The 112,744-nt window shown below is 69.3% G+C and carries 113 protein-coding genes and 1 pseudogene (2 of these 114 running past the window's edge); 46 read left to right on the forward strand and 68 right to left on the reverse strand.

All coding sequences use genetic code 11. The features are described 5' to 3' along the window. Together IE307_RS05235 and IE307_RS05240 are read left to right on the forward strand one after the other, a co-directional pair. Positions 1–210, forward strand: partial view of an aldo/keto reductase gene (locus tag IE307_RS05235; protein ID WP_308436332.1) — the 3' end only. Its footprint begins 756 nt before the window's first position; 210 of the gene's 966 nt are visible here — the last part of the coding sequence; its start codon lies off the left edge, out of view; the stop codon is at positions 208–210. Positions 211–240: 30 nt separating this feature from the next. Beyond that, positions 241–639, forward strand: coding sequence for a TOBE domain-containing protein (locus IE307_RS05240; RefSeq protein WP_191296257.1), 399 nt, complete (start codon positions 241–243; stop codon positions 637–639). A 6-nt stretch (positions 640–645) separates the two neighbouring features. On the opposite strand, the gene IE307_RS05245 is transcribed toward IE307_RS05240, so the two are convergent. From IE307_RS05245 to IE307_RS05275, 7 genes are all read right to left on the reverse strand, one after another. Then, complete coding sequence (locus IE307_RS05245) at positions 646–1,836, reverse strand: acyl-CoA dehydrogenase family protein (protein WP_191296258.1); 1,191 nt, start codon at positions 1,834–1,836, stop codon at positions 646–648. Beyond that, on the reverse strand, positions 1,836–2,666 hold the full coding sequence (locus tag IE307_RS05250) for a 3-hydroxyacyl-CoA dehydrogenase NAD-binding domain-containing protein (RefSeq protein WP_191296259.1): 831 nt from the start codon (positions 2,664–2,666) through the stop codon (positions 1,836–1,838). Before IE307_RS05250 ends, IE307_RS05245 begins: the two co-directional genes overlap by 1 nt. Further along, positions 2,663–3,382 carry an acetoacetate decarboxylase gene (locus IE307_RS05255; protein ID WP_191296260.1) on the reverse strand — a complete coding sequence of 240 codons (720 nt, stop codon included), beginning with the start codon at positions 3,380–3,382 and terminating at the stop codon, positions 2,663–2,665. Before IE307_RS05255 ends, IE307_RS05250 begins: the two co-directional genes overlap by 4 nt. Before the next feature lies 1 nt (position 3,383). Next, the gene (locus IE307_RS05260; RefSeq protein ID WP_191296261.1) at positions 3,384–4,127 is read right to left on the reverse strand and encodes a crotonase/enoyl-CoA hydratase family protein; all 744 of its coding nucleotides are present in this window, start codon (positions 4,125–4,127) and stop codon (positions 3,384–3,386) included. Beyond that, positions 4,124–5,272: a CaiB/BaiF CoA transferase family protein gene (locus tag IE307_RS05265; RefSeq protein WP_191296262.1), complete on the reverse strand. Its 1,149-nt coding sequence runs from the start codon at positions 5,270–5,272 to the stop codon at positions 4,124–4,126. Before IE307_RS05265 ends, IE307_RS05260 begins: the two co-directional genes overlap by 4 nt. Before the next feature lie 114 nt (positions 5,273–5,386). Beyond that, positions 5,387–6,295, reverse strand: coding sequence for a LysR family transcriptional regulator (locus IE307_RS05270; protein WP_191296263.1), 909 nt, complete (start codon positions 6,293–6,295; stop codon positions 5,387–5,389). 85 nt (positions 6,296–6,380) lie between these two features. After that, a complete protein-coding gene (locus tag IE307_RS05275) occupies positions 6,381–7,316 on the reverse strand; it encodes a hypothetical protein (protein WP_191296264.1) in 936 nt (311 codons plus the stop codon). 74 nt (positions 7,317–7,390) lie between these two features. Between IE307_RS05275 and IE307_RS05280 the strand changes: the two genes are divergently transcribed. Next, entirely contained in the window at positions 7,391–8,668 is a 1,278-nt protein-coding gene (locus IE307_RS05280; RefSeq protein WP_229904400.1) for an FAD-binding oxidoreductase, read from the forward strand. Positions 8,669–8,674: 6 nt separating this feature from the next. On the opposite strand, the gene IE307_RS05285 is transcribed toward IE307_RS05280, so the two are convergent. Beyond that, positions 8,675–11,221, reverse strand: coding sequence for an AfsR/SARP family transcriptional regulator (locus IE307_RS05285; protein WP_191296265.1), 2,547 nt, complete (start codon positions 11,219–11,221; stop codon positions 8,675–8,677). Between the two features lie 62 nt (positions 11,222–11,283). On the opposite strand from IE307_RS05285, the gene IE307_RS05290 reads away from it, so the two are divergent. Beyond that, entirely contained in the window at positions 11,284–12,909 is a 1,626-nt protein-coding gene (locus tag IE307_RS05290) for a C39 family peptidase (protein WP_191296266.1), read from the forward strand. Between the two features lie 16 nt (positions 12,910–12,925). Here IE307_RS05290 and IE307_RS05295 read toward each other — a convergent pair whose 3' ends face one another. Beyond that, positions 12,926–13,180, reverse strand: a complete 255-nt coding sequence (locus IE307_RS05295; protein ID WP_229904401.1) for a hypothetical protein — start codon at positions 13,178–13,180, stop codon at positions 12,926–12,928. 61 nt (positions 13,181–13,241) lie between these two features. On the opposite strand from IE307_RS05295, the gene IE307_RS05300 reads away from it, so the two are divergent. Genes IE307_RS05300 through IE307_RS05310 form a run of 3 tightly spaced genes read left to right on the forward strand, consistent with a single transcriptional unit; the run spans position 13,242 to position 15,047 of the window. Further along, a complete protein-coding gene (locus tag IE307_RS05300; protein ID WP_191296267.1) occupies positions 13,242–13,826 on the forward strand; it encodes a TetR/AcrR family transcriptional regulator in 585 nt (194 codons plus the stop codon). Positions 13,827–13,860: 34 nt separating this feature from the next. Then, positions 13,861–14,325 (forward strand): hypothetical protein, encoded by a 465-nt coding sequence (locus IE307_RS05305; RefSeq protein WP_229904402.1) that lies wholly within the window; start codon positions 13,861–13,863, stop codon positions 14,323–14,325. Then, on the forward strand, positions 14,322–15,047 hold the full coding sequence (locus tag IE307_RS05310; RefSeq protein WP_191296268.1) for an alpha/beta fold hydrolase: 726 nt from the start codon (positions 14,322–14,324) through the stop codon (positions 15,045–15,047). Before IE307_RS05305 ends, IE307_RS05310 begins: the two co-directional genes overlap by 4 nt. Here IE307_RS05310 and IE307_RS05315 read toward each other — a convergent pair. Continuing rightward, positions 15,017–15,616, reverse strand: a complete 600-nt coding sequence (locus IE307_RS05315) for a TetR/AcrR family transcriptional regulator (RefSeq protein ID WP_191296269.1) — start codon at positions 15,614–15,616, stop codon at positions 15,017–15,019. The two genes, IE307_RS05310 and IE307_RS05315, sit on opposite strands and share 31 nt — an antisense overlap. An 81-nt stretch (positions 15,617–15,697) precedes the next feature. On the opposite strand from IE307_RS05315, the gene IE307_RS05320 reads away from it, so the two are divergent. Next, complete coding sequence (locus IE307_RS05320) at positions 15,698–16,642, forward strand: beta-ketoacyl-ACP synthase III (RefSeq protein ID WP_191296270.1); 945 nt, start codon at positions 15,698–15,700, stop codon at positions 16,640–16,642. A 595-nt stretch (positions 16,643–17,237) separates the two neighbouring features. Here the strand turns inward: IE307_RS05320 and IE307_RS05325 are convergent. The 4 genes from IE307_RS05325 to IE307_RS05340 all read right to left on the reverse strand — a co-directional run bounded on the left by IE307_RS05325 (position 17,238) and on the right by IE307_RS05340 (position 20,978). Next, positions 17,238–18,620: an NAD(P)/FAD-dependent oxidoreductase gene (locus IE307_RS05325; RefSeq protein ID WP_191296271.1), complete on the reverse strand. Its 1,383-nt coding sequence runs from the start codon at positions 18,618–18,620 to the stop codon at positions 17,238–17,240. Beyond that, positions 18,617–19,441: a ferredoxin gene (locus IE307_RS05330; protein WP_229904403.1), complete on the reverse strand. Its 825-nt coding sequence runs from the start codon at positions 19,439–19,441 to the stop codon at positions 18,617–18,619. The genes IE307_RS05325 and IE307_RS05330 overlap by 4 nt, the downstream gene beginning before the upstream one ends. Positions 19,442–19,601: 160 nt before the next feature. Continuing rightward, positions 19,602–20,282 carry a DUF4142 domain-containing protein gene (locus tag IE307_RS05335; protein ID WP_191296272.1) on the reverse strand — a complete coding sequence of 227 codons (681 nt, stop codon included), beginning with the start codon at positions 20,280–20,282 and terminating at the stop codon, positions 19,602–19,604. A gap of 96 nt (positions 20,283–20,378) precedes the next feature. Further along, positions 20,379–20,978, reverse strand: a complete 600-nt coding sequence (locus IE307_RS05340) for a COG4315 family predicted lipoprotein (RefSeq protein ID WP_191296273.1) — start codon at positions 20,976–20,978, stop codon at positions 20,379–20,381. Between the two features lie 114 nt (positions 20,979–21,092). On the opposite strand from IE307_RS05340, the gene IE307_RS05345 reads away from it, so the two are divergent. The 4 genes from IE307_RS05345 (at position 21,093) to IE307_RS05360 (ending at position 23,386) form a co-directional block, all read left to right on the forward strand. Beyond that, positions 21,093–21,662 carry a sigma-70 family RNA polymerase sigma factor gene (locus IE307_RS05345; RefSeq protein ID WP_045315736.1) on the forward strand — a complete coding sequence of 190 codons (570 nt, stop codon included), beginning with the start codon at positions 21,093–21,095 and terminating at the stop codon, positions 21,660–21,662. Beyond that, positions 21,659–22,402, forward strand: a complete 744-nt coding sequence (locus tag IE307_RS05350; RefSeq protein ID WP_191296274.1) for an anti-sigma factor family protein — start codon at positions 21,659–21,661, stop codon at positions 22,400–22,402. The genes IE307_RS05345 and IE307_RS05350 overlap by 4 nt, the downstream gene beginning before the upstream one ends. 84 nt (positions 22,403–22,486) lie before the next feature. Next, the gene (locus IE307_RS05355; RefSeq protein ID WP_191296275.1) at positions 22,487–22,897 is read left to right on the forward strand and encodes a hypothetical protein; all 411 of its coding nucleotides are present in this window, start codon (positions 22,487–22,489) and stop codon (positions 22,895–22,897) included. An 18-nt stretch (positions 22,898–22,915) separates the two neighbouring features. Beyond that, the gene (locus IE307_RS05360) at positions 22,916–23,386 is read left to right on the forward strand and encodes a YkvA family protein (protein WP_191296276.1); all 471 of its coding nucleotides are present in this window, start codon (positions 22,916–22,918) and stop codon (positions 23,384–23,386) included. On the opposite strand, the gene IE307_RS05365 is transcribed toward IE307_RS05360, so the two are convergent. Beyond that, the gene (locus tag IE307_RS05365) at positions 23,321–23,806 is read right to left on the reverse strand and encodes a GNAT family N-acetyltransferase (RefSeq protein WP_229904448.1); all 486 of its coding nucleotides are present in this window, start codon (positions 23,804–23,806) and stop codon (positions 23,321–23,323) included. The genes IE307_RS05360 and IE307_RS05365 overlap by 66 nt on opposite strands. Before the next feature lie 65 nt (positions 23,807–23,871). Here IE307_RS05365 and IE307_RS05370 point away from each other — a divergent pair, with 65 nt between their 5' ends. From IE307_RS05370 to IE307_RS05380, 3 genes are read left to right on the forward strand one after another with little or no spacing between them, the layout of a single operon-like run. Further along, positions 23,872–25,017 carry a PP2C family protein-serine/threonine phosphatase gene (locus IE307_RS05370; RefSeq protein WP_191296278.1) on the forward strand — a complete coding sequence of 382 codons (1,146 nt, stop codon included), beginning with the start codon at positions 23,872–23,874 and terminating at the stop codon, positions 25,015–25,017. Continuing rightward, complete coding sequence (locus tag IE307_RS05375) at positions 25,014–26,534, forward strand: sensor histidine kinase (RefSeq protein ID WP_229904404.1); 1,521 nt, start codon at positions 25,014–25,016, stop codon at positions 26,532–26,534. Before IE307_RS05370 ends, IE307_RS05375 begins: the two co-directional genes overlap by 4 nt. Then, a complete protein-coding gene (locus IE307_RS05380; RefSeq protein WP_191296279.1) occupies positions 26,527–26,967 on the forward strand; it encodes a response regulator in 441 nt (146 codons plus the stop codon). Before IE307_RS05375 ends, IE307_RS05380 begins: the two co-directional genes overlap by 8 nt. On the opposite strand, the pseudogene IE307_RS47585 reads toward IE307_RS05380, so the two are convergent. From IE307_RS47585 to IE307_RS05405, 5 genes and pseudogenes are all read right to left on the reverse strand, one after another. Next, a pseudogene (locus IE307_RS47585) lies at positions 26,942–27,148 on the reverse strand (hypothetical protein); the annotation flags it as partial. The gene IE307_RS05380 and the pseudogene IE307_RS47585 sit on opposite strands and share 26 nt — an antisense overlap. 15 nt (positions 27,149–27,163) lie before the next feature. Next, on the reverse strand, positions 27,164–27,382 hold the full coding sequence (locus IE307_RS05390) for a hypothetical protein (protein WP_191296280.1): 219 nt from the start codon (positions 27,380–27,382) through the stop codon (positions 27,164–27,166). Positions 27,383–27,443: 61 nt separating this feature from the next. Next, on the reverse strand, positions 27,444–27,593 hold the full coding sequence (locus tag IE307_RS05395) for a hypothetical protein (protein ID WP_176960101.1): 150 nt from the start codon (positions 27,591–27,593) through the stop codon (positions 27,444–27,446). Next, entirely contained in the window at positions 27,590–28,315 is a 726-nt protein-coding gene (locus IE307_RS05400) for a lysophospholipid acyltransferase family protein (RefSeq protein WP_229904405.1), read from the reverse strand. The genes IE307_RS05395 and IE307_RS05400 overlap by 4 nt, the downstream gene beginning before the upstream one ends. A 103-nt stretch (positions 28,316–28,418) precedes the next feature. After that, positions 28,419–29,108, reverse strand: a complete 690-nt coding sequence (locus IE307_RS05405) for a M15 family metallopeptidase (RefSeq protein WP_191296281.1) — start codon at positions 29,106–29,108, stop codon at positions 28,419–28,421. 502 nt (positions 29,109–29,610) lie between these two features. Here IE307_RS05405 and IE307_RS05410 point away from each other — a divergent pair. The 3 genes from IE307_RS05410 to IE307_RS05420 all read left to right on the forward strand — a co-directional run bounded on the left by IE307_RS05410 (position 29,611) and on the right by IE307_RS05420 (position 32,616). Continuing rightward, positions 29,611–30,636, forward strand: a complete 1,026-nt coding sequence (locus IE307_RS05410) for an aldo/keto reductase (RefSeq protein ID WP_191296282.1) — start codon at positions 29,611–29,613, stop codon at positions 30,634–30,636. A gap of 84 nt (positions 30,637–30,720) precedes the next feature. Then, on the forward strand, positions 30,721–31,356 hold the full coding sequence (locus IE307_RS05415) for a TetR/AcrR family transcriptional regulator (protein WP_191296283.1): 636 nt from the start codon (positions 30,721–30,723) through the stop codon (positions 31,354–31,356). Positions 31,357–31,419: 63 nt separating this feature from the next. Beyond that, positions 31,420–32,616: a metallophosphoesterase gene (locus IE307_RS05420; protein WP_191296284.1), complete on the forward strand. Its 1,197-nt coding sequence runs from the start codon at positions 31,420–31,422 to the stop codon at positions 32,614–32,616. Positions 32,617–32,782: 166 nt separating this feature from the next. On the opposite strand, the gene IE307_RS05425 is transcribed toward IE307_RS05420, so the two are convergent. Together IE307_RS05425 and IE307_RS05430 are read right to left on the reverse strand one after the other, a co-directional pair. Next, positions 32,783–33,190, reverse strand: coding sequence for a hypothetical protein (locus IE307_RS05425; protein WP_191296285.1), 408 nt, complete (start codon positions 33,188–33,190; stop codon positions 32,783–32,785). Positions 33,191–33,366: 176 nt separating this feature from the next. After that, a complete protein-coding gene (locus IE307_RS05430) occupies positions 33,367–34,266 on the reverse strand; it encodes an alpha/beta hydrolase (protein ID WP_191296286.1) in 900 nt (299 codons plus the stop codon). 77 nt (positions 34,267–34,343) lie between these two features. On the opposite strand from IE307_RS05430, the gene IE307_RS05435 reads away from it, so the two are divergent. Further along, entirely contained in the window at positions 34,344–34,883 is a 540-nt protein-coding gene (locus IE307_RS05435) for a helix-turn-helix domain-containing protein (RefSeq protein ID WP_191296287.1), read from the forward strand. Here the strand turns inward: IE307_RS05435 and IE307_RS47590 are convergent. Then, the gene (locus IE307_RS47590) at positions 34,840–35,148 is read right to left on the reverse strand and encodes an SRPBCC family protein (RefSeq protein WP_191296528.1); all 309 of its coding nucleotides are present in this window, start codon (positions 35,146–35,148) and stop codon (positions 34,840–34,842) included. The two genes, IE307_RS05435 and IE307_RS47590, sit on opposite strands and share 44 nt — an antisense overlap. A 259-nt stretch (positions 35,149–35,407) precedes the next feature. On the opposite strand from IE307_RS47590, the gene IE307_RS05445 reads away from it, so the two are divergent. Next, positions 35,408–36,244, forward strand: a complete 837-nt coding sequence (locus tag IE307_RS05445) for a type II CAAX endopeptidase family protein (protein WP_191296288.1) — start codon at positions 35,408–35,410, stop codon at positions 36,242–36,244. A gap of 27 nt (positions 36,245–36,271) precedes the next feature. On the opposite strand, the gene IE307_RS05450 is transcribed toward IE307_RS05445, so the two are convergent. Together IE307_RS05450 and IE307_RS05455 are read right to left on the reverse strand one after the other, a co-directional pair. Next, positions 36,272–36,802: a DUF4232 domain-containing protein gene (locus tag IE307_RS05450; protein ID WP_191296289.1), complete on the reverse strand. Its 531-nt coding sequence runs from the start codon at positions 36,800–36,802 to the stop codon at positions 36,272–36,274. A 180-nt stretch (positions 36,803–36,982) separates the two neighbouring features. Further along, the gene (locus IE307_RS05455) at positions 36,983–37,570 is read right to left on the reverse strand and encodes a PadR family transcriptional regulator (RefSeq protein ID WP_191296290.1); all 588 of its coding nucleotides are present in this window, start codon (positions 37,568–37,570) and stop codon (positions 36,983–36,985) included. A 153-nt stretch (positions 37,571–37,723) separates the two neighbouring features. Here IE307_RS05455 and IE307_RS05460 point away from each other — a divergent pair, with 153 nt between their 5' ends. Beyond that, on the forward strand, positions 37,724–38,545 hold the full coding sequence (locus IE307_RS05460; protein ID WP_191296291.1) for an SGNH/GDSL hydrolase family protein: 822 nt from the start codon (positions 37,724–37,726) through the stop codon (positions 38,543–38,545). A 102-nt stretch (positions 38,546–38,647) separates the two neighbouring features. Here the strand turns inward: IE307_RS05460 and IE307_RS05465 are convergent, their stop codons facing one another. Together IE307_RS05465 and IE307_RS05470 are read right to left on the reverse strand one after the other, a co-directional pair. Beyond that, complete coding sequence (locus IE307_RS05465; protein ID WP_191296292.1) at positions 38,648–39,115, reverse strand: hypothetical protein; 468 nt, start codon at positions 39,113–39,115, stop codon at positions 38,648–38,650. A 200-nt stretch (positions 39,116–39,315) separates the two neighbouring features. Beyond that, the gene (locus tag IE307_RS05470) at positions 39,316–40,275 is read right to left on the reverse strand and encodes an ArsR/SmtB family transcription factor (RefSeq protein WP_229904406.1); all 960 of its coding nucleotides are present in this window, start codon (positions 40,273–40,275) and stop codon (positions 39,316–39,318) included. Between the two features lie 124 nt (positions 40,276–40,399). On the opposite strand from IE307_RS05470, the gene IE307_RS05475 reads away from it, so the two are divergent. Then, entirely contained in the window at positions 40,400–42,130 is a 1,731-nt protein-coding gene (locus IE307_RS05475) for an AfsR/SARP family transcriptional regulator (protein ID WP_191296294.1), read from the forward strand. 36 nt (positions 42,131–42,166) lie between these two features. Here IE307_RS05475 and IE307_RS05480 read toward each other — a convergent pair whose 3' ends face one another. From IE307_RS05480 to IE307_RS05490, 3 genes are all read right to left on the reverse strand, one after another. Further along, entirely contained in the window at positions 42,167–46,645 is a 4,479-nt protein-coding gene (locus IE307_RS05480; RefSeq protein ID WP_191296295.1) for a golvesin C-terminal-like domain-containing protein, read from the reverse strand. Between the two features lie 436 nt (positions 46,646–47,081). Beyond that, positions 47,082–48,071, reverse strand: coding sequence for an MBL fold metallo-hydrolase (locus IE307_RS05485; RefSeq protein ID WP_229904407.1), 990 nt, complete (start codon positions 48,069–48,071; stop codon positions 47,082–47,084). Positions 48,072–48,108: 37 nt separating this feature from the next. After that, entirely contained in the window at positions 48,109–49,707 is a 1,599-nt protein-coding gene (locus IE307_RS05490) for an RNA-guided endonuclease TnpB family protein (RefSeq protein ID WP_229904408.1), read from the reverse strand. A gap of 29 nt (positions 49,708–49,736) precedes the next feature. Between IE307_RS05490 and IE307_RS05495 the strand changes: the two genes are divergently transcribed. The 4 genes from IE307_RS05495 to IE307_RS05510 all read left to right on the forward strand — a co-directional run bounded on the left by IE307_RS05495 (position 49,737) and on the right by IE307_RS05510 (position 54,735). After that, a complete protein-coding gene (locus IE307_RS05495) occupies positions 49,737–50,714 on the forward strand; it encodes an LLM class flavin-dependent oxidoreductase (RefSeq protein ID WP_191296297.1) in 978 nt (325 codons plus the stop codon). A 46-nt stretch (positions 50,715–50,760) separates the two neighbouring features. Then, on the forward strand, positions 50,761–51,246 hold the full coding sequence (locus tag IE307_RS05500) for a hypothetical protein (RefSeq protein ID WP_191296298.1): 486 nt from the start codon (positions 50,761–50,763) through the stop codon (positions 51,244–51,246). 182 nt (positions 51,247–51,428) lie between these two features. Next, positions 51,429–52,223, forward strand: a complete 795-nt coding sequence (locus IE307_RS05505; RefSeq protein WP_191296530.1) for an ABC transporter ATP-binding protein — start codon at positions 51,429–51,431, stop codon at positions 52,221–52,223. Between the two features lie 16 nt (positions 52,224–52,239). Then, positions 52,240–54,735: an ABC transporter permease gene (locus IE307_RS05510; RefSeq protein WP_229904409.1), complete on the forward strand. Its 2,496-nt coding sequence runs from the start codon at positions 52,240–52,242 to the stop codon at positions 54,733–54,735. A gap of 53 nt (positions 54,736–54,788) precedes the next feature. Here IE307_RS05510 and IE307_RS05515 read toward each other — a convergent pair whose 3' ends face one another. Beyond that, positions 54,789–55,628, reverse strand: coding sequence for a dienelactone hydrolase family protein (locus tag IE307_RS05515; protein WP_191296300.1), 840 nt, complete (start codon positions 55,626–55,628; stop codon positions 54,789–54,791). Between the two features lie 240 nt (positions 55,629–55,868). On the opposite strand from IE307_RS05515, the gene IE307_RS05520 reads away from it, so the two are divergent. Continuing rightward, positions 55,869–57,788, forward strand: coding sequence for an endo-beta-N-acetylglucosaminidase (locus tag IE307_RS05520; protein WP_191296301.1), 1,920 nt, complete (start codon positions 55,869–55,871; stop codon positions 57,786–57,788). On the opposite strand, the gene IE307_RS05525 is transcribed toward IE307_RS05520, so the two are convergent. Next, entirely contained in the window at positions 57,772–59,478 is a 1,707-nt protein-coding gene (locus IE307_RS05525; RefSeq protein WP_191296302.1) for a discoidin domain-containing protein, read from the reverse strand. The genes IE307_RS05520 and IE307_RS05525 overlap by 17 nt on opposite strands. A gap of 215 nt (positions 59,479–59,693) precedes the next feature. On the opposite strand from IE307_RS05525, the gene IE307_RS05530 reads away from it, so the two are divergent. The 3 genes from IE307_RS05530 to IE307_RS05540 are packed head-to-tail and all read left to right on the forward strand — an operon-like array spanning position 59,694 to position 61,968. Then, positions 59,694–60,530 carry a DUF1996 domain-containing protein gene (locus tag IE307_RS05530; RefSeq protein ID WP_191296303.1) on the forward strand — a complete coding sequence of 279 codons (837 nt, stop codon included), beginning with the start codon at positions 59,694–59,696 and terminating at the stop codon, positions 60,528–60,530. Further along, entirely contained in the window at positions 60,527–60,991 is a 465-nt protein-coding gene (locus tag IE307_RS05535) for a hypothetical protein (RefSeq protein ID WP_191296304.1), read from the forward strand. Before IE307_RS05530 ends, IE307_RS05535 begins: the two co-directional genes overlap by 4 nt. Before the next feature lie 5 nt (positions 60,992–60,996). Then, positions 60,997–61,968, forward strand: a complete 972-nt coding sequence (locus IE307_RS05540) for a LacI family DNA-binding transcriptional regulator (RefSeq protein WP_229904410.1) — start codon at positions 60,997–60,999, stop codon at positions 61,966–61,968. Position 61,969: 1 nt separating this feature from the next. Here IE307_RS05540 and IE307_RS05545 read toward each other — a convergent pair whose 3' ends face one another. Genes IE307_RS05545 through IE307_RS05555 form a run of 3 tightly spaced genes read right to left on the reverse strand, consistent with a single transcriptional unit; the run spans position 61,970 to position 63,866 of the window. Further along, complete coding sequence (locus tag IE307_RS05545) at positions 61,970–62,626, reverse strand: hypothetical protein (protein ID WP_191296306.1); 657 nt, start codon at positions 62,624–62,626, stop codon at positions 61,970–61,972. Beyond that, positions 62,623–63,456 carry an ATP-binding cassette domain-containing protein gene (locus IE307_RS05550; protein ID WP_229904411.1) on the reverse strand — a complete coding sequence of 278 codons (834 nt, stop codon included), beginning with the start codon at positions 63,454–63,456 and terminating at the stop codon, positions 62,623–62,625. Before IE307_RS05550 ends, IE307_RS05545 begins: the two co-directional genes overlap by 4 nt. A gap of 41 nt (positions 63,457–63,497) precedes the next feature. Next, positions 63,498–63,866, reverse strand: a complete 369-nt coding sequence (locus IE307_RS05555; RefSeq protein ID WP_191296308.1) for a GntR family transcriptional regulator — start codon at positions 63,864–63,866, stop codon at positions 63,498–63,500. A 65-nt stretch (positions 63,867–63,931) separates the two neighbouring features. Between IE307_RS05555 and IE307_RS05560 the strand changes: the two genes are divergently transcribed. Further along, positions 63,932–64,750, forward strand: coding sequence for a DMT family protein (locus IE307_RS05560; RefSeq protein ID WP_191296309.1), 819 nt, complete (start codon positions 63,932–63,934; stop codon positions 64,748–64,750). 63 nt (positions 64,751–64,813) lie between these two features. Here the strand turns inward: IE307_RS05560 and IE307_RS05565 are convergent, their stop codons facing one another. The 9 genes from IE307_RS05565 to IE307_RS05605 all read right to left on the reverse strand — a co-directional run bounded on the left by IE307_RS05565 (position 64,814) and on the right by IE307_RS05605 (position 74,418). Next, a complete protein-coding gene (locus IE307_RS05565; RefSeq protein ID WP_191296310.1) occupies positions 64,814–65,008 on the reverse strand; it encodes an MbtH family protein in 195 nt (64 codons plus the stop codon). Positions 65,009–65,019: 11 nt separating this feature from the next. Next, complete coding sequence (locus IE307_RS05570) at positions 65,020–66,270, reverse strand: lysine N(6)-hydroxylase/L-ornithine N(5)-oxygenase family protein (protein WP_191296311.1); 1,251 nt, start codon at positions 66,268–66,270, stop codon at positions 65,020–65,022. A 247-nt stretch (positions 66,271–66,517) separates the two neighbouring features. Then, entirely contained in the window at positions 66,518–67,852 is a 1,335-nt protein-coding gene (locus IE307_RS05575; RefSeq protein ID WP_191296312.1) for a GH1 family beta-glucosidase, read from the reverse strand. Continuing rightward, complete coding sequence (locus IE307_RS05580) at positions 67,845–68,801, reverse strand: ABC transporter ATP-binding protein (protein WP_191296313.1); 957 nt, start codon at positions 68,799–68,801, stop codon at positions 67,845–67,847. The genes IE307_RS05575 and IE307_RS05580 overlap by 8 nt, the downstream gene beginning before the upstream one ends. Further along, positions 68,798–69,616, reverse strand: a complete 819-nt coding sequence (locus tag IE307_RS05585) for an ABC transporter permease (protein ID WP_191296314.1) — start codon at positions 69,614–69,616, stop codon at positions 68,798–68,800. Before IE307_RS05585 ends, IE307_RS05580 begins: the two co-directional genes overlap by 4 nt. Before the next feature lie 2 nt (positions 69,617–69,618). Beyond that, positions 69,619–70,599 carry an ABC transporter permease gene (locus IE307_RS05590; protein WP_191296315.1) on the reverse strand — a complete coding sequence of 327 codons (981 nt, stop codon included), beginning with the start codon at positions 70,597–70,599 and terminating at the stop codon, positions 69,619–69,621. Beyond that, a complete protein-coding gene (locus IE307_RS47595; protein WP_191296316.1) occupies positions 70,596–71,501 on the reverse strand; it encodes an ABC transporter ATP-binding protein in 906 nt (301 codons plus the stop codon). The genes IE307_RS05590 and IE307_RS47595 overlap by 4 nt, the downstream gene beginning before the upstream one ends. Further along, positions 71,502–73,145 carry an ABC transporter substrate-binding protein gene (locus IE307_RS05600; protein ID WP_191296317.1) on the reverse strand — a complete coding sequence of 548 codons (1,644 nt, stop codon included), beginning with the start codon at positions 73,143–73,145 and terminating at the stop codon, positions 71,502–71,504. A 277-nt stretch (positions 73,146–73,422) separates the two neighbouring features. Continuing rightward, on the reverse strand, positions 73,423–74,418 hold the full coding sequence (locus IE307_RS05605; RefSeq protein WP_089916669.1) for a LacI family DNA-binding transcriptional regulator: 996 nt from the start codon (positions 74,416–74,418) through the stop codon (positions 73,423–73,425). Between the two features lie 264 nt (positions 74,419–74,682). Here IE307_RS05605 and IE307_RS05610 point away from each other — a divergent pair, with 264 nt between their 5' ends. After that, positions 74,683–75,222, forward strand: a complete 540-nt coding sequence (locus IE307_RS05610) for an MOSC domain-containing protein (RefSeq protein WP_191296318.1) — start codon at positions 74,683–74,685, stop codon at positions 75,220–75,222. A gap of 469 nt (positions 75,223–75,691) precedes the next feature. Here the strand turns inward: IE307_RS05610 and IE307_RS05615 are convergent, their stop codons facing one another. Further along, positions 75,692–76,423, reverse strand: coding sequence for an alpha/beta fold hydrolase (locus IE307_RS05615; RefSeq protein WP_191296319.1), 732 nt, complete (start codon positions 76,421–76,423; stop codon positions 75,692–75,694). A 170-nt stretch (positions 76,424–76,593) separates the two neighbouring features. Between IE307_RS05615 and IE307_RS05620 the strand changes: the two genes are divergently transcribed. The 4 genes from IE307_RS05620 (at position 76,594) to IE307_RS05635 (ending at position 80,176) form a co-directional block, all read left to right on the forward strand. After that, positions 76,594–77,490 carry an anti-sigma factor RsbA family regulatory protein gene (locus IE307_RS05620; protein WP_191296320.1) on the forward strand — a complete coding sequence of 299 codons (897 nt, stop codon included), beginning with the start codon at positions 76,594–76,596 and terminating at the stop codon, positions 77,488–77,490. A gap of 61 nt (positions 77,491–77,551) precedes the next feature. Further along, entirely contained in the window at positions 77,552–78,850 is a 1,299-nt protein-coding gene (locus IE307_RS05625) for a wax ester/triacylglycerol synthase family O-acyltransferase (RefSeq protein ID WP_191296321.1), read from the forward strand. A 22-nt stretch (positions 78,851–78,872) separates the two neighbouring features. After that, positions 78,873–79,538 (forward strand): HAD family hydrolase, encoded by a 666-nt coding sequence (locus tag IE307_RS05630; RefSeq protein ID WP_191296322.1) that lies wholly within the window; start codon positions 78,873–78,875, stop codon positions 79,536–79,538. A gap of 56 nt (positions 79,539–79,594) precedes the next feature. Then, positions 79,595–80,176: a VOC family protein gene (locus IE307_RS05635; protein ID WP_229904412.1), complete on the forward strand. Its 582-nt coding sequence runs from the start codon at positions 79,595–79,597 to the stop codon at positions 80,174–80,176. On the opposite strand, the gene IE307_RS05640 is transcribed toward IE307_RS05635, so the two are convergent. From IE307_RS05640 to IE307_RS05655, 4 genes are all read right to left on the reverse strand, one after another. Beyond that, positions 80,167–81,441 (reverse strand): serine/threonine-protein kinase, encoded by a 1,275-nt coding sequence (locus IE307_RS05640; protein WP_191296324.1) that lies wholly within the window; start codon positions 81,439–81,441, stop codon positions 80,167–80,169. The two genes, IE307_RS05635 and IE307_RS05640, sit on opposite strands and share 10 nt — an antisense overlap. Positions 81,442–81,515: 74 nt before the next feature. Next, positions 81,516–82,751, reverse strand: a complete 1,236-nt coding sequence (locus IE307_RS05645) for an ATP-grasp domain-containing protein (protein ID WP_191296325.1) — start codon at positions 82,749–82,751, stop codon at positions 81,516–81,518. A gap of 96 nt (positions 82,752–82,847) precedes the next feature. Then, entirely contained in the window at positions 82,848–83,465 is a 618-nt protein-coding gene (locus IE307_RS05650; RefSeq protein ID WP_191296326.1) for a ScbR family autoregulator-binding transcription factor, read from the reverse strand. Further along, complete coding sequence (locus tag IE307_RS05655) at positions 83,462–83,872, reverse strand: nuclear transport factor 2 family protein (protein WP_191296327.1); 411 nt, start codon at positions 83,870–83,872, stop codon at positions 83,462–83,464. Before IE307_RS05655 ends, IE307_RS05650 begins: the two co-directional genes overlap by 4 nt. A gap of 206 nt (positions 83,873–84,078) precedes the next feature. Between IE307_RS05655 and IE307_RS05660 the strand changes: the two genes are divergently transcribed. After that, positions 84,079–84,405 (forward strand): helix-turn-helix transcriptional regulator, encoded by a 327-nt coding sequence (locus IE307_RS05660; RefSeq protein ID WP_308436333.1) that lies wholly within the window; start codon positions 84,079–84,081, stop codon positions 84,403–84,405. A gap of 59 nt (positions 84,406–84,464) precedes the next feature. Here IE307_RS05660 and IE307_RS05665 read toward each other — a convergent pair whose 3' ends face one another. Continuing rightward, positions 84,465–84,926, reverse strand: a complete 462-nt coding sequence (locus IE307_RS05665; protein WP_191296328.1) for a MarR family winged helix-turn-helix transcriptional regulator — start codon at positions 84,924–84,926, stop codon at positions 84,465–84,467. Positions 84,927–85,035: 109 nt separating this feature from the next. On the opposite strand from IE307_RS05665, the gene IE307_RS05670 reads away from it, so the two are divergent. Beyond that, a complete protein-coding gene (locus tag IE307_RS05670; protein ID WP_191296329.1) occupies positions 85,036–86,196 on the forward strand; it encodes an FAD-dependent monooxygenase in 1,161 nt (386 codons plus the stop codon). A 48-nt stretch (positions 86,197–86,244) separates the two neighbouring features. Further along, positions 86,245–87,054, forward strand: coding sequence for an intradiol ring-cleavage dioxygenase (locus tag IE307_RS05675; protein WP_191296330.1), 810 nt, complete (start codon positions 86,245–86,247; stop codon positions 87,052–87,054). Here the strand turns inward: IE307_RS05675 and IE307_RS05680 are convergent. Next, positions 87,028–88,290 carry a PucR family transcriptional regulator gene (locus IE307_RS05680; RefSeq protein ID WP_191296331.1) on the reverse strand — a complete coding sequence of 421 codons (1,263 nt, stop codon included), beginning with the start codon at positions 88,288–88,290 and terminating at the stop codon, positions 87,028–87,030. The genes IE307_RS05675 and IE307_RS05680 overlap by 27 nt on opposite strands. 82 nt (positions 88,291–88,372) lie before the next feature. Between IE307_RS05680 and gabT the strand changes: the two genes are divergently transcribed. The 5 genes from gabT (at position 88,373) to IE307_RS05705 (ending at position 95,183) form a co-directional block, all read left to right on the forward strand. After that, positions 88,373–89,656, forward strand: coding sequence for a 4-aminobutyrate--2-oxoglutarate transaminase (gabT, locus tag IE307_RS05685; RefSeq protein ID WP_191296332.1), 1,284 nt, complete (start codon positions 88,373–88,375; stop codon positions 89,654–89,656). Then, positions 89,551–90,963, forward strand: a complete 1,413-nt coding sequence (locus tag IE307_RS05690) for an aldehyde dehydrogenase family protein (protein WP_373305948.1) — start codon at positions 89,551–89,553, stop codon at positions 90,961–90,963. The genes gabT and IE307_RS05690 overlap by 106 nt, the downstream gene beginning before the upstream one ends. Positions 90,964–91,019: 56 nt before the next feature. After that, positions 91,020–91,982 (forward strand): LacI family DNA-binding transcriptional regulator, encoded by a 963-nt coding sequence (locus IE307_RS05695; RefSeq protein WP_191296334.1) that lies wholly within the window; start codon positions 91,020–91,022, stop codon positions 91,980–91,982. A gap of 313 nt (positions 91,983–92,295) precedes the next feature. Continuing rightward, on the forward strand, positions 92,296–92,883 hold the full coding sequence (locus IE307_RS05700; protein WP_191296335.1) for a CAP family protein: 588 nt from the start codon (positions 92,296–92,298) through the stop codon (positions 92,881–92,883). A 992-nt stretch (positions 92,884–93,875) separates the two neighbouring features. After that, positions 93,876–95,183, forward strand: a complete 1,308-nt coding sequence (locus IE307_RS05705) for an amino acid permease (RefSeq protein WP_229904413.1) — start codon at positions 93,876–93,878, stop codon at positions 95,181–95,183. Here IE307_RS05705 and IE307_RS05710 read toward each other — a convergent pair. From IE307_RS05710 to IE307_RS05725, 4 genes are all read right to left on the reverse strand, one after another. Then, a complete protein-coding gene (locus tag IE307_RS05710; protein WP_191296336.1) occupies positions 95,173–95,697 on the reverse strand; it encodes an NlpC/P60 family protein in 525 nt (174 codons plus the stop codon). The two genes, IE307_RS05705 and IE307_RS05710, sit on opposite strands and share 11 nt — an antisense overlap. Positions 95,698–95,845: 148 nt before the next feature. Then, a complete protein-coding gene (locus IE307_RS05715) occupies positions 95,846–96,103 on the reverse strand; it encodes a helix-turn-helix domain-containing protein (protein ID WP_191296337.1) in 258 nt (85 codons plus the stop codon). Positions 96,104–96,396: 293 nt separating this feature from the next. Next, on the reverse strand, positions 96,397–97,023 hold the full coding sequence (locus IE307_RS05720) for a UdgX family uracil-DNA binding protein (protein ID WP_191296338.1): 627 nt from the start codon (positions 97,021–97,023) through the stop codon (positions 96,397–96,399). Continuing rightward, the gene (locus IE307_RS05725) at positions 97,001–97,180 is read right to left on the reverse strand and encodes a CsbD family protein (protein WP_191296339.1); all 180 of its coding nucleotides are present in this window, start codon (positions 97,178–97,180) and stop codon (positions 97,001–97,003) included. Before IE307_RS05725 ends, IE307_RS05720 begins: the two co-directional genes overlap by 23 nt. A gap of 217 nt (positions 97,181–97,397) precedes the next feature. Here IE307_RS05725 and IE307_RS05730 point away from each other — a divergent pair, with 217 nt between their 5' ends. Continuing rightward, entirely contained in the window at positions 97,398–97,742 is a 345-nt protein-coding gene (locus IE307_RS05730) for an ANTAR domain-containing protein (protein ID WP_229904414.1), read from the forward strand. Here the strand turns inward: IE307_RS05730 and treZ are convergent. The 7 genes from treZ to IE307_RS05765 all read right to left on the reverse strand — a co-directional run bounded on the left by treZ (position 97,661) and on the right by IE307_RS05765 (position 107,288). Next, positions 97,661–99,334 carry a malto-oligosyltrehalose trehalohydrolase gene (gene treZ / locus IE307_RS05735; protein WP_191296341.1) on the reverse strand — a complete coding sequence of 558 codons (1,674 nt, stop codon included), beginning with the start codon at positions 99,332–99,334 and terminating at the stop codon, positions 97,661–97,663. The genes IE307_RS05730 and treZ overlap by 82 nt on opposite strands. After that, on the reverse strand, positions 99,331–101,409 hold the full coding sequence (gene treY, locus IE307_RS05740) for a malto-oligosyltrehalose synthase (protein ID WP_191296342.1): 2,079 nt from the start codon (positions 101,407–101,409) through the stop codon (positions 99,331–99,333). The genes treZ and treY overlap by 4 nt, the downstream gene beginning before the upstream one ends. Beyond that, entirely contained in the window at positions 101,409–103,514 is a 2,106-nt protein-coding gene (gene glgX / locus IE307_RS05745; RefSeq protein ID WP_191296343.1) for a glycogen debranching protein GlgX, read from the reverse strand. The genes treY and glgX overlap by 1 nt, the downstream gene beginning before the upstream one ends. 69 nt (positions 103,515–103,583) lie before the next feature. Then, the gene (locus IE307_RS05750; RefSeq protein WP_229904415.1) at positions 103,584–103,874 is read right to left on the reverse strand and encodes a hypothetical protein; all 291 of its coding nucleotides are present in this window, start codon (positions 103,872–103,874) and stop codon (positions 103,584–103,586) included. 106 nt (positions 103,875–103,980) lie between these two features. Then, positions 103,981–105,792, reverse strand: a complete 1,812-nt coding sequence (locus IE307_RS05755; protein ID WP_191296345.1) for a 4-alpha-glucanotransferase — start codon at positions 105,790–105,792, stop codon at positions 103,981–103,983. A 104-nt stretch (positions 105,793–105,896) separates the two neighbouring features. Next, a complete protein-coding gene (locus IE307_RS05760) occupies positions 105,897–106,322 on the reverse strand; it encodes a RidA family protein (RefSeq protein WP_191296346.1) in 426 nt (141 codons plus the stop codon). A 45-nt stretch (positions 106,323–106,367) separates the two neighbouring features. Next, the gene (locus IE307_RS05765; RefSeq protein ID WP_191296533.1) at positions 106,368–107,288 is read right to left on the reverse strand and encodes a LacI family DNA-binding transcriptional regulator; all 921 of its coding nucleotides are present in this window, start codon (positions 107,286–107,288) and stop codon (positions 106,368–106,370) included. 31 nt (positions 107,289–107,319) lie between these two features. Here IE307_RS05765 and IE307_RS05770 point away from each other — a divergent pair, with 31 nt between their 5' ends. After that, positions 107,320–107,769 carry a peroxiredoxin gene (locus IE307_RS05770; RefSeq protein ID WP_191296347.1) on the forward strand — a complete coding sequence of 150 codons (450 nt, stop codon included), beginning with the start codon at positions 107,320–107,322 and terminating at the stop codon, positions 107,767–107,769. On the opposite strand, the gene IE307_RS05775 is transcribed toward IE307_RS05770, so the two are convergent. The 6 genes from IE307_RS05775 to IE307_RS05800 all read right to left on the reverse strand — a co-directional run. Next, on the reverse strand, positions 107,756–108,238 hold the full coding sequence (locus tag IE307_RS05775; RefSeq protein ID WP_191296348.1) for a hypothetical protein: 483 nt from the start codon (positions 108,236–108,238) through the stop codon (positions 107,756–107,758). The two genes, IE307_RS05770 and IE307_RS05775, sit on opposite strands and share 14 nt — an antisense overlap. Positions 108,239–108,278: 40 nt before the next feature. Next, on the reverse strand, positions 108,279–108,848 hold the full coding sequence (locus tag IE307_RS05780; protein WP_191296349.1) for a TetR/AcrR family transcriptional regulator: 570 nt from the start codon (positions 108,846–108,848) through the stop codon (positions 108,279–108,281). 2 nt (positions 108,849–108,850) lie between these two features. Further along, positions 108,851–109,801, reverse strand: a complete 951-nt coding sequence (locus IE307_RS05785) for an LLM class F420-dependent oxidoreductase (RefSeq protein ID WP_191296350.1) — start codon at positions 109,799–109,801, stop codon at positions 108,851–108,853. A gap of 79 nt (positions 109,802–109,880) precedes the next feature. Continuing rightward, positions 109,881–110,537: an O-methyltransferase gene (locus IE307_RS05790; RefSeq protein WP_229904416.1), complete on the reverse strand. Its 657-nt coding sequence runs from the start codon at positions 110,535–110,537 to the stop codon at positions 109,881–109,883. Between the two features lie 13 nt (positions 110,538–110,550). Next, on the reverse strand, positions 110,551–111,309 hold the full coding sequence (locus IE307_RS05795) for a 3-methyl-L-tyrosine peroxygenase-related protein (protein WP_191296351.1): 759 nt from the start codon (positions 111,307–111,309) through the stop codon (positions 110,551–110,553). Then, positions 111,306–112,744, reverse strand: the 3' portion of a protein-coding gene (locus tag IE307_RS05800) for an HAL/PAL/TAL family ammonia-lyase (protein ID WP_191296352.1). It continues 73 nt past the right edge of the window; 1,439 of the gene's 1,512 nt are visible here — the last part of the coding sequence; its start codon lies off the right edge, out of view; the stop codon is at positions 111,306–111,308. Before IE307_RS05800 ends, IE307_RS05795 begins: the two co-directional genes overlap by 4 nt.

Below are 112,744 nucleotides of genomic sequence, written 5' to 3' on the forward strand. Positions count from 1 at the left end.
GCCGTGGCCTCCGCCCGCGGTGTGTCCCGGGCCCAGGTGGCGCTGGCGTGGCTGCGGCGCAACCCCGTGGTGACCGCGCCGATCGTCGGCGTCACGAAGCCCGCGCAGCTCGACGACGCGCTGGCGGCGCTCGACTTCGAGCTCACCGGCGACGAGGTGGCGCAGCTCGAGTCCGGGTACGAGCCGCACCGCATCGCCGGCCACTCCTGACCACGCGAACGCGGAGTTACACTCCGGCTCGTGCCGAACTTGCGGATCAGCGAGGCCGCCGCGCTGCTCGGGGTCAGTGACGACACCCTGCGCCGGTGGATCGACCAGGGCCGCCTCGCGCCCGTCGTCCTCGACAACGGGCGCAAGGGCGTCAGCGGCACCGAGCTCGCCGCGTTCGCGCAGAAGATGACCGACGTGGCGGAGCCCGGTGCGACGGTGGCGGCCTCGGCGCGCAACCGCATGAAGGGCATCGTCACGCGGGTCGTCAAGGACGGCGTCATGGCCCAGGTCGACATGCAGGCCGGGCCCTTCCGCGTCACGTCCCTGATGAGCAGGGAGTCCGCGGACGAGCTCGGCCTGGAGGTCGGCAGCGTCGCCGTGGCCTCGATCAAGTCGACGCACGTCGTCGTCGAGATCCCCGAGGCGTGAAGTCCTCTAGACGAACGCGCTCTGCCCGGTGATCGCCTTGCCGACGATCAGCGTGTTCATCTCGCGCGTGCCCTCGAACGAGTAGATCGCCTCGGCGTCGGCGAAGAAGCGCGCCACGTCGTACTCCAGCACGATCCCGTTGCCGCCGAAGATCTCCCGCGCCCACGCCACGACCTCGCGCATCCGGGAGGTCACGTACGCCTTCGCGAGCGACGAGTGCTCGTCCTTGAAGATGCCCGCGTCCTGCAACCGGGCGAGCTGCACGAGCATGCCCCAGGACGCGGTGATGTTCCCGAGGGACTGCACCAGCTTGTCCTGCACCATCTGGAAACGGGCGATCGGGCGGCCGAACTGCTCGCGCTCCTTGGCGTAGGCGAGAGCGGCCTCGTAGGCGCCGATCATCACGCCGAGCGCCTGCCACGCGACACCGCCGCGGGTGGCGCGCAGGATCTCGGCGACGTCGCGGAACGAGTTGATGTTCTGCAGGCGGTTCGCCTCCGGCACGCGGACGTCGGTCAGGGTGATCTCGGCGTTCTCGACGATGCGGAACGCGATCTTGCCCTCGATCTTCTCTGCGACGAAGCCGGGCATGTCCTTCTCCACGACGAAACCCTTGACCTGGTCGTCGTCGAGGTCGCGGGCCCACACCACCACGTAGTCGGCGAAGGTGGCGTTGCCGATCCACTTCTTGGCGCCGTTCAACACCCACGTGTCGCCCTCGCGCTTCGCGGTGGTGCGCATGCCGCCCGCCACGTCGGAGCCGCCGAGCGGCTCGGTCATGGCGAACGCGCCGATCTTGTCCATCGCGGCCATGGCGGGCAGCCAGCGGTCGCGCTGCTCCTGCGAGCCGCCCGAGTAGATCGAGTACATCGCGAGTCCGTTGTGGACTCCGAAGAAGGTCGCGACCGACGCGTCGGTGCGGGTCATCTCCATCGCGAGCATGCCGGCGAGCAGGTTGCTGACGGCGGCGGGGTGCTCGCCGTAGCCCTCGTAGGACAAGGCGGTGAGGCCGGCGCCGCGGAACTTGCCGATCAGCTCGTGCGGGAACTCGCCCTTGGCCCAGTACTCGTTGACCAGCGGCTTGATCTCGGTGGTCATGAACTCGCGGGCGCCGAGCAGGATCTTGCGCTCCTCGTCGCCCAGCAGCGCCTCGTAGTCGTAGAAGTCGGCCGTCAGCTGGTCTTCCAGGCGTTCCATCAGTTCTCCTCCAATGCCGTCAGAACGGCGAGCTGCCTGCGGTCGCGCGTCTCGGCCAGCGCCGAGTACGTGGAGGAGCCGTAAGCGTCTTCCACGGCCTTGATCAGCCGCTCCGGGTCGTGCGAGGGGCTGCCGAGCTCCAGGCTCCGCATGGACTTGCCGATGTGCCCTGCGAGGTGCCGGTAGCCGCCGGGGCCGCCACCGAGGTGCGCGCCCAGGAACGGGCCGACCGTCGCCCACCGCAGACCGAGCGAGTTAGTTACGACCGTGTCGAGGTCTCGCGGCGTGACAACGCCTTGTTCGACCAGGTACGCGGCTTCGCGGGAGAGCGCGGCCTGCAGGCGGTTGCCGACGAAACCGGGGATCTCGTTGCGTTCGACGACGGGCGTGCGGCCCAGCGAGCGGTAGAACTCGACGGCCCTGGCCACGGACTCCTCGCTCGTCTGCTCCCCCGGCACGACCTCGACCAGCGGGATCACGTGCGGCGGGTTGAACGGGTGTCCGATCAGGACGCGCGAGCCGTCGATTCCCTCGGTGAACGCGGTCGACGGGATGGCGGACGACGAGCTGAGCAGCAGCGCGTGGTCAGGTGCCTCCCGGACGAGCTCGGCGAACAGGGTCTTCTTGAACTCCAGGTCCTCCGGGCCGTTCTCCTGCACGAAGTCCGCGTCCCGCACGGCCTCGGCAACGGTCCCGACGACCTGCACGCCGTCGGGAACGACCAGGTCGGGACGGGGGTCCACGACCCGCACGGTCAGGCCGTGCCCGGCGAACAGGCGGGCCCACGACAGGCCGATCACCCCTGCTCCGACGACTGCGACGGTTGTCATGCTTCCTCCAAGTAGTTGTGAACCGGCTTGGCGGGAGCGAGCGTCAGGTCGGTGATGACGTGGCTGGCGGAGACGACCTCGAGCACGGGGAGGTCGGCGAGCGGCGCGAGGACGTGCTGGAACAGCTGCAGGCGCGCGGGACCCGTGTAGGCGGCCTTGACCACGACGTCGGTGATCTCCGTGCGCACGAGCTCCTGCACCCGCAACGAACCGTCATAGTCAGGGATCGTCTTCAGCATGAACGTTGGAACCGTGATCTCCGCCTCAGCCTGACGGGTGTCCAGTTCGAACTGTTTGTAACCCATCGTGGCTGTCGCCACCCGCACGGTGCCGTAGTCGAGCGTCCCGACCAGGGCACCGCTGTCGGCGTAGAGATTCGGTGAACCCATGACCTTCGGGTAGGCGCTGACCTCGCGGCCGGACGCGGTCGCGGCGAAGCTGTCCAGGTACATCGCGTGCAGGTACTCGCCGCGCTCCCCGTCGAAGACGACCGGGATCGCCTGCCCTGCCTCGGTGTACGGGCCGTACCCGGTGACGTCGTTCATCTTCATGACCTCGAACCGGACGAGCGGCTCATCGATCTCCAGCGGCTCCGGCACGACGGCCCGCAACGCCTCCGGATCGGTCCGGTAGACGATGTTCAGGTACTCGCGGTCGAAGAACCGGGGGCGCACGGCGGGAAACGCCGGCGCGGTCAGCGGTGTGGTTCCCAGCATCTCAACGTCCTGTCCACTGTGGAGCGCGACGCTCGGCGAACGCGGTCATGCCCTCGCGGACGTCGGCGGTGGTCATCAGGCGGGCGCTCTCGGCGCGTTGCGCGGCCCAGGGATCGCGGGAACGCACGACGGCCTTGACGGCGGCGAGCGCCAGCGGGGCGTTCAGGGCGATCTGCTCGGCCAGTTGCAACGCGACCGCGGCGGCCTCGCCGTTCGGCACGACCCTGTTGGCCAGGCCCAGCTCACCCGCGCGGCGGCCGTCGACCGGTTCGCCGGTCAGCAGGATCTCCATCGCGAGGTGGTGCGGGATCCGCTGCGGCAGGCGGACGACTCCCCCGGCGGCGGCGATCAGGCCGCGCTTCACCTCGGGCAGTCCGAACTTCGCGTCCTCGGCGGCGACGACGAGATCGCAGCCCAGAGCCAGCTCGAACCCGCCGCCCAGCGCGTACCCCTCGACCGCGGCGATCAGCGGCTTGGTGAGCGAGGCCTCGGTGAGACCGCCGAGCCCCCGGTCGCCGACCACCGGCGACTCGCCCTGGAGCGCGGCCTTGAGGTCCATGCCGGCGCTGAACGAGCCCCCGGCCCCCGTGAGCACGCCCACGCGCAGGTCCGGCGTGGCCTCCAGTTCGTCCAGGGCGGCGGAGAGCCTCGTCGCGACGGCCGCGTTGACGGCGTTGCGGGCCTCCGGCCGGTCGATCGTGATCAGCAGGGCCGAGCCGACGCGTTCGGTGCGAACCTCGTTCATGCCAACTCCTTCAGCACTTCGGCGGTGTCCTGACCGGGCAGCGGGGCCAGGCGGCGGACGGTGGCGGGCGTGGCGGAGAACCGGACGGGGATGCCGATCGAGCGGATGGCGCCCTCGCTCGGGTGGTGCACGACGTCGAGCAGGTGACCGTCGCGGACGTACGGGTCCTCGTGGGCCTTGTCCAACTCCAGCACGGGCCCGAACGGGATGCTGTGCTTCGCGCACACCTCGGCCCAGTCCTCGCTGCTCAGAGCGGGGGCGCACGCGTCGACCAGACCCATCAGGTCGTCGCTGTCGCCGGGGTCGATCCGCTCACCGGCGACGCGCGGGTCCTCGACCAGGTCGGGACGGCCCGCGGCGGCGAAGAAGTCGCGGAAGTTCTGCGGGGTGTAGGGCACGACGCACGCCAGCCCGTCCTTCGTGTGCACGGCGTGGTGGCCCTTGGCCATCGACAGGTTGAAGCCCGTCGGCCCCTCCTCCGGCACGAACGCGTGACCCGAGAGGTGCTCGACCAGGTTGAACGCGATCATCGTGTCGGCCATCGGGACCTCGACCCGCTGGCCCTCACCGGTGTTGTTCCGGTGCACCAGCGCGGCGAGCACGCTGTAGGCGATGGTCAGCGACGACACCTTGTCGCCGAGGATCGTCGGCAGGTAGACCGGCCGCCCGAGGGCGCGGTTCGCGATGTCGACCAGACCGGACGCGCCCTGGATCGTCTCGTCGTAGGCGGCGGTGCCGGCGCGGTCGGAGTCGCCGCGGAAGCCCTGGGCGTGGGCGTAGACCAGGCCGGGGTTGCGCCCGGCGAGGTCGGCGTAGTCCATGCCGAGCCTGCTCAGCGCGCCGGGCCGCATGTTGGTGATCAGCACGTCGGCCGTGTCGATCAGTTCGAGGGCCTTCGCGCGGTCGCCGGAGTCCTTCAGGTTCAGCGCGATGCTGCGCTTGTTCCGGTTGACGTTGAGGCTCAACGGGGTCATGCCCGGCGTGGTGCGGTAGCGGCCGTTGCGGACGGTGTCCACAGGCGACTCGATCTTGATCACGTCGGCGCCGAGGTCTCCGAGGATCTGGGCCGCGTACGGGCCCATCACCACGGTCGAGAGGTCGATCACGCGCACGCCGTCCAGCGGACCGGCGGTGATGTCCTTCATCGTTCGTCCTTTCGCACCTGTACTTTCCTGCACCACCGAGGTTAGTGAGGAACAGCAGGAAAGGGAACGATCATGTCGCGAACAATGGTATGACCACAGCGGTCACACCATTGTTCATTTGACCAGCGGTTCCGCGAAGACCTCCTTCGCCGTGCCGACCAGCTCCTCGATGTCACCGCCGGAACCCCGGTCGCGCCTCCACAACAGTCCCGTGTCGAGCTGCGCGCGGAAGTCCTCGAACGGCAGAACAGCCATGTTCTCCAGCCGGTAGCCGCTCATCGCGCTGTCCTCGTCGAGCATCGAGACGGAGAACCCGAGGCCGCTCGACACGATCTCCGACGTGCCCTGATAACCGGTGTTGCTCAGCTGGATGCGCTTTTGGATGCCCAGTTCGCGCAGTTGCCGGTCGACTTGTTCGAAATAGGCGGGCATCATTTCTTCCGGCGACTTCGCATACGCGAGATCGGTCAGGTCAGCCAATTTGACCGAGCTTCGTCCTTCGAACTGGTCGGCGGGCACCACGGCGCCGAGGCGTTCCGTCATCACGTGCAGGGCGTCGAGAGAGGCCTCCTGCACGGGCAACCGCGCCAGCGTCAAAGCGAGCTTGCCCTCCTTCACCGCCGCGACGAGGTCCGTGGTCGAGCCCGGCCACCGCTTGACCTCGAACCGCCCGGCGACGCGCTCGGCCAGCAGGGTCAGCCGTTCCCGCAGCGCCGGGTGGACGCCCGCGGGCATGCCGACGAACACCGTGACGCGGCCGGGTCTCGCGGCCTGGTCGAGCCGCCACCGGATGGACCCGACGCGGTCGAGCACGTCCCGCGCGATCGGCAGCAGGGCGGCGCCCGCGTCCGTCAGCGCCACGTGGTGGGTGCTGCGGTCGAACAACGGCCGGCCCAGCTCGTGTTCCAGGTCCTTGACGCGCTGGCTCAGCGGCGACGCGGCCATGTGCAGCTTCCGCGCCGCCGCCGAGAAGTTCAGCTCCTCGGCGACCGCGACGAAGTACCTGAGGTGCAACAGTTCCACGCGACCACACTAGGCACTGTCCTGCACGTTCGTCGGGCGACAGTGGCGGCCGAGAGCCTCGCAGGACAGCACCTGGCCGTTCGGATCAGACCTTCCTGAGCACGAACTCGTCGCTGCGCCCACCGCCCAGCAGCACGTCCAGCCGCCCAGCCACCGCGTACGCGCCACACGGCGTGTTCGTGAGCGTCGTGGGGGCCTTGTCCGGCCACGCCACCTCCCGCACGACCTCGACCGTCGTCCACCGGTCGGGCGTGCGGACCTCGACCACGCGGTTGGCCGCGGTGTTGTCGACGAGCAACAGGCGGTCGCGGCCCAGGGCGAGCAGTCCGTCGGGCGCTCCGATCGGAGCGGTGATCGTGGTGACGTTCTGCGGCGCCGCCAACGGGATCACGGCGAGCTTGCGGGCGCCGGAGAGCGCGGCGACGAGCCTGTCGCCCACGTGCACGATGCCGTTGAGGCCCCAGCCACCGGACGCCGGCTGCGCGAGGTCGGGGTGCTGCACGAGCGTCGACACCGCACCCCCTGGCGACACGCTGAAGACCGTGCCGGAGATCGAGTCGGTGACGTGCGCGGTGCCGTCCGGGGCGAGCGCGACGTCGTTGGCGAAGTGGCCGGGGCCGGTGGCGAGCGTGACGCGGTGCAGGGCTCGGCCGGTGCGCAGGTCGTAGATGCCGAGGCCCGCGAACGCCCTGGTGGTCTCGGGCCTGCTGCGGTCGGCGAGGCCCAGGTCGGCGTTGGTGACGAGCAGGCGGCCGCGGCGCGCGTCGACTGCGATGCCCATCGTGGTGATCAGCCACGGGTCGTCGACCAGCGTGCGGGCCCGGCCGGAGCGGTCGACGCGCGACACCGTGCCGTGCGTGACGGATCCGACGAGGAACTGGTGCCGCGACGGGTCGTACGTCACGCCTTCGGGGTGCAGCGACGGGCCGTTGCCGGTGATCACCGGCTCGCAGCGGGGTGCGGCGTGCGCGACGGCCGGGGTGAGCAGGAGGACCAACAGCGAGATCAGGATTCTCGTCATCCTGCCGATCCTCACCGTGACGCGCGGTCCCCGGCTACCGCCTTCCGTCGCGACTTCGCCCTATCGTGCGGCCCGTGTTCACCGAGCAACCCGCCGCGTTCCGCCCGCGAACGATCACCGAGGTCCTCCGTCCGGCGAGCGCGGACGAGGTCGTGGAGATCGTCCGTTCCGGCAGGCGGCCGCTGCACCCGGTCAGCACGGGCCGCAACTGGGGCCTGGGTTCGGGTCTGCCGGTCGACGACGGTGCCGCGGTGCTCGACCTGTCGCGTCTGGACCGCGTGCGCGCGCTCGACCTCGAACGTGGCTACGCGGTGGTGGAACCGGGAGTCACCCAGGGTGCGCTCGCGGAGTTGTTGCGCGGCACGCCGAGGATCTTCAACCTCACCACGTCCTCGTTGCGCACCAGCGTGATCGGCAACGTCCTGGAGCGCGGTGTCGGCGTGCACCGCGCCCGCGCCGAGGACCTGGTGGGCCTCGAGGTGGTGCTGGCCGACGGCCGGCGGGAGCACGTGGGCTGGTGGCCGGGCACGTCGGCCGTTCCCCGGCCGCACGCCGCGGGGCCGGGGCTCACCCACCTGTTCACGCAGTCGTCGTTCGCGGTCGTCACAGCCGCCGTCGTCCGGCTGCTGCCGAGGCCGGAGGAGGTGCGGGTGCTGCCGTTCACCTTCGCCTCCGACGACCTGGCCGACGCGGTGGACGCGCTGCGGTCGTGGACGGAGCAGCGCCTGGTGCCGCCGACCACCAAGGTCTACAACCCGGTCGCCGCCCAGGCGGACGGCTACCTCGCGCACGTCTGCCTGAGCGGCGCCGGCGAGGTCGTCGAGGCGCTGAGCTCGGTCCTCCTCGCGGCGGCAGGGCGTTCACCGCTCGTCGCGGCACCGGCCTACTCGGTGGACGACGTGGTCCGCGCGACGTACGCGGGCGACCCGGACCCGGCCGACACCTGGTTCCTGCGCAGGACCGCGGGCTGCCCCGCCGACCGGTTCGACGCCGAACGCGGGCTCCTGATGTTCCTGCCGGTCGTCCCGTTCTCGGGAGAGGCGGTCGCGCTCACCGAGGAGCTGATCCGCGACTGCTGCGCCTCGGCGCCCGCGGTCACCGTGAACGTGCTCGACAGCGACGCCGTCGACCACGTCGTCGGGCTCGGCTTCCCCGCACACGATCCGGCGGCCGCGGCGGAGGCGCGGGAGTCGCTCGACCGGTTGCACAAAGCTTTTGCGGCGCACGGGTTCCTGCCTCACCGGCGGGACGTCGACCGGCCCGGGGCGGCAACGGCGCTGCAGGCGAGAATCGGGCGGGCACTGGACCCGGACGGGGTGTTCGCGCCGGGCAGGTACTCGGCGGGCCGCTGATCGGCGTTACCCGCCCAGCCCGGCCAGTTTGCGCGCCGCCTCCGACTCGCCCCAGCGGAAACCGATGCGGCGCGACAACTCCACGGCCTCGGTGTAGGAGGCCCTGGCCTGCTCCGCCCGCCCCGCCAGCTCGTGCACGATGCCGCGGTCGAGCAGCACGCCCGCCTCGATCTGCCTGTCCCCCACCGACCGCGCGAGCCGCAACGCCTCCTCCGCCAGTTCCAGTGCCCGGTCGAGCGACCCGAGCTGGCGGTGCGCGTCGGCCATGTTCGCCAGCGCGTGCAGCTCACCGGACCTGTCGCCGCACGCCCGCAGCGTCGTCAGCGTCTCCTCGTAACACGCCAGCGCGGCCGGGAGATCACCCATCGCCGCGTGCACCAGCCCCAGGTTCGTGCGCACGTAGGCCGCCCCCTGCGAGTCGTCCAGCTCCTCGCGCAACGTCAGCGAGGCCTCCAGCGACGTCAGCGCGGCGGGCAGGTCGCGGCGGCGCCAGTGCGCGATGCCGAGGTTGTTGAGCGTCACGGCCTCCAACTGGCGGTCGTGCAGCCGGCGGGCCAGTTCCAGTGCGGCCGTCCAGTGCTGCTGGGCCTCGGCGAACTTGAAGCCGCGCTCGTAGGCCGCGCCGAGTTCCTTCAACGCCAACGCTTCCGCGCGCACGTCGCCCAGCGAACGCGCGGCCTCCAGTGCCAGGGCGTTGAGGGCAGCCCAGTCCGCCACCTCGGAGCGGCGGCGGAAGTACCAGGACAGTCCGCCGGCGAACGCGATCGCGTCGGCCGGCGACGCCTGGTGGGCGGCGGCGATCAGGTTGTCGCGCTCCTCGGCGAGCCAGAGGTCGGACGGGTTGTCCGCCAACGCTTCCAGGTAGTGCTTGTGCAGGCGTTCCAGCGCCAGCGACCGTTCCTCCGGCGACTCCGAGGCGCGGCAGCGTTCGCGGGCGAACAGGCGCAGCAGGTCGTGCAACGCGAACCGGCCGGGCACCGGTTCCTCGACCAGGTGCGCGTCGGCCAGTTCGGCGAGCAGTTCCTCCACGTCCGGCACGTCGGTGAGCGCCCGTGCCGCCGCGACCGCGAAGTCCGGGCCGTCGAGGAGCCCGAGCAGCCGGAACACCCCCGCCACGGCGGAGGATCCCAGCTCGGCGTAGCTGACCTCGAACGCCGAGCGCACCGCGACGTCACCGAGCCTGAGCTCGTCGAGGCGGCGCGTCTCGTCCGCCAGGCGCGCGGCCAGCAACGGCGCGGTCCACTGTGGACGGGCGGCGAGCCGGGCTCCCGCGATGCGCAGCGCCAGCGGCAGTCCACCGCACCAGCGCACGAGTTCCGCCGCGTCCTCGACCTCACCGGCGACTCCCTGCAGCAACTGGGACGCGTCCTCCAGCGGCAGCGCGCCGAGTCTCACGTACGACGCACCCGTCAGCGAAGTCAGCGGGCGGCGGGACGTGATGAGCACGGCCGAGCCGGGTCCGGTCGGCAGCAGGCGTTTGACCTGGCCCGCGGTGGCGACGTTGTCCAGCACCACCAGCAGCCTTCGTGACGCGGTGAGCGAGCGGTAGCGCAGGGCCTCCTCGTCGCCGGCCCGTTCGCCGAGCGCGCGCAGGAACTGGCTCAGGACCCGCTCGGAGGCGCCGTCGGAGAGGTCGGCGTAGAGCTGGCCGTCCGGGAACCTCGCCGTGATCTCGTGGGCGGCCCGCACCGCGAGCGCCGACTTCCCGATCCCTGCCTGCCCGGTGATCACGCACACCGCGACCCGGTCCTGCCGCAGCTGGGCCTTGACGAGGTTCAGCTCGCGGGCCCGTCCGGCGAAGGTGACGACGTCCGGCGGCAGCTGGCGGATCGCCGCCGCGCCAACGGGTTTCGCGCGCAGTACCTCGGCCTGCAGGCGCCGCAGCGACTCCCCCGGCTCGACGCCGAGCTCGTCCATCAGCACCCGGCGGCACTCCTGGTAGGCGGCCAGCGCCTCGGCCGGCCTGCCCGCGCGGTGCAGCGCGACCATCTGCTGTTCGCGCAGGCGTTCGTTCAACGGGTGCTCGCGCACCCACTCGCCCAGGTCCGCGACGACCTCGACGTGCCGGCCGAGGTCGAGCTCCGCCTCCGCGCACTCGACCCGCGCGGCCAGCCGCAGCTCCTCCAGCTGGGCGACGACGCCGCGCAGCAGCCCGGACGCGGCCAGGTCCGCGAGGGCGGGCCCGCGCCACAACGCGAGCGCCTCCCGGTAGCTCTGCGGCGTGCGTTCCCGGCGGGCGACCTCCAGCAGTGCGGTGAACCGGGTCAGGTCGAGCTCGGCGGGGTCGACCGACATCAGGTAGCCGGGCGCCCGCGAGAGCAGCCGCGAGCCGACGATCTTGCGCAGCTGGTAGACGTAGACCTGGAGGTTCTTCAGCGCGGTCTTGGGCGGCGCGTCGTCCCACAGCACGCTGATCAACCGGTCGACCGACAGCACCCTGCCCGGCTGCGCGAGGAGCAACGCGAGCACCGCTCGTTGTTTGGGCGGCCCGAGGTTCAGCCGCGCGCCGTCGTCGGCGAGACACTCGACCGGCCCGAGCACCCGGAACTCCACGTTCCCGATCGTAACCACCATCCACATACCGGACGCATGCCACGCGCCGGGACGTTCGACCCATGACGAAAACCTCACTGGCACTGGTGGTGGCACTCGGCACCCTCGCGGCCGCCGTGTCCCCCGCCCAGGCCGTCGAGCCCTACTCCTCCAGTCCCTCCGAGTCGCACGCCGTGCGGTCGGGCGGCGGCTACGACGTGTTCGTCGGCGGCGTTCGCAGAGCGACCTTCCCCGTCAGCGATCCCGCCTACACGATCAAGTCGTCCTCGTCCGCGGACGGCGCCTCGGCCGCCGTGATCTCCGACTTCGACGGCACCCGCGGCACCTCGCTGCACGCGGTCGACCGCTACGGCAAGTCCCGTCTCGTGGCGCGCGGGTCGATCACCTCGGCCGTGTTCCGCGGTTCCTCGCTGGCCTACGCGGACGGCGAGAACGTCGTGGTGGACGGCGTTTCGGCGGGCAAGCTCCAGGGCCGCGCGCCCCAGCTGCTCGGCTTCACCTCCGACGGCACCGGGCTGCTCGCCGTGCAGCACCCGGACGTCGCCGACGACAGCACCTACGTGGGCTCGCTGGTGCGGTTCGACCTGAAGTCCGGCGCCGTGAAGCCGTTGGTCACCTCGGACTCCACCGCGCTGTACCGGGACTTCAAGCTCGTCGACGTCAAGGGCGAGCGGCACGTCAGCTTCATCAAGCACAACGAGATCTACCGCTGCGGTGGCACCGACCCGCAGTGGCTGGGCCTCGCGTCGGAGGACGGCGAGATCCGGTCGTTGGCCGGGGAGACCCGGCACCACTACCGCAGCGCGGTGTGGAGCACCGACGGCGCGCGCGTGGCGTACGAGGTCATGGGCTGCGTGGCCGACAAGAAGCTCGGCCCCGACCAGTTCGCCGGCTTCAACGGCGTCTACGTCCAGGACCTGGCTTCGCACAAGGCCTCGCGCGTCGTCGAGGGCCTGTCGTATAACTACGCGCTGACCGGCATCGACGGCGGCGAGGCCGTGATCGGCAGCCCCGCCCGCGGTTACGTGAAGGCGTCGGGCCTGAAGGCCGCGACGCTCGACGGCGGCCAGGTCACGACGATGGGCCGGCTGAACCGCGCCGAGTACATCCACCAGTTGTGGGACACGCGCAACGACTTCAACGGGAACTCGTCCTGCGGCCCGACCAGCGCCGTGATCGACCTCGTGACCTACCAGCTGCCCACCGAGTTCGGCGTGCAGGTCTCGCAACCGTTCTCGCACTACTCGAAGTGGGGCCGCTACATCACCGACGAGTTCTCCAACCGCGGCACCACCTTCAACCGCACGATGAACGACTGGGGACGCACCGGCAGCTGGAAGGGCGCGCACGGCTGGATCACCGGCTACTACTGCGGCGGCAACCCGGCCCGCCCCTGCGCCTCCTGGGAGTCCGAGCGCGACTTCCTGGCCCGCAACGGCGCCGCCGTCCAGCAGGGCAACTTCACCCCGGCCCAGGTCCGCGCGTTCCTCGACCAGGGCAAGTTCGTGATCATGAGCGGCACGTGGGGCTCGACCGCCGGCCACCTGTCCGTGGTGATCGGCTACCACGACAACGGCCAGTTCTACGTCCACGACACCTACGGCGCCGGCACGGACGGCAGCTACGACGGGGCGAACCAGCTCTACAGCTGGAACTACATCGCTCCCGTGCAGATGTGGGCGGCCTGAGGTGAACCGATCCCTCCTACTCGCGCGCACCGCGGGCAGGAGGGATCAGGTCGTCCAGCGGGTCGCCCGGTGCGGGCGCCTCCGGGGAGCGCTGGGCTTCGGCGTGGACCTCGGCGTTCGTCCTGTGCGCGACGGGATCCCAGATCTCCTCGAACGGCGCCATCAGCGACTGCCCGCTGCCGGTGCGGCGGGCCCGCAGGGCGTACCACGTGAACCCGGCCAGCGTGAGCGGCAGGCTCAGGAACGCGGCCACGCCGAGCATCAGCTCCATGCGGCCGACTGTACAGTGACACGACGTTTCCAGAAACACTGTGTTACTGAATGGGCGAGTGATGGTCAGGCTGACACGGTCCGAACAGCAGGCACGCACCCACGAACACCTGCTGCGCGCCGGGCGCGAGGTGTTCCTGCGCCGGGGCTTCCTGGGGGCGACGGTCGAGGAGATCGCCGCGGACGCCGGGTACACCCGCGGCGCGGTCTACAAGCACTTCGGCAGCAAGGAAGGCCTGTGGCTGGCGATCGTCGAGGCCGACGCGGGAACCCACTTCGACGGCCTGCGCACCGCACTGCGCCAGGCCGGTGATCGCGACGGCCTGATCGCGGTGCTCGGCGGCACGGCGAACGAGGAGGCGGCGAAGTGGACCGCCGTTACGGCCGAGGTGCTCGCCGCCACGGCCCAGCAGCCGGAGATCGCAACGCAGGTCGCCGCACTCCAGCAGCGTCACGACGACCAGGTTGTCGCCCTGCTGACCGAGCACTTCGAGCGGCTGGGAATCCACCCCACGCTCCCCGTGGAGCACCTGGTCATCACGGTGGGAGCGCTGGGAATCGGTCTGGCCCTGCGACAGGCGGTCATCCAGGGAACGGGACCGGACGTCCTCACCCAGATCCTGAAGATGATGCTCCCAAGTACTTGACGGCTGGCGTCAAGTACTTGATATCGTCTGTCAAGTGTCGACCCTCTCGGAACACGTGGACCTGCGGAACGACCTGATCCGGCTCGTGACGAGCCGGCTGCTCGACCCGCTGGAGATCCTGCTGCCGCAGGCCGATCTCGCCGACCTGCGGTCGTCCGTCCGCGCCGACGCCGACATGTGGGCGGCCCAGCTGCTCGGACAGGACGACGCCTTGGCCCGCCGGGTCGTCGTCCGCCTGCTTGCCGTGCTCCACCCGGGCGACACCCCGTTCGACCCGCCCGAAAGCTGGTGGGCGACGCCGTTGGGCCGCGTCGCCGCGCGCCGTGCGGGCCACCCGAGCAAGGACCACGTGTCCCTGGGGGTGGCCGGAGCAATGCTCGGCATCACCCGCCAGGGCGTGCACGACCTCGTGAACCGCAACAAGTTGCTGCGGCACCCGGACGGCGGCGTCACCGTCGACTCGATCCGCACACGCCTGAGCCTGAGGAGAGACCAGTGAAGCTGGCAGCGACCGATTTCGGCGGCGACGGCCGGCCGTTCCTGCTCCTGCACGGCCTGGGCGGCGACAGATCAGCCTGGCAATCGCTTGCGCCCCAACTGGACGGGCGCGCCGTCGCGGTCGACCTCCGCGGGCACGGCGACAGCCCCGACGGGCCGTGGGACTGGGAAGCGGTGCTCGACGACCTCGACGACACCGCCGTCCACTTCGGACTCGACAACCCCGTGGTCGTCGGCCATTCGCTGGGCGGGGTCATCGCGGGCCTGTGGGCGCTGCGGCACCCGTCGTGCCCGGCGGCGGTGAGCCTGGACGGACACCGTTCCGCCACAACGCATCCGGCGAACTACGCGGGTCTGTCCGAAGAGGAGGTGACCAGGGGCCTGGCCGAGCTGAACGCGATCTTCGACGCCCAGCTGGAGACGATCACCCGCCCGTCCCCCGAGATCCTCTCAACGCTGAGGACCTCCCCGGAACTCCTCGACGCCCTACCGGTCTTCGCGAAGGTGACCGCGCCGTTCCTGCTGGTGCTCGCCACCCGCAACCTCCCGGTGCCGCCCACCCTGGTGCCGCTCTTCGACGCCCACCGCGCCGGACTGCGCCGCGACCTGCCACCGACCATCGAGGTGCGCGAGATCGACGCGACGCACGGCATGGTGTCCGGACTGCCCGCGGAGGTCGCGGCGATCGTCAATCACTTCGTGAGCAGCCGCTTCAACGCCTGACGCGCCCGGCCCGGCGCCGTGCTGTCGCGTTCGAGCTGCAGGAAGTGGTTGAGCGCCAGCATGACCCCGAGGATCTCGTAGATCATCTGGTCGACGTCCGTGTCCAGCTTCAGGTCACCGTCGCTCACCGCGCGCCGGATGTGGATCCGCAAGTCCCGGCGCCACAACGCGTTCATACCCGCCAGCGCGTCCCGCACCCGCCCGCTGCGCCCGTCGAACTCGGCCGTCGCGGCGGTGAAGAAGCACCCACCGGGCAGCACCTCGCGTTCGAGGTAGGACACCCACGCCTCGCAGACGTCGACCAGCCGCGGCAACCCCGACGGCATCTGCTTCACCTTGCGCGGCACCTCCCGCAGGAACACCTCCGCGGCCTGGTCGACCACCGCGAGTTGCAGCGCCTCCTTGGTGCCGAAGTGCCCCAGCAACCCGGCTTTGCTCATCCCGAGCTCCGCGGCGAGCCGCCCGATCGTGAGCCCCTCCAGCCCCTCCGCCGAGGCGATGGCGAGGCTGTGCTCGAGGATGCGCTGCCGCGTCTCCAGTGTGTCGGCGACAGATCTGCGCGGGCTCATCCCTGTAGCTTACGTCTCTTTAGCTACCGACCGATCGGTTGCTATATTCGCGACGTCGCAGCCTCGCCGAAGGAGCTCACCTTGTCCGGATCACGTGTCGTGGCGTTCGGCCATCACCAGCCCGAGCGAGTGCTGACCAACGCCGACCTGGAAAAGATGGTCGACACCAACGACGCGTGGATCCTCCAGCGCACCGGCATCGCCACCCGCCGCATAGCCGCCGAATCCGAATCCGTGGCCGACATGGCCTCCGAAGCAGGCGCCAAGGCCCTGGCCGCCTCCGGCCTGTCCCCCTCCGACATCGGCCAGGTCATCGTCGCCACCTGCTCGGCCATCGACCGCAGCCCCTCCACCGCGGCCTCCGTGGCAGCCCGCCTCTCCATCCCCTCCGCAGTGGTCTTCGACCTCAACAACGCCTGCGCCGGCTTCTGCACCGCCCTCACCACCGCAGACCACACCATCCGCGCAGGCGCGGCCGAGCACGCCCTCGTCATCGGCGCCGAGAAGATGTCCGACCTCGTCGACTGGACCGACCGCTCCTCCTGCATCCTGCTGGGTGACGGCGCCGGCGCGGCCGTGGTCAGCGCCTCCCCCGAAGCCCTGATCGGCCCGGCGACCTGGGGCTCGGACCCCACCCGCAGCAACGCCGTCCGCCTCGTCGACGACTGGCAGCCCCGCTTCGAACAGGAGGGCCAGGCCGTCTTCCGCTGGGCCACCAGCGAACTCCCCGCCATCGCCGTCCAGGCCTGCGAACGGGCAGGCATCGCCGTCACGGACCTGGCAGCCGTCGTCACCCACCAGGCCAACCTGCGCATCATCGAGGCACTGACCAGGAAACTCGGCCTGCGCGACGACGTGGTCATCGCCCGGGACGTGGTGGAGTCCGGCAACACCTCCGCCGCCTCGGTACCGCTCGCACTGTCCAAGATGGCCGAACGCGGCGAGCTCCCGTCGGGCGCGCCCGTGCTGCTGTTCGCCTTCGGCGGCGGACTCTCGTGGGCAGGCCAGGTCATCACCACCCCGTAGGCCCCGACGGCACGGCGAAGCCGAAGGCGAGGCGTCCCTCCTGACAGCAAGGGCAACGGCGAAGCCGAGCCACCTGGCCGCTAACGGCAATGGCGAAGCCGAGGCGTGCGAACTTCTCTCGGCTGAGTCAGCGGTGGAACGCAACCACGACGGCGATTGGGGCTTGACTTCGGGTGTGAGGCCCTACACTGATCGATCGGCTGGGCTCCTTTGATGCCCAGCTTTCAAGGCCGATCCAGGGCCTCACAAGGGCCCCGAAGTCAAGCCCCAATCGCGATCGTCGCGAAGCGGCGATGACCGGCACCGGCTCGTCACGGGCCAACGCAGCCACCCTCGCAAGGTGACCTTCGGCCACGCCAGGCGACCACCCGCTGAAACGGGAACACCCCGGAAATAGGCCGGTGTGGCGACTCGGGAGCCCGCCGAGCCGCCACACCGTTGGTGACGCGCGAAGAAGAAGCTTCAGACCACCGGCGCGGAAACGAGCGCATCGCCGCGTGACGTCATAGGTCCGCCACCTGGCCACGCGGGCGACGTCGGAGTTCGCCGTTCCCGCTTGCCCTTTACCGACGACCTGAAAACCTCCTCCACCTGGTTAGGGCCTCGCGCGTCCTCCGCCCGACCGCACCATCTCCGGCCTCGAACGCGAATGCCGCCGCCGCTGCAATGGCGGGGACATCGACGACGAGACGGACGGGGGAACGGATGATGCGAGGGCGGCGACCGGTTCGGGAACCGGGATCATGGCGGTCGGGAGGACTTCCGGGGACTCGGCGGCGGCAGGCTCTGCCTCCGGCTGCGTCCACACCGGAACGTTCGTCTCGACCATGTTCTGCCGGAACAGCTCCGGCGTCTCGGTGATGATCTTGCCCGGCGATTCCAGACCCACGATGCCGACGAGTTTGCCGTTGGCGATGAAGCCGGTGAGTCCGTTCACGTCGGTGGTGTCGGTGCCGAGCACGGGGAGGCCCGCGCCCTGCACGCGCATGCCGTACTGCTCGGTCCAGAAGCGCGGGACCGGGGTGTAGGTCTTGGCGTGGTTGCGGCCCACCAGGAGGTTCTCGGCCGCAGCACGGCCTCCCTCGACGGCGTTGAGCCAGTGCTCGACCCGTCTGACGGCGCCGTTGAAGCGCATGTTGGGCCAGCGGGCCACGTCACCGCAGGCGACGAGGTTCTCGGCGCCGACGACGTGGTTCGTCGAGTCGCACAGCACGCCGTCGGAGATGTCGAGACCGGAGCCGCGCAGCCAGTCGACGGCCGGCGAGGCGCCTACGGCGAGGACCACGCACGAGGCGAAGAAGACCTGGCCGTCCGAGAGGTGGATGCCGATGCCGCCGGGCTGGCGCACCCAGTGCTTGATGCCGACGCCGGTGGCCAGCCGCACCCCGTGCTCGACGTGCGCCTCGGTGATCTTCTTGCCGATGTCGTCGCCGACGACGCCGCCCAGCAACGCGGGCGAGCGCACGATCAGGGCCACGTCGCGGCCCATGTGACGGATCGAACAGGCGAGCTCGCAGCCGATGAACCCGCCGCCGATGACGGCGACGAGGCCCTGCGACTGACGGATGTTCTTGCGGATCGCGATCGCGTCGTCCAACGTCCGCAGCACGTGCACCCGCGGGTCGTGGCGCGGCGCGCCGCCCATCGCCCTGGCGTCGACGCCGGTGGCGATGATCATGCCGTCGTACTTGATCTCCTCGCCACCGGGCACCCAGACCGACTGCTTCTTGGGGTCCAGGTGCAGGGCCGGGGAGTTCATGCGCCACTCGGCGTCGAGGTCACCCGAGAACGACAGCAACGAGTCGTCCGGGGTCCACTCACCGGTGATCATCTGCTTCGACAGGCAAGGGCGGTGGTACGGGAGGTGCCGCTCCGCGGACAGGATGGTGATCTGCCCGTCGAAACCCATCTCCCGCAGCCGTTCCGCGGAACGGACTCCACCGAGTCCACCGCCGACGACCACGATCCGTTCGCTCACTTCACTCGCTCCCTGATCTCGATCGCGCGCATCGGGCACGCGCGTTGTGCCGCCCTGGCCTGAGCGAAGTGCTCCTCGGGCGGCCGGCGGTTGTAGGTCAGGCGGTTGTCTTCGATCAGCTGGAAGACGTCCGGGGCCTCCGCCTGGCAGGTGCCGTAGCGGTGGCACTTCTCGTTGTTGACGCTCACGTCCATCGCGTCGCCCTCGCCGACGCCGGGTTCCTTGCCGCGCTCGGCGTCGAGCATGCCGATGCGCATCAGCACCTCGGGAGGCAGGAACCTGGCCAGCGCCAGGGTGGCGGTGGGGACGAGAACGGTGAGGCCGGCGAGCCAGAGAACGGACAGGTTGCCGTTCGCGATGGCGCCGAACCAGGAGTGCACCACGGTGATCGTCACCGCGATGTACGCCGTTTGGTGGAACCTCAACCACTTGCGGTAGAAGACTTTGTGCCTCATCGACGCCAGCACGGCGATCGCGAGCATGACCTCCAGGCCGAGGATGCCCAGCGCGTGCCGGAAAAGACCGCCGTCGACGAACGGCAGGATCAGCTTGATGATGCTGAGGGGGGCACCCTGCAGCAGCGAGAAGGCGAACGCGTGGATGCAGCCGAACGCGATCGCCAGTGACGCGAGCACCATGTGCCCGTTCTTCAGACCTTCACGGCCGGTGAGCTTCTCGGCCCATCCGGTCGCGATCAGCACGCCCCAGGACAAGGTGGCGCACATCAGTACATAAGCCAGCCTGGCGGAGATCTGGGCCATCTTCTTGACACCCGAGTCGAACTCGGCTTGGGCCACCAGGAGCGGAATCTGGCTCGACAACAACTCTTCCTCCGGAAAGAACTTCTCGCGGGACCCGCCCGGCCCTGGGTGCAGGAGTGGACACATCAGAACCGGGCGGGTGGGAACAGGTCCGCGTTGGAGTGCCTCTGACCTTGGGACACCACCTCCGTTTACCGTCGTGCAACGGGGTCTTGCAGAATCACCGCACCGGTCGTCGCGGGCGGAGTACTCGGAGCAGGAGCACCGTGAGGACGGCTCCCGCGGCGGTGACCGTGAGGATCACCCACATGTTCGGGCTCTCGTCGGAGGACAGAGTCGCGTTGATGATGTTGCCGGCGGGCTGGGGCTCCGCGAACGCCGCGTCGCCAGCGAGGCCCGAGCTCTCCAGCAGCGTCATGTGCTTCATCACCACGTCGATACCGGCCTGGGCGAAGCCGCGGATCACGTCGTTGCGCGTTCCTGAGCGCACCTTCGCGATGAACGGGAAGATCTGGCCGTGCGCGGCGCGCAACCGGGCGATGAACGCCTGGTCGAACGCGTCACCTTCGAGCGCGTTGATCTCTTCCATCCACGACTGCTGCGTCGGGTTCGGCACGTCGGGCGTGGTCAGCCCGAAGCCGGCGGCGGTCTTCTTCGTCAGCGCGTCCAGCATCATGTGGTCGAGCATGATCATCTTGCCGATCTGCTTGACCCTGGCGTTGGACGCCTTGGTGGCCGTGAGCTCGCCCATGGGCATCTCCCACAGGCCGGCGAGGCGCACCCTGTTCAGCAGTTCGCGGTCGTTCGCGGTCAACGGCCCTGACGGGGTGTCCATCACTCCCCCGGTGTCCGCGGGCTGTGCTGCAGCCGTGGCGGCCAGGCCGGAGAAGAGGAACAACATCGCAAAGACGGTGGCGAGGGCTCTGGTCATCGTCTTGTTGTCCTCGTTGTCCAAAGGAAGTCGATAGGGGATGAATGGAGTTCTGAGCAGTGGGGCTCAGTAACCGGGCGCGGCGGGCGGTGGCGCGGACTGCGGTGTCTGCGCGGTGCCCGAACTGGGGGACGTGCCCGGCGTGCTGCTGCTCTTGTTGCTGTTGTTCTGCGCTTTGCCGCCGGTGATCTTGGCGCCGTTGGGGGCGGTGACGAACCACACTCCGCCCTTGCCCTGCCCCTTCATGTCACCGGCGGTCTTGTCCTCGGCGAACGTGTACTGCGGCCAGCCCTGGATGGTGAGCTGCTTGGTGCCGTCCGGCCTGGTCAGGACCCCCATCGAGATGGGGTCCACCCCGGTCGCCATCGGCGTCTTGTCCGCGAGGACCGGCTTCCACGCCTTCGCGCACTCGCCCTCGCAGTTCGACTTGGACGGCTTGGGGACGTCCTTGTCGTAGCGGTAGAGCGGGAGCCCGTCGGCGTCGGTGACGAACCAGCCCATCTGCTCGTTGTTCGCGATGAAGTAGTTGTTCATCCCGCTCAGATCAGCGGGTTTCGCCTGCAAGCCGCCCGTGGCGACCCCTCCGGGAGGGGTCTGGGCGCTGCCGCACGCGGTGAGGGCGAGAGCCAGGGCCGCGAAGGCGGTGATGGCCTGTCCACGTCGCATCGGCAGGTCCTTTCTCAACTGGGGTACCGAGGAGTACGGACACGATCCGGCAACGGTTCACGTGGTTCGTGAGGAATATTTGCCTCTCGACTTCCGACGGTTGATGGGGCAAGGATGTCCCCCGTGGCGCGGCATAGACGTCAACGTGAGTTAGACGAACAATCACCAAGACCGGGATCTCTCGAGGAAGAGTTGATCCGTCGGCTGTACGAGGAATTCGGCAGTGCCCTGCTGGGACACTGCATGAGGTTGACGGGCCATGATCGTCAGTGGGCCGAGGACATCGTGCAGGAGACCCTGGTCAGGGCATGGCGCAACGCCGAGAAACTCGAGCGTGATCCCGTGCTCTTGCGGTCGTGGTTGTTCACGGTGGCAAGGCGGTTGGTCATTGACGACAGGCGCAAGAGAAGCGTCCGTCCGCAGGAGTTCGAACTGACCCCTTCGGACGAGTCGCCTTCCGGAAGCGAAGAGGATCGCACCCTCGCGGCGATCGTCGTGGCGGAGGCGATGAACGGTCTCTCGGAGGAACACAGGGAGGCTATTCTCGAGACATATCTGCGGGACCGCACCGTCGGTGAGGCCGCGGCGGCACTCGGTGTGCCACCGGGAACGGTCAAGTCGAGGGTGTACTACGCGCTCCGTGCGTTGCGGCGCGCGTTGCACGATCGGGGAGAGACGCGGTGACAACGGCACCAGATCACCTCGACGTCGCCGCCTACGTGCTCGGCATCCTCGATGCCGATGAGGTGGAGGCGTTCGAGAACCACCTGACCGAGTGTCGGCGGTGTGCTCTTGACCTGCGCGACTTCGCGGTGGTGCCGGACCTCATCGACGAGGCCGACGCGGGCGGGATGCTGCGCGGAACAGCGCCGGAACGCCCCGACGGCAAGTCGGTGCGGGTCATGCTCGACGCCGTCGCGGCGCGCAGGAAGCGCCGACGGTGGTTCGTCGCCCAGGGTGTCGCGGCCGCCGCCGCCGGCATCGTGGCGGTGACCGCCGTGGTGACGACGCTCGTCGTGCGCACCGGAGATGACGGTTCGAACCAGGCGGCGCCCCAGAACCCCGGCACCTCGACGTCGCAGACGCGGGTGGCGAACAACTCCTCCGACAAGTCGATGGAGATCAAGCACCAGGACCCGAACAGCGGCGTCGGCACGAAGATCACCGCTTCCGACGAGCCGTCGGGGACCGCGATGGACATCGAGGTCACCGGCATGTCCGGACCCAGCAGGGGTTCGCTCGTCGCCGTGGGCCGCGCGGGCCGTGTCGCGCAGGTCACGTCCTGGTACGCCCCCGAACCGGTGGCAGGGGACAAGAAGACCATCAAGCTGGCCGCCAACGTGGCCATGCGGTGGCACGAGATCGCGACGTTCCGGATCGTCGACGAGAACGGCAAAACACTGCTCGAAGTCGTCGCTTCCTGACGTTTCCCGACACCAGGCCGCTGCCCCCGCCGGATCCGTGAGATCCTGTGGGGGCAGTTGTCGTTTTCGGGGAAGGCTGTCTACGTGGCAATAGGCCCGTCAGCGGTCGAGCGCTGGCTCGATCTGTCCACAGAGGAGCTGCGCGCTCAGGTCACGCGGCTCGTGTCCGCCCGGCTACCGGGTGATCACGCTGTGTGGCAGGCGATCCGGCGTCATCCAGCACTGGTCCCCCGCATCCGCGGTGTCCTCTCCGGACTCGCGGCCACGGCGGCCGGCAGCAAGGACGAGGCCATGCAGAAGGTCTGGATCTCCAAGGCGCGCGCCGCCCTGGACCAGGTCACTCCCCCGCCGGTGAAGGCGGTGCGCAAGCCGAAGGTTGAAGAGGCCCCCGTTGAGGAACCCGAGGCTGTGATCGAGCTGCGGGAGCCGGAGCCTCAACAGCAGAGGCAACCGCACAAGGCCATTCCGACGATGCTCTTCCAAGAGCCGAGTTAGGGACGGGGAGCCAGCCAGATGGTCGTCTTCGGATCGCTCATCTCGTTGTCCGGTCTGCTGATCCTGTTGTTCCGCGACGCCCCGATGGGCGGGTTGAGCCCGGCCGTCGCCGGTTGGGTGATGATCCCGCTGGGTCTGGTGTTCGCGGCGCTCGGCCTCCTGCGCAACCGCCGCAAGCGGGCGCAGGGGGTTCCCGGTCCGGTCGGAAACCCGGTCCAGCGGCTGAAGGCGCTGCCGCGGCTGTGGAAGACCTGGCGCGGCGGGAAGTACCCGGAGCTGCCGCGCAGCCAGGTCCTGATGTGGGCGGTGGCCCTGGTCTACCTCGTGTCGCCGATCGACGTCCTGCCGGAGTTCCTTCCGGTGATCGGCGTGACCGACGACGCGGGTGTCCTCGTGTGGCTGCTCAGCAGCCTTTCGGTCGCCTCAGGCTCGTATCTGCGCTGGGAGAAGAACCATGGCGACACGGGTCGCGGGATCGAGGCCCCGTGAGGCCTCCTCGCGCATGATCTCCGCCAGGCCGGGCGAGGTGTCCGCCACGACCTGGAAGCCCAGGCGCTCGTAGTACGGCGCGTTCCACGGCACGTCGCGGAACGTCGTGAGGGTCACGGCCCGCTCGGAGCGGGTGACGTGCTCGATGAGAGCCGCGCCGATCCCCTGACGTGCGTGCGACGGGTGCACGCTCACCTGGTGGACGTGCGTGGCGCCGTCGACGTCGCCGATGGCGATGAACGCCACGGGCACGCCTTCCGCGCCGATCGCGACCCAGACCTCGTGTTCGGCGAGGTCTTCGAGGGACATCGGGTCGTCGTCGGCGATCTCGGGCATTCCGGCGTCGCGGAAGGGCTCTCCGGACGCGATTTCGATCTGCTGGAGGTACGGCAGTTCGGCTGGTTGGGCGAGACGGATCAACACGCCCGTCATCCTGGTAGGTCGGACGCGGACCTTCCAGCCCATTGACGTTAAAGTCCGACTCGATGCGAACCAAGACAGTGCGCGTCCTCCTGGTCGAGGACGACGATGGTGACGCGGTGCTCGTGGAGGCACTGCTCGAAGAGGCGAACGCGCCTTTCGTCCTGTCGCGCGCCGGCACGCTCGCGGAGGCGGAGCTCATGCTCTCCGAAGCCGACTGCGTGCTGCTCGACCTCGGTCTTCCCGACGCGCACGGCCTGCAGGGCCTGCACAGGCTGCTCGCCAAGCCGAACGCGCCCGCGATCCTGGTGCTGACCGGCCTCGACGACGAGCGCGAGGGAATAGACGCAGTCGGTGCGGGTGCCGAGGACTACCTGATCAAGGGCAAGGTCGACGGCGAACTGCTGCTGCGCGGCGTCCGGTACGCGGTCGAACGCCGCCGTTCCGAGGACGCCCAGCGCAAGCTCCGCGAGGTCGAGCTGCTGGCCGCGGAGCGCGCACGCCTGGAACGCGGCCTCCTGCCTCCCCCGCTGCTGCAGAACTCCGACGTCGACCTGGAGGTCCGCTACCAGCCCGGTGGCCAGCGGATGCTGCTCGGCGGCGACTTCTACGACGCGGTCGGTCTGCCGGACGGCACCGTGCACGCGATCATCGGCGACGTCTGCGGCCACGGCCCGGACGAGGCCGCGCTGGGCGTCTGCCTGCGGATCGCGTGGCGCGCGCTGGTCCTGTCCGGCGCCACGGCCGAGAAGGTGCTGAAGACGCTGGACCAGGTGCTCGTCGCCGAACGGCACGGCGAGGGCATCTTCACCACGGCGTGCATGGTCACGGTCTCACCGGACCGCCGCTCGGCCCGCTACTTCCTCGCCGGGCACCCCGAGCCGCTGATGATGGTCGGCACGCAGATCGTGGACCTGCCGCAGTCGAAGATCGGCGTGCCGCTGGGCGTGCTGCCCGACTACGCGTGGACCGGCGTGGACGTGCAGCTGCCGTCCGGCTGGTCGATCGCCTGTTACACGGATGGATTGATCGAGGGCCGGGTACCTGACGACGTCGACCGGCTCGGTGTCGAGCGCCTGTGCGAGATCCTGGACAGGCACCTGCAGGACGGACCCAACTGGATGGACTCGGTCATCGCGGAGGTGACTGAGCTCAACGGCGGGGCGCTCGACGACGACGTGGCCATCCTGCTGCTGAAGGACGGAAAGTGAACCTGCCGCAAAGGCTGCCCGCAAGCCGCCTGCTGGGCGCGATCGTGGCCGGCCTGCTGGTCATGACCGCGATCGCCATCTCGTCCACGGTCGTCGCGCTCGACGCGCTGAGCGACTCGCGGACGCGGTCGGTCGACCAGGTCGAGCCCGCGGGCCGCCGGGTGAACGACCTCAACCGCTCGCTGCTCGACCAGGAGACCGGTGTCCGGGGTTTCACCCTCACCGGGCGCGACGACTTCCTCTCGCCGTACGTGGACGGCGAGAAGGCCCAGACCGAGGCCGCGAAGAACGTGCGGGACCTCGTCGGCGACGTCAACGGACGGGTGGACCGCATCGAGGCCCTCGGACGGGAGTGGCGCGCCGAGTACGCGGAACCGACGATCGCGGCCATCCGGCTCTCCGGGCCCACCGGCGGGCCTGCGGGCGACATCGAGCGCGGCAAGGTGCTGTTCGACCAGCTCCGCAGCGAGGTGGCGGCGCTGCGCACCGACATCGGCCAGCTCGCCCAGCAGGCGCGAACGGAGCTGAACAGCGCGGCGAACGTCGTGTTGTGGCTGGTCATCGCCATGGGCGTGCTGCTGGTCACGGCGATCGGCGGGGTCTCCCTGCTGCTGTACCGCCTGCTGATCGCGCCGCTCGCGAGCCTCGCCGACCACACCCGGCAGGTCGCGTCCGGCGACTTCGACCACGAGATCGACGCGGACGGCCCCCGCGAGACCGTCCAGCTCGGCGAGGACGTCAACGCGATGCGCCGCCGGATCGTGCACGAGCTCGCGACCCTCGAAACGGCCAAGGCCGAACTGCAGCGCTCGAACTCGGAGCTGGAGCAGTTCGCGTACGTCGCCTCGCACGACCTGCAGGAACCGCTGCGCAAGGTGGCGTCGTTCTGCCAGCTGCTGCAGCGCCGCTACGGCGGCCAGCTCGACGAGCGCGCCGACCAGTACATCGGCTTCGCGGTCGACGGCGCCAAGCGCATGCAGGTGCTGATCAACGACCTGCTGGCGTTCTCCCGCGTCGGGCGGATGACCCGCGAGCAGACGGTCATCGACCTCAACGACATCGTGCGCCAGGTCGTCGACAGCTACTCCGACCGCATCGAGGAGATCGGCGCGCGGCTCGAGATCGCGAAGCTCCCCTCCGTGCGTGGCGAGGCGTCACTGCTCAGCGCGGTGTTCCAGAACCTGATCAGCAACGCGCTGAAGTTCAAGGGCGAGGAGCCGCCGGTCATCACCATCGGCGTGGAGCAGGACGGCGAGCTGTGGAAGTTCACGTTCCGCGACAACGGCATCGGGATCGAGCCGGAGTACGCTGACCGGATCTTCGTCATCTTCCAGCGCCTGCACCCGAAGGACGCCTATCCGGGCACGGGCATCGGACTGGCGATGTGCCGGAAGATCGTCGAATTCCACGGCGGCACCATCTGGCTGAAGACCGATGTGGACTCCGGCACCTGTTTCGAGTTCACGCTGCCCGTGGTACCCGAACTCGTCGCCCAAGCTGAGGAAGTACATGTCTGAGTCACCGCTGAACGTGATCGACGTCCTGCTCGTCGAGGACGACCCCGGCGACGCCCTGATGACGCAGGAGGCGTTCGAGCACCACAAGATCCGCAACTCGCTGCACATCGTCAAGGACGGTGTGGAGGCGCTCGAGTTCCTGCGGCGCGAGGGCCAGTACGCGAACGCGCCGCGGCCGGGGCTGATCCTGCTCGACCTCAACCTGCCCCGCAAGGACGGCCGTGAGGTGCTGAGCGAGGTCAAGGCGGACGCGGAGCTGCGTTCGATCCCCGTCGTGGTGCTGACGACCTCGGAGGCGGAGGAGGACGTGCTGCGCAGCTACAGCCTCTACGCCAACGCCTACGTGACGAAGCCGGTCGACTTCGACAGGTTCATCGAGGTCGTCCGGCAGATCGACGACTTCTTCGTCACCGTGGTGAAGCTGCCCCGCTGATCACCGCGGCGCTGAAGTCCAGGCAGGAGCGGCAGATCTGCGCCTCCGCACTTGAGAACACAGGTGCGGACTTGCTGCAGAACGAGCAGTCGCCCACCTCGGCCACCTGAGCCTCGTCGACGCACAGGTCGCAGATGAGCGCGGCAGGTCCGGCCATCATCTTGCCGACGTCGGCGGCGCCCCGTCCGCAGAACCATCAGCGTTCGGTCCGCTTGGACTGCTCCACGATCTGGTGCACGCGCTGATGACTCATGCTCAGCGCTTCCGCGATCTCGCGCATCGACCCACCGGCGCGGTGCAGTCTCAGCACGCTGTGGTGGTAGATGGCCTTGGCGATGTCGGCCTGGCCTTGGGCAGCGGCGGAGGCGGTGCCCGCCTTCCGCGCCGCTGCCAGCAGTTCTTCGTCCAGCGTCATGCTGTCTACGTTAGCTAGACGCGTCTACGGGTACTAGACGCCGCCCAGGTGACGTAGACGCTCAGTCGACGCTGCGGACGATCACCGGTTCGTCGTCGGCCTGCACGACCCATTCCTGGGGCTCACGCGGTTCGGGGAAGACCGGCGCCCAGATCCCCGTCCCGCCCGGGCGACGGCCCTTGCGCAACTCGAACTCTTCTCGCGTGGTCATGCGCTCTGGCTACCCGCTTCGGCGGAACGTATGCCTGACAGCATGGTCGTGATGGCGTCCATGACCCTGCGGGTCGCCTCGTCCAGCACCGCGGCCGTCAGGTCCCGGTCGTACAGGTCGGACAGGTCGACCGGCGCGCCCGCCACGACTTCGATCTTCTTGCGCGGCAACAACCTCGGCAGGATCGACCCCTTCGGCAGCAGGTCCTGCGTGCCCCACTCGGCGACCGGCACGACGGGCACGCGGGCTTCGAGGGCCATCCGCGCGACCCCGGACTTGCCCTTCATCGGCCAGTTGTCGGGATCGTCGGTGAACGTCCCCTCGGGGAACGCCATCACGCACTTGCCCTCGCGCAAAGCCTCCACAGCGGGCCTCAACGCCTCTGAGGCCTTCACAGTGCCCCGTTCGACGGGGATGTGACCTCCGGACCGCATGATCCAGCCGACGACCGGCATGCGCCACAGGGAGGCCTTGGCGAGCACGCGCGGCACGCGGTTCGACATCAGCGCGAACACCACGGCCGCGACCGCGTCCGCGTTCGACAGGTGGTTGAACGCGAGGATCACACCACCGTTGCCCGGCACGTGCTGCTTGCCCCGCACCCGGAGCCGGACGAACAGCACGACGACAGGCCACAACACGTCGATCGCCAGCGAGAACCAGAAGCCCCGGCCCCTGCGGGGCAGCTTCCAGGTCCAGGCGGCCAGCTCAAGCGGTGTCACACCCGGTATTCCACCACGCAGACCCGGGACTGATCCCCCGTTCGACTGAACGCGGGAAGTCGTGATCGGGAGCGCAACAGCCACCTCGGGCCGCGTACACAGGTCAGGGCTTCTCGAAGTGCTGGTAGTCGATCGGCGTGTTCCAGAAGCCACCCCACGTCCAGCCGCGCGCGGTGAACGCCTGCTCGGTGGCGTCGCCCGCGTGGATCATGCCGGGCACGTCCTGGGTGCGGTCGACGTAGGGCGCGCCGTTGGGCGGGTAGACCGCGCCGCTGCGGGAGATGTACGGGTTCTGCACGGTGTTGATGTCGATGGCCCGCCCGTAGGAGTGGTTGGACCAGGCGGTGCCGCCCGTGATCGGCCGGCAGTTGAACGCCGAGGTGTTGTTCGCCGCCATCGACGCGTCGTCGTCGGAGTCGTACTTCTCGATGGTCTCCATCCGCTGAATGGGGAACCGGCCGAAGTACAGGTCGGCGAAGACGCGGGCAACCTCGACGGCGAGAGCGGCGTGAACGACCAGTTCGCCGCGGTGCACCGCACCGTCGAAGCCGACGAAGTTCAGGCTGACCAGCCGCAGTTGATCGGGCCCCACGGGACAACCTTCGCGCCAGCTGGAGGCGAGCCGCTTCGCGGTGACCGGCTTGATGACGGCGACGTAGGGCGGGAGGCCGCTGCCGGCCGGCGCGGCGAGCTCCACGGTCCGGGCGGTGGAGGCGGGCGCCGGCGTGGTGCCGACCAGGACCACGGACAGCGTGAGCGTGATGAGCGCGAAAACTCTGGTACTCGACTTCACAGTGCTTCCTCTCTCCGTTACGACAGAGCGGAACTCACCTACCGGGCCGCGTAGGAGAACCAGCTCGTCGACCGCGATCGCCGGTGGGCTGATCCCGGCTGTTCACCCCGGCCGCGCGAGATGCCTTCGGGATCGACCCTGCCAGCGGTGCGGGAACAACGTCAACTTCGCTGGGACGTTTCGGGGCGTGAGCATGGACGCGGTAGGTGGCCGGCTCACATCCGGTCAACGGGCACCTGGTGTGGTCGCAGTGCGGGCCGTAGATCATGTCTTCGGTCACCAAGCGTGCCCCGCGACGGGCGCAACCTCCTCGACCCGGCGGAACAGGTGCGGCACGGGTTCACGTACATGAGCGTCGGCCTTCTCGCCGTTCACTCGGACTAGACGGTACCCGCCGGTACCGGTACTTGAGATAACCGGTACCGGCAGGTACCGTCTAAGGAGCAAGCTCCGACACGCTGCAGCTCAGGGGTGCGGAACCGTCCTGAAGAACGGGTGCCACATGCAGTACCGCACGCTCGGTGACACCGGGCTGAGCGTCAGCTCCCTGTGCCTCGGCACCATGATGTTCGGGTCGTGGGGCAACAAGGACCACGACGACTCGATCCGCACGATCCACCACGCGCTCGACGCCGGCATCAACTTCGTCGACACCGCCGACCTCTACGCCCGTGGCGAGGCCGAGGAGATCGTCGGAAAGGCGCTGGCGGGGACGCGCCGTGACTCCGTGGTCCTGGCGAGCAAGTTCCACAACCCGATGAGCGACAACGTCAACGACCGCGGCAACTCGCGCCGGTGGATCATGCGTGCGGTGGAGGGCAGCCTCCAGCGGCTCGGCACCGACCACCTGGACCTCTACCAGGTGCACCGGCCGGATCCGGCGACCGGGATCGAGGAGACCCTGGGGGCGCTGACGGATTTGCAACGGGCCGGGAAGATCCGCTACTTCGGCACGTCCACGTTTCCCGCCTACCAGCTCGTCGAGGCGCAGTGGGCGTCCGAACGACGGGGACTGGGCCGGTTCGTGACCGAACAGCCCCCGTACTCGATGCTCGCGCGGGGGATCGAGGCCGACGTCCTGCCGGCCGCCGAGGCCCACCGCATCGGGGTGCTCACCTGGAGCCCGCTCGGTGGCGGCTGGCTCTCCGGCACGTTCCGCAAGGGCGCCACCGGACAGGTGAGCAGCCGCACCGAGCTCATGCCCGGCATCTTCGACATCGACGCCCCGCGCAACGCCGCCAAGCTCGACGCCGTCGAGTCCCTCGCCCGGCTCGCCGACGAGGCCGGCCTGTCCCTGATCCACCTCGCGCTCGGCTTCGTGCTGTCCCACCGCGCGGTGACCGCGCCGATCATCGGTCCGATGAACGTGGAACAGCTCGACAGCCAGCTCGGTGCCGCCGACCTCGTCCTCGACCGGAACGTCCTCGACCGCATCGACGAGATCGTGCCCCCGGGCCGCAACGTGACCGAGGGCGACGCCGGCTACTTCCCGCCCGTGCTGACCGACGCGGTACTGCGCCGGCGCTGACCCGGTGATCCCGGGCGCTGCCCGCCGGATCGGCGACACGACAATGGATCCGCACCGGCTTCAGGCAGCGAGGAGACCACCGTCATGACGCAGGACGACCCCACCGCGGGTGACGGCGGCGGTGGCCGGACCGTCCACCGCCGCCCCGGCCGCAAGCCCGACGCCAGCCGCGACCCCGAGATCCTGGACGCGGCGCTCCAGGTCCTGGCGGAGGTCGGCTACGCGGGCATGACTATGGCCGCGGTGGCGGCACGGGCGAAGGCCGGCAAAGGCACCTTCTACCGACGCTGGCCGTCGAAGGCCAAACTGGTCCTCGACGCCGTCGGGCACATGAAACGCAGCCAGGTCGGCCTGGACCGGCTGCCCGACACCGGCAGCCTCCGCGGCGACATCCTCGCGCTGTTCAAGCCCGCGTCCGTCGAGGAGGGCGAGCACCAGCTCGCGATCATGGCCGGGCTGGCGTCGATGCTCAGCCAGGACCGCGGGCTCGCCGAGGCGGCGAACGACGCGATCGTGGAGCCGTGGGCCGCCGCCAACCGCGTGCTGTTGTCCCGTGCGATGAGCCGTGGCGAGATCGACGCCACCGCCGACGTCGAGACCCTCGCCCAGATCATCCCGTCCATCGCCGCCTACCGCGCGCTCATCCAGCGCAAGCCGTTCGACCGCGACTTCCTCGTCTCCATCATCGACGGCGTCCTGCTGCCGGCGGTCCGTCCCTGACCCCGCGACGGGGCGGGCGTGCTGCCGGTCGTCGTGAAGCTCCGTGAAAGGCAGCGCCACCCCGTGACTCTCGTTCCCGTTCTCGCCGTGGTCGTCGTGCCGGCCGTCTTCGGCGCGCTGCACTGGTACCTGTACCGGCGCCTGATCCGGCAGAACACCTCGCGCGGTGCACGGGCGCGCCGTGCCGGCGCCGCCCTGTTCGTCGTGGGGCCGCTGCTCGCGGGTACGGCGGTGGTCGGCGGGTTCTCCTCGATGCCGATGGCGGTCGAACGCGTCGTGGCGTGGCCCGGTTATCTGTGGCTGGCGGTGTTCCTCTACCTGCTGCTCGGGGTGCTCGCTGGGGAGGTCGTCCGACCGTTGCTGAACCTGTGGCTCACCCACCGGCACCGTGCGTCGGCCGTCGTGGTCGATCCGGCGACGCCCGCCGCTGACCTGCTGTCCCGCCGCCTCTTCGTGTCACGGGCGATCGCGGGGGTCGCTGCCACCGCGGCTGTCGGCGTGGTCGGCCACGGAACCCACGGTGTGCTCAACGGCCCGTCGGTCAAGCGAAGCGTCGTTCCGCTGGCCAAGCTGTCCCGTGCCCACCACGGCTTTCGCATCGCGGTCGTCAGCGACATCCACCTCGGTCCTCTGCTCGGGCGCCGCTTCGCCCAGCGGGTCACCGACACGATCAACGGCACCCAGCCCGACCTGATCGTCGTGGTGGGTGACGTGGTCGACGGTGACGTCGACGAACTCAGCGACGCCGTCGAGCCCTTGGCTCGGCTTCGCGCACGTCACGGCACCTACTTCGTGACCGGCAACCACGAGTACATCTCCGGCGCTGACCAGTGGGTCGAGAAGGTGCGCGAGATGGGGTGGCGGCCGCTGGAGAACGCACGGGCTGAGCTACCGGGTTTCACGTTGGCCGGTGTCAACGACTTCGAGGGTGTTGCCACGGGACGCGGCCCCGATTTCACCAAGGCGCTCGGTGACCGCGATCCCGCGCTCGCGACGCTGCTGCTGGCGCACCAGCCCACCGCCGTCCACGAGGCGGTCCGCCACGGCGTGGACCTGCAGCTCTCGGGCCACACCCACGGCGGTCAGCTGTGGCCCTTCACCTACGTGGCCGAGGCGGCGAACCCGACCGTGGCCGGGCTGGAGCGTTACGGAGACACCCAGCTGTACGTCAGCCGCGGCGCCGGGGCGTGGGGCCCACCCACTCGGGTGGGCGCTCCCTCGGACGTCACCATCGTGGAACTGGCGTCCCGACAGGCCTGAGGACGGCCCGTCGTTGGCGGCCACGGTCACGACGTCGCCCGCCAGGCGGCCGCGCTGATGCAGCGTGAGCAGCTCGTGCACGCAGTGGTCGGTGAGGCCGGCTAGCACGAGGATCCGCGGGCGGAGTCGCGACTGCAGCCGCCAGGCTGACCAACGTCCCTGGACATCACAACGCACTCTCATGCCGCTGAGGGCGCAGGCCGATCACCGGCAGGACAGCGCCGATGAGCCTTGGGGCACGGTGCGGGAGCAGATCGAGAGCAACTCCGTACGTTGAACGTGCCAGAACGGTCCTCAATGGACCTGAATGGACGTCCCTGACGGCGGCGGCCACTTCTGCGGCCCACTCGGCCGGCGTGCGGCCGTCGAACTCGGTGCCGCACCCGCCCAGCACGAACCGCGACCAGGGATTCCCCCACTGCTGCGCGAGGACCTCGGCCGCGGGCTCCGTCTCGCCGGGGAACAGCAGGGACAGACCGGGTGCGAGGCGGATGTCACCGCGTCGCATTTCCTGGAAGATCTCGCCGAAGTCCTCGTCGTGGGTGACGTCGGGGTGCAGCGGCCGCTCCAGCACCACCGCGCCCGTCGGACGGCAGCGCCAGGTCGGTCATCTCCGGCGGCACAGTCGATCGTCGCGACCAACGGGAACCAGCGCTCGCCGACCTCGGCGAAACCATGATCGGCTCGCCGAAGTGGCCCACGCGCTGCCCGTCTTCGCGATGGACGCCGCACGGCCGAACGAGTGGGTCGTCATTCGGTTTCTTCCAGGGTGAGAGCGCGGGCGAGCCAGGACGTCGTGGTCCTGATCAGCTCGTCGTCCACCGGCTGCCGCAGCTGCCTGGGGTAGAACAACATCGACGCACGGCCGGGGTCGCGGCGGAGGAGGTGCGTCAACTCGGGAACCCTCCGCACCTCCGCCTCGCCCTGGACGAGTGCGTGGATCCGGCGCAGGTCGTCGGGATCGACCTGGATGTCCTTCTCGCCGGTCACGGCCAGCACCGGAACGCGGACGCGCGCGAGGTCGGTCCGGGTGTCGTGGGCCAGCATCTCGCGCGTCCACCGGGCGTTCACGCGCTTCCCGGCGACGCGGACGACGTCCGGTCCGGGCGCCTTGAGCCGGATCACCCGCCGGATGGCCAGCCGGGCCAACGGTCGCAACGGTGCGGGAAGTCCGCGGGCGACGGCCTCGGCCTGCCAGAGCATGGCGTCCTCGCCGGAACGGGCGAACCCCGCCAGCAGCACGACGGCCGCGACACCGGGGTGGGAACCGAGCGCCATGGCGTGCAACGCGCCCTCGCTGTGCCCGATGACGCCGACACGGCCGATGTCGGGCCGGGCCGTGAGCGCGTCGACTGCCGCGACGGCGTCCTCCCGGTTGTCGGCGAACCCGGTCGTCAGCCAGTCGCCGGAGGACGCCCCGACGCCGCGCCGGTCGTAACGCACGGACGCGATTCCTCGCCGGGCGAGTGATTCGGCCAGTACCGGGCCGAGGTTCTGCTTCAGCCGTCCGGCGTTGCCATCGCGATCCAACCGCCCGGATCCGTGCAGCAGCAGGACGGCCGGATGGGGTCCGTGGCCGTCCGGCACGGACAGCGTGCCCGCCAGCGATGCGCCGTCACGGGCGATGATCGTCAGGTCCAGGTTCCGCAAAGCACCAGCTCCGCACGTCTCGACACCACGAATATTATCGACTCTGATAACATTACCGCACGTGAGACGATGCGGTCATGGCGACCGCGGACCTCCTCCTTCATCCCGTGCGGATGCGCATCCTGCAGGCGTTGTTCGAGACCGACCCGCTGACCACGGCCCAGCTGAGGGAACGCCTGCCCGACATCGCGCCGGCGACCATGTACCGGCACGTCGCGGTCCTCGCGGAGAGCGGTGTTCTGGAAGTCGCGGACGAACGGCGCGTGCGCGGCACGGTCGAGCGCAGCTACCGGGTGCGCAAGGAGGCGGCCACAGTCGACCAGGACGCGCGCGCCACGATGACCAAGGAAGACCACCAGCGGTCGTACTCGACGTTCGCCGCCTCGCTCATGGGCGACTTCGACCGCTATGCCGCCCATGCCGACGCGGACCCGCACGTGGACGGCGTCGTCTACCGGCAGGCCGCGGTGTGGCTGACCGACGAGGAGCACGCCGCGATGGTCGCGGAGATCGAGCACGCGGTCATGTCCCGGACGGGCGGGGCGCGGAACGGCGGACGCCGACGACGGGTCGTCAGCCTCGTCGTGGTGCCTGACGAGCCGAAGGGTTCCTCGTGACCCGGTCGGCGAGCGCGACGAGGGGCGCTCGCCGCCGTGCAGTCGCGCACACCACATAGGCGAACATGCCTCCCGGCTCGGCTCTCACCACCTGCGACCGGGTGGTCGGCTCCTTGCCGTCCCTGCGGTTGCGGCCGCCCAACCACGCACCGGCCTCAGGTCCGGAACCCTCGTCGAACGCGACTTCGCTCGCGCTGGGACTCCAGCGGCTGACCGCGGCCACATCGCTGACGAGGCGGTAGACGCCGGCCGGATCGGCGTCGATCCACGTGCGCCGCGCGGAAGGTGCCGACGACCGGCGGCGCGAACGGCCTCAAGCCGCACGACAGCGCGGCGTGGTGATCAACCTGGACCGGGCGCGGTCCTGCGCATCTCGTTGCGCGCCAATGAAAGCGCAGGCGCGGTGGCGCTGACCGCGGCCGACGTCCTGAACCTGCTGCTGGCGCGCCTCGGACACGAAGGACCCAAGATCGCTATCATTTCTGATAATATTCCTGAAGCTGATAGCAAACCGAGGAGCAGAGATGAACGACAACGCGCAGGCCAGTCGAGGGAGTGGCCTCGCCACCTTCTTCGCAGTCACCTTCATCACCACGTGGGGGTGCTGGCTCGTCGCGATCGCGCTCGGGCAGCCGCCGACGACGTTCCCGACGGTGATCCCGTTCCTGCTCGGCGGGTTCGGACCGGTCTTCGGCGCGATCGCGGTCAGGCTGCGCCGCGGGCCGGTTCCCGTCCACACCGTCAAGTTCCGGCTGAACGCCCGGCTGCTCTGGGCGTTGCCCCTGCTGGTTCTAGCCGCCGCGACGGTGGCCGGCGGCGCGGTGCTCGCGCAGGCGCTCGGCGGTCCGGTGCTCAGCCTGGACGCGGGAACGGCGCTGATCGCAACCGCCGGTGGCGCGGCGCCGTTCTTCGTCAGCATGCTCGTCGGCGGCCCGCTCGCCGAGGAGCCGGGCTGGCGCGGCACGGCCTACCCGCGCCTGCTGGAGAGAATGGGGCGCTTCCGCGTCGGGCTGGTTCTCGGCGCGGCGTGGGCGGTCTGGCACCTGCCGCTGTTCTTCATGACGGGAACCGTGCAGGCGGGCTTCGGGCTGCTGAGCTGGAGCGGGTTGCTGTTCTCGCTCAGCGTGTTCCCCATGGCGATGCTGACCGGATACGCCTACGAACTGGGTGGGGTGCCCTCGGCCGTCGCCGTCCACTTCGGAGTCAACGCGACGGCGGCCGTGCTGAACGCCTACTCGCCGATGACGCAGACTGTGGTGCTCGCGACGCAGCTCCTCGTCGCGGTAGCGGCGATCTCGTTGCGCCGCAACGCTTCAGTCACCGTTGCGGGCGATTCCGGAGTTCGGCTGCAGCACGGGTGAGCTATCCGCGCACCTGAGCTCACGCTGCTAGCGGTGGTACCAGGCGCGAACACCCATCCGTCCTGTGCTGCCCAGATCGATGTGAATGCTCCGCTGCGGCGACACGGCGATCAACGGTTGCTGAACGGCGCCTGGAGCGGTCGCCAGTTCGACGTGCTTGGCGACCTGGGGCGGCTCCAGCGACGTGTTCGTGTTCCGCCACACGAACGCGCTGCCGGCGCTCTCCCCCGGCTGCACGGTGATCGGCTGCGGCGGGTCGTTGAAGCCGTCGAGGACCGCGATGCCGCCAGTGCCCTCGAGGATCGCGACGTCCAGGGGCTGACGCTCCTCGTCGAACAGGCCCACCTGTGGATATCCGTTGAGTTCCAAGGCTTCCGCACCGCAGTTGGCGACTTCGACGGACATCACGCGCAACCCCGATGCCGCCTCGGTGTAGTTCGAGGTGAACCGCACTCCCGCGGTACAGCCGGGGTCCTCCGACGCCTGCACGGCCGGCCCGGTCGCGACCAGGCCGGCCAGAACGGCTGTTGCAGCAAGAACTCTGCCCCCATGTCTCATGAACCCGAGGATGCCACCGCCAGGGGTGGCTCGGGCGAAACCTTCACAAGACCTCCACGGGGCCGATCCTGCTTGACCGGCGGCCCCGGCGGATGGATCGACGCCCTCGTTCTGGAGAGCCTGCACCGAACTGCGAAGCGCGGACGTAGGACATCGGCTTGTCGCACAACAGCTTCCGGCTCACCCACCCGAGACAGGCGCCGGATCACCGTTCCTGGTCGCCCGATCACGCAGGAGTGCGGCCGCCCGCACGGACCAGTCGTGGTGTTCCTGCTCGAACAACCGACCGCGCAAGCACGTCAGGTAGGGCCCGATCGGAGACCCGTGGCGCAGGTAGGTCTCCTCGTCGAGGTCCCCGCGGAAACGCCGCAGGATCTTGTCGAGGATCTCCACCTTGGCCGCTGCCGCCGCGGCTCGTTGTTCCAGTTGCGCGATCACCGGTGCCACGTCGACGTGGTCTACGGCTTGGACCTTGACCAACAGGTCGTCACGGATGAACGACGGCTTGCTCTCGGCGGCGGCGAAGCGCGTCAGTTCGGCGAGGCCCGCGTCGGTGACCACGAACAGCCGCTTGTTGGGACGGGTGTGCTGGACCACCTCCCGGCCGCTGATCAACCCGTCGCTCTCGAGCTTGGACAGCTCCAGGTAGAGCTGTTGCGGCCGGGCGTACCAGAAGTTGGCGACACCCACGTCGAATGCCTTGGTCAACTCGTAGCCGCTGTACTCGCCGGACAACAACGCCGCGAGCACGGCATGCCGCAGGCTCATCCGCGCATCTCCTCGTCGTCGACATGGGGGCGAGCTCATGATACCCATGGTTATGATTAGTCATCATTCTGACTAGGAGGACGCCATGCCCGTCACTGAACAGGTCCGCACCGCGGTATGCGTCAGCCTGGACGTCGACGCCCTGGCCAACCGATGAAGCCGCAGGAGAACGGTGTCCCGGAACCCGTTCCGAGCGGCAAGTACCTGCGCTACGTCGCCTTGGGCGACAGCCAGACGGAAGGCGTCGGTGACGGTGACGACGTCGTGGGCCTTCGGGGATGGGCTGACCGGCTCGCCGAACACCTCGCCGTCGACAACCCCGATCTCCAGTACGCCAACCTCGCCGTCCGCGGCCGCCGCGCGGGCGAAGTCCGATCCGAGCAACTGGGGCCGGCTCTCGCCCTGCGTCCCGACGTGGCCACCGTCGTCGCAGGGGTCAACGACCTGCTCCGGCTTCGAGTCGAGCCCGCCGCGGTGGTCGGTCACCTGGAAGCGATGTTCGCCGCGCTCACCGACTCCGGAGCCCGCGTGGCGACCGTGACCTTTCCGGACCTCACCAGGATCATCCCCCTCGCCCGACCGGTTCGCTCCCGCATCCTCGACATCAACGACCGGATCCGTGCCGCGGCCTCCCGGCACGGAGTCGCTGTCGCGGAGATCGCCCGGCACCCCTCCGTCGCCGACCGCCGTTTCTGGAGCGAGGATCGGTTGCACTGCAGCCCCTTGGGCCATCAACTGATCGCCGCCGCGGTCGCGCACGCCCTGCAGGTGCCGGGCAGCGACGATTCCTGGAACGAGTCCCCACCACCGTTGCCCGTCCCGTTGTCAACGCACTGGCGCGCGACCACTGAACTGCGCTGGGCAACCACCTTTCTCGGCCCTTGGCTCGGCAGGCGCCTGCGCGGTCAGTCCTCCGGGGACCAGCGCACGGCCAAACACCCTCAACTCCACCGCATCGAGGGACCGCGGAGCTGACTGCTCGGCCGGGCGCAGTCAGCGCTCGCGCGAGTGGGCTGAAGAGCGTGGCTCCAAGCGGACCGAAGTCGCTCGGAGCCACGCCGGCCATCGAGGCCTGGTTCAGGAGGCCCAGCCCCCGCAGACCCACCCGGCGGTGCCGATCTGGTTGCAGACCCGGACCCTGTCGTCGGAGCGGTTGGCGACCATGGTCGTCCAGAAGTTCCCCACCTGGCCCGCCCCGATGGTCACGGTCCGGAAGTCCAGCGCGACCCAGGTGCTGCCGACGAGGCGCTGGGTCTCGACCGCGAGCTCACGTGCGAAGCAGCACGGGTTGACGTCGATGATCATCCGCGCCCAGCGCGCGTTGCAGGCGCTGCTGGTGCGCACCACCATGCTGTAGCGCTGGCTGGACGGCTCGAGGTAGTACGTGCCGCCCAGGTCGGTGGCCGCGCACCCCTGTGCCTGCGGGTCGAGGCCCGTGCACCCCGCGCCGTTGCACGCGGCCTGGGCCGACACCTGGCCGCCGATGACGATCCCCGCCACCGACATGACGATCACGAGCAGCACTCTCGTGATCGCGGTCCTCACACTCGTTCCACTGCGCAAAACTGTCCCCTTTGGACTGTGGGATCTTGTTCCCGTTCACTGATTTCCGGCATGGTCGAGCACGAATCGCCGAGCACACCGTCCTTCAGGAGGGCATGCGGCGACGCCCGTGGCCGAGGTCGGACGGACCCGGCACGGGGGATCTGGGGGGAAGGCGTCCGGTGTCGGAACGCCTCAGGGGGCTACTTGGTCGGCCCGGGGGTCTCGAGCAGCGCGATTCCCAGCGGTGTCAACGTGTGCAGCATCGCGGGGCCGTCGCGGTGGGTCGTGATCAGCCCCGCGGCGCGCAGCACGGCGGTGTGGCGGCTGGCCGAGGCGGGCGACGCGGAGAGCCGCTTGGCCAGTTGGGTGGTCGTCGCGCCGGCGCGCTCCCCCACCGCCACCAGCACGGCCGCCCGCGTGGGCCCCATCAGCGCTTCGAGGCCACCGGGGCGGTTCGCGGCAAGGCTTTCCCAGCGCAGCGCGTTGTCGATCGGGTAGATCAATGCGGGCGGCATGGCCGGGTCGGCCAAGGAGAGCGGCAGCCGCTTGCAGAAGAACGACGGCACCAGGAGCAGTCCCCGCCCGTCGAGGTGCAGGTCGCGGTCGACCCCGTACTCGATCTCCAGCACCGGCGACTCCCAGCGGGCCGACGGCAGCGTCGCGAGCAGGCCCTCGACGCCCTGCTCGGCCAGCACGCGGGAACGGCGAGCGCGGTCGGCGGCCACGGCGGACCGGACCGCGCCGTCGTGCGGGGAGATCACCGCGGAGTGGAACGCCCGCAGCACGGCGGCCACACCGCGCAGCACGGCGGGCTTGCCCTCGGCCAGCGCCTGGAACCGGGACGGCACCGGCGAGTTCTCCGCCAGGCGGGACAGTTCCGCGCGCAGCCTGCCGCGCGGGGTCGACAGCATCGCCTCCAGCCCCTCCTCCAGGCCGCGCGAGGCCTCGGGCGGCGTCAGGAAGTCCGGGAAGTACGGGCCGCGCGGTGCCAGCACCGCCAGCAACGCCGCGCCCGCGCGCACCTCGGCCGTCCCGTTCCCGAGCAACGAGCGCTTCCACTGGCCGAACGCGGGGTCCTCGTCGTGGTAGTTGAGCCGGAAGCCGCTGTGCATCACCTCCCACAGCGGGTCGCCGTCGCCGGCCAGACGCGTCCTGCCCATGTCCCGCATCGTGAAGTGGATGCGCAACGACGGCATGTGCCCCCCAGCAGGATGTTTCCACGTCAGTGCAAACATCCTTCACGGCGGGCGCACCCCCTGTCCATGCTGGGCCACCGCGTTCGGCATGGGAGCACCGGAGGTGTTGCGGATGGAGATCGTGCTGCTGGGCACGGTGGGGGCCAGATCCGGCGGAGCCGAGGTGGACGTCGGGGTGCGCAGGCACCGGTTCGTGCTGGCGCTGCTGGCGTTGGAGGCGAACTCCGCGGTGGCGACCGACCGCATCGTGGACGTGGTGTGGCGGGAAGGCCCGCCGCGGTCGGCGAGGCGCATGGTGCACGGGATCGTCAGCGGTCTGCGCTCGGCTCTGAGCAGGCACGCCGCGGACGAGGAGGTGCGGCTGGTCAGCGAGGGCGACGGTTACGCGCTGCACTGCGACCCGCTGCGGGTGGACGCGCACCGGTTCCGCGCCCTGCTGCGGCAGGCGCGCACCGCCGACGACGACGCACGGCGAGTGGCCGTGCTGGACGAGGCATTGGCTCTGTGGCGCGGTCCCGCGCTCGCGGGCATCGCGGCCAACGGGGTGCGGGACGTGCTCTCCAGCGGTCTGGAGGAGGCCCGGCTGGGCGCCGTGGAGCACCGTCTGGAGGCGCGCAGGCGACTGGGCCTGTCCACCGCCGTGGACGAGCTGCTGGACCTGCACCGCGCCCACCCGCACCGGCCCCGCCTGGTGGAGCACCTGATGCTGGCGCTGCACCGGGCCGGCCGGACGCCCGAGGCGTTGGAGGTCTACCGGCGGGCGCGGGCGTCGCTGGCCCGCGAGCACGGGCTGGACGTCTCCGGCGACGTCGAGCGGCTGCACCTGGCGATCCTGCGGGGCGAGACCGAGCAACCACCGCACACCGCCGTCGCGGTGGTGCCCGCACAGCTGCCCGCCGACCTCGCCGGGCTGGTGGGCCGCGACGCGGAGGTGGCGACATTGGTGCGCACCGCGTCCGCTGCGCGCGGCGAACTGGTGGTGTGCGCGGTCGACGGCATGGCCGGGGTGGGCAAGACGGCGCTGTCGGTGCGGGCCGCGCACCACCTGGGCCCGCGCTTCCCCGACGGGCAGCTGTTCCTGGACCTGCACGGCTTCACCTCCGGCAGGGCACCGGTGGCACCGCTGGACGCCCTGCGGCACCTGCTGGGCTCGTTCGGCGTGGACGACTTGCCCGGCGACCTCGACAGCGCCGCGGGGAGGTGGCGAAGCCTGGTGGCCGGACGACGGGTGCTCCTGGTGCTGGACAACGCCTCCAGCGACGAGCAGGTGGTACCGCTGCTGCCGGGCGGCCCCGGTTGCGCGGTGGTGCTCACCAGCAGGCAGCGATTGACCGCGGGCGGGCGCGCCGTGCCGCTGTCGCTGGAACCGCTGACCCCCGCGGCGTCCGGCGAGGTGTTCCGCGCCGCCGCGGCGTTGCCCGCCACCACCGGCGTCGGAGAGGTCACGACGGTGTGCGGCGGCCTCCCGCTCGCCTTGCGCACCGCGGCGAACCGGCTGCGCAACCGTCCCCTGTGGACTGTGAAGGACCTGGCGGCCCTGCTGTCCGACCCCACGCACGTGGTGGCGGAACTGCGGCTGCTGCACGCTTTCGACTCCTCCCGCGCTGCTCTGGACTTCCACTCACGGCGTGCGCACTCGTTGCTGGCCCGGCACGCGCCGGCCCGGTTCGGCGTGGCCACCGCCGCCGCCCTGCTCGACGTGCCGCCGCGACGGGCGCACCGGCTGCTGGAGGACCTGGTGGACCTGCACCTGCTGGTCGCCGACGGCGCGGACGGCTACTCCTTCCACGACCTGGTGCGCCTGCACGCGGCCTCCTGACGGCGGAGGGGGCGGATCCGGCCCGCCCCCTCCAGGTCAGCACCAGGTGTTCAGGATCTGCGCGAGGGTCTGGTACTCCGCATCGGTCACGTTGAGGTGGTAGATGCTCTTGGTGTAGGTCCAGGCCCGCGCGTACTCGCACAGGTAAGCCGTCCTGGGCAGCCACACGTCCGGTGGCCGCTCCCCCTTGGAGGAGTTGCTGGTGGCGGAGACCGCCAGCAGTTGCGAGTGCTCGATGTCGTTGGCGAACACCGTCCTGCGCTCGTCCGTCCAGGTGTTGGCCCCGGCCCGCCACGCGTTCGCCAGCGGCACGACGTGGTCGATGGTGACCCCCGTCGGGTCGGTCAGCACCAGGCCGTCGTAGACGCTGGTCCACGACCCGGACGTGACCGGGCACGACCCCGCCGGGGTCACGGTGGTGGCGTCGCGGCGCAGTGACACCTGTCGCGCGTCACAGGTGTCCGCCACCATGCGCCAGTGCGGGAACCGCGCGCGGGAGTACCCGGTCGAACTGCCCGCCGGGTAGGTCCTCAGGTCGTCCAGCACCGCGAGGGCGACCTCCTTGCTCGCCGGCACGGGCATCTTCGCACCGACGGTGTTCACGAGCTGGGTGTGCTCGAAGGCGTCGGCGTAGTTGCGGGCGCCGGAGATCTTCGGGTGGAACGACTGCGCCGACACCGTCGCGTTCGGGTCCTCGCCCAGCGTCTTGTCCACCACCACCTGGTGGATGGTCTGGTGGTCGGGGTTGTGCGTGCAGGCGTTCTCCAGCTCGAACTCGTCGCGAGGATCGGAGAACAGGATGCGCCGGTCCCCGTGCACCATGAGCGTCACGAGTTCGTGCAGCGCGTCGTTGAGCAGGTCGGCCATGTTGTTCATGAAGGTCATGTCGAACGAGCTCAGCCCCGGGAACACGGCGCAGCCCACGTCGCGTGGCCCACCCGGCGGGAACAGCCTCGGGTAACCCATCACGACGATCCGCGCGTTCGGGGCGGCGACCCTGATCTCCCTCAGCAGGGTGTCCACCGACGGTTTGACGCGCTCCTTGATCACCTGCTGGACCGCGGCCCCCAGGGTGATCGCGACCGGTGCGCTGCCGCCGACCCAGTCCTCGCCGGCCATCTGCATGTGCTGGCAGTCGTCCAACGGGTGCGGTGACTCGATGCTGCACTTGCGCAGCACGTCGGTGAAGTGAGCGTCGTTGCCGCCGATGCCCACCGCCACCGTGGTGGTGTCGGCGTCGACGAACCCACGGTCCAGTTGGGACAGTTCGCGGTAGCTGCCGGTGCCGGCGCGGCCCCAGGCGTTGGCCGTCGCGGACGGCAGCACGTTGTCGGTGCGCGCACCTGAGCAGGCCGTGGAGTGGTAGTCCAGGGACTGGTCCCACGAGTCGGCCTGCTGGCCGATCGACTGAGTCCGTCCCGGCAGCTTCACCTGCCGCGACCAGGAGTGCACCGAGCGGTGGCAGGCGTTGCGGTAGGCAGGACCGGTGTAGCCCGCGTCGTCGGTCTCCTGGTAGTAGTCGGTGAGAGCGTTGGTGGAGGCGCCCTCGCCGGAGGTGTAGGAGTCCCCCATCACCACCATCTGCTCGGCGGGCTTCGCGCTCAGCGGCTGGAAGGCGATGGCGTCGAACGCGAGTGCCTGGCTGCCGTCTCCGTCACGGGTGATGGAGCTGAGCGCCACCGACGGCGTGCCGCCGAACTGGAAGGCGCCCAGCGACACCCACTTGTTGGAGCGGGTCTTCTGCAGGATCACCCTCGTGCGGGCCTGGCCGTTGCCGAGGTTGATCGTGTACTTGGCCTGCTGGCTGTGCGCCTGGTGGTCGGGCACGTGCACCATGACCCGTGCCCACTGGTTCAGGGTCCGGCCCAGCGTCCAGGTCCCGCTGACGAACTGGTTGCGGCTGATCGAGCTCGAGGTGCGCGTCCTGGTGAACCAGAAGTGCCCGCCGAAGCCGGCGCCGAGCTGGTGGAAGTCCACTTTGGAGTGGTAGAGGCCGTCGGTGTGCGCGGGGAAGTTCAGCGCGAAGCTCCCCGAGTTGGTCCACGGCCGCTGGCAGCCCGCACGCAGCAGGGGCGCTGTCGGCGCGTCGTCCACGATGAGCGCGTTCGCGGGCAGCCCGGCCGTGGTGCAGTTGGGCGAGCGGCGCGGGCGCGACTCGTCGGTGTACGCGCCGGGAACGTCGGCGTCGGGTGGCTCCGGTGTGCCCGGCGCGGCGATCACGTCGGCCGCGTTGCCGCACGGCGTGCTGGACCCGGTGCAGTTCTTCCACTGCGCGGCGCTGTGCCACCAGCAGTGGAAGTCCGCGCTGGTGCAGGGCTCGGCGCTGGTCTGGAGGTTGTTGGGGTTGCAGCGGTTGCCGGTGGTGGCCGACAGCACGCAGAACGTGCTCAGCGGCGGCTTGGCGCCGGTGCGCAGCTCCGCGGTCGTCCACCACGCCTGCTTGTACCCGGCCTCGTAGCCGTCACCGCCGGTGTACTTGACGATGGGGAACGCCGCCCAGCCGATGACCTTCTCCGGGTAGGGCCACCACTGCGGGTTCTTGGCGTCCTCGTAGCTGTCGTGGTCCAGGAACGGCGCGCGGTCCGGCGGGTAGTCCGTCCTGGCGGGGTTGTTGGACCAGCCCAGTCCCCAGTTCCCCGCGGCGTCGGTGCACGAGGGGCCGGGCGTGCAGCCGGTGGTGTTGCCGGTGCTCGCCTGGGGGTTGATGCCGCTGTTGTAGGCCCACAGCGCGGCGAACCAGTTCTCGATCTTGGAGGGGTCACCGCCGTTGAGGTTGATGCCCATGGACCTCGTCTGGTTCCACTTGTCCTGCAGGATGCGCACACCGGCGGCGATGTTGGTGGCGTAGTCGACCGCGACCGCCAGCTGCTGGTCCGCGGGCAGGGTGGTGCCGGCACCGGGCGTGCCCGCCTTGCGCATGCCGTCGGTGACCTGCGCGACGCCGTACCCGCAGTCCGCGGTCGCCCAGTTGATGGTCCAGCCGTCCTCCGCGCCGTAGTAGCTGCCGATCAGCGGGTTGCCGGTGACGCCCTCGGTCACCAGGGACGACGCCTGCCAGAGGTTCGACTCCTGGGCCAGCACGCCGAGCATGATCTGCGCGGGCACCCGGCCACCGCCGACGAGGTCGTAGGGCTTGAACATCACCTGCGGCGACCACGACGAGGTCATGCCCGAGTTCTTCCAGTTGGCGGGCCGGGTCGTGGTGAGCCTGTTCTGGACGGCGAGCTCCGCCGCCCACTCGACCTGGCTCCAGTGCGGTTGGTACACCTGCAGGTTCACGTCGTTGCGCTGGATCGAGCAGCGCCGGTCGTGGTCCACGGGATCGGTGGACGGGTCCGCGGCGGCCTGCCCCTTCGTGGTCACCGCGGGTGAGTCGGCCAGCCCTCTGGCCACGTCGGCGCTCTGCCGGGAGGCGGGGTGGACGCGGAACTCGACGTCCTCGCCCGTGGCGGGAACGCGCGCGGCCAGCCGCATGCCCTCCTCGGGGTTCGCGCGGTCGCCGGGCCGGGGAACGCGGTGGCCGAACGCGATCCCGCCCAGCGTGGACACCTCGGCGCCGGCCTCCACGTCGATCCTGCGCACGGAAGCGGGCAGCGCGCCGACCTCCCTAGGCTTGCCGGTGACGAACACCTTGCCCCCGACGCCGCCGGTGACGCGCAGCGCGGCCCAGTCCCCGCGGGCGAGTTCCGCGACCCTGCCGCCGGCGACCCGGCGCACCCGGCCGTCGTCACCGTCGCGGTCCATGAACACCACGCCGCCCTCGGCGTCGGCGCGCAACCGGAAGGGCACGCCGCCTGTGGGTGCCAGGTCGCGGGTTCCCCCGCCCGCGTCGATGGCCACGACGCGCGAACCCCACGCGGCAGCGATCCCGTCCCCGAGGGGAATCGCGGAGGTCACCTCGCCCTTGAACTCCTGGGCGCGCACGACAGCGCCGGTGGTCGTGTCGACGGTGTTCAGCCTGGTGGCACCGAAGTCCACGACGCCGGACTGGGCGAGCACCGCGGTCTCCCCGGTGCCGCAGCCGGGGTTGTAGTAGGCCAGCGAGACGGTGGTGCCGAGCTTGGTGACGTGCCCGTTGGTCAGGTCCACCACGGCGGCGAAGGCGCCCCGGTCGAACAGGTGGGCGCGGTTGGTGAAGTGCCGGGGCGCGTAGACGACCACGGCACGCTTGCCGGAGCCGGTGACGCAGGCGTTGCCGATCCACTGGTCGGTCTCGATCCACGACTCACCGAGGGTGGCCGCCGTGCGCCAGGTGTAACCGGTGGCGGCTTCGGCGACGAGCAGGTGCAGGCCGGTGGAGTCACCGCTCGTGGTCCAGGCGAGGTCCTGGGAGGTGCTCCAGCCCGGCGACAGCACGGCGTCACGCCTCTTCGGGTCCACAGTGGACTGATCCGTGGCGAGCTCGGGCGCGGGTGGTGGTTGCGGTGGTGCGGCGGCCGACGCCTGGAATGCGCTCAGCAGGGAGCCGACCATCGCGACGCACAGCGCGAATGCCGTGGTGCGCTTGTTCAGCACGCGTGTCTCCATCCTCAGGGTCGCGAGTCCTTCGGAGGGAATGCTGGGACAGCGTGCTTCAGGTCCGGTTCACGGAATGTTCAGGTGGGAGAAGCGATCGAGGGTCTCCCGGAGTTCGTCGACGCGTTCGGCTCCGGCGTCTCAGGCGAAGATGAGCCGACTGGGCGGGTCCACGACGGTCGAGGAGCCGATGGCGAAGTACGTGCTGTGCGAACAACTGTTGGTCGGCGAGCTCGGTCCGCCTCAGCTCGAGCGTGCGTGGGTGCGCACTGGTCCCGGCACCGACAGAATGCCGTTCAACAGCGCTTCACCGAGCCGAATTTCGTCACAGGTCGACACCCCCGCGACACTGACTCGCGGAGGAGTCCCGGACATCTCCCCTACAGCTCTCGCGAAGGGGCCTGTCCACGGGACCGGTCCCCAACACACAGGAGCGTCAGAGCTGGTATTCGAGCACGCCGGCGTTCAGAACCCGGGTCAATTCGCCACGTTCGACCAGGACGTCGAGGTGAGCGGCCGTCTCACCGATCGCCAGCACCTGGTTGAACATGTCCAGGTCGTCGAACCGGCGCTGGCGGCGCGTCCAGCCGATCTTGCGGGCCGTCTCGAACGCGCTGCCCGCGACCGCCTTGCCGATCTCCTCCAGGCGCTGCTCGTGGAACTGCAGCAGCTCGTCGACACGGGCGTGCGAGCTGTCCGTCACCTCTCCGTGCGCGGGCAGCAGCTTGAGGTCCGGCAGCTCACGCGTGAGCCGCAGCGACGTCATGTAGTCGCCCAGCGGCAGTTCGGGCCGCAGTGGCTCGAAGCCGATCGACGGCGTGATGTGCGGGAGCACGTGGTCGCCGGAGAACAGCACCTTCGCGGTGTGGTCGACGAACACGACGTGGCCGCGGGTGTGACCCGGCGTCGGGATGACCTCCAGGTCGCGGTGCTCGAGGCCGACGGTGCTGCGGACGAGCCACTCGTCCGGCTCCTCGTAGTCGCGCAGGGCGTCGCCGCGGTCGACGTGGTGCATGATCTTGATCCACGTCTCGGCCAGCTCGCCGGCGCCCCACTTGCGCAGGTCGGCGACGTGCTGGTCGTCCTGCCCGTGCAGCATGTGGCGCAGCGAGGGCTGCTCGCCCAGGCCCAGCCCGATCCTGCTGCCGAACGTCCTGCGCAGCGACACCGCCATCGTGAAGTGGTCGCGGTGGACGTGCGTGATGAGGAACCGCTTGATGTCCTCGAAGCCCTTGTCCAGCGTGCCCAGCGCCGCCTCGAGCTGGTCGCGCGCCTCGTCCAGCGCCCAGCCCGAGTCGATCAGGACGAGGCCGTCGCCGTCCTCGATCGCGTAGACGTTGACCGCGCGCAGCCCGTCGTTCGGCAGCGGCAGCGGAATCCGGTGCACCCCTGGTGCGACCTCGAACGCGCCCGGCTCACTCCACACGCTCGCCCACCTCGTCGTTAGCGACAGCAACTAATTCTTACCGGATAGTAACCCGGTATTCAGGGTGCTTGTCGATGTACTTCGCCACGAACGGGCACAACGGGGAGATCTTGACGTCCCGCGCCTTCACGTCGTCCAGGGCGAACTTCGCGAGCTTGCCGCCGAGGCCCTGCCCGGCGTAGGCGTCGTCGACCTCGGTGTGGACGAGGGCGAGGACGCCGCCGACGTCGCGGTACTCGAGGAAGCCGGCGAGCCGGCCGTCGACGTGGATCTCGTAGCGGCTCTCGGCCTCGTTGTTGGTGACCATTTGACGTGCTCTCCATTCCCGTGGGTTTCCCACACGACTATGCAGTGCTTCCTGCTTCGACGCCCTGCGCCCCCCGAAGGGTGGTCTTACCTCGGCTCCACAGGCGTTTGACCTCTCCGCACGTCCTGCGGCGAGGATGTTCCGGGCGGCGTTGAAGTCCCGGTCGTGAGCAACGGCACAACCTGGGCACGTCCAGTGCCGGATGCTGAGCGGCATGATCGCCATGCGATTTCCGCACACCGAGCACGTCTTGGAACTCGGCAGCCACCTCGACACGGTGTGGACAGCACGTCCGTGGCGTTCGGCCTTCTGCTTGAGCAACTGAACGAACTGCCCCCAGCCGGCATCTTGCACGGCGCGTGCGAGCCTGCGGTTGCGCACCATTCCGGCGATGTTCAGGTCTTCCACGTAGACCGCTTGGTTGTCGCGGACCAACTCCAGTGCCAGCTTGTGGTGGACGTCCCTGCGTGCTCGGGCGACCTTGCCGTGCCGAAGGGCGACGACACGCCGCGCCTTCTCGCGGTTGCTGCTGCCTTTGACCTTGCGCGCCAGTGCTCGCTGAGCACGGGTGAGCTCGCGCTGCGCCCGAGCGAGGTGTCTCGGGTTGACGACGTCGCGCCGCGTTCCGCCGGTGCAGGCGATCGTGGCCAGCCGGGTGACGCCCAGGTCGACTCCCGATTCCCGCTCGACCAACGGCAACGGCGTCGGCTCGACCTCCACCACGAACGACGCGTGGTAGCAGCCGTCCGGCTCACGGATGATCGTCACCGACGACGGTTCACAGGGCAGGTCGCGTAACCACCGCACGGCCACGTCACCGATCTTCGCCAGGTACAGGCGCCCGCCCGGGCGCAGACGAAACCCGTTGCGGGTGAGCCTGAACGTCTGCCGGTGGTCCTTGCCGGACTTGAACCTGGGCTTGCCCACTCGGCGTCCCCGGCGCTTCCCGGACAGCGAGTCGAAGAAGTCGCGGTAGGCCCGGTGCGAGTCCTGCACGGACTGCACCAGCGCCACCGAAGCGACCTCGGACAGCCACACGCGGTGCTCAGTGGTCTTGGCAGCGGTGATCACGCGACGCTGCACCTCGGCCGACGAGAGCGCCTGCCCCGCTGCGCGAGCCTCTTCGCGGCAGCGGAGGGCGTCGTTGAACACCACCCGAGCACACCCGAACGTGCGTGACAGCGCCTCGCGTTGAACCGCAGTGGGTTCAATCCGGTAGCGATACCTGGCCAGCACGGCGATCACCGTAGCGCGTTGCGACGGGTGCTGAAGGGGGCTGACGGACGGCCTGGCCCGGAACCGACGTCTTCGTTGATCTCGGTCAACCATCTTGCCCCGGACGATGGAAGATGGCAGGCATGGACGTCTACCTCCTGATCCTGGGTGACCACCTGCCCAACCCCTGCACGGGCCAGGAGGTGCCGCAGGCCGACCGGCTGCGCGCGATGGTCGAGCAGGCGGTGGTGGCCGAGCAGGCCGGGTTCGCGGGCGTCGCCATCGGCGAGCACCACTTCACCCGCTACATCGTGTCCGCGCCCGAACTGCTGCTGGCGGCGGTGGCGGCGCGCACCAGCACGCTGCGGCTGTCCACGGGCGTGACGCTGCTGGCCCACCGCGACCCTGTGCTGGTCGCCGAGGCGCTGGCCACGCTCGACGTGCTGTCGAACGGCCGGGCGGAGCTGATCGTGGCGCGCGGGGTGGACCAGCAGACCAACGCGGCGTTCGGGGTGCAGCCGGGTGAGTTGCGGGCGCGGTTCGAGGAGCACCTGCGGTTGCTGCTCAAGCTGCTGGAGGAGCCCTCGGTGAGCTGGGACGGCAAGTTCCGGGGTCAGCTGAGCGAGGTGACGACGACGCCGCGGCCCGTGCAGACGCCGCGTCCCACGGTGTGGATCGGGTCGGGGTCGGCGGTGTCCGCGGACCTGGGCGCGGAGCTCGAGATGCCGTTGATGCTGCCTTCCACGTTGCGGGACCCGTCGATCTACCGCGAGGTCGTGCAGCGGTACAGGGAGCGGTTCCCTCAGGGGCGGGTGGGCGTGCCGAGTCACGTGTTCGTGGCGCGGGAGGACGCGCGGGAGCGCTGGCGGCCCCACCTGGCCGAGTACGCGCGGTTCGCGGACCCGTGGAGGGGTGACGGGGACATCGACGTCGACGCGATCATGGACGGCGCGGCGGTGTGCGGGACGCCGGAAGAGGTCGCCGAGAGGTTGAACGCGCTGGCGGAGCACCTGTCCATCGACACGCACCTCGTGATGGTGGACATCGGGGGCATGCCGCACGAATCGGTCATCGAAACGATTCGCCTGTTCGGTTCGGAAGTACTTCCGAAACTTGTTTAACGCGCGCGGTGCCAAGGGTTAACACTGGCGCGGCAGGATGAACCACGTGGGCATCAACGTCATCGGCATCACGCATCCGGACCAGGTCGGGGCGCTTCCCGGCGGCACGAACGTGCTGGTGCTGGCCGATGACGGCACGTTCGCCGAAGAGTTCCTCGACACCGATTTCGGCGCGCACCAGCTGGTGGTGCGCGCTCACGGGCGCGGGTCGGCGTTCTTCGGGGTGGCGGACAAAGCACGTGAGCTGGGTGCGGACCGGGTCCTCTTCGGTGGTGTGCACGTCACCGCCGCCTCCTTCACCACCGGAGAGGATCCCGTGCTCGTGCTGGGTGTGCGGCCGCCGGGCGGCCCGATCGCGTGCAACGCGGCGTTCCTCGAGTGGCTGGACCGCTGGCCGCGGCCTGCTCGCGCCTACCGCGGCGACGTGGACCACTGGCTCGCCGGGCACGCGTTGCGCGAAGGTCTGCGCGTGGAACTCGTTTCATGGCTGATGGAACCGACCGTCCCCATGCGACGGAAGTTGACGGCCTAGTCATCTGAAGGCTGAAGACATTGCCGCAGAAGTGAATTAACGTCTCCTCGCAGCGACCATCTGTGCACGCGGTGCAGCTGAGAGTTCTCTCAGCGTGGTGACTCGGGCGGGGGCACCGGGGTTAATCTCAGGGTCTATCTCAGTGGAAGACCTGACCCTTCGGTGTGCCCGTGTCGCCGAAGATGGTGCGCACGAAAGCCCACAGGAGGGGACAGACAGTGAGCGCGTCCGATGGAGTCGCGGCGAGAGCCGTCGACGTGTGGAAGTCCTACGGGTCCGGCGACGCTGCCGTGACCGCGCTCGCGGGGGTGAGCGTCGACCTGGAGAAGTCCAGGTTCACCGCGATCATGGGCCCGTCCGGGTCCGGCAAGTCGACGTTGATGCACTGCCTCGCGGGGCTGGACGACGTGACGAGCGGTGAGGTGTGGGTCGGTGGCACGAAGGTCACCGGGTTGAAGGACCGCGGGCTCACGGAGCTGCGGCGCGACAAGGTCGGTTTCATCTTCCAGCAGTTCAACCTGCTGCCGACGCTGACCGCGGAGGAGAACATCACGCTGCCGCTCGCGATCGGCGGCAAGAAGATCGACAAGGCGTGGTTCGACGTCGTCGTCGACACGGTGGGCCTGAGGGACAGGCTGACCCACCGGCCGACGCAGCTCTCGGGTGGTCAGCAGCAGCGCGTCGCGTGCGCGCGTGCTCTGGTCTCCCGTCCCGACGTCGTGTTCGCCGACGAGCCGACCGGCAACCTGGACTCGCAGTCCGGCGCCGAGGTCCTCGGGTTCCTGCAGCGGTCCGCCCGCGAGTTCGGGCAGACGATCGTGATGGTCACGCACGACGCCAATGCCGCGTCCTATGCCGACCGCGTCATCTTCCTCAAGGACGGTCACATCGTCCGAGAGCTGCTGTCGCCGTCGGCCGACGAGGTCCTCGACACGATGAAGCACCTCGACTCCGTTGTCGCGGTGCCTCATGTTTAAGGCGACTATCAAGAGCTTGCTGTCACGCAAGCTCCGGCTGGTGCTGTCCGCGCTCGCGGTGGTGCTGGGCGTGATGTTCGTGTCCGGTTCGTTCGTCCTGACCGACACGCTGCAGCGGTCGTTCACCGACCTGTTCTCGTCGGCGTTCGCCAACGTGGACGTCTCGGTGACGCCGAAGGCGGAGAAGGGCAAGCAGCCCGAACCTCTTGCGCCGCAGACGATCGCGGACGTCAAGGCCGTGCCGGGCGTGGCGTCGGCCGTCGGTGACGTGCAGGGGTCGGCGCGGCCGATCGGCAAGAACGGCAAGGTCATCACCACGTCGGGCTCGCCGCGGTTCGGGTTCAACTGGACCGGCACGGGCGACGAGAAGATCCGTGACGGCAAGGCGCCGGTCGCGGACAACGAGGTCGTCATCGGCGGTTTCCTCGCGACGACCGGTGGTTTCAAGGTCGGCGACGACATCGCGCTGCTGACGCTGGAGCCCAAGAAGACGTTCAAGGTCGCCGGCATCTACGAGTACGCGGGCGGCCGCGACTCGCTGGGCGGCGAGCTGTCGGTGGCGTTCACCGAGCCGGTGGCGCAGCAGTTGTTGCTGGGCAAGAAGGACGTGTACTCCGGTGTGACCGTCAAGGCGGCGCAGGGCACGTCCGACGACGCGCTGCGGGACGCCGTCGCGGCCAAGCTCGGTTCCGGCTACGACGTCAAGACCGGTGCGACGCTGGCGAAGGAGCAGGCCGACCAGATCAACGAGGGCCTGAAGTTCTTCAACTACGTGCTGCTCGGGTTCGCGGGCATCGCGTTGTTCGTCGGCATCTTCATCATCCTCAACACGTTCTCCATCATCGTCGCCCAGCGCACGCGGGAACTGGCGCTGCTGCGGTCGATGGGCGCCTCGCGCGGCCAGGTCATCGGCTCCGTGGTGCTGGAGGCGCTGGTGATCGGCCTGATCGCCTCGATCGTGGGTCTCGCGGCGGGCGTCGGCATCGGCGCGCTGCTGGCGAAGATCTTCAGCTCCGTGGGCGGCACCAGCCTGCAGCTGGCGGGCATCGGCGTGCCGATGTCGGCGGTCATCTCGTCGTTCGCGGTGGGCATGATCGTCACCGTGGTCGCGGCCGTCATGCCGGCGCTGCGGGCGTCGCGGATCGCCCCGGTGGCGGCGATGCGCGAGGCGGCGACGCCGGACCGGCCGCTCACCAAGATCACGATCACCGGTGCGCTGGTGGCCGCCGCGGGTGGCACGGCGCTCGCCTTCGGCTTCAACCAGGCCTCGCTGCCGCTGATCTTCGGCGGCATCCTGGTGGCGTTCGTCGGTGTCGCGCTGCTGACCCCGATCCTGTCGAAGCCGATGGTGTCGCTGATCGGGCGCCTGCTGTCGTGGTCGATGCCCGGCTTGCTGGGGCGCCGCAACTCCGCGCGCAACCCGCGCCGCACCGCGATCACCGCGGCCGCGCTGATGGTCGGCATCTCGCTGATCACCGGGGTGAGCGTGGTGCTGACGTCGGCGACCAAGTCGATCGAGAAGCTGGCCTCCGGTCAGCTGCAGACCGACCTGATCATCTCCGGCGAGGGCCAGATGGAGGGCCAGCCGGCGACGTTCGGGCGGGACGTGCTGACGAAGGTCGAGAAGACCGACGGAGTGAAGTCGGCGTTCGGCTGGTCGCAGGACGGCGTGCTGCAGGGCGAGGACCAGCTGTTCGCGGTCGCCGTCACGGACGTGTCGGCGTTGAAGGAGATGTTCGCCCTCAAGCCGAAGTCCGGTGACATCAAACCGTTGCGGGACGACCAGGTGGGCCTGCCGGAGGACCTCGCGACCGAGAAGAACTGGACGGTCGGCAGCACGATCACGCTGCAACTGGCCAAGGGCGAGCCCCGCACCTACACGGTGGCGTTCGTCTGGTCCAAGTCGCAGGTGCTGCAGGGCGCGATGGTGCTGCCGGAGTCCTCGAGCAAGGACTTCCGGTCCGACCAGATCGGCCAGGCGTTCGCGCAGGTGACGCCGGGGGCGAACGTGGCGGACGTGCAGAAGCGCGTCGAGCCGTTGTTCGCGGACAACCCGGAGATCACCGTGCAGGACCGCAGCGGGTTCGTGAAGCAGACGACCTCGCAGTTCGACACGGTCCTGCTGATGATCCAGATCCTGCTGGCGCTGGCGATCCTGATCGCCGTGCTCGGCGTCATCAACACCCTGGCGCTGTCGGTGATCGAGCGGACGCGTGAGCTGGGTCTGCTGCGGGCGATCGGCATGCGGCGGGCGCAGGTGATGCGGATGATCACCGTCGAGTCGGTGGTGATCTCGGTGTTCGGCGCGGTGCTCGGCCTCGCCGTCGGTCTCGCGCTGGGCGTCGCGACCGTGCAGGCGCTCAAGGACCAGGGCATCTCGGAGCTCGGGCTCCCGTGGGCCACGATGGCGCAGTACCTCGTGGTGGCGGCGTTCGTCGGTGTGGTCGCGGCGATCCTGCCGGCCATCCGGGCCGCGCGCCTGAACGTGCTGGACGCGATCGCTTACGAGTAAGAGGAACGAGAGGTGCTGTGCCAGGCCGTCGCAGGCTGGCACAGCACCTTTTCTCATGCGTGGGGGCAGGTGTCCCGGTAGGCGGAGATCAGCGTGTTCGGTGCAGGGGCCGGACACAGGAACTGGTCGTAACGCACGTCGTCGTCGACGAACCGCTTGAGCCACGACAGCGTGTACTTCCGCACCGTCACGTTGTCGCTGCGAGGCGCCGAGTGGTCACCGCCGCGCAGTTCGAGGAACGCCTTGTCGGGCGCGGCCGTGATCGAGTTGTAGAACGGCGTGGAGTGCTGCGAGTTCGGCGCGGTGGGGTCGTTCTGGCCGCCGAGCACCAGGGTGGGCACCCGGACCGTCGACCAGCTCTTGGTGGAGTGCCAGCCGGCCATCGGGATCGAGGCCTGCAGGGCGGGCCTGGTCGCGGAGGCGCGCAGCGCTCCCCCGCCTCCCATCGAGTGGCCCATCACGGCGAGGCGCGAGGCGTCGACGCGCGGGTTGGTGCGCGCCACGTGGTCGAGTGCCGCGAGCAGCTGACGGCCCCGGCTGTCCGGGTCGTCGAGGGTGGACAGGGTGTTGATGGTGATCACGACGAACCCGTAGGACGCCAGTCTCGGACCGAAGTGCGCGACGGACGTCTGGGTGGCGGTGAAGCCGGGCGAGACAGCGATCGCACCGAACGTGAGGTCGCTGGTCGGTGTGTAGACGGTGCCGCCGCCGAAGGTCGACTGGCGGGCGACGGCCGCGGACGTCACGGCGAACGTGCCCCGGGAGGCTTCGACAGACGCGGCCGTGGGTGCGGGGCCGCGCTCGTAGGGGTTGGCCGCCGCGGTGGCGACGGCGGGGGCGGTGGCTGGGATCAGCGCCAGGACCAGCGCCGCAAGCAGGGTTTTGGTGCGCACGACGAAGACACCTCGATTGGTTGCAGGGGAACCAAAAGCGACGGCGAGGCTCACGCTACCGCCCGGTAGCGCCGCTCCGATCCGGCCATATGGATGGTTACCGGGATGTTTCGACGAAGTTCGACGGCATGTCGTCGAAATCGACGCGGTCACCCAGCGCAGCGGACCGGGACGTTGTCGTCCTGTCCAGTCACCGCAGCGGCGGTATGCGGCGAATCAGATGGCGCACGAGGGTGATCTATGCCCACCCGCAGACAGTTCCTCGTTCTGAGCTCCACAGCGGCACTCACCGGTCTGCTGTCCGAGACTCCCGCGTTCGCGGCCGAGACCGCGCAGCCGTACGCGTCCTATTGGCACCCGGCCACGATCCTGAACTGGGACCCGTCGACCGACCGGGACGCGAAGTACAACCGCAGCACCGTGCCGCTCGCCCGGCGGGTCGTCCCGGCCAGACCGGCCAACGCGCACGCCCGTCCGAACGAGGCCAGGGTGCAGGCGCTGGTGGCGTACGCGCCGACGAGCGCCAACCCGGCTCAGGGCTCGCTCGACATGAACTACTACGCCACGAACTACTGGCAGTACATCGACGAACTGGTGTTCTGGGGCGGTTCCGCGTCCGAGGGCCTGATCCTCGCGCCGAACCCGACCGTCACCGACGCCGCGCACCGCAACGGCGTGCGGGTGATCGGCAACGTGTTCCTCCCGCCGACCGCGTACGGCGGCCAGATCCAGTGGGTCCGCGACTTCGTCAAACGCGAGGGCGACCGGTTCCCGGTGGCGGACAAGATGGTCCAGGTCGCGCGCCACTACGGGTTCGACGGCTGGTTCCTCAACCAGGAGACCGCCGGCGGCAACACCCAGCTCGCCAACGACATGCGCGACTTCATCGTCTACATGAAGAAGTCCGGCCTGCGGGTCATCTGGTACGACGCCATGACCGACACCGGCAGCGTCAGCTGGCAGAACGCCCTGACCGCGCGCAACCGGATGTTCTTCGAGCAGTCCGACGAGATGTTCATGAACTTCTGGTGGAGCGCCCAGGGTCTCGCGAACTCGGCCGCGCTCGCCCGGCAGATGGGCCGCAGCCCGTACGACCTGGCGTCCGGTGTGGACGTCGAGTCCAGCGGCTACAACACCAGCGTCGGCTGGGCGAGCGTGTTCCCCGAGGGCAGGCCGCACGTGACGTCGCTCGGCTTCTACCGTCCGGAGTGGACGTTCAAGTCGGCCACGGGCCCCGCTGACTTCTACACCCGTGACAACAGGTTCTGGGTCGGTCAGAACGGCGACCCGTCGAACACCACGACGACGGCGAACTGGAAGGGCGTCGCCCACTACGTCACCGAGCTGACGCCGATCACCTCGCTGCCGTTCGTCACGAACTTCAACACCGGCCACGGCAGGAAGTTCGCGGTGAACGGCACGGTCCGCTCGGCGCAGGCCTGGAACAACCTGTCGCTGCAGGACGTCCTGCCGACGTGGCGGTGGAGCGTCACCGGCACCGGCACGAAGGTCACGCCGTCGCTCGACTGGGACGACCCGTACGACGGCGGCACCGCGCTGAAGATCACCGGCACCCCGCAGTCCGCCAACGACGTCCGGTTGTTCGCGACCTCGCTGAAGCTCACCGGCGCCAGCCAGTTCGAGATCGTCCACCGCACCGGCACCGGCCCGTCCCGGCTCCAGGCCGTCCTGAAGATCGGTGCGACCGACGTGGTCCTGGACCTCGGCGGCGTCAGCGGTTCGTGGCGGCGCAGCGCGTTCCCGCTCGGCGAGCACTCCGGCGCGACGCTCACCGAGATCTCGCTGCGCGTCCTGCCGGGCGCGGCGATCACCGCGCTGATCGGCCGGATCGGCGTCACGAACCCGGTCATGACTCCCCCGGCGAGCCCGTCCAACGTCCAGGTGGAGCAGGTGAGCCGCATCGACGCCACGACGGCGGCGGCACGGCTCACCTGGACCCGGTCACCCGGTGCGAGGCAGTACCGGGTCTACAAGGCCGGCACCGAGCGGATCTTCCTCGGTGGCACGGCGAACGACGCGTACTTCGTGCCCGCTGTCCCGCTCAACGCCGGCGAGACCGCGCGGATCGAGGTCGAGGCCGTCAGCGAGGCGTTCGACGTCTCGCCTCCCGCGACTATCTCGATCACTGGTACACCCTGACGTAGTCCAGCACCATGTCCTGCGGCAGCTGCGTCCCGGCCCCCGGCGGGCCGGGCCAGTCGCCGCCCACCGCGTTGTTGATGATCAGGAAGAACGGGTGGTCGTAGACCCACGGACCGCGCGTGGTCTCCAGCACCTCACGGTCGACGGTGAAGAACCTGTTGCCGTCCACGGAGAACGTCATGTGGCTCGAGTCCCACTCGACCGCGAACGTCCGGAACGCCGACGACGCGGGCTGACTGAGGTCCAGCGGCGACCCGTACCCGCCCGCGCCGAAGTACTGCGGCGCGTGCAGCGTCGAGTACACCCGGTTCGGCTCCTTGCCGACGTGCTCCATGATGTCGATCTCGCCGGTGTAGGGCCACGGCCTGCGCTGGTCGAAGAAGTCCGCGCCCAGCATCCAGAACGCCGGCCACAACCCCTGCGTCGACGACACCTTGATCCGCGCCTCGACGCGGCCGTAGGTGAAGTTGAACTTGCCATAGGTGTTGAGCCGCCCGGACGTGTACTGGCACGTCCCGCTGCCGCTCACCGGGTCGACCGGGCACGCGCTGCCGGGGGTGACCTCACGCCGTGCCTGCAACACCAGGTTGCCGTTGCCGTCGTGCCGGGCGTTGTTGTTGTTCGTGTAGTACTGCAGCTCGTTGTTGACGCCCGGCCCGACCTCCGGCGTCCACTTCGAGGCGTCCGGCGCAGTGCCCGCGGGAGCGTTGAACTCGTCCGACCACACCAGGCGGCCGGGGAACGACGGGTTCGGCGGCAGCGGAGGTGGCGTGATGGGCGCGCCGCCCGTGCCGTAGACCTGGAACTCCCACAACGAGTAGCCGTAGCCGTTCGACCTGGCCGTGCCGTACATCCGCACGTACCGGCCGGTGCCGCTGACCGTCAGCGTCTCCTTGAAGCCGCGTCCGGCGGTGGTCGAGTAGATCTGCCGCCAGTTCGCGTTGTCGTCGGAGACCTCGAGGCGGTACGCGGTGGCGAACGCCGGGTCCCACTGCAGCACGACCTTCGAGATCGTGGCCTGCGCGCCGAGGTCGACGGAGATCCAGCCGGGGTCGACCCAGCCGTTCGTCGCGCTCGTCGCCCAGCGGGTGGCGGGATCGCGGTCGAACGCCTTGGCCGGCGAGCACTGGCCGCAGTTCGCGTCGTCCTGGAACGTCGACGCGGCGCCGGACTTGCCGTACGAGAGCAGGGTTTCCGCGGTGCTCCCCCGCGTGCCGAACACCTGGAACTCCCACAGCGAGTAGCCGTACTGCGTGGCCCGCTGAGTCAGGTCCAGCCGCACGTACCGGCCGGTGCCGGTGACCGCGAGGGTCTCGGTGCCGCCCGGGCCGGTCGTCGTTCGACGAAGTTCCTGCCAGTTCGTGCCGTCCGGTGAAATGCTCAGCGTGTAGGCCCGCGCGCTCGCGGCCTCCCAGGCCAGCACGACCTGGTCGACCCGCGCGGACGAGCCGAGGTCGATCTGGATCCACTGCGGGTCGCCGAACGCGCTGGACCAGCGGGTTCCGGCGTCGCCGTCCACGGCCGCGACCGGCGTGAAAGCGGCGTTCTCACTGCTGGACGCGGTGACGGGACGGTTCTGCGAGATGAGGGGACCCGCCGCAGAGGCCTGCGTCGGGACGATCAGAGCGGCCGCGACCAGTGCCGCGGCGAACAAGGGCAGTCTTCCGCGTTGAAGCCTTCCTGACATGGGTGCTCCTGAGGCCGGAGAACGGGAGGTGAGGGCGAGAGAGCGCTCTCTTGCGACAGGAGTTCAAGGCCGAGCGTCGGGCCACCGGATGCGCCCTGTCAAGAAAACCGGGACTTCTGAACGTTTCTTGCGGATTGACGGCCGATTGCGGGCTGCGCCATGCTCGAAGGGCGTGAGAGCGCTCTCCCAATCCTGCTGCGGAGAGGAAAGCTTCAATGAAGAAGCGTCTGTTCCACATCGCCGCCGTCCTCGGGCTGATAGCCACGGCATTCAGCATTCCCGTTGCGGCGCAAGGAGAACCAGTCCGCGTGGCCGAGTTCCTCGCGGAGTGCCCGATCAGCCACCGGCTGGCGGACGACCCGATCGTGCTGCCGAACCTGGCCGGTGCCTCGCACTTCCACGACTTCTTCGGCAACCACTCGACGAACGCCCGCTCCACCCAGCAGTCGCTGGAGGGCCAGACCGGCAACTGCAACCCGGCGGCGGACATCTCGTCGTACTGGGTGCCGACGCTCTACCGGAACAACACGGCGATCGCACCGACCGGCGTGACCTTCTACTACCTCGGTGAGGGCGTGAACAACCCGGGGGCGATCCAGCCGACGCCGTACGGGTTGAAGATCGTCGCGGGCAACGCGAAGGCCACGGGTGATGCCGACAGCATCGCGCGCTGGTCCTGCCTGCACGCCGGGCACGTCAACCCGTCGAAGAACTTCGTGACCTGCCCGGCGGGCACGATGCTCGAGACTTACCTGGACTTCCCGCAGTGCTGGGACGGTCGCAACCTCGACTCGGCCGACCACAAGTCCCACATGTCCTACCCGGTCGCGGGCGGCTGCCCGTCGAGCCACCCCGTCTCGGTGCCGAAGCTGCGCATGGTGCTGAGGTATCCGGTCAACGGCAGCACGGCCGGACTCCGGCTCGCTTCCGGCACAGGACAGACGATGCACGGGGACTTCTTCAACGTGTGGCCGCGGGCGGAGATGGAACGCCGCGTCCGCAACTGCATCAACGTGGTGATCAAGTGCGACCACAACGGCAACCACGGATGACAGTGCTCCTGCTGGCAGGCCTTCTCTCGGCCTGCCAGCAGGCTCCACCCCCGTCACCACCTCCCCCGTCCCCGTCGTCGCAGAACGGTTACGGCGCAACGGAACGGGCGTTCGTCGAGCTCGCCATCGCCACGGACGAGCAGGCGCTCAAGCTGCTCGACCTGGCCGACCGGCCGGAGCTGGAGGAGAACCGGAACGTCGAGCTCGCCGAGCTGCGGAAGCTGCTCGACGCGCCGTACGTGAACAACCACGCCGGGCACGACATGCCGGGCATGCCGACGGACGCCGAGATCCAGCTCGCCTCGACCAGTCCGGACGCCCTGGAGCAGTTCGTGCACACCCATCTCACCGAGTCGCTCGAGGTCGTCCGCTCGGCGGGTTCGGCCATCACGCACCCGCCGACCGCCGAGGTCGTGAAGCTGATGGAACGCCACCGCACGGCGGAACTGGCGGCGGGGTGAAGCGCGTGACGCTGGAGGAGGTGGCCCGCGTGGCCGGGGTGTCGAGGGCGACCGCGTCGAGGGTGGTGAACGGCGCCTCCAGCGTCGACGAGTCGCTCCGGCACGCCGTCCAGAAGGCCATCTCCAGCACGGGTTACCTGCCGAACATCGCCGCGCGGTCGCTCGTCACGCGCCGGGCCGCCGCGATCGGGTTGCTGTTGCCCGACGAGCACCGCATGAACGGCGACCCGCACCTCGCGAGCGTCGTCAGCGGCGTGACGCGGGTCGTCCGCCCGCTCGGCATCCACCTCGTGCTGATGATGACCGGCCCCGGCACCCGCGCGCAGGCGATGAGCGACCTGCGGTGCGGGCGGCTGGACGGCGTGATCCTCGTGCACACCGACCCGGCGGACCCCGTGCCCGGCCAGCTGATCGCGGCCGGTCTGCCGGTCGTGCTGGCGGGCCGGCCGCTCAAGCCGATGCCGATCACCTACGTCGACGTGAACCAGACCGAGGGCGCCGCACTGGCCGGGCGCCGCCTCAAAGCGTTGCAGTGCAGGCGGATCGCGACGATCACCGGCCCGCAGGACACCCCGGCGGGCCAGGACCGGCTCGCCGGGTTCCTCGCCGAGGTGCCGGACGCCGTGGTGGTGCACGGGGACTTCACCCGGCAGTCCGGGATCACCGCGATGGAGAAGCTGATCCGCTGCTGCCCCGACGTCGACGGCGTGTTCGTCGCCTCCGACCTGATGGCGAACGGCGCGATCCCGGTGCTGCACCGCAGCGGCCGCAAGGTGCCCGACGACGTGGCGGTCGTCGGGTTCGACGACAGCAGCGCCGCGCTGACGTCCGAACCCGAGCTCACGACCGTGCGCCAGCCGATCACCGACATGGCCGCGGAGATGGCGCGGCAGCTGCTGCGGCAGATCACCGAGCCGCGCTCCCCCGCCACCGCGGTGGTATTCGAGCCCTCGCTGGTGGTGCGGGACAGCGGCTGACTCAGGCGCGCACCCGGATCGGCATCTCCCGCGCGATGGCCCACGTGCCGGCCAGCGCGACCCCGAACGACACCGCCAGCGCCACGTACCACCCGGCCCCGAGCAGGTACGGCAGCGAGGTGACGAACGGCAGGTTGCCCGAACCGGGGACCTGCACCCGCGTCGCCACCACGAGCGCCAGCGCCACCGGCAGGACGAAGATCCCGCCACCGCCGAACCTGTCGAACGCCGCCGCGCACAGCATGCCGACGGTGAACCACACGAGGTACATCAGGAGGTAGGCGAACTGGGTGGCGCGCTCGTCCGCGCCCCAGCCCATCAGCGAGTAGATGCCGCCCTCGACGAGGAACCCGAGCCACTCGACCGCCGTCATCACGAGCGCCAGCACGACGGAGAACGCCGACGCGGCGACGAGGAACTCGCGCCGCGTGCGGCCGTGCGCGACGGCGATCGGCAGCACGTTGTGGATCGCGTAGACGCCGATGAACAACAGGAACCAGGGACCGACCTGGGACGCGACGATGTTCCACGCGCTGATCTCGACGTCGCGGAAGGCCGAGACCACGAACGTCAGCGCCACGGCGAACACGAACGAGCCGCCCGCGACCATCGCGCAGAACGCGGTGAGCGTCAGGGCCAGGTGCCGGAAGATCTTCACCGCTTGCCTCCGACCGGTTCGGTGAGGTGGACGAACAGGTCCTGCAACGCGATCGGCCCGAGTTCCAGCCCGAGCTGACGTGCCCGGACCAGCTGCTCGTCGTCCAGCGCGCCGTAGACCATCGCGGCCTTGGTGCGTCCCAGCGACTTCTCGCCGAGCACCGTCATCCCGACGGTGAACTCGTCGACGTCGGAGGCGTTCCCGGTGACCTCGGTACCGCGCGAGCGCAGCACGTCGGCCTCCTCCTGCAACACCAGCCGGCCGCCGTCGATGATCACGACCTCCTCCAGCAACGAGGAGAGCTCCTCGATCAGGTGGGTGGAGATGATGATCGTGCGCGGGTGCGCCATGAAGTCGTTCAGCAGCGTGTCGTAGAAGGCGTACCTGGTCGGCGTGTCCATGCCGAGGTGCGACTCGTCCAGCATGGTCAGCGGCGAGCGGCTGGCCAGCCCGATCACGACGCCGAGCGCGGACCGCTGCCCCAGCGACAGTTCGCCGACCTTGGTCTTCAGCCCGATCTTGAACAGGTCCACGAGTTCGAGCGCGTAGTCGTTGTCCCAGGTGTCGCGCCACGCGGCGCCGTACTCGAGGACGTACGAGACCTTGTCGCCCTTGTCCGCGGCGTCGGCGCTGTGCCGCACCAGGCAGACCTGGCGCATCGCGGCGGCGTTCTCGAAGACCGGCACGCCGTCGAGCTGAACGGATCCCGAAGGCCTGCGGTATCCCGCGAGCGCCGACATCAGGCTGGTCTTGCCGGAGCCGTTGCGGCCTAGCAAGCCGTAGATCTTGTTGCCGGACAACGAGAAGCTCATGTCGTCGATGGCTGTCACGTCGCCGTAGCGAACCGTTAAGCCCTGCACCTCAACCCGCATCACACGCCCCCGTTGTTCTCGTGCTGCTCGATCCGCCGGATGACCTCGGCGAGCGGGATGCCGATCGCCCGCGCCTCCGCGACCATCGGGTCCACCACCTCGCCGAAGAAGGTCTCGCGTCCCTGTTCCCGCAGCATGTCGCGAGCCCGCGTGCTCACGAACATCCCGATCCCCCTCTTCTTGTAGAGCACCTGCTCGTCCACGAGCTGCTGGAAGGCCTTCGCCGCCGTGGCCGGGTTGATCCGGTAGTAGGAGGCGTACTGGTTGGTCGACATGACCTGCTCGTCCGCCTTCAACGCCCCGCTGAGCACGTCCGCCTTGATCCGGTCGGCGATCTGCCGGTAGATCGGGCTCCGGTCGTCGAACATGGCTTAGTTCCTCGGTTCGTTACTCATGTAATGAACCATAGCAGCGAAGAGGTAGAGTTGGCCACGTGGTCGGGGTCGCGATTCTGTGCGCGGTGCTCGCGGCCGGGTGCAGCGCGCTCGGCGCGATGTGGCAGCACGCCGGTGTGCGGGAGACGACCGACCTGAAACTCACCTCGGCGTACCAGCTCGTGCGCTCACGCCGGTGGGTCTACGGCTTCCTAGTCCTGTTCGCGTGCGCGGTCCTGCAGGTCACGGCACTGGCGCTGGCCCCGGTCTCGGTGGTCGCGCCGCTGAACGCGCTGGCCATCCCGATCATCGCGGTGGCCCGCGCCCGCCGGCTGTCCGGGCTGCTCGCGGTCGCGGTGCTGGTGGCGACCGTCGGGATCGTGGTGTTCGTGACCATCACGGCGGGCACGGCCGTGCCGACCGAGGTGTCGCCGAAGGTGGCGCTGCAGGCCGGGCAGCTCGTGGTCGCGGGCGTGCTGGTGTGCGTGGTGGCGGCGACGTTCACCGCGGGCGCGGTGCGGGCGCTGGCGCTGGCCGTGGGCGCCGGGATCGCCTACGGGCTGGTCGCCGTGCTGGTCAGGGACGTCACGACCGCGCTGCCGGTCGTCGAGTGGTTCTCGCTCGGCGGGCTGGTCGTCGCGTTCCTGACAGGGGCGTGGTTCATCCAGCTCGGGTACGCCGCCGGCCCGCCCGACCTCGTCGTGGCGGGGCAGACGGTCGTGAACCCGATCGTGGCGGCGTGGATCGGCATCAAGCTGCTCGGCGAGGGCACGGGCATGAGCGCGGTGTCCCAGGCCGGACTGGTGGTCAGCGCTCTAGCCGCGGTGTCCGGGACCGTCGTGCTGGCCTACTACCACCGCGTGAGCGTCGAGGCATGACCTCCTCGCCGCTGCCGCGCGGCTGGGACCTGGGTCCCGGCCGCGCGGCAGGCGAGCGGTGCGTCAGCGGATCGAGGCCGGACGCAGGTCCGTCCAGTTCTCCTCGACGTAGGCCAGGCAGGCCTCGCGGCTGTCCTCGCCGAACACCTTGGTCCACCCGGCGGGCACGTCCGCGAACGTCGGCCACAGCGAGTGCTGCTGCTCTTCGTTGACCAGCACGAAGAAACGGCCCTGCGGGTCCTCGAACGGGTTGGTCATGACGGTCCTTCCTAGTGGAACTGCTTGACTGCCTGGAGCTTCGGTTCCTGCGCGACCCGCCTGAGCACCGAGTCGAGGATCTCGCCGACGCGCACGGCGGTGTTGGAGAGCAGCGACGACGTGATGCCGTGCGTGTGCTCGGTGCCGCCCTGCAGGTAGATACCACCGCGCAGGCCGTCGTCCGTGACGACGCGATAGTCGCGCGTCACCTTCAACCGGCCGCGCTCGTCGCGTTCGCAGTGGCGGCCGAGGTCGCCGAGCAGCCTGACGGGGTTCGCCGGACGGTAACCCGTGGCGTAGACGATCACGTCGGCGTCGATCGGCAGCTGCCCGCCGTCCGCGAGCGACTCGACCACGCACTTGCCGTCGGCGGTCACGTCGGTGAGCTTGGAGGTGTTGTGCAGCAACAACCTCTGCCGGCCGACGACCTTCTCGCGGTACACCCGGCGGTACAGTTCCTCGATCAGGTCGCCGTCGACCACGCCGTAGTTGGTGTTGGCGTGGTAGCCCATGAGCCTGGTCTTGACGTCCTCCGGCGCGGCGTAGAAGTCGTCCACCGCGGCGGGGTCGAAGATCCGGTTCGCGAACGAGCTGTCGTCGGCGGGGCTGTAGCCGTACCGCGCGAACACGCCGTGCACCTCGGCCCGCGGGAAGCGGTCGTGGAAGAACGCCACCGCCTCGGCCGCGCTCTGCCCGGCGCCGACCACGACGACCTGGCGCGGGTCCTCGAGCGTGTCGACGCGCGTGAGCAGGTCCTTGTTGTGCCAGATCCGGTCGCCCGGCTCGACGCCCTCCGGCAGGTTGGCCTCGAGACCGGTCGCCAGCACGAGGTTGCGCGCCCTGACCTGCTGCTCCCCCGCGGAGAACTCGAACCCGTCGCCGGTGGCGTGGACCTGGGAGACCTCCGCGCCGTACGACACGTGGTGCTGCACCCGTTGCGCGGCCCACTCGAAGTAGTCGTGGAACTCCTTGCGCAGCGGGAAGAGGTTCTTGTGGTTGACGAAGTCGATCAGCCGCCCGCGGTCGCGCAGGTAGCACAGGAAGCTGAAGCTGCTGGTGGGATTGCGCAGCGTCACGAGGTCCTTGAGGAACGAGACCTGCATGGTCGCGTCCTCGAGCAGCATCCCCCGGTGCCAGCCGAACTCGGGCTGCCTCTCGAAGAAGCGAGCCCTGACAGGCAGTTCGTGTTCCTCCACCGCGATCGCGAGAGCGAGGTTGGACGGCCCGAAGCCTATTCCGGCCAGGTCTAACACCGGTTCCATCGCGATCCTCTCCTGGCACTCCACGGTGGCGTAAAGTAACCCTAACTTAACTAAGGTATGCCTTAGCTAGTACATTCGGACGTGATCCACGTCGCTGGAGCGCGAGAACGGTCGTGCGCGAGCGCCGCTCGACTCGATTTCGAGCCGTGAGCAGGCACGGAGAGGTCACCACGACCGGGAACGGGACCGGCCCGGCCTCCGTGGGGGCGCAGAAATTCCACGGGGACCGGGCCGGAACTCAAGGGGACTACCCGCGGGACCTCGTGATCAGGTCCCGGAACCACCGCGCGCTCCGCTTCGGGGTGCGCTGCTGGGTCTCGTAGTCGACGTGCACGATGCCGAACCGCTTGCCGTAGCCGTAACCCCACTCGAAGTTGTCCATCAACGACCACGCGAGGTAGCCGCGCACGTCCGCGCCGGCCCGCACGGCGGTGGCCACGGCCGCGATGTGCGACTTCAGGTAGTCGACGCGGTCGGTGTCGGCGACGTGGCCGTCCTCGACGTCCAGGTCGTCGAAGGCGGCGCCGTTCTCGGTGATCACCATCGGCACGCCGTAGTCCTCGTGCAGCCGGACCAGCAACGACGTGAAGCCCTCGGGGACGATCTCCCAGCCCATCGCGGTGACCGGGCGGCCCTGCGGCACCACCTCGGACACGGCCGGGTCCTCGGTCGCCCTGTGGACGTGCGAGGTGTAGTAGTTCACGCCGAACACGTCCAGCGGAGTCGAGATGACCTCCAGGTCGCCTGCCCGGACGGGGATCTCGGCACCTCGTGCGGCGACGTCGGCCAGCACGTCCTCCGGATAACGCCCGTGCACCAACGGATCCATGTAGATCCGGGTGCCGAAGCCGTCCGCGCGGCGGGCCGCGTCCACGTCCCCCGGTGCGTCCGAGGCGGCCGAGTGCGTGCCCATGTTCAGCGTGATGCCCAACGACGCCACGCCGCGGGAACGCAGGTCCTGCGCGGCCAGCCCGTGACCCAGCAGCAGGTGGTGGGTGGCGCGCACGGCCTCGGCGAAGTTCGTGCGCCCCGGTGCGTGCCGGCCGGTGTCGTACCCGAGCACCGCCGAGCACCACGGCTCGTTCAGGGTCGTCCACGTCGGCACGCGGTCACCCAGCGCGTCGTGCACCAGGCCCGCGAACTCGGCGAAGCGGTAGGCGGTGTCGCGGTGCGGCCAGCCGCCCGCGTCCTCCAGCTCCTGCGGCAGGTCCCAGTGGTAGAGCGTCAGCCACGGGTCGACGCCCTTCTCCAGCAGCTCGTCGACGAGCCGGGAGTAGAAGTCGACGCCCTTGGCGTTCACCGGGCCGCGGCCGCCGGGCTGGATGCGCGGCCACGACACGGAGAAGCGGTACTTGTCGACGCCCAGGCCGGCGATCATCGCCACGTCGGCCGGCATGCGGTGGTAGTGGTCGCAGGCCACGTCACCGGTCTCGCCGTTCACCACGGCACCGGGACGGCGGGAGAACGTGTCCCAAATGGACAGCGTCCTGCCGTCCTCGTCCCACGCGCCTTCGATCTGGTAGGCCGAAGTCGCGACGCCCCAGAAGAAGTCGGCCGGCAAACCTGAGGTCACATCAGACATGCACGGCCTCCAACCAGCACGCCACGCGGCGCTGCTCCTCGACGTTCTCCAGCACCGGCATCCGCTCGCCGCACACGTCCATGGCGGACGGGCACCGCGGGTGGAACGGGCAGCCGGACGGCATGGAGCGCAGGTCCGGCGGTGAGCCCGGGATGCCCTTCAGCTCACGACGCGGACCGCGCAACGCCGGGAACGACCCGAGCAATCCCTTGCTGTACGGGTGCTTCGCGGCGCGGTAGATCTCACCGGCCGGGGCCTCCTCGACCACGCGCCCGCCGTACATGATCGCGATCCGGTCGGAGAACTCGACCAGCAGCGAGATGTCGTGGGTGATGAAGATGACCGAGAAGCCGAACGTCTCGCGCAGCCGCATCATCTGCCCGAGGATCTGCCGCTGCACCACCACGTCGAGCGCGGTCGTCGGCTCGTCCATGATGATGATCTCAGGTTCCAGCGCGAGCGCCATCGCGATCATCACGCGCTGCCGCATGCCGCCGGAGAGCTGGTGCGGGTACGCCGCCAGCCGGTCGGTCGGGATGCCGACCAGTCCCAGCAGCTCCTTCGCGCGGGCGGTGCGCTGCGGCCGTTTCATCTCCCGCCGGTGGGTGCGCAGCACGTCGTCGAGCTGGGTGGCGACGGAGAGGACCGGGTTCAGGGCGTTCATCGCACCCTGGAACACGATCGAGACCTCGCTCCAGCGCAGCACCTGCAGCTCTTTCTCGCTGAGCGAGAGCAGGTCCTTGCCCTTGTACCGCACCTCACCCGACGGCACGTGCCCCGGCGGTTGCAGCAGACGGGTCGCGGCATAGGCCAGAGTGGACTTTCCGCTGCCGCTCTCCCCCGCCAGACCGAGCACCTCGCCCTTGTTCAGCGTGAGGTCGACGTTGTGCACGGCACGCAGGGTGCCGTAGTCGACCGAGAGATCGCGGATCTCCAGCACCGGGCTCATGCGCGCACCTTCCGCAGCCGGGGATTCGCGTACTCGTCGATCCCGAAGTTGATCAGCGCCAGCGCCGTGCCCAGCAACGCGATGCACAGGCCGGCGGGGACGAACCACCACCACGCGCCCAGGCCGAGCGCCTGGTTGCTCTGCGCCCAGAACAGGATCGTGCCCCAGTTCCAGGTCGACAACGAGATCACGCCGACGAACGACAGGGTGATCTGGAGCATGACCGCGAAGATCACCGTGCCGACGAAACCGGAGCCGATGACGGCCAGCAGGTTCGGCAGCACCTCGAACACGATGATGCGCCAGGTGCGTTCACCGGACGCCCGCGCGGCCTCTACGAAGTCCCTGCGCCGCAACGACATCGTCTGCGCGCGCAGGATCCGGGCTCCCCACGCCCACGCGGTCAGCGAGATCACCGCGGCGATCAGCACGGTGTCCGCCGAGGGCAGCATCGAGGCCACGATGATGATCAGCGGCAGCGCCGGGATCACCAGGAAGACGTTGGACAGCATGGACAACGCCTCGTCGGCCGCACCACCGAGGAACCCGGCGGTGACGCCGACGAGGATCGACAGGAACGTCGCGAGCACACCGCAGACGAGCCCGACGACCATCACTCCCCTGGTGCCCACGAGCACCTGGGAGAAGATGTCCTGCCCGGTCATGGTCGTGCCGAACCAGTGCGACAGCGACGGCGGCGACAGCAGGTCGTCGCTCATCGCGGACGGGTCGTACGGCGCGATCCACTCGCCGATCACCGCGATCAGCGTGAAGAAGGCCAGGATGCCCAGGCCCAGCTTGGTCTTGAAGTTCATCGTCAGCCCTCCTTCCGGGTGCGCGGGTCCAGCAGCAGGTAGCCGATGTCCGCGAGCAGGTTCGCCACCAGCACCGCCAGCGTGATCACCAGGAACACGCCCTGCATCAACGGGTAGTCCTTGCCGCCGATGCCCTGGAACAGCACGTAACCGAGGCCCGGGTAGGAGAACACCATCTCGACCAGCAGGGCACCACCGACGATGAAGCCCAGCGACAGCGCGAAACCCGAGATCGACGGCAGCACGGCGTTGCGCGCCGCGTAGGCGAACATGATCCGCTTCTGGGTGAGGCCCTTGGCCCGCGCGACGAGCACGTAGTCCTCGGCCGTCACGGTCACCATCATGTTGCGCATGCCGAGGATCCAGCCGGCCACCGAGCTCACGATGATCGTGACACCGGGCAGCACCGCGTGCTCCAGCATGCTGCCGATGAACTCGCCGGAGAACTCCGGCACCAGCCCCGGCGCGTAGCCGCCGGACGCCGGCAGCAGCGGCCACGTCACGGAGAACAGCGAGATCGCGATCAGCCCGAGCCAGAAGTACGGGATCGACGAGAGGAACGTCGTGACCGGGATGAGGTTGTCCATCCACGAGCCGCGCTTCCAGCCCGCGTAGACACCCAGCAGGGTGCCGAGGATGAACGCGATGATCGTGGTGACGCCGACGAGACCGAGCGTCCACGGCATCGACTGCGCGAGCACGTCCGCGACCGGGGTCGGGAAGAACGTGAACGACAGCCCGAGGTCGCCCCGGAAGAGCGAACCCCAGTAGTCGACGTACTGCTCCCAGATCGACTTGTCGTCGTCGAGTCCGAAGAGGACGTACAGCGAGGCCATCGCGTCGCTGTTGAGCCGGCCACCGAGTTTGGTGATCATCGCCTGCACCGGGTCGCCGGGGAGCAGGCGCGGCAGCAGGAAGTTGACCGTGATCGCCGCCCAGAGGGTGACGAGGTAGAACGCCGCGCGGCGGAGCAGGAAGGTCATGCCGCCGCCTCCGCGTACAGCCAGCAGGCGGCCCAGTGCCCGTACGAGTCGACCTCGATGCGCGGGGGTGCCTCGGTCCAGCACCGGGTCTGCACCTTGGGGCACCGCGGCGCGAACGGGCAGCCGGTCGAGACCTGCGCGGACTCCACGGCCGGCGCGTCGAGTGCGACGACCGCCCGTTCGGGGTCGGGCGCGGACTCGATCAGCAGCTGCGTGTACGGGTGGGCCGGCCGCTGCGTCACGGTCTCGCTGTCGCCGCCTTCGACGATCTGCCCGCCGTACATCACGAACGTCTCGTCCGCGAAGTAGCGCGCCGACGCGATGTCGTGCGTGATGTAGAGGACCGCGAGCTTGAGCCGTTCCTTCAGGTCCAGCAACAGGTTCAGCACGCCGAGCCGGATCGAGACGTCCAGCATGGACACCGGTTCGTCGGCGAGCAGCACCTCGGGGTTCGCCGCCAGCGCCCGCGCGATCGCGACGCGCTGCCGCTGCCCGCCCGAGAGCTCGTGCGGGTACCGCGAGGCGAAGTCCGCGGGCAGGTTCACCCGCTGCAGCAGCTCCTCCACCGTCTCCGGCCGCTTGTGGATCTTGAGCGGCCGGGTCAGGTGGTAGCGGATCGTGTGGATCGGGTTGAGGGACGCGAAGGGGTCCTGGAACACCATCTGGACCTTGCGCCGGTACTCCCGGACCCTTCGCACCTTCTCGCCGTCCAGCAGGATCTCGCCGGAGGTGGGTTCCACGAGCCGCGCGAGCAGCTTCGCCACCGTCGACTTGCCTGATCCGGATTCGCCGACGAGGGCGGTCACGCGCCCGCGGCGCAGGACGATGGAGACGTCCTGCACCGCACGCACGCGCTTGTAGGTCTTGACCAGACCTTTCGCTTCAAGCGCGACTTCGTTCATTTAAGATCCCGCAGGCTTCAGCTTCATGACGATCTGGAGGGCGTTGGGCAGGGTGGCCTGCGGCGGACCGTAGGGGTCCTCCTCGGACGGCCAGCCGACCCAGCTCTTCGTGCTGTACTCCGCACCGATCGGACCCGCGGACGTCGGGATCATCGGCACCTGCTCGACCATGATCTTCTGCAGCACCGCGAGGCTCTTGGCCCGGCCCGCGTCGTCGGCGGCGTTCGCGTACTCGGCCAGCGCCGCGGTCGCCTCGGGGCTGTTGTAGCGGCCGAAGTTCACCGCCGCGGTCTGCCCGATCGGCTTGATCTCCGCGCCGTCCATGATGTTCTGGTACATCTCGTACGGCGTCGCGCCGGTGTTGGTCCAGCGCAGCGAACCCTGGAACGCGCCGTTGGCAAAGTCGGTCGTCCACGCGTCCGCGGTCTGCGTGCGCACGGTCGCCTCGATGCCGATCTTCTTCAGGTCGCCCTTGATGATGTCGAGCACCGTCAGGTAGTCCGACCAGCCGGACGGGTTCGTCAGCTCGATCGTGACGGGCTTGCCGTCGGGCGCCTGGAGCACGTCGCCCGCGTACTTGAAGCCGGCCGAGGTCAGCTTCGACTTGGCACCCTCGACGTCGATCTTGAACTTCGCGTCCTTGTACTCAGGCGCGAGGAACGAGTCACCGGCGGGCAACGGCATGCCGGTCTTCGACTCGAGCTTCGGGAACAGCCGTGCCTCACCCTTGACGAAGATCGCCTCGCGGTCGATCACGTCGCTCATCGCCGAGCGCAGCGCGGGGTTGTCGAACGGCGCGACCGTGGTGTTGAGCCACAGGCCGTGGATGCCCAGACCGGCCGGGAACCAGAGCTTGTGGTTCGCCGGGTCCTTGTCGACGTAAAGCTTTTGGTAGTCCGGGATGAAGACGTAGGACCACTGGCTCGCACCCGACGCCAGCGCGGTCGTCTGCGCCGTGTTGTCGTTGTACGAGGTGTACTGGATCTCCGGAACCTTGGGCAGTTCCTGCCAGTACTCGGCGCGCCGCGCGATCGTGACGGTCTGCGAGGTGAACGACTTCAGCTCGTACGGACCGGTGCCGACTGGCTTCGGGTTCGTGTAGGTCGTCGGGTCCGGAACGCCGCTCCAGACGTGCTCCGGGATGACCATCGCGCTGATGACCTTGTTGCGGTTCACGAACTGCGGGCTCGCGAACGTGACCTCGACCTTGCCGTCCGGCGTCGCCGTCGCGGCCTCGTGCTTGAGCGAGTCGCGGTTGTTGAGCGCCGGCCACTTCTTCAGGATCTCGAACGAGAAGGCGACGTCAGCGGCCGTGAGCGGCTTGCCGTCGGACCACTTCACGTTCTCCCGGATCGTGAAGGTGATCTTCTTGTAGTCCGGGGCCCAGTCCCACTTCGTCGCGAGCCACGGCACCGGGTCCTGGGCCGGGCGCGTGTTGTTCACGAACGCCAGCGGCTCGTAGATCTGGTAGCGGTAGCCCAGCGAACCCGCCGCCGACGTGGGCAGGAACGGGTTGTGGTTCTCGGTCAGCGGCCCGTTGGGCATGCCCACGGTCAACACGCCGGAGGCCTTGGTGGCGCCGCCGGAGGAGCAACCTGTCGCCGCGAGCGCCAGTGCCAACGCGACGATGATTGTTCTGCGCATGGGGGAATCTCCCGATACGGAGCATGAGAGCGCTCTCTCATGCGTACGGCGAACTCGCCAGACCTCATGGGTGGCCTGGCGGGTTCGTTTCAGTTGTGGTGGAGCAGGGTGGGTCTAGGCCCTGTCCGGCAAGCCTCGTCCGCGATAGTCGCGACCGAGGGCCGCGGAGGCGGTGCCGCCGCAACGCCCGAATACGCCCGGTATGAGGGCGTTGCGGCGGCACCGCCTCCACGACTCTCGACCGTGACTCTCATCGAACGGACTTGCCGGACAGGGCCTAAGGCGCGGATTCGCGCACGATCAACGAGGTCGGCAGCACCAGCGGGTGGTCGGGCATCGGCTGTCCCTCGAGCGTGGAGAGCAGCATCCGCGCGGCGGCGGCACCCATCTCCTGCAGCGGCTGGCGGATCGTCGTCAGCCGAGGTTCGGTGTGTCCCGCGACCGGGACGTCGTCGAACCCGACCACGGACACGTCACCGGGGACGGTCCTGCCGGATTCTCGCAGCGCCCGCAGCACTCCGACCGCCGAGAGGTCGTTCTGCGCGAACACGGCGTCGAACGGGATCCCGCTCGCCACGAGCTTGTCCACGGCGACCTCACCACCTTCCGTGGTGAAGTCGCCGTCGACGACGAGATCCGGGTGCAGCGTCAGGCCCGCTTCCGCCAAAGCGAGCCGGAACCCGTCCAGCCTCGCCTGAGTGCACCCGAAGTGCGGTGGTCCGGTGACGACGGCGAACCTGCGGCGGCCTGCCGCGACGAGATGCCGTGCGACATCCGCGCCTCCCTGCCGGTTCGTCGTCGTCACCGAAGGGAACTCCGGGTGCGAACCGCGGTCGTCGATCATGACGACCGGCAGGCCCGCCCGGTAGAGCGTGGAGATGTAGTGCAAGGCGTCCGGGGGCTCGACGACCAGCAGGCCGTCGAAAGCGTTGGCGGACACGTGGTTCGCGAACTGGTTCAGCGACTCCGGCCCGCGGTTCAGCGTGTAGAGCAGCAGCCCGTACCCGTCGGCCTCGAGCGTGTCGACGATGCCCTGCAGCACCTCGCCCATCCACGGCCAGGTGAGCGACGGCGCGAGCATCGCGACAGTGCGGGTACGACCCCGCGCGAGACCCACGGCACGAGCGCTGGGCACGTACCCGATCTCGTCGATGACCTTGCGAACCCGTTGCGCCGTAGAGGCATCCACGTCCGGCTTGCCGTTCAGCACGCGTGACACGGTCGCTTTGGACACCTGGGCGCGTTGGGCGACCTCTGCGATCGTGACACGCATGCCGAACTTCCTTCCGCCGCCTCCTGGAACCGGTTCCGTAACCGGTTCCGACGAGGTGTGACGGAGTCAACAGCCTGACCTCAGCATTAGTCAAGACTCTTTCCGGAAGTTCGTGAGAGCGTTTCCACAACCGGCCACATCGACGCAGGTAGGACCCCGTCGAGCGCCCGGAATTGAGATACCTTGATCGATTCGTCCTTCCGTGTTCCCCTGCTCCGTTCGGAGCACCCCCACCGTCTCAACTGATCGTGCACAATCGTGGGCATGGGGGTTGTCACAGCGGTCAGCCGCAACGAGGAGTACACGTTCACCAAGCCCACCCACGCCAGCATCACCTTGCTCGCCGGGCTGGGCGTCGAGGGCGACGTCCACCAGGGCGTCACGGTCAAACACCGATCACGCGTGGCACAGGACCCGACCCAGCCGAACCTGCGCCAGGTCCACCTGATGCACGCCGAACTCTTCGACGAGCTCCGAGCCAAGGGCTTCTCCGTCGATCCCGGCGAGATCGGGGAGAACGTCACCACCCGAGGCATCGACCTGCTCGGCCTCCCCACAGGCACCCTGCTCCACCTCGGCCCGCAGGCCGTCGTGGAGGTGACGGGCCTGCGCAACCCCTGCCTGCAGATCGACCGGTTCTCGAAGGGCCTCCTCAAGGAGGTCGTGGGGAAGGGCCCGGACGGCGAACTGGTCCGGCGCGCGGGAATCATGTCGATCGTGCTCGTCGGCGGCGTGGTCAGCCCAGGCGACGAGATCCGCGTGGAACTCCCGGCAGAACCGCACCGCCCTCTGCAGACGGTCTAACCACACCGCAAGCGAAGGCGAAGCCGAGCGACCACGCCCGCAAGGCGACAAACGCACGCAAGGCGACCACCCCGCTGGAACAGCAACCAGCCACCGCAGCTGTACCCGCGCGGTGCCAACCGGTCAGCCGACAACGCAAGGCAACCTCGGACGAAACCTGGCGTGGCGATGCGCAGCGAGCCGTCCGAACCTGCTGCCGACTGGGTAGCGGTGCACCCCGCTCATGGCGATTGGGGCTTGACCTTGAGGGGCGGGGTGCTACCCCTGATCGGGCACGGCCGGGCGCTTTTCAGCCCGGCTTTTCCGGCCGTCTCAGCGCCCCGCCAGAGGCTCAAGGTCAAGCCCCAATCGCCAGCCCTTGATTCGTCACGACCCGCGCGCCCGTCCTCGCAAGGCGACCTCTCTTCCGGGAACGCGACCAACCCCGCTGGAACAGGAACGGACCAACGCAACAGGACCCCGGCGAACATCAATCCCCGAAGTGCTCGTCCAAGATCACCGAAATGGTCCGCGGCGCCTCCACCACAGCCAAATGCGCCGCATCCCCCACCACGTACAACTCCGAATCCACCAACTCATCAGCAATCCGCCGAACCAGCTCAGTAGGCGTCGCATGATCCTGCGCAGCAGCGATCACCACCGCCGGAACATCGATCTTCGCCAAATCCGCCCGAAGATCCATCCCCCGAACTGCCTCGACACAGGCCAAGTACGTCGGAACATCCACCGCCAGCAACTCATCCCGAAACTCGGCGACCACCGACGGCGCGCAGTGCGGCGTGAACCACCTCGAAACAACCGAGTCGGCAACCGCCGAAATCCCCGAAGACCGCACCAGAGCGATCCGCTCGTCCAACCGGGCCTTGTCGGGAACCCAGGCGGTGGTGCACACCAGCGCCAGCCGGGAGATCCGATCGGTGTGCGCGGCCAGCCACATCCCGACCATCCCGCCGAGCGACACCCCGCAGTAGTACACCTGGCGCAATTCCAAGTGGTCCAACAGTTCCACGACGTCGCCGGCGAGGTCCTCGATGCCACAAGGCCCGGGAACGGGCGCACTCCCGCCGTGGCCGCGGTGGTCGAACCGCAGCACCCGGAACGGCAGTGAGAAGTCGCGCCACAGGGAGGTGGTGGTGCCGAGGGCGTTGCCGAGCACCAGCACCGGCGCGTCCTCCGGCCCGGTCAGCGTGTGTGCGAGCACGGCGTCACCTCCTCGCAGGGACCCGACATCGCGAGTCTGCCTGGGGTTTTCCCCGTCCGCACGACGAATTCCGCCGGCGGCCCACAACCACCGGCCTGGCCCCCGCCGAAACACCGTTACGGGGAGCAGAATGGTGGCTTGCCTCCGCCGCCTACCGCACCGGGAAGCCGATGAACTCCGTTGCTCCGTTCGCGCACGAAGCCCTGTTCTACCGGGACGAGGACACCTTCCTCTCCGGTACGGCCAGATTCGTGACGGACGGGATCACCAACGGCGAGCCGGTGCTGGTGGCGGTGCCGGAGGCGAGCATCGCCCCGTTGCGCGAACGGCTGGGGGAACTCGCGAACCAGGTGCACTTCATCGACATGACCGAGGCCGGGCGCAACCCCGGGCGGATCATCCCCGGTGTGCTGATGGCGTTCAGCGCGAGCACGCAGCTGCGCTTCCGCATGGTCGGGGAGCCGATGTGGCCCGGTCGCAGCGAGCTCGAATACCCGGCGTGCGTGCAGCACGAGGCGTTGATCAACACTGCGTTCGAGGGCAGGGAGGGCGTGATCCTGTGCCCGTACGACGCCGCGGCGCTGCCCGGCCACGTGCTGGAGGACGCCTGGCGCACCCATCCCGTGGTGATCGACGGCGAGCGCCGTGCCGCGAGTGAGTGGTACACCGACCCGGCCGCGCTGACCGACCTCTACAACGTGCCATTGCCGGCGCCGCCCGCCGACGCCGAGGAGCACCCGTTCTCCGTGGGCACGCTGGCGCACGTGCGCAAGCTCGTGTCGGCGTACGCGCACGGGCTGCGCCGCGAACAGGTCGAGGACCTGGTGCTCGCGGTGAACGAACTCGCGACGAACAGCATCCTGCACGCGTCCGGGCGCGGGGTGCTGCGGATGTGGCGCGAGGACGACGCGGTGGTGTGCGAGGTGAGCGACACGGGCGCCGGGTTCCCGCCGTCGTTCACCGGGCTGTCCGGCTTCGGGATCGTGATGGTGAACCTGTTGTGTGACCTGGTTCGCACCCACACGAGTCACAGCGGTACCACCGTTCGAGTGTACTTGGGGCGGTAGGGAGTCACCGCCATCTCATCGCAATGCGCAGGACACGAGGACCTGTTTTCCTTGCACGGATATGACAGACCACCTCTCCCCCCTCGACATCGCTTTCCTCGCGATGGAGGGCGACAGCAACCCTTTGCACCTCGGTGCGGTCGCGACCTTCGCACCGTCCACTCCGGTGCATCCGGCCCGCATCGCCGCAGTGCTGTGCGAACGGGCGCAAGAGATTCCGCGACTGCGGCAGCGCGCCCGCACGTCGTTGCTCGGTGGCGCGCGCTGGGTGGAGGATCCCGGCTTCGCGCCTGAGGACCACCTCTTCACGCACCACGTGCGCGGCCGCGACCGGTTCGCCACGCTGGTCTCGCACCTCATGGCGCAGCCGCTCGACCTCGCGCGCCCGCCGTGGGAGCTGCACGTGATCACCGGCCTCGCGGGCGGCAGGTTCGCCGTCGTCGCGAAGCTGCACCACTCGCTGTGCGACGGCATGAAGGCCGTTGGCCTGGGAATTCAGCTCTTCGACCCGTCGCGGCTGTCCATTCCGGACGCTCCGGAGCCGATCACCAGGTCGATCATCCCGTCCCTCCCGTCGCTGCGCGGGATCAAGGACACGATCGACATCGCGTCGAGCGTGCTGATGAACACGCGCCCGCCGACGCTGAACTCGCCGGTGCTCACCGCGTCCACCCGGCCACGCCGCGTGGTGATGTCGCGACTGGATCTTGCGGACGTGCACCGAATCCGGCGCGCGCACGGTGGCACGGTGAACGACGTGCTGCTCGCTCTCGTCACAGGTGCGTTGCGGCACTGGCTTTCCGCGCACGGCAGCGCCGGGCCCGACTCGGTCGTGCGGGCCCTGATCCCGGTTAACCAGCGCTCACGCTCCGGCGACGGCGCCTCGGGCAACCAGATCTCCGGCTTCCTCGTCCCCCTGCCCGTCGGCGAGGCGGACCCGGTGCGGCGGCTGCGGAACATCCGCGCGCGGATGGAGTCCGCGAAGGCCGCCGGCCCCGACCGGGGCGCGGGCGCGTTGCCGCTGCTCGCCGACAAGGTGCCGCCGCTGGTGCACCGCCTGGCCGCGCCGGTGATGGGCCGCTGCGCTCCCCTGCTGTTCGACACGCTGGTGACGTCGGTGCCGCTGCCGTCCGTCCCCCTCGCGCTGGACGGCGCCTCGTTGTGCGAGATGTATCCGGTCGCACCCGTCGCACCAGGTCATGCCGTGGGCATCGCGTTGTCCGTGTACAAGTCCTCGGTGCACGTCTGCCTGAACACCAACCAGTCGTGGATGTCCGACGCGCACTGGCTCGACAGCGTGCTGCGCCGCGAGCTCTCCGCGTTGCAGGAGACCCGTGAGCTGGTGGGTTTGCCGAGGTAGAAGCGCGGGCACACCTGTTTTCATGAGCAACACCGTGGTCCTCGACGTGGACGGAACCCTGGTCGACACCAACTACCACCACACGGTGTCGTGGCTGCGCGCCTTCCGCAGCGTCGACGTCACCGTGCCCGGATGGCGGGTGCACCGCGCGATCGGCATGGGCGGCGACAAGCTGGTCGCGGCCGTGGCGGGCGACAAGGTCGAGCAGGACCACGGCGACGCGCTGCGCACGGCCTGGGAGCGCTACTTCGACGAGGTGCTGGACGAGATCCAGCCGCTGGAGGGCGCGCACCGCCTCATCCGCGCCGCGACCGACCTAGGCCTGGCCGTGGTGCTCGCGAGCTCGGGCAAGAGCAAGCACGTCGAGCACTACCTGAAGCTGCTCGACCCCGGCGACGTCGCGTGGACCACGTCCGACGACGTCGAGGACAGCAAGCCCGCACCGGACCTGCTCGAGGTGGCGCTGCGCCAGGTGAAGGGCGAGCGCGCGGTCATCATCGGCGACTCGGTCTGGGACTGCGAGGCCGCGAAGCGCATCGGGCTGCCGTCGATCGGGCTGCTGACCGGCGGGTTCGGCGAGGACGAGCTGATCGACCGCGGGGCCTCGTCGGTGTACGCGGACCTGGACACGCTGCGGGCGGAGCTGTCCGACCTGCCGTTCGCCGTGGTGGACGAGCCGAACGCCTGAAAAGTCCTTTGCGAGGCCGCTCGGACATCGGATAAGCAGACCGGATGTTCTGCTGGATGGACCTCAAGACCCGCGACCCGGCCGCCACCGCCACCTTCTTCTCGCACGCGCTCGGCTGGAGCTTCGCCGTGGACGAGGAGGACTGGCGCACGGCAGTCAAGATCTCCGCAGACGGCCACCAGATCGGCAGCGTGAGCGACCTCGCGAGTCCGGTCTACCCACCGGGAACACCCGCCCACATCGCGTTCTACCTGGCGGTGGACGACGTCGACCGCCAGGTGGCAGCGGCCGTGGCGAACGGCGCCGACCTCGTCGTGCCGGCTTTCGAGGCGGGTGATCAGGGTCGCATCGCGACGTTGATCGATCCGTTCGGCGCCGCGTTCTCGCTGTGGCGGCAGCACCGGCCCACCGCGTGGACGTTCCCGCACCGCATGGTCCTGGAGAGCGAACAGCCAGGCGAGGCCCGCCGCTTCTACGAGGAGACGCTCGGTGGTCCGCTGCCCGGCGCCGACTTCCTCGCCGCACCCGGACCCGTCACTCCCCGGTGGGAACTGGCGCTCGCCGACCCGCACAGCGCATCCGGCTCGGCCGCACGGCTGAGCAGCCCGGAAGGACTGGCGTTCCGGACCTACGGCTGAGGTTCCTGCGACGGGGTCGGCGCCTCCGAGGACTTCTTGCGGTCCTTCTTCTTCTCCTTGCTCGGCGCGGCCGACTCCTCGACCGGCTCCTCCGCGGTCGGCTCCACCGCGGGAGCCGAGGTCGGCACCACACCCCCGGCAGGAGGCACCGGCACCCCGGGAACCCCCGGCGCGTCGGATCCGGACGGCGTCTGCACCACCGTCACCGTGGACGGCGTCACCGTCACCACGCGGGTCTGCGCGTCCGGTGCCACCGGCCGGTCCGCGGCAGGGGCCTCACTGCCACCGACGAAGTTCGCCACCACCACGGCCGCCATCGCACCGACGGCGACAGCCGCGGCCGCGATGGCCACGCGCTTGCCCCGGCGGGACCGCGGCGCGGGCACGACCACGTCCGCAACGGCGTCCGGGGCCACGGCCGCGTCCGGCAGCAACGCCGGCAACCCGCGGCTGGCCTCGAAAGCGGCGTTGAGCGACCGGGCGCACTGCGCGGCGGTCGGCCGGCGCGCGGGGTCCATGTCCGTCATCGCCGACAGCAACGACTCCCAGGCCAGCGGCAGGTCGACGGGGATCCGCGGCGAGCGCGCCAGCCGGGCCAGCGCGGCCTCGGCGTCGCCACCGGGGTACTCGGTCCGCCCGGTCAGGCACTCCAGCAGCACGAGACCGAGCGAGTAGACGTCGGCGGGCGGCCCGACCTCGGCGCCGCGCACCTGCTCTGGCGACAGGTAACCGGCGGTGCCGACCAGCACGCCGGACGTCGTCACCCGCGTCACCTCGGCCACGAGCGCGAGGCCGAAGTCGGCCAGGTACGCCTGCTTCTCCGTGTCGTCGAGCAGGATGTTGGACGGCTTGATGTCGCGGTGCACGACGCCCAGGCCGTGCACGTGGTCCAGCACGGCGGCGATCTGGCCGCCGACCCGCGCCACGAACCGGGGCGGCAACGGCTCGCGCATGCGCTGGCGCAGCGTGCCGCCGGTGATCTCGCGCATCACGAAGTACGGGCGGCGCGACACGCTGCCGGAGGCGTAGACCGGGATGATGCCGGGGCAGTCCAGGGAGGCCAGCATCGTGGCCTCGCGCTGCAGGCGCAGTTCGTCGTCGGGCAGACCGGGGCCGGTGAAGACCTTGACGGCCACCGAGGACGTGGTCGAACGGTCGTACGCGCGGTAGACCTCGGCCATTCCACCCGAGCCGAGCAGTGAACCGATCACGTAGCGGTCGTCGACCACCGCTCCGGTCAGGTCACCGTCCCAGCGCTCGCTCATGGGCCTCCGCATCGTCGCGCCTGCAAAACCTAACGGGTCGCGTGGAATGTCTGCTACCCGGTGGAACCTGACGATCACACGACGATCAGTCCGGCTTCTATCTCCCGGACCACCGCCACGTCCCGTTCGAGCTGGTCGGCGTCGGTCGACGCCAGCACTACCGAACCCAACGACGTCCACAGGTCGTCGGTACGGGGCACCATGGAACCTTCGCGATACGCCAGCGCATCACTGCGGTAACTCGGCAAAAGTGAGGCCAGCTCGTCAAAACGCACCGAGTTGCCGAGCTCCCCCGCCGCCGGCGACGACACGTACACCGACTTCACGTGCTGGCGCCGCGAGTACCGGCGGACGGAATCACCGTCGAGGCGGTGCCGCACCATCCGCGTGATCTGGTTCTCCCCCGTGCCGAGCAGCGCCAGCTCCTGCTGGCCCGCGTCGGCGAGCCGCGCGCCGATCTCGATCAGCCGCGGCCCTCCGGGGGTGACCATGACCGCCACGTGCGCGGGCCCGTTGCGGACGCCGGTCGCGTCGAGCACCTCGCGGACGTAGTCGGACAGCACTCCGACGACGGGATCATCGGACTCGACCAGGGTGTTCGAGAGGTAGATGCCGAGGCGGTCGCCACGCCGTTCCTTGGCATAGCGCCACACCGCGACCAGGCCGTGCTCGCCGTCGATCGAGTACGTGTCCACCTCGTACTCGGTGCCCACCGCGAGTTCCTGCACGAGCACCTTGTCGTTGCGAACGTTCCTCTTGTTAACGCGTCCGAGGATCCGGTGGAACTTGGCCTGCCAGTCCTCCCCCGGCTCCGCGACGAACACGTCGCCCGCACCGCCGCACTTCTGCGACTTCAGCACGATCGCGGAGTTCTCGAGCCCCTCGCGCCGCAGCCACCCGGCCACCTCGTCGGCGCGGTCGGAGCTGATCTGGCGCAGGTGCGGCACGCCGGCGGTGCGCAGCGCCACGGCCATCTGCCACTTGTCGCTGCGCGCGGAGGAGAGCGTCAGGACGTTCGACCGGCCCGGCGCGAGGAGCTCGGACAACGTCTCCGCGGTCTCGACACCGGTCTCGGCCCCCGCCACGACGGCGATCGGGTCGTGCACGGCCAGCTTCGCGGCGAGCTCGTCGAGGTCGTGCAGCACGTGGACCTCGGTGTGGTCGTCCGGGTTCCACGTCGGCGCGAGCCACGGGGACGGCCTCCCCGCGGTCAGCACGGCGATCGTGTCGACGCCACGCCGGGCGAACGCGGGGGCGATGCCCTGGCCCGCCGAGTGCGGATCCACCACCACGATGCTGCGACCAGTCATCGCTGTCCTCCACGTCCGTGAGCGACTCTGCTGATTGAGGACACAACCGGGGCTGTGCGAGCAGGCATTCCTGTCTCGATTGGGACGAGACGACGGTCACTCGAACCGCAGGCCCTCCCGCACCGCGGCGGTCACGAGGCAGCCGGAGGTGGCACGCCACAGCCGCGCCAGCCGGACGCGGAGGTCGGTGCCCCCGGTCAGCGCCTGCGCCACGAACTGCAGCCCGAGCAGCTCGGCCACTATCTGCTCGGCCGCGTGCCGGACGTTCACCTCGGGCCGGAGCTCGCCGCGTTCCCGCGCGAGCGACAGCAGGTCCCGCACGACGGTGACCCAGCCGATCACCTGCGCGGCCGCCGCGACGTCGAAGAACACGGCTTCCCGCAACAGCTTCGCGCTCACCCGCACGGTCAGGTCGGTCTCGAGCCTGCTGACGAACTCGAACGACATCGCGACCAGCGCCTGCACCGGCGACGGCTCGATGGCGAGCACCTCGTCGCGCAACCGGTGCCACAGCAGGGACTGCTCCTCGATGATCGCGACGCCGAGGGCCTCCTTGGAGCGGAAGTGGCAATACAACGCGCCTTTCGACACGTCGGCCCGCGCGCACACGGCCGTCAGACTGGAGCCTGAGAACCCGTCGCGGTCGAACACCTCCGCCGCGGCCCGCAGCAGTCTCGTCCTCGTGTGCAGCGCTCTCTCGCGTTGCGCGCTCATCCCCCGGTCCGCGCGAGGCCGGTCGCCACGGAGGAGGCCAGCGTGTCCGGCAGGTGCCAGTACTGCTCGATCTCCCCGAGGTGCACGGAGAGCACGGTGGTGAAGCGGGTCTCCAGCGTCTCGCCGGTGGCCTGGACCCGCCAGCGCGCCGACCCGATCACGGCCGCGTCCCCGCCGTCGACGAGCACCTGACGCGCCGAGAGCTGCTCGAGGCGCATCGTGGCGAACAGGGTCAGGAAGTGCGCCTCGACCTCACGCCGGGCGCGCGTGCCGATCGTCCACCGGGCGCCGTTCGATTCGGGCGACTCCCATTCCACGGCCGGTGCGCACAACCGCGCGATGCCGGGTGCGTCCTGTGCCGCGAGTCGCGCCAGGAACACCTGCACCACTTCGACCGTCGATAGCATTTCCTCACACTAACAAGGAGCGCGAAAAGTGGGCGCGCACACCCCATTGGACCAGTTGTGTTTCCTCCGAACAACCGATCAAGTCATTACATAGGTCCCTGAACTTTCAACGACCGCCGGTATCACCGCAATGCACGGCACGAACTCCCGGACTTTGCGGCACTGTGGACGCCGTACCCGTCATCTCACCGAAACGGAGCAGAACCGTGCTCAAGGCAGCCCCCCAAGCCCACGAGCACCAGGCCACCCCGCCGATAACCGCCCTGATTCCCCAGGCACGGCGAGAACAGGGCCTCACCCAGCGCGCACTCGCGGACCTGTTGTGCGAGATCTCACAAAACGACAGCGTCACCCGTGAAGAAGTGTCGAGATGGGAGCGCGGAAAACGCATTCCCGGCCCCTACTGGCGCGCCTGGATCAGCGCGGCGCTCGACGTGCCGCACGCCGAGGTCGACCGGGCCGCGGTCGTCGAACGCGAATACCGCAGGACCAAGACCGACGACCCCGCCGACCACCAGGTGAATACTTCGTGATACTCGGCTAGCCGCGGCGAGAAATGTCCCGAATTGTCATTCCAGACCGCACGTCGCGTTCACTGCGAGCCGGCGTGCGCCCGGAGGTCGTCCACGAACCGGCTGAGCAGCCGCCCGAACGCCGCCTTGTCCTCGTCGGACCAGTCGGCGACGGCGCCGGTGAACCAGCCCAGGACGGCCTCCAGGTACCGCCCGGCCGCCGCCGCGCCCGCGTCCGTCAGCTCGACGAGACGCGCGCGCTGGTCGTCCGGGTCGACGACGCGGCGGACCAGATCGGCGCGCTCCAGGTCGTGCAGGTGCCTCGTCACGTGCGGACCCACGACCTGCATCCTTCCGGCGATCTCCCCCACCCGCAGCGGCCGGTCGGCCATGCGCAGGGTGATCAGCACGGTCAGGCCGGGGCGGTCCAGCGGGATGCCGACCTGCTCCATCGCCCGCTCGACGAGCTGGCTGCGGTTGAGCACGGTGCCCAGTTGCATCAGGTGCGGCAGCAGCGCCGCGGGGTCCAGGGCCTCGCTCATCTCACACCTTACTTACCTAACTTAGGTATATGCTTGCCTCAGTCGCTCGCAACCGTAGCGATCATCGCGGCCTAGAAAATGATACCTAAGTCAGTTATCTGGAGGGACCATGAGCTCAGTCCTGATCTCCGGCGCCAGCATCGCCGGCCCCGCACTCGCGTTCTGGCTGCGGCGGCACGGTGTCGACGTCACCGTCGTCGAGAAGTCGCACACCCTGCGCGGCGGCGGCTACCCCATCGACATCCGCGGCACCGCGCTGGACGTGGTCGAGCGGATGGGCCTGCTCCCCCGGCTCCGCGAGGCCCACGTCGACACCCGCCGGATCACGTTCCTCAACGCCGACGGCAGCCAGGCCGCGTCGATCCGCCCGGAGTCGCTCATCGGTGGCGACGGGAGCGACCTGGAGGTCCGGCGCGGCGACCTGGCCGAGATCCTCTACGGCACCGTGCGCGACGACGTGGAGTTCCTGTTCGACAACACCATCGTCTCGATGAGCGAGCACTCAGGCGGTGTGGACGTGACGTTCCGCAGCGGGCTCGAGCGCACCTACGACCACGTGATCGGTGCTGATGGGCTGCACTCGGCCGTGCGCGCGTTGACGTTCGGACCGGAGGAGCAGTTCCACCGCTACCTCGGCTACTGCTTCGCGGGTTTCACGCTGCCCAACCACCTCGGTCTCCAGCAGGAAGCCCTGCTGTGGAACGAACCCGGCCGCGCCGCCGCCCTGTACGCGGTGGGATCGACCGAGAACGTGCACGGCTTCCTGAGCTTCACCCGCGAGGAGGCCCCCTTCGGCGCGTTCCGCGACCCGCAGGCCCAGCGCGACCTCGTGGCGTCGGTCTTCGCGGACGACGGCTGGGAGCTGCCCCACCTCGTCAAGGCCATGCAGGCCTCCGACGACCTGTTCTTCGACACGGTCAGCCAGATCCGCATGCCGCGCTGGTCGTCCGGCCGCGTCGCGTTGGTCGGTGACGCCGCCTACGCCCCGTCGTTCCTCACGGGCCAGGGATCGAGCCTCGCGCTCGTCGGCGCGTACGTGCTGGCGGGCAACATGAGCGACTTCGGAGCGTACGAGCGCACGATCCGGCCGTTCGTCGAGGCGAACCAGAACCTGGTCGACGTGGGCGACGCGGAGCTGTTCCCCGGCACCGCCGAGAGCCTGGCCGCCCGCAACGCCAACCTGCGCTCGCGCGAGACGATGCCCGCCCCGGCCTCCCGTCCCGAGCACTCGGCGATGACCCTCCCGGACTTCGAGCTGCTATCTCCGTGACAGGTCGTCCACAGGCGGCTCACAGGATTGCGCCGCAACCTGAGTCGCATGACGGACAACCACGACCGCGGCCTCCAGTACGACCTCGCCACGCTCATCGGGCGCAGGCGGGCGTTGTCGCTGCTCGGCGGCGCGGGCCTCACGCTCGTGGCCTGCGCCCCGTCGACCACCACCGCGACGCCGACCACCACCACCGGCTCGTCCACCACCTCCGCGGCCGCTGACGGCTCGCCACTGGAGGCGATCCCCGAGGAGACCGCAGGCCCGTTCCCCGGCGACGGCTCCAACGGCCCGAACGCGTTGACGCAGAGCGGCATCGTGCGTTCGGACATCCGCTCCAGCTTCGGCTCCTCAACGCGCGCGGCCGAGGGCGTGCAGCTCACCATCGACCTCACCGTGCGGAAGGAGGACGGCAAGCCGTTCGCCGGTGCGGCGGTCTACCTGTGGCACTGCGACATCAACGGCGACTACTCGATGTACTCGGACCGGGTGAAGGACGAGAACTTCCTGCGCGGCGTCCAGGAAGCCGACTCCTCCGGGAAGCTGAAGTTCGTCAGCGTCTTCCCCGGCGCGTACTCGGGACGCTGGCCGCACATCCACTTCGAGGTCTACCCGAGCCTCGCCGAGGCCACCGGGGCCGGCAACAAGATCACGACCTCGCAGCTCGCACTGCCCGAGACGACGTGCAAGGAGGTCTACGGCACGACCGGCTACACGCAGAGCGTCCGGAACATGTCGCGGACCTCGCTGGAGCAGGACATGGTGTTCCGCGACGGCACGGACCACCAGATGGCGAGCATGTCGGGCGACGCCGCGTCCGGCTACACCGCCTCACTGACCTTCGCGGTGGAGGGCTAGCCACAACTCCGCGCGCAGGCCCGGCGAGTCGAGCGAGCGGCCGAGGGCCTGCTCCGCCCTGCGCACCCGGTTCCTCAGGGTGTGGCGGTGAACGTCGAGCTGTGCCGCCGCGGGATCCCACGAGCCGTGGTGCGACAGCCAGACCCGCAGCGTTTCGCGCGTCCCGGCGTCGAGCGGCTCGAGCAACGCGTCCGCGAACCCCTCCGGCAGCGGCAGGGTCCCGGCGAGCTCCTCGAACGTGCGGACACCGGCCTGGCGCGCCTGGCGGGCCTCCCGGTACCCCCGCGCGACCCCGGTGGAGTCCACTTCGGACGAAGCGACACCGTCGAACTCGCCGGTGAGCACGACGACGTCACCGTCGTGCTCGGCCCAGAACACGGTGTCGTCCGGTGGTTCGCCGGCGAGGAACACGCGGAACCGGTCCGGCAGCCCGTCGACCGGCAGCCCGGCCAGCAGCATCCGGAACTGCCCCGCGCGGAGCTCCCTCCTGGCCGCGTCGACGGAGTCGTGCTGGGCGAGCGCAAGGACGAGCAACGACGCGGCCGTGTTGACGATCCCCGGATCCGGCCTCGCGGTGCCGACCGCCAGGACGCCCCGGGCACGGCTGCCGAGGACCTGGAGGAACACGTGCACGCCGTCGAGCTCGAACGCGGCGCTGGCCAGGCCGCCCGCGGTCCTCAACCGGGCGAGCTCGGCGGTCAGGTCCGGGACGAGGCGGGGGTTGTGCGCGTGCACGGGCTCACCGGCCGCGTCGAGCAGCACGGCCCAGCCGTCGATCCACTGGCCGAGCCTGCGCACGACTCCCCCGACACCGGCCCGGACAGCGGCCCTGGTGAGCGCGCGCTGGGCCTCGCCGGTGCGGGCGAGCACGGCGTACTCGTCGGCGGCGAGCGCTTTCGACACCGCCTTGCTGATCGCGATGAACGGCACCTCGCGCGGCACCTCGACGAGCCCCAGCCCCACCTGCTCCGCCTCGTGCACCAGCGCGGGCGGCACCACGTCGTGGCCCAGGCCCGTGCCGAAACCGAGTCCGACGACCCCGGCGCGCACGAGCCGTTCGACGTAACCGTCCCGCAGGGCGTTGAGGCCGGTCGTCAGCAGCAGCTCGCCGCCCTCCAGGAACGGCGTCGGATCGGCGAGCTCGGTCCCGTGCACCCAGCCGACCGGCTTCGACACGTCCCCGGCCAGCACCGGCAGCCCCAGGGACCGGGCGAGGTCGTGCAGCGTGATGGGCATGTACCAGTTTGTACATCTTCTGTGGACAAGCACACCACTTCAGCTACTGCGCACCGCGCTGACCAGGGCCATGCTGAGGAACATGACCCGACTGCGTACCGCGATCCCCGGCCCCAAGTCGCTGGAGCTCCAGGCGCGGCGCAAGGGTGCCGTCGCCGCCGGAGTCGGCTCGACGCTGCCCGCCTACGTCGACTCCGCCGACGACGGCCTGCTGATCGACGTCGACGGCAACCAGCTCATCGACCTCGGCTCCGGCATCGCCGTGACGAACGCGGGCAACCCCGCGCCCGCCGTCGCCGAGGCGGTGCACGCGCAGATCGACAGGTTCAGCCACACCTGCTTCATGATCACGCCGTACGAGAGCTACCTCGAGGTCTGCGAGGCGTTGAACGAGCTCACGCCCGGCGACCACGAGAAGCGGTCGGTGCTGTTCAACTCCGGCGCGGAAGCCGTCGAGAACGCGGTCAAGATCGCCCGGCACGTCACCGGCAGGCAGGCCGTCGTGGTGTTCGACCACGGCTACCACGGCCGCACGAACCTCACGATGGCGTTGACCGCCAAGAGCATGCCGTACAAGCACCGGTTCGGCCCGTTCGCGCCCGAGGTCTACCGGGTGCCGGCGTCCTACCCGCTGCACGACGGCCTGACCGGTCCCGAAGCCGCGCAGCGGGCCGTCGCGGCGATCGAGAAGCAGGTGGGCGCGGACAACACCGCCGCTCTGGTGATCGAGCCGATCCAGGGCGAGGGCGGTTTCATCGACCCCGCCGAGGGCTTCCTCCCCGCGCTCGCGCAGTGGTGCCGTGAGCGTGGCGTCCTGTTCGTCGCCGATGAGATCCAGACCGGCTTCTGCCGCACCGGGTCGTGGTTCGCGCTCGACCACGAGGGCGTGGTGCCGGACATGATCACCACGGCCAAGGGCATCGCGGGCGGTCTGCCGCTCGCCGCCGTCACCGGTCGCGCCGAGATCATGGACGCCGTGCACGTCGGCGGCCTCGGCGGCACCTACGGCGGCAACCCGGTGGCGTGCGCGGCGGCACTGGGCACCATCCACACGATGCGCGAGCGCGACCTCAACGCCGCCGCACGCCGCATCGAGGAGACCGTGCTCGGCCGGCTCCGGGCGATCGCCGAGAAGACCGACGTCATCGCCGACATCCGCGGCCGTGGCGCGATGCTCGCCATCGAGTTCACCGAACGCACGCCCGACGTCGCCGCGCGCGTCGCGAAGGCGTGCCACGAACAGGGTGTCGTCGTGCTGACGTGCGGCACCTACGGCAACGTGATCCGTCTGCTGCCCCCGCTGGTCATCCCGGACGACCTGCTCTCCGAAGGTCTCGACGTGCTCGAAGGAGCCCTGCTCGCATGATCGACTTCCACACAGCCGAAGACGTCGAGAACGCCGTCTCCCAGGCCGCCGCCGTCGCCCCCGAACTGGCCGCACTGCCCGCGCACCGCCGTGCGTCCGCTCTTGACCACGTCTCGCGCCGCCTGGCCGAACGCGCCGAGGAGTTCGCGCAGGCCATCAACGACGACTCCGGCAAGCCGCTGAAGTGGGCGCGCGTCGAGGTCACCCGGGCGATCTCCACGTTCCGCTGGGCCTCGGAGGAGACCCGCCGCTTCTCCGGCGAACTGCAGCGCCTCGACACCGACCCGTCCGCCGAGGGCCGCCTCGCCCTGGTCCGCCGCGTGCCGCGCGGTCCGGTGCTGGGCATCGCGCCGTTCAACTTCCCGCTGAACCTGGTGGCGCACAAGGTGGCTCCCGCCCTGGCCGTCGGCGCCCCCATCGTGCTGAAGCCCGCACCCTCGACGCCGAAGGTCGCGTTCCTGCTCGGCGAACTGCTGGCCGAGACCGACCTGCCCGACGGCGCCTTCTCGGTCCTGCACCTGTCCAATGAGGACACCGCGAGGCTCGTCGAGGACCCGCGCCTGCCGGTGGTCTCGTTCACCGGCTCCGGCCCGGTCGGCTGGGGCATCAAGGAACGCGTGCCGCGCAAGCACGTGACGCTCGAACTCGGCGGCAACGCGGCCGCGATCGTCGCCCCTGACTGGCAGGACGTCGAGTTCGCGGCACAACGCATCGCCACGTTCGCGATGTACCAGGCTGGCCAGTCGTGCATCTCGGTGCAGCGCGTCTTCGTGCACACCGACCTGTACGACGCGCTCTCGGAAGCCGTGGTGCGGCACGTGAACAAGCTCGACGTGGCGGGCGACGTCGGCCCGCTGATCAACGACGCCGCCGCCGACCGCGTCGAGGCGTGGGTCGAGGAAGCATCGGCCACCGTCCTGACCGGCGGCACCCGCGACGGCCGCACCTACGCCCCCACCGTGCTGACGGACGTGCCGGAGGACTCGAAGGTCAACGCCGAGGAGGTCTTCGGCCCGGTCGTCACCCTGACCCGCGTGGACAGCGTCGAGGAGGCGTTCGACCGCGTCAACGCGTCCCGCTACGGCCTGCAGGCCGGTCTGTTCACAACGGACGTACGACTCGCTTTCCGCGCGGCGCAACGACTCCAGGTCGGGGGCGTGATCGTGGGCGACGTGCCGAGCTACCGCGCGGACCAGATGCCGTACGGCGGCGTGAAGGAGTCGGGCATCGGCCGCGAGGGCCTGCGCGCGGCGATGGACGACCTCACCGAACCCCGCGTCCTCGTCCTGACTGGCCTGGACCTCTAGCCGGCCAGACCTCCGACGAATGGGTCGTTCTCGACCTTGACTGCGATGATCTGCGCGTGGCCGTCACGATCAGGGATGTAGCTCGCCAGGCGCAGGTCTCCGTCTCGACGGTCTCGCGCGCGCTGAGCGCACCAGGCATGGTGAAGGAGGCGACCAGGCAACGGGTCCTGGACGTGGTGGCCGGCCTCGGCTACCAGCCGAACCGCGCGGCCCGCAGCCTGATCACCGGCCGCACCGGCAACCTCGGCATCGTGGTGCCCGACCTGCTCAACCCGTTCTTCCCCTCGATCCTGCGGGGCGTCCAGACGAGGGCGGGCGAGGCGGGCACCTCGGTGTTCTTCTGCGACAGCAGGGAGGACCCGGCCACCGAGGCCGAGCTCGTGCGCACCATGTCGGCCCAGGTGGACGGCGTGGTCCTCTGCGCCTCCCTGCTCTCCGACGACACGATCGAAGAACTGGCCGCACTGACCCCGCTCGTGCTGATCAACCGCATGGTGCCGGGCGTCTCGTCGGTCCTGATGGACAGCGCCTCCGGCATGGCACAGGTCGTCGCACACCTGGAGTCCCTGGGCCACGAACACCACGTCTACCTGGGCGGCCCGGCGGCAGCGTGGTCCAACACCCGCAGGATGCAGGGCCTGCAGGGCCGCGCGGAACTGCTCGGCTCGTTCGACCCGAACTTCACCGGCGGCTACGCAGCAGCAGAACAGGCACTCAAAACAGGCGCGACGGCCTTCATCGCCTACAACGACCTCATCGCCCTGGGCGCACTCGCCTACCTGGCAGAACACAACGTCAGGGTGCCGGACCAGATCAGCGTGACCGGCTTCGACGACATCCTGTACGCCACGATGTGCTCGCCACCCCTGACCACGGTCCACATGCCGACCGAGGACGCGGGCAAGGTGGCGGTAGATCTCCTGGCAACCCTGCTCGACGGCGGCCCCGCCGAGCACCGGGAACTCCCGACGACACTGGTGGTGCGCGGAAGCACGGCCAAACCTCGGATGTCGGTCTGACTCCCGGTACCAATGGACCGGGCCTGATGGAGATCCTGCCCGCCACACCGGTAGGACGGACCTCGTCAGGCGTGATTCACCGAATCGCCCCGAACGCATTCATCACCATGAACACAGGGCCGATGCGGAGCGACCTCTAGTCGTACCCGCGAACGTGGCCATCCTCGTCGGCGAGAATTTCGTAGCCATCCATGCCAAGCTCCTTCTGCTGGTTGTCCGACCCACAAACCGTAGAGCCTCAGCGGCGTCCTGTGGAGTGAATTTACGCCGCAACCGGGTTACCCACCACTAACCCAAAGGAGCCGCAGGGACCATGCTCACCGCCCTGGCCACAGCAACTGCCCTGCTCCTGACCACCCCACCCACCCCCACCACCACCGACCCGGTCACCAAGACCGTGCACACCATCAACGCCTACCGCGCAATGCACGGCGCGCCCCCTCTCTCACTCGATTCCGAAGTGTCAAGAACGGCGCAAGAATGGGCAGACCACCTACACGAAACAAACGATTTCCAGCACAGACCGGGCAACCAGTACGGCGAGAACCTCTACGCGACGAGCCGCAAGAGATCAATCGATTCAGCCGCCGCCGACGCCCTCGAAGCCTGGTACCGCGAATCCCGCGGCTACGACTACGACGAAGAGATGACGCAGCAGAACATCAACCACTCACTGCTGCACTTCACCGCAATGGTCTGGAAGTCCACCACCCAGGTGGGCGTAGGCCTCACCCAGGGCCACAACGGCACCTACGTGGTAATCAACTTCGCCAAACGAGGCAACACCCTCAACCACTTCAGGGAGAACGTCCTCCCACCAACACCGAAGCCGAAGGCGAGCCGTCACGCGACGCCGCAGGCGAGCCGCTCTCAAGCGACGCCGCAGGCGAGCCGTCCTTAGCCCTTAGCAAACGGCCTGGGCGGTGGGGTCCCGTCACGAGTCGCGCCACAGCTCTTGCTGCATGCAGGTAGGGGTGTCAACTCGACGCGCTTTTTGTCGAGTTGACACCCCTACCTGCATGTGGCCAGCTCCTGGTGCGACTTGTGACGGGACCCCACCGCCAACGCAACCCAACTACGAAACAGACAGCCGCCCAACGAAACAGGCGTGCCATCTACCTACCGGCGGCGCCACCCCCCGATCAGATTGCCGGGGGTCTGGGGGCAGAGCCCCCAGGGGAAAGCACGCAACCGCAACAGGCCGCATCCAAGGCGACCACCAACCAACCCGCAACCCACAACCTCAAAACGCCGAAGTCTCAGTAACCGCCCTCAAAGCCGCCACCACAGCCGAAAACGGCGGCAACCCAACCCTTCCCGAAGGCACCGAACCAAGCCACCGAACCCCACCCCCATCAACCCGAGACGGCGGCAGCGGCACCAACGTCCCCAGCCGATGCGTCAACGCCCCCCGAGCCCTCAACCGAATCAAGTTGACCTGAGAAGCCTCATCAGCCGACTCAGTGAGGATCAACCACCTCTCCCCCCGCCGCCCGGGCAGCACCACCACAGGCCCGCCAAGCATCCGAACCCCCAGATACCGCTGCACCTCAGCCCCAACCCCGGCCGGCATCTCCACAGCGGACACAACGTGATCGGTGGTCAGCAGCAACCGGTTCTCAGACCGCAACACCAACCACCCCCACCCCGAAAACCGCTCAATCGCACCCGCGAACGTGTCCAGCTGCGACAGAGCCCCACCAGACAGTGCCCCGGCAGGCAGAACCCCAGCAGACACAGCTCCAGCAGGTAGTACTCCTTCAGGCGAGCTCATCGATCTCACCCTCACTTCTCCCGGCCAACGGATGTAACCCCGATCACACGATTTGACTCCCGCCCCCACCAACTTCACTATCGGCCCGCCATCGGCACACTCGAACGGGGCTGGAGAGCGTGACCCACCTGAAGAACCGGCACGTCACCATGATCGCGCTGGGCGGTGTGATCGGAGCGGGTCTCTTCGTCGGGACGGGTGCGGGCATCGCCCTCGCCGGCCCGGCGGTGCTGATCTCGTTCGGCCTGGCCGGACTGCTGGCTCTGCTGGTCCTGCGCATGCTCGGTGAGATGGCGGCGGAGCACCCGAGTGGCGGCGCCTTCTCCGTGCACGCCGAGAAGGCGATCGGCCCGTGGGCCGGGTTCACGGTCGGCTGGACCTACTGGGCCGCGGTGGGCGTCGTGCTGGCCGTGGAAGCGACCGGTGCCGCCAAGATCGCCTCCACCTGGATTCCCGCGGTGCCGCAGTGGGCGTGGGTGCTGATCTTCATGTCGGCGCTCACGGCGGTGAACCTGACCAACGTCCGCAGCTTCGGCGAGTTCGAGTTCTGGTTCGCGGGCCTCAAGGTCGCGGCGATCGTCTTCTTCCTCGCGCTCGGTGTCGCGGCGATCGCGGGCCTTCTCCCGAACGTCGACTCCCCCGGCACGCAGAACCTCCAGGACTTCCTCCCCAACGGGTGGGGCGGTGTCGTGGCGGGTTTCATGGCGGTGGTGTTCGCGTTCGGCGGGCTGGAGGTCGTCACCATCGCGGCCGCGGACGCCGAGGACCCGCGGCACGCCGTCAGGAAGGCCGTCCGGACGTCCATGACGCGGCTGCTCGTCTTCTACCTCGGCTCGATGGCCGTGGTCGTGACGTTGTTGCCGTGGAACGACTCCGAGGTCGGCGCCAGCCCGTACGTCGCGGTGCTCGACCGCCTCGGCATCCCGGCGGCCGGGCAGGTCATGAACGTCGTCATCTTCGTGGCGCTGCTGAGCGCCATCAACGCCACCCTCTACGGCGCCGCGCGCATGCTCAGCTCGCTCGCCGAACGCGGCGAGGCGCCGAAAGCGTTGCTGAACAAGAAGAACGGCGTTCCCCGCAACGCCGTGCTCGCCTCGGTCGCGTTCGGCTTCTTCTCCGTGGTGCTCAACTACCTGTGGCCGGACACGGTGTTCCTGTTGCTACTCAACGCGGTGGGCTCGGCCCTGCTCGTCGTCTGGGCGTTCGTCGCGGTTTCCCAGATCCGGTTGCGCCGCACGATGGAGAACCCGGCGGTCCCGATGTGGGGCTACCCGTACCTGTCCTGGCTGGCGCTGGCCGCGATCATCGCCGTCATCGTGCTGATGCTCAGCGACGAACAGGCCCGCGGGCAGATCCTGTCCACGGGCGTGCTCGTCGCCGTCGTGGCGGCGGTGGCGCTGATCAGGTCGGCGCTGATCAGCCGGTGACGTTCTTCAGCCGGTAGGGCTTGTACTTCGTGTTCTTCAGGCCGTAGGTGAGCACGCGGTGGTCGGTGCCGTGGCTGCCGCGCTGCTCGTAGGCCATGTACTGCGACTTGTCGGCCTTCGTCCACTTCTCGAAGATCACGACGTGCCGGAAGTCGTCACCGGGTTCGTCGACCGGGTCGATGAAGAGATCACCCGGTTTCAGATCGGCGATCTTGATCGGTGTCGAGTACTTGCTGGTCGCGAGAGCAACGGTGTTCGGCCCGCCCTTGGGATTCGCATTTCCCAGCGTGGCGGCCATTGAAACAAAGCCCGAGCAGTCCTGCCGGTACCCGTCCTTCCAGTACTTCGACATGCTGTACGGCACCTGCTTGCCGTTGTTCGCGGTGAGCCACGTGGCTGCCCTCTTCAGCACGTCGGCCCTGCTGATCTGCGCTTCCGGTGTCGCGGACGCCGTCGGCGCACCGACGAGAACGAACGCGAAGAACACGGCGACAACACTTGAAATGAATTTCACGACTTCCCCCTGCATCGAGAAGAGCGAATCTCGTGGCTCCACCGGAGCACGGGGCAGGGAGCGAGTCAAGGATCGTTCGCACAATCACTGAACACGTCCGACTTTCGTGGTAACTCGTCCGAGCGAATTCACCACCCACATCGGGGAACTAAGCAGAACGGCTCTGCGGCGTCAGCAGTTCGTTGATGGAATCGAGCGAGATCCCGAGAGCGCCGGCGAGCGCGGCGATGGTGAAGAACGACGGTGTGGGGGCGCGTCCCGTCTCGATCTTGCGCACGGTCTCGGCCGAGAGACCGGCGCGGGCCGCGATCTCGACCATGCTCTCGTCACCGCGGGCGTCGCGCAGCAACTGACCGAGCCGCCGGCCGCGATCCCGTTCCAGTGACGTCAGGGGGATGCGCACCATGCCTGCGGATTCTACGCGAAACAGACGCGCCGGACGACGTGAGAAAAGTCCGTTGCACGGCCGGGCGATCCCGACATAGGTTCGAAGTACACAAGAGAGGAGGTGGTCCAAAGTTGTATAGCTACAGGACTCGTGAGGTGGCTGTCCGCTAGGACCGCCTTTGGTGACGCCTAGTCGCAAACCCAGGCAGCCACCCGACCCCCGGACTTCGAGCGCTGGTCCCGCTCGGCCTGCTCGCGCAGGAGTCGTCCGGGGGTTGTCCCGTTCCAGGGCACGGCGGCATTTCCACGCCACTAGGACTTCCGCACGGCCACCAGGTCCGCGACGAACTCGTCGAACGACTCGCGGTAGTTCTCGGCCCGCACCACCGACGACGGGTGCACGGTGACACCGACCCGCAGCCCGTCGTGCTCCAGCACCTCACCGCGGTGCTCGGTCAGCTTGAACGACGGCCCCAGCACCGCCTTGGCCGCCACGGCCCCCAGCACCACCACGAGCCGGGGCTTCACCACCCGGATCTCCTCGCGCAGCCACGGGAAGCACGCGACGGCCTCACCGCGCCGGGGCGTCTGGTGGATCTGGCGCTTCCCGCGCTCGACGAACCTGAAGTGCTTCACCGCGTTCGTCAGGTACGTCTTCGCGCGGTCGATGCCCGCGGCGTCCAACGCCTTGTCCAGCAACCGCCCGGCGGGCCCGATGAACACGTGACCGTCGGTGTCCTCACGATCACCGGGACACTCCCCGACCATCATCAGCCGCGCCGGCACCGGTCCCTCGCCGAACACGGTCTGAGTGGCGTCGCGGTACAGGTCGCAGCCGCGGCAGCCGGAAGCGGCAGAACGCAACGCCGCCCAGTCCTTCCCCTCGGGGACGAACTGGGCGGCGCCGGCGTCTTCGCTACTTGTCCGAGCGGAAGGCATCCTTGACCTTCTCGCCCGCCTGCTTCAGAGAGCCCTTCGCACGTTCCGCGCGGCCTTCGGCCTGCCACTGCTCGTTGTCCGTGGCGTCCCCGAGTGCTTCCTTCGCGCGGCCCTTGAGCTCCTCGGCCTTGTTGCTGATCTTGTCGTCGGCACCCATGGATCAGGCTCCTTCACTAGCGGTCAGCTACGTTGTTCGGTTACCCGGCGAGCACCGTTTGAAACAGTTGATAAGGTGATCACTCGCGGTTGAGAACCCAGCCGCAAGCCGATGTGACGGCTTGCTCTGGGTGTGCCCGCCCTCCGCAATGCAGCTCCAGAGCGACGTCTTCGCACCGGCATGCCGCTGTGACCAGACGACGCGAAAGGAGCCGGCGGTGTCGTCCGCGAGAATCACCGCCCTCGAGGCCGAGGTGGCGGGGCTGCGCAAAGCTCTGGTGTCCCGGACAGTCATCGGGCAGGCCACAGGCCTGATCGCCGCACGCAAACCCTGCACACCCCAGCAGGCGTTCCAGCTGCTGGTGCACATATCCCAGCACCACAACATCAAGCTGCACGTCGCCGCCGACCGGTTGGTCACGGCGTTCGTGCACGCGCAGCTAGGCCGGCCCGTCGACCTGGCCGACCAGATGCTGTGGGATCACGTCGACGCGACCACCGCGAACGATTCCGGTGAGAGCGACGACGGGATCGCCGAGGAGGTCAGCAGCACGTCTCCCTGAGGCAGCGGGACGGGGGACGTGCCGAGGTTCACCACCACGCGGGTGCTCCCGCGGTGCAGCACCAGGCACTCCCCGTCCTGCTCGACCAGGAACCCGTCCAGCCGCGGATCGGCGATCTCCGGCCGGGTGCGGCGCAACGCGATCAGCGCGCGGTAGGTCTCCAGGACCACGCCGTGATCACCTTCACGGGCCTCGTCCCAGCGCAGCCGCGAGTTCTGTACGGTCTGCGGTGACATCGGGTCCGGCACGTCGGACTCACCCCAGCCGTGGCGGGAGAACTCACGCCGCCTGCCGGTCCTGACTGCCTCGGCCAGACCGGGGTCCGGGAAGGACGCGAAGAACTGCCAGGGCGTGGACGCCGCCCACTCCTCCCCCATGAAGATCATGGGCGTGTAGGGCGAGCACAGCACGATTGCCGCCGCGCACAACAACTTCCCCGTCGACACGGACGCGGACAGCCGGTCGCCGGTGGCGCGGTTGCCGATCTGGTCGTGGTTCTGGCTGTACGCGAGGAACCGGTAGCCGGGGATCAGCGCCGTGTCGACCGGCTTGCCGTGGTGCTTCTCCCGGAACGACGACCACGTGCCGGCGTGGAAGAACACCTTCTCCAGCGTGTTCTTCAACGCTCCCGGCGCCGCGAAGTCCTCGTAGTAGCCGAAGGTCTCGCCGGTCAGCGCGACGTGCAGGGCGTGGTGCAGGTCGTCCGACCACTGCGCCTGCAGGCCGTACCCGCCGCCTTCCCGCGCCGTCACCAGCTTGGCGTCGTTCAGGTCGGACTCGGCGATCAGCGTGAGCGGACGGCCCAGCGACGCCGAGAGCGCGTCCACCTCGACCGCCATCTCCTCGAGGACGTGCACCGCCCGGTGGTCGGCCAGCGCGTGCACGGCGTCGAGCCGCAGCCCGTCGACGTGGAAGTCCCGCAGCCACTGCAGCGCGTTGTCGAGGACGTACCGGCGCACCTCGTCCGAGCCCGCCCCGTCGAGGTTGAGGCCGGGGCCCCAGTCGTTGCTCCCGGCGAAGTACGGCCCGAACTTGTCGAGGTACGCGCCGGACGGCCCGAGGTGGTTGTAGACCACGTCGAGCAGCACGGCGAGACCACGGGCGTGGCAGGCGTCCACGAACCGCTTGAACCCGTCCGGGCCGCCGTACGGCTCGTGCACGGCACCCCACAGGACGCCGTCGTAACCCCAGCCCTCGACGCCGTCGAAGCTGTTGACCGGCATGACCTCGACGAACGTGATGCCGAGGTCCACCAGGTGGTCGAGCCTGCCGATGGCGGCGTCGAACGTGCCCTCCGGCGTGAACGTGCCGATGTGCAGCTCGTAGATCACCCCGCCCTGCAACGGGCGGCCGGTCCACGCGCCATCGGTCCACTCGAACTCGTGGGTGTAGGCGCGGGACGCCTCGTGCACGCCGTTCGGCTGCCACAGCGAGCGCGGATCCGGGTACGCCTTGCCCTCGATGACGAACGCGTAGTCGGTGCCGTCGGCCTCGGAGTGCCACCAGTCGCCGTCACGCTTCATCTCGTGGTCGACGCCGTCGACGCGCACGTGCACCGACTCGGGAGTCGGTGCCCAGACGGAGAAGCTCACTGATCCCCCTGCACCAGCAGCGCTACCGGATAGGTGTCGAGCAACGACGCCAGGTCCTCGGTCGCCGGCCGTCCGGTGAGGACGTCCGTCCACTTCGAACCGGGCAGCGGCAGAACCGTGTCCTGCCAGCCCTTGCGCTCCAGCCCCAGCGGCAACCGGGTCGCGACCGTGATCACACCGGACCGTTCGAACGCGAGCACGTGCTCGGCCGCCGGGCCCTCGGCACGCAGCGCGCGGTAGCCGTGCAGACCGCGCTTGCGGACCTGCAGGGCCTTGTGCACCACGAGGAGCTTCGCCGCGCCGGAGTCGTCGACCTCCGGCAGCCAGCCGGACTCGATGCGGGCCAACAGGTTGCGGCGCACGTCGTAGTCGACCGGCCTGCGGTTGTCCGGGTCGACGAGCGAGAGGTCCCACAGCTCGGTGCCCTGGTACACGTCCGGCACACCCGGCGCGGTGAGCTGGACCAGCTTCTGCCCCAGCGAGTTCGACCAGCCGGGCGCCTTGAGCCGCTCGGCGAACGCGGCGACCTCGGGTTCGTTCAGCGCCTTGGCGGGCCACGCGGCCACCTCGGCGTCGAAGTCGGCGTTCCGGTCGACCCACGACGTCTTGACCTTGGCCTCGCGGGAGGCCTTCTCCAGGTACTGGCCCAGGCGTTCCTCGGTGAGCGGCCACGCGCCGACGACCGACTGCCACGCCAGGCGGTTCAGGCTCGGCTCGGAGATGCCGAACTTCCCCGTCATCGCGGTCTCGAACGCCAGGTACTCGTCCGGGATCTCGGCCAGCACGGCGAGCCTCGCCCGGACGTCCTCCGAGCGCTTGGTGTCGTGCGTGGACAGCGCGGTCATGGCGCGCGGCTCGGCGGCCTCACGCCGTGCGGCCCGCTGGTGGAACTCCTCCACCGACAGGCCGAACCTGTCCGGCGAGCCGCCCACCTCGTTCAGCGCCACGAAGTTCGTGTAGCGGTAGAACGCCGTGTCCTCGGTGCCCTTCGCGACGACCATGCCCGAGGTCTGCTGGATCCTCGTCGCCAGCTCGCCGCGGGGGTCGGCCCGGACCTGCTCGTCCAGCGCCCGCACGGCGGGCGACTTGCTCCGCCTGACCGCGGTCTCCCAGTACCGCATGCCTTCCGGCAGGTACGAGCGGTACACCGGGAAGTTGACCATGATCTCGGCGACCGCCGCGCAGGCGTCCTCGAACTCGACGCCCTGGACGAGTCGTGCGATCCGGCGCACCTCGGCCACCAGGATCGAGTCCGCGACCTGCTCGCGCGAGGCGTGCTCGACCTCGTGGAAGTTGCCGGCGAACGCGTCGGTGAACCCGATGAACACGCCGCAGATCTCGCGCAACGCGTCATAGCCCGTGGTGCCGTCGACCGGCCAGCTCTGCGGCAGCTCCTCGTCCGGCCCGAGGATCTTCTCCACGACCAGCCAGCCGTCGAAGTGCTCGCGCAGCCGCCGGAAGTACCCGCCGGGGTCGGCCAGCCCGTCCGGGTGGTCGATGCGCAACCCCGTGACGCCCCACGACAACACCGCGCGGTGCGTCGCCTCGAACACCTCCGGGTCCTCGACCCGGATCGCCGCGAGCTCGGTGATGTCGAAGAACCTGCGGTAGTTCAGCTCGGTGTTGCCGCGCCGCCAGTTCGCCTTGAGGTAGTGCTCGTGGACCTCGTCCTGCGCGTCCTCGCCGAGGACGGGCAGCAGCACCTTGCCCGAGGACCAGTCGATGTCGAAGTACCGCGCGTACTTCGAGGCCTGCCCGTGTTCGAGGACGTCCTCCCACCACGGGTTCGGCACGACCATGTGGTTCGGCACGATGTCGACGACCAGGCCGAGGTCGAGCTCCCGCAGGCGTTCCTGCAGCGCTGTCCTGCCCTCGTCGCCGCCGAGCGCCGGTCGCGCCGCGGTCGGGTCGACCACGTCGTAGCCGTGCGTGGACCCCTCGCGCGCGTCGAGCATCGGCGACGCGTACAGCGCGCCGACGCCCAGGCGGGCCAGGTAGTCCGCGACGGCGGCGGCGTCGGCGAACGTGAAGGACGGGGTGAACTGCACGCGGTAGGTGGAGGACGGCGCGCCCATCAGCCCACCCTCTGCAGCACGACGAGCGACCTCGCGACGAGGTTCAGCTGCCCGGACGCGGCGATCGCCTTCTGGTTGCCGCCGACCTCGCCGGTCGCGGTGTCCACGACGACCCTCCACTCAGGACCGTACTCGGACTCCGGCAGCGTCACCTGGATGTCCTCGTAGTGCGCGTTGAACGCCATCAGGAACGAGTCGTCGACCACCCGCATGCCCCGCGAGTCGAGGTCGGGGATGCCCTCGCCGTTGAGGAAGATGATCACGCACTTGCCGAAGTCGTCCTCCCAGTTCTGCTCGGTCATCTCCTCACCCGACGGCGTGAACCACGCGATGTCGCGCAGCTCCTCGCCCTTGCGGATGGGACGGCCCGCGAAGAAGCGCCGGCGGCGGAACACCGGGTGCGCCTTGCGGAACGCCGCGAGCGCCGAGGAGAACTCCATCAGCTCGGAGTTGGCCTCCAGCAGCGACCAGTCGACCCAGGAGACCTCGTTGTCCTGGCAGTACGCGTTGTTGTTGCCGTTCTGCGTGCGGCCGAACTCGTCGCCGTTCACGATCATCGGCACGCCCTGCGACAGCAACATCGTCGCCATCAGGTTGCGGCGCTGCCGCCGGCGGAGCGCGAGGATCTCCTCGTCGTCCGTCGGACCTTCGACACCGCAGTTCCAGGAGCGGTTGTGGCTCTCGCCGTCGTTGTTGTCCTCGCCGTTGGCCTCGTTGTGCTTCTCGTTGTACGACACCAGGTCGTTCAGCGTGAAGCCGTCGTGCGCCGTGACGAAGTTGATCGACGCGTACGGGCGGCGGCCGTCGTCCTGGTAGAGGTCGGACGACCCGGTGATGCGTGACGCGAACTCGCCGAGCGTCGCCTGCTCACCGCGCCAGAAGTCGCGGACCGTGTCGCGGTACTTGCCGTTCCACTCCGTCCACAGAGGAGGGAAGTTGCCGACCTGGTAGCCACCGGGACCGACGTCCCACGGCTCCGCGATCAGCTTGACCTGCGACACCACCGGGTCCTGCTGCACGACCTCGAAGAACGTCGCCAGCCGGTCGACGTCGTAGAACTCGCGCGCGAGCGTCGCCGCGAGGTCGAACCGGAAGCCGTCGACGTGCATCTCGGTGACCCAGTACCGCAGCGAGTCCATGATGAGCTGCAGCGTGTGCGGCGAACGCACGTTCAGCGAGTTGCCGGTGCCGGTGTAGTCGGTGTAGTACTGCGGGTCGTCGTCCTCGAGCCGGTAGTACGACTCGTTGTCGATGCCGCGCATGGACAACGTCGGCCCGAGGTGGTTGCCCTCCGCGGTGTGGTTGTAGACCACGTCGAGGATGACCTCGATGCCCGCCTGGTGCAGGGCGCGGACCATGCCCTTGAACTCCTGCACCTGGTTGAGCGGCAACGCCGCGTAACCGTCGTGCGGTGCGAAGAACCCGATGGTGTTGTAACCCCAGTAGTTGCTGAGGCGTCGCTCGATCAGCGTGTGATCGCTGACGAACTGGTGCACCGGCATGAGCTCCACCGCGGTGACACCCAGCTTGGTGAGGTGGTCGATCATCACCGGATGCGCGAGGCCCGCGTAGGTGCCCCGCAGGCGCGGCGGGATCTCCGGGTGGTCGATCGTGAGACCGCGGACGTGCGCCTCGTAGATGACGCTCTCGTTGTACGGCGTCTTCGGCAGCCTGTCGTTCGTCCAGTCGAAGAACGGGTTCACCACCACGGACTTCGACACGTGGGGCGCGGAATCGTCGTCGTTGCGCTCGTCCGGCGATCCGAACTTGTACCCGTACAGCGACTCGTCCCACGTCAGGCCGTTGGAGATGGCCTTGGCGTACGGGTCGATGAGCAACTTGTTGGGGTTGCACCGAAGGCCGCGCGAAGGGTCGTGCGGGCCGTGCACGCGGTATCCGTACCTCTGCCCCGGACCAACACCCAGCAGGTAACCGTGGTGGACGAAACCGTCCACCTCCGGCAGCCTCACCCGTGTCTCTGTGCCGTCCTCGTCGAAAAGGCAGAGTTCGACGTACTCCGCGACTTCGGAGAACAGAGCGAAGTTGGTGCCCACGCCGTCATAACCGGCGCCAAGCGGGTAGGGCCTTCCAGGCCAGGGTCGCACGATGTTGTTGCTCCTCGTCACAAACGGCGGACTACCCGTCGACCCTATCCGCCTAACCCGTACCCGGCATCACACTCCTTCGTGGGCGAGGACCAGTTGACCGCGCGCGGCGGTCAGGAGCGTGCGCGCCTCCTGGATCTCCGCGTACTTCAGGTGTTCACAAGCGGCCTCCGCGCACGCCAGTGCGTGCTGCAGGGCGGAGTTGTCCTCGATGGGACCTGCGTCCCGCAGCGCGTCACGCAGTGATTCCTCCGCGCGCCGTGCCCCGGCCACCGGGTCGCCGAGCGCGGTCGGTCTCACCGAAGCGAGGACCTGCTCGACTGCCAGTTCCAGCACGCCGGTCGATGTCCGCGTGCTCACGGCTGAGCTCATTGGGTACGCCACCTCCAAGAATGTTCATGTGCTGCCGTCGGGTGACGGCCTCACAGTACTCCTCAGGTCCATGACCTGCTGTTACGCAAAAGTTTCACTTTCCGCGGTTGCGGAGCGGCCGGGTGATTTCACGAACGCGTGGGAAAAATTCGTCCAGTGCGACCGGAAGGGGAATTCTCCAGTTCGGGTGCTCGTCGATCGTGCCCGGCACGTTCGGCTGCCGGGTCTCCCGCAGAGCGTCCTGAGGTGAGGTCAGGACCAGCGCGCAGGGTGCCTGCGCGAGCAGCTCGTGGGCGCCCTCGACCCTGTCCGCCGCCTTGACGCCCTCCTGCCGCATCAGCTCGTCGAAGTCGGGCCCGTCCTCGCCCGCGAAGAACGTCGCCGCGGTGGGGAGGTCGTGCGTGGAGATGCTGGCCATCTGGTTGGGATTCCACTGCGACGGCGGGATCAGCGGATGGCCCTCCGCGTAGTAGTCGCGCTGGAAGTACAGGACGGCGCTGGTGAGCATGCCGTTCTCCTGCAACGTCTTCGTGACGACGGGCTCGACCGTGCCGAGGTCCTCGCCGACCACGACCGCGCCGGCCCGGTACGCCTCCAGCGCGAGGACGCCGAGCATCGCGTCGGCGTCGTAGTAGACGTACGTGCCCCGCGACGGCGGCTCGCCCGGCGGGATCCACCAGAGCCGCCAGAGCCCGGCGACGTGGTCGACGCGGATGCCGTCCGCGTGCTGCAGGACGCTGCGCAGGACCTGGCGGAACGGCAGGTAGCCGGACTCGGCGAGCTTGTCCGGGCGCCACGGCGGCAGGCCCCAGCCCTGGCCGTCCGCGCTGAACGCGTCGGGCGGCGCGCCGACCGTGACGTCGATGGCGAACGCGTCGGGGTCGGCGAACGTGTCCGCGCCACCGGGCGCGACGCCCACCGGGAGGTCGTGGATGACGCCGACTGCCATGCCGGCCTCGTGCGCGGCGAGCCGGACGTCCTGGAGCTGGCGGGTGCACAGGTGCTGGACCCAGGCGTGGAACGCAACCCGTTCGGGTGACGGTTCCGCTCGGTCCGCCGGCCACTCGCGCCAGTCGGGACCGTGGACCTCGGCGAGCGCGCAGTACGTCGCGAACTTCTCCAGGTCGGCGTCCATCTCGACGCCGCCGCCGGGGAAGAGCAGTTCGAGGGCCTGCCTCTTCGCGTCCCAGATCTCGTCGTAGTCGATCAGGTCCTGGTTCGCGGGCCGCAGGTCGCGGATGAGCTGGCGGGTGCGCGGGCAGGCCTGCAGGAACTCTGCCGTGTCCGTGACGCGCAGGTACAGGGGGTTCGCGAACCGGCGGCTGGTCGGCGAGTAGGGCGAGCGTTCGACGGGGTGCGTCAGCGACGGCGCCTGCACCGGGTTGACCAGCACGACACCGGCGTCGAGCTCGAGGCTGCTGCGGCGGGCGAGCGTGGCGAGGTCGGCGAAGTCGCCCATCCCCCACGAGTCCTTCGAGCGCGCGGCGTAGAGCTGCAGCATCCAGCCCCACGTGTGCGGGACCTCCGGCAGCGTCCTGGGCGCGACGGCGAGCGTGACGGTCTGGCCGCCGGTGACGACGCGGTGCCAGCCGAGCGGGACCGAGTCGGGCAGGTGCCGTTCGACCGTGAACGAGGTGCCGTCCTCGAGCTCGACGGTCGCGGGGCCGCGCAGGTCGTATCCCTCGTACTCGCGGATGACGATCGTCGGCGGGAGCTCGCGCTCCGCTCTGCGACGGTCGACCTCGGCGAGCCCGGCGGCGATCGAGTCCTCAGTGGACGCGTCCACCCCGAACTGTGCCAGTACCTTGACGACGACCTCGGTGTCGACGACGACCTCTTGCTGGTCCGCATTCTCGTACCGAGTGGCGACGCCCCAAGCGTCCGCCAGCCTCGCCAACTGCTCCACGAGTACAAGCTATGTCACAGCTCGGTCCGCATTACCAGAGCAAATGGTCCCTGGTCACCCGAAGGGTGCAGACCCGCGGGAACACCCACTCAGAGGTGCATCGCTCAAACATCCGATGCTTCCCCGGGAACGGCCACGACGGCCTCGACCTCCACCAGGAAATCAGGTCCGAACAACGCCGCCACCTGAACCAAAGTGCTGGCGGGGTTGGGCACATCCCCCAGCGCGGGACGCAGGATTTCGTCACGCACGTCGCGAATGGTCTGAACCTCCGACGCGTCCAGCACGAACCAGGTGAACTTGACGACATCCGACCAGTCAGCGCCAAACCCGCGAATGACGTGATGAAGATTGCAAAGGGCCTGGCGCGTCTGCGCTCCCAGGTCGTCGACCCCGACCACGCACCCCTGGGCGTCCACCGCGACCTGACCGGAGACGAACACGAGCTTGCCGGTGACCGCCACCGCGTGGGCGTAGCCGGGGGTGGTCGGGAGGTCCGGCAGCTCGGTCAGGCGCTCTTCGGCGGGCATGGCGCCACAGTACTTCGGGGCGGCGCGGTGTCAGCCGGTCCAGCGTCAGCCCGCCGGAGCGACCGGGCCGCTGGAGTTGCGCACGACCAGCCGCAGCGGGTGTTCCGCCGGCTCGACCTCCCCGCCCCTGATCAGCGTGAACAGGTCGGCGACCGCCCGCTCACCCTGCTCCTTCTCCGCACCCTCGACGGCGGTCAGCCCGACCACGCGGGTGAGCTCCTGCCCGTCCAGCGACACGATCGACACCTCGTCCGGCACCGCCCTGCCGTCCCGCTGCACGCGCAGGAAGATGCCCACGGCCGCGGCGCCGTTGGAGCTGATCACCGCGCTCGGCAGGCGTTCGCCGTCCAGCAGGACGTCGACGACCTGCTCGCCGCCGCCGACGGTCGGCGAGCACCACACCGTCCACTCGGGACGGACCTCGAGCCCGGCGGAGAGCAGGATCTCGTCGTACGACTCGTCCTCGCCGTCGGACAGCACCAGGGCCACGTCGCGGTGGCCCAGGGACACCACGTGCGCCACCGCGGTCTGCAGCGCGTGGCGGAGATCGGTGTCGTCGACCGTCACGTGCGGGACTTCCAGCGACTCCAGCGAGACCCGTTCGGGGCCGGACAACGACATCGACAGCAGCAGCACACCGTCCACACGGCGGCCCAGCGGCAGCTCGTCGAAGAACTTCGCCCGCGCCGCGGCGTCGCCCAGGACGTAGAGCAGCACGTCGTACCCGGCCTGCCGCAACGCGCCCTCCGCGCCCGCGAGCACCGGGCTGACCTCGGACGTCAGCACCGCGATGGCGTAGCGGCGGCCACCGGCCAAAGAGGAGGCGTCGCGCGCGATGGCGTACTTCATGCGCCGCGCGATCTCGCTCACGTGCTGCCTGGTCGCCTCGGACACGCCCGGTTCGCCCCGCAGGGCGCGCGATACGGTCGCAGCGGACACCCCTGCGGCCTTGGCCACGTCGGACATGCTGGTCACGGCCCGAGCGTATTGGAGATCCATGAAGCCCGGCGACCTCGCCCCCGACTTCTCCCTGCCCGACCAGGACGGCACCGAGCGCAAGCTGTCCGCGCTGCTCGAGAACGGCCCGGTCGTGCTCTTCTTCTACCCCGCCGCGATGACGTCCGGGTGCACGGCGCAGAGCTGCCACTTCCGCGACCTCGCGAAGGAGTTCGAGGAGGCGGGGGCGCAGCGCGTCGGGATCTCGATGGACGACGTGGCGAAGCAGAAGCAGTTCGCCGAGCTGAACGGCTTCGACTACCCGCTGCTCTCCGACGTGGCCGGTGAGGTCGCGGAGCAGTTCGGGGTGAAGCGCCGGTTCGGGATCACGCCGGTCAAGCGGCACACGTTCGTCATCGGCCCCGGCCGCGAGATCATCGAGGTGATCAAGAGCGAGTTCTCGATGAACGCGCACGCGGACAAGGCGCTCGAGGCGCTCAGGAGTCGGTGATCGTCAGCACGCCGTAGGGCCCGGACGCCTTGCCCTCGCGCACGGGGGTGCGGGCGATCGTGTACTTGCCGTGCACCTCGGCACCGTCCGGGCCCGCCACGACCACGAGCACCACGGGTTTCGTCGGGGCGTCGGCCGGCACCTCGACGGTCCGGGTCCACGGCAGCGTCACGTCCTGCTCGGTGTGGACGGACGTGCCGGCGGTCGCGGTCACGGAGAACGCCTTCCCGGCGCCCGTCACCTCGAACACGACGACCTGGGTGGACGGCACCGGCGGTTCGGACGGCATCACATGCGGCTCGATGGGGCCGTAGGTCCGCTCCAGCATGTTCTGGACGTGGTTGCCGAAGGCGAGCGCGCCCAGGACCAGCGGCACGGCGACCAGCGCCACCACCCATGGCCACCTCGACGACCTCGGTGGCTCGTGCAGCGGCGGCGCGATGCCGAACTCGATCGGCTTCTTGTCCACGGTCCCCCCGTTGGAGAAGTCGATCTCACGCCGCCGGGCGTTACCTCAGTCCGGCCAGCACGAAGTCGGCGATCTCCCCTGCCAGCTGACCAGGTGTTTTAGGCCCGTCCGGACGGAACCACATCGGCAGCTGGTTCACGACGCCGAGCGCGATCCGCACGACCGTGTCCGCGGGCACCTGCGAGCTGAACTCGCCGTCCGCCTGGCCCTTCTCGATCACCGCGAGGAACGTCTCGTGGTAGCGCCGCCGCTCGGCGCGGAAGTCGGTCATCCGCTCCTCGCCGAGCCGGTGCAGCTCGCGGACGAACACGGCCGTCTCGTCGACCCGTTCCGCGGTCGAGGAGACGAGCGAGGCGAGGATCTCGCGCACCGTCTCGCCGGCGGACAGGCCGAGGCCGATGATCCGGTCCATGTCGGCGGACTGGGCCGTGATCAGCAGCCGGTAGATCTCGAAGAGCAGGTCGTCCTTCGAGCGGAAGTAGTGGTACAGCGCGCCCTTGGTGATCCCGGCGGCGTTGACGATCTCCTGCACCGAGGTCGCGTCGTAGCCCTGCGACGCGAACAGGCGCACGGCCGCGTCGATGATCCTCTGCTCGGTCGCGCTGGGCACCGCTACGCCCCAGGTGCCAGCGCGCGCACCTGTTCGGCCTGGTCACCGCCGGTCGGGAGGAGCGCGATGATCGGCGTGTCGACGCCGGCTGCCTGGTACTCGGCGACCCGCGAACGGCACTGCGCGATCGACCCGTGCACGACGAGCGCGTCCACGACCTCGTCCGGGATCGACTTCGACGCGGCCTTGCGGTCGCCCGCCGCCCACGCCTCGTGCATCGGGCGCAGCACCTCGCCGCGGCCCAGCCAGTCGTGGAACGCCGCGTAGGCGGGCACGGTCAGGTACGTGCTGATCAGCATGCGTCCCAACGCCCGTGCGGCGTCGGCGTCCTCGGTCGGGCACACGAAGATCCGCGCCGCGAGCTCGGCGTCGCCCAGTTCCTGACGCACCTGCGCGACGTCGGACGCGGCGAGCCAGTTGGTGATGGCGCCGTCGGCCTCGCGGCCGGCCAGGCGCAGCATGTTCGGGCGCAGCGCCGCGAGCATGATGGGCACCTTCTCCGCCGGCGGGCGCTCCAGCTTGAAGCCCTTCACGGAGAACGTGTCGTAGTCGGCGCTGACCTTCTCCCCCGCCAGCGCGGCCTTCAGGAAGCGCAACGTGTCGCGCGTGCGCTTGAACGGCTCCTCGAACGGGATGGCGTTCCAGCGCTGCACGATCGCGGGCGACGACGAGCCGATGCCCAGCACGAACCGCCCGCCGGTCACCTCGGCGAGCGTCGCGGCCGTCATCGCGAGCGTGGCGGGACCGCGCGTGTAGACCGGCGCGATCGCCGTCCCGAAGCGCAGCTCGGAGGACCACTGGGCGGCCAGGGCGAGCGGCGTGAACGCGTCGGTGCCGGTCGTCTCGGCCGACCACACGTCCGTGTAGCCGAGCCCCGCGAGCTCGGACACCAGCGCGCGGTGCTCCAGCACCGGCACGCCGATCAACGGCAGCGTGATTCCCCAACGAGCCATGAACGCCTCCAAGCAGCGACATTCCTAGAAGCCGTGAACTTGGAGGCCACCCTACCGACCGGTCGGTATGCTCACAACCTCACTTCTTCCGCGCCATGGTCAGGCCGTCCGCGATCGGCACCAGCACCGACTCCACGCGCGAGTCGGAGCGCACGAACCTGTTGAAGGCGTCGATCGCGGCGGCGTTGCCCTCCGGCTGCTCGTCGGCGGCCTCGCCGTAGTAGAGCGTGTTGTCGGCGAGCAGCAGGCCGCCCTGCCGCACGCGGGGCACCAGCAGGTCCCAGTAGTGGACGTACCCGACCTTGTCCGCGTCGATAAACACCAGGTCGATGACCGGCTGCTCCGGCAGGTCGGCCAGCGTCTGCGCCGCCGCGCCGATCCGCAGGTCGATGCGGTCGCGCACGCCCGCCGCCTGCCACGCCTCCTCGGCGATCGAGGTCCACTCGGCCGAGAGGTCGCAGGTGATGACCTTGCCGGACGGCGGGAGCGCCTGCGCGAACGCCAGCGTGGAGTACCCGGTGTAGGTGCCGACCTCGACCACGGTCTGCGCGCCGGTGAGCTTGACCAGCAGGGACAGCAGCACCGCCTGCTCGTGCGGGATCTGCATCTCGGCCGAGTCGCCGAGCTCCGCGGTGCGGGCGATGAGCTTCTCCTGCACGGCGCTCGGCTGGCCCGCCTGCTCGCGCACGTAGCGGTAGATCTGCGGGGTCATGACCACGGTCTTGAAGTCGTTCACGCGCGGCCTTCTCTCATAGTCGGGTGGCGAACGTCCTGAGTGTCTCTCCGTGCTCGGGTTCGAGCGGGTGTTTCGCGAGGTCGTGACCGATCGCGGACAAGATGGCCGCCCGATGGGCCCGGTAGCGGCTCACGCACACGTTCTCCCGGCTCACGAGGAAGAACTCGTCGAACCGCGCGCGTTCGGCGTCACAGGTGGTCTCGCGGGCACGCCCCGACTCCCGCAGCAGCGACGGGCCGTCGGGCACGAGTTTGCGCATGACCTCGATGTGCGCCACCAGGTTCGCCTTGCTCGCGGAGGAGAGCGGTTGCGCCGCCGCGGGCCCCAGCGCGGCGCGCGCCCGGCGCAGCAGACCGGGCAGCGGCTCGTAGTCACGTGCCCACCGCCCGCTGAAGGCCGGGTCGAACGTCATCATCATCGGGCGGATGACGTCCTCGTACACCTGCCGGGAACAACTGCCCGAATAGGCCAGCATCACCGAGTACGCGTCGTATCCAAGCGCAGTGAGGCGGACTAGCTGCGAATCAGGCTCGCGTATCAACCGATCGAGTGAATCCGACAGGAACTTCCAGACCAGGAACGCGCCGTGGTGGCCGAGGAACCACCTGTGCACGGCGTGGTCCACCGAATCCTCCGGGGTGCGGATCACGATCGGCGTCTGGAAGCAGCCGTCCGCGCACGGGATCAGGTCCGCGCCCGGCATCGGCAAACGCAGGACGGGCAGGTCGACCCAGGTGTGGCCCCAGGGAGGCGAGCAGGCGGGAGCACTCATCGCACGCCCTCCACTTCGGACGCGAGGGTGTCGAGGAGGTCCGCGACCCGGCCGAGGGTGGTGTCGAGCGGCCGGTCCTCCACGATCGGCGGCACCTCCCGCGCGATCCGGTCGAACACCGCGGCCAGTCGCGGCGCCCGCGGACGGCGCGCACCGACGTGCACGGCCTGGCGCAACCCGACGGCGAGGCCCGCGTGCAGGTACCGCAGCAGCTTCGCCTGGTCCAGCGCGGTGAACGCGGCCTGCGTGCCGAACGGGACGACGTCCTGGTTGTGCAGGTTCGTCGGCAGGCTCTGCACCGAGGCGGGCGCGGCGGCCCTGCGCATCGCGGCGACGGTCGCCGTCGCGCACAGCTGCACGCCCTGCACCGCGTGGTGCTGACCGGGCAGCGGGCTGAGCATCGGCGGCAACCCGCTGGTGCGGTGGGGGTCCACCAACAGGTCGAGCTGCCGTTCGGCCAGGTTGCCCAGCTGCACCAGGGCGACGTTGAGCTGGTCGGCCGCGAAGGCGCTGGGCTGTCCGAAGAAGTTGCCGCCGTGCACGACCTCCCCCGTCTCGGGGAAGAACAACGGGTTGTCGCTCACGCCGTTGAGGTCGCGGCGCACGACCTCGTCCGCGTGCCGCACGCTCGTGCCGGCCGCGCCGATCAGCTGTGGTGTGCAACGGATGCTGTAGGGCTCCTGCAGCGGGCGCTCACCGGACGGTCTGCTGCCCTCGAGCCATGACCTGATGGACGCACCCGTTTCAGCGACGTCCGGATGCCCGAACGCGGCCAGTAGTCCAACCGACGTGAACTCGGTGCCGCATCCCAGCACGTCGGTCATCAAGGCCGACAACAATTCCGCCGTGCGTCGCGCGCGAACCGCTTGCGCCACAGCGAGTCCGAGTGCCGCGGCGGTCACCGAGATGCCGTTGACCAACGCGAGGGCGTCGCGTCCGTCCAGGACGAGTCTGCTCAGGCCTGATCGTGTGAGCGCTTCCCCGGCCGACACGAGCCGGCCTTCGAAGAACGCGTTCCCGTTACCGCGCAACGCATGCGCCACGTACGCGAGCGGTTGGAGATCACCACTGGCACCGACTGACCCCAAACGTGGTACAGCTGGGGCGAATGCGGTGTCCAGCATGGCAGCCAGCGACGCCAGGACCTGCTCGGACACTCCGGATCGCCCCTGCGCCAACGAGAACAGCCGCGCGAGCACGGCCGCTCTGGCGACGGCGGGCGGCAGCAGTTCACCGTGGCCGACGATGTGGTGGATGATCGTGTTGTCGCTCTGGCCGGCGGCGTCCGCACGGCCCTCGAACTCGACGAGTGGGCCGAAACCCGTTGTGACACCGTAGATGGCGCGACCGGACGCGCTGACTTCCAGCACGAACTCACGGCAGCGCTTGACGCGGTCGAGCACGTCCGCGGGTAGTGCGACGCGCATCCGGTCGC

The sequence above is a fragment of the Lentzea cavernae genome, from assembly GCF_014653695.1.
In the GTDB taxonomy this organism is placed as follows: domain Bacteria; phylum Actinomycetota; class Actinomycetes; order Mycobacteriales; family Pseudonocardiaceae; genus Lentzea; species Lentzea cavernae.

Coding starts and splice junctions, on each gene's coding strand:
- IE307_RS05245 (WP_191296258.1), bottom strand. CDS start 1,836: ATGGAACGCCTGGAAGACCAGCTGACGGCCGACTTCTACGACTACGAG.
- IE307_RS05250 (WP_191296259.1), bottom strand. CDS start 2,666: ATGACAACCGTCGCAGTCGTCGGAGCAGGGGTGATCGGCCTGTCGTGG.
- IE307_RS05255 (WP_191296260.1), bottom strand. CDS start 3,382: ATGCTGGGAACCACACCGCTGACCGCGCCGGCGTTTCCCGCCGTGCGC.
- IE307_RS05260 (WP_191296261.1), bottom strand. CDS start 4,127: ATGAACGAGGTTCGCACCGAACGCGTCGGCTCGGCCCTGCTGATCACG.
- IE307_RS05265 (WP_191296262.1), bottom strand. CDS start 5,272: ATGAAGGACATCACCGCCGGTCCGCTGGACGGCGTGCGCGTGATCGAC.
- IE307_RS05275 (WP_191296264.1), bottom strand. CDS start 7,316: ATGACGAGAATCCTGATCTCGCTGTTGGTCCTCCTGCTCACCCCGGCC.
- IE307_RS05290 (WP_191296266.1), top strand. CDS start 11,284: ATGACGAAAACCTCACTGGCACTGGTGGTGGCACTCGGCACCCTCGCG.
- IE307_RS05295 (WP_229904401.1), bottom strand. CDS start 13,180: ATGGAGCTGATGCTCGGCGTGGCCGCGTTCCTGAGCCTGCCGCTCACG.
- IE307_RS05300 (WP_191296267.1), top strand. CDS start 13,242: ATGGTCAGGCTGACACGGTCCGAACAGCAGGCACGCACCCACGAACAC.
- IE307_RS05315 (WP_191296269.1), bottom strand. CDS start 15,616: ATGAGCCCGCGCAGATCTGTCGCCGACACACTGGAGACGCGGCAGCGC.
- IE307_RS05335 (WP_191296272.1), bottom strand. CDS start 20,282: ATGTTGTTCCTCTTCTCCGGCCTGGCCGCCACGGCTGCAGCACAGCCC.
- IE307_RS05340 (WP_191296273.1), bottom strand. CDS start 20,978: ATGCGACGTGGACAGGCCATCACCGCCTTCGCGGCCCTGGCTCTCGCC.
- IE307_RS05345 (WP_045315736.1), top strand. CDS start 21,093: ATGTCCCCCGTGGCGCGGCATAGACGTCAACGTGAGTTAGACGAACAA.
- IE307_RS05360 (WP_191296276.1), top strand. CDS start 22,916: ATGGTCGTCTTCGGATCGCTCATCTCGTTGTCCGGTCTGCTGATCCTG.
- IE307_RS05370 (WP_191296278.1), top strand. CDS start 23,872: ATGCGAACCAAGACAGTGCGCGTCCTCCTGGTCGAGGACGACGATGGT.
- IE307_RS05380 (WP_191296279.1), top strand. CDS start 26,527: ATGTCTGAGTCACCGCTGAACGTGATCGACGTCCTGCTCGTCGAGGAC.
- IE307_RS05390 (WP_191296280.1), bottom strand. CDS start 27,382: ATGACGCTGGACGAAGAACTGCTGGCAGCGGCGCGGAAGGCGGGCACC.
- IE307_RS05395 (WP_176960101.1), bottom strand. CDS start 27,593: ATGACCACGCGAGAAGAGTTCGAGTTGCGCAAGGGCCGTCGCCCGGGC.
- IE307_RS05410 (WP_191296282.1), top strand. CDS start 29,611: ATGCAGTACCGCACGCTCGGTGACACCGGGCTGAGCGTCAGCTCCCTG.
- IE307_RS05415 (WP_191296283.1), top strand. CDS start 30,721: ATGACGCAGGACGACCCCACCGCGGGTGACGGCGGCGGTGGCCGGACC.
- IE307_RS05435 (WP_191296287.1), top strand. CDS start 34,344: ATGGCGACCGCGGACCTCCTCCTTCATCCCGTGCGGATGCGCATCCTG.
- IE307_RS05445 (WP_191296288.1), top strand. CDS start 35,408: ATGAACGACAACGCGCAGGCCAGTCGAGGGAGTGGCCTCGCCACCTTC.
- IE307_RS05450 (WP_191296289.1), bottom strand. CDS start 36,802: ATGAGACATGGGGGCAGAGTTCTTGCTGCAACAGCCGTTCTGGCCGGC.
- IE307_RS05455 (WP_191296290.1), bottom strand. CDS start 37,570: ATGAGCCTGCGGCATGCCGTGCTCGCGGCGTTGTTGTCCGGCGAGTAC.
- IE307_RS05460 (WP_191296291.1), top strand. CDS start 37,724: ATGAAGCCGCAGGAGAACGGTGTCCCGGAACCCGTTCCGAGCGGCAAG.
- IE307_RS05470 (WP_229904406.1), bottom strand. CDS start 40,275: ATGGGCAGGACGCGTCTGGCCGGCGACGGCGACCCGCTGTGGGAGGTG.
- IE307_RS05475 (WP_191296294.1), top strand. CDS start 40,400: ATGGGAGCACCGGAGGTGTTGCGGATGGAGATCGTGCTGCTGGGCACG.
- IE307_RS05490 (WP_229904408.1), bottom strand. CDS start 49,707: ATGGTTGACCGAGATCAACGAAGACGTCGGTTCCGGGCCAGGCCGTCC.
- IE307_RS05495 (WP_191296297.1), top strand. CDS start 49,737: ATGGACGTCTACCTCCTGATCCTGGGTGACCACCTGCCCAACCCCTGC.
- IE307_RS05505 (WP_191296530.1), top strand. CDS start 51,429: ATGGTGCGCACGAAAGCCCACAGGAGGGGACAGACAGTGAGCGCGTCC.
- IE307_RS05520 (WP_191296301.1), top strand. CDS start 55,869: ATGCCCACCCGCAGACAGTTCCTCGTTCTGAGCTCCACAGCGGCACTC.
- IE307_RS05525 (WP_191296302.1), bottom strand. CDS start 59,478: ATGTCAGGAAGGCTTCAACGCGGAAGACTGCCCTTGTTCGCCGCGGCA.
- IE307_RS05530 (WP_191296303.1), top strand. CDS start 59,694: ATGAAGAAGCGTCTGTTCCACATCGCCGCCGTCCTCGGGCTGATAGCC.
- IE307_RS05535 (WP_191296304.1), top strand. CDS start 60,527: ATGACAGTGCTCCTGCTGGCAGGCCTTCTCTCGGCCTGCCAGCAGGCT.
- IE307_RS05555 (WP_191296308.1), bottom strand. CDS start 63,866: ATGTTCGACGACCGGAGCCCGATCTACCGGCAGATCGCCGACCGGATC.
- IE307_RS05565 (WP_191296310.1), bottom strand. CDS start 65,008: ATGACCAACCCGTTCGAGGACCCGCAGGGCCGTTTCTTCGTGCTGGTC.
- IE307_RS05570 (WP_191296311.1), bottom strand. CDS start 66,270: ATGGAACCGGTGTTAGACCTGGCCGGAATAGGCTTCGGGCCGTCCAAC.
- IE307_RS05575 (WP_191296312.1), bottom strand. CDS start 67,852: ATGTCTGATGTGACCTCAGGTTTGCCGGCCGACTTCTTCTGGGGCGTC.
- IE307_RS05580 (WP_191296313.1), bottom strand. CDS start 68,801: ATGAGCCCGGTGCTGGAGATCCGCGATCTCTCGGTCGACTACGGCACC.
- IE307_RS05585 (WP_191296314.1), bottom strand. CDS start 69,616: ATGAACTTCAAGACCAAGCTGGGCCTGGGCATCCTGGCCTTCTTCACG.
- IE307_RS05590 (WP_191296315.1), bottom strand. CDS start 70,599: ATGACCTTCCTGCTCCGCCGCGCGGCGTTCTACCTCGTCACCCTCTGG.
- IE307_RS47595 (WP_191296316.1), bottom strand. CDS start 71,501: ATGAACGAAGTCGCGCTTGAAGCGAAAGGTCTGGTCAAGACCTACAAG.
- IE307_RS05600 (WP_191296317.1), bottom strand. CDS start 73,145: ATGCGCAGAACAATCATCGTCGCGTTGGCACTGGCGCTCGCGGCGACA.
- IE307_RS05605 (WP_089916669.1), bottom strand. CDS start 74,418: ATGCGTGTCACGATCGCAGAGGTCGCCCAACGCGCCCAGGTGTCCAAA.
- IE307_RS05610 (WP_191296318.1), top strand. CDS start 74,683: ATGGGGGTTGTCACAGCGGTCAGCCGCAACGAGGAGTACACGTTCACC.
- IE307_RS05620 (WP_191296320.1), top strand. CDS start 76,594: ATGAACTCCGTTGCTCCGTTCGCGCACGAAGCCCTGTTCTACCGGGAC.
- IE307_RS05625 (WP_191296321.1), top strand. CDS start 77,552: ATGACAGACCACCTCTCCCCCCTCGACATCGCTTTCCTCGCGATGGAG.
- IE307_RS05630 (WP_191296322.1), top strand. CDS start 78,873: ATGAGCAACACCGTGGTCCTCGACGTGGACGGAACCCTGGTCGACACC.
- IE307_RS05635 (WP_229904412.1), top strand. CDS start 79,595: ATGGACCTCAAGACCCGCGACCCGGCCGCCACCGCCACCTTCTTCTCG.
- IE307_RS05640 (WP_191296324.1), bottom strand. CDS start 81,441: ATGAGCGAGCGCTGGGACGGTGACCTGACCGGAGCGGTGGTCGACGAC.
- IE307_RS05645 (WP_191296325.1), bottom strand. CDS start 82,751: ATGACTGGTCGCAGCATCGTGGTGGTGGATCCGCACTCGGCGGGCCAG.
- IE307_RS05650 (WP_191296326.1), bottom strand. CDS start 83,465: ATGAGCGCGCAACGCGAGAGAGCGCTGCACACGAGGACGAGACTGCTG.
- IE307_RS05655 (WP_191296327.1), bottom strand. CDS start 83,872: ATGCTATCGACGGTCGAAGTGGTGCAGGTGTTCCTGGCGCGACTCGCG.
- IE307_RS05665 (WP_191296328.1), bottom strand. CDS start 84,926: ATGAGCGAGGCCCTGGACCCCGCGGCGCTGCTGCCGCACCTGATGCAA.
- IE307_RS05670 (WP_191296329.1), top strand. CDS start 85,036: ATGAGCTCAGTCCTGATCTCCGGCGCCAGCATCGCCGGCCCCGCACTC.
- IE307_RS05675 (WP_191296330.1), top strand. CDS start 86,245: ATGACGGACAACCACGACCGCGGCCTCCAGTACGACCTCGCCACGCTC.
- IE307_RS05680 (WP_191296331.1), bottom strand. CDS start 88,290: ATGCCCATCACGCTGCACGACCTCGCCCGGTCCCTGGGGCTGCCGGTG.
- gabT (WP_191296332.1), top strand. CDS start 88,373: ATGACCCGACTGCGTACCGCGATCCCCGGCCCCAAGTCGCTGGAGCTC.
- IE307_RS05700 (WP_191296335.1), top strand. CDS start 92,296: ATGCTCACCGCCCTGGCCACAGCAACTGCCCTGCTCCTGACCACCCCA.
- IE307_RS05715 (WP_191296337.1), bottom strand. CDS start 96,103: ATGGTGCGCATCCCCCTGACGTCACTGGAACGGGATCGCGGCCGGCGG.
- IE307_RS05720 (WP_191296338.1), bottom strand. CDS start 97,023: ATGCCTTCCGCTCGGACAAGTAGCGAAGACGCCGGCGCCGCCCAGTTC.
- IE307_RS05725 (WP_191296339.1), bottom strand. CDS start 97,180: ATGGGTGCCGACGACAAGATCAGCAACAAGGCCGAGGAGCTCAAGGGC.
- treY (WP_191296342.1), bottom strand. CDS start 101,409: ATGGGCGCGCCGTCCTCCACCTACCGCGTGCAGTTCACCCCGTCCTTC.
- IE307_RS05760 (WP_191296346.1), bottom strand. CDS start 106,322: ATGCCCGCCGAAGAGCGCCTGACCGAGCTGCCGGACCTCCCGACCACC.
- IE307_RS05765 (WP_191296533.1), bottom strand. CDS start 107,288: ATGTCCGACGTGGCCAAGGCCGCAGGGGTGTCCGCTGCGACCGTATCG.
- IE307_RS05770 (WP_191296347.1), top strand. CDS start 107,320: ATGAAGCCCGGCGACCTCGCCCCCGACTTCTCCCTGCCCGACCAGGAC.
- IE307_RS05785 (WP_191296350.1), bottom strand. CDS start 109,801: ATGGCTCGTTGGGGAATCACGCTGCCGTTGATCGGCGTGCCGGTGCTG.
- IE307_RS05795 (WP_191296351.1), bottom strand. CDS start 111,309: ATGAGTGCTCCCGCCTGCTCGCCTCCCTGGGGCCACACCTGGGTCGAC.